This is a genomic window from Acinetobacter lwoffii (assembly GCF_024129435.1).
Lineage (GTDB): Bacteria > Pseudomonadota > Gammaproteobacteria > Pseudomonadales > Moraxellaceae > Acinetobacter > Acinetobacter lwoffii_F.
The window spans coordinates 1-115,343 of sequence record NZ_JAMXXN010000006.1 but is presented as its reverse complement, the minus strand read 5'-3'; the positions used below and the strand labels follow the sequence as shown (position 1 = coordinate 115,343).

The 115,343-nt window shown below is 43.1% G+C and carries 123 protein-coding genes, 7 tRNA genes and 3 pseudogenes (1 of these 133 running past the window's edge); 43 read left to right on the top strand and 90 right to left on the bottom strand.

Annotation, left to right across the window (positions count from 1 at the left end; genetic code table 11):
* The 33 genes and pseudogenes from NI455_RS06030 to NI455_RS05870 form a co-directional block, all read right to left on the bottom strand.
* Positions 1-231 carry the start of a DMT family transporter gene (locus NI455_RS06030; RefSeq protein ID WP_228733309.1) on the bottom strand. The gene continues 408 nt to the left of window position 1, outside the view, so the window shows 231 of its 639 coding nt (coding positions 1-231); the start codon lies at positions 229-231; its stop codon lies off the left edge, out of view.
* A gap of 333 nt (positions 232-564) precedes the next feature.
* Positions 565-1,125 (bottom strand): amino acid kinase family protein, encoded by a 561-nt coding sequence (locus tag NI455_RS06025; RefSeq protein WP_253113018.1) that lies wholly within the window; start codon positions 1,123-1,125, stop codon positions 565-567.
* 41 nt (positions 1,126-1,166) lie between these two features.
* Positions 1,167-1,418 (bottom strand): hypothetical protein, encoded by a 252-nt coding sequence (locus NI455_RS06020; protein ID WP_253113015.1) that lies wholly within the window; start codon positions 1,416-1,418, stop codon positions 1,167-1,169.
* Positions 1,408-1,950 carry an antA/AntB antirepressor family protein gene (locus NI455_RS06015; RefSeq protein ID WP_253113012.1) on the bottom strand — a complete coding sequence of 181 codons (543 nt, stop codon included), beginning with the start codon at positions 1,948-1,950 and terminating at the stop codon, positions 1,408-1,410. The genes NI455_RS06020 and NI455_RS06015 overlap by 11 nt, the downstream gene beginning before the upstream one ends.
* Before the next feature lie 291 nt (positions 1,951-2,241).
* Positions 2,242-3,003 (bottom strand): phage tail tube protein, encoded by a 762-nt coding sequence (locus NI455_RS06010; protein WP_253113009.1) that lies wholly within the window; start codon positions 3,001-3,003, stop codon positions 2,242-2,244.
* Positions 3,003-3,173, bottom strand: a complete 171-nt coding sequence (locus tag NI455_RS06005; RefSeq protein WP_253113004.1) for a hypothetical protein — start codon at positions 3,171-3,173, stop codon at positions 3,003-3,005. Before NI455_RS06005 ends, NI455_RS06010 begins: the two co-directional genes overlap by 1 nt.
* Before the next feature lie 9 nt (positions 3,174-3,182).
* The gene (locus tag NI455_RS06000) at positions 3,183-3,605 is read right to left on the bottom strand and encodes a phage tail terminator protein (RefSeq protein WP_005171370.1); all 423 of its coding nucleotides are present in this window, start codon (positions 3,603-3,605) and stop codon (positions 3,183-3,185) included.
* On the bottom strand, positions 3,580-4,077 hold the full coding sequence (locus NI455_RS05995; protein WP_253113001.1) for a phage virion morphogenesis protein: 498 nt from the start codon (positions 4,075-4,077) through the stop codon (positions 3,580-3,582). Before NI455_RS05995 ends, NI455_RS06000 begins: the two co-directional genes overlap by 26 nt.
* Before the next feature lie 7 nt (positions 4,078-4,084).
* Positions 4,085-4,525, bottom strand: coding sequence for a gp436 family protein (locus NI455_RS05990; protein ID WP_253112998.1), 441 nt, complete (start codon positions 4,523-4,525; stop codon positions 4,085-4,087).
* Between the two features lie 7 nt (positions 4,526-4,532).
* A complete protein-coding gene (locus NI455_RS05985) occupies positions 4,533-4,871 on the bottom strand; it encodes a hypothetical protein (RefSeq protein ID WP_253112995.1) in 339 nt (112 codons plus the stop codon).
* Between the two features lie 10 nt (positions 4,872-4,881).
* Positions 4,882-5,961 (bottom strand): major capsid protein, encoded by a 1,080-nt coding sequence (locus NI455_RS05980; protein WP_253112992.1) that lies wholly within the window; start codon positions 5,959-5,961, stop codon positions 4,882-4,884.
* Positions 5,962-5,966: 5 nt separating this feature from the next.
* Entirely contained in the window at positions 5,967-6,341 is a 375-nt protein-coding gene (locus tag NI455_RS05975; protein ID WP_253112990.1) for a hypothetical protein, read from the bottom strand.
* 3 nt (positions 6,342-6,344) lie between these two features.
* Complete coding sequence (locus tag NI455_RS05970; protein ID WP_253112987.1) at positions 6,345-7,307, bottom strand: hypothetical protein; 963 nt, start codon at positions 7,305-7,307, stop codon at positions 6,345-6,347.
* A 35-nt stretch (positions 7,308-7,342) separates the two neighbouring features.
* Positions 7,343-7,585, bottom strand: coding sequence for a hypothetical protein (locus NI455_RS05965; RefSeq protein WP_253112985.1), 243 nt, complete (start codon positions 7,583-7,585; stop codon positions 7,343-7,345).
* A gap of 85 nt (positions 7,586-7,670) precedes the next feature.
* Positions 7,671-8,942, bottom strand: a complete 1,272-nt coding sequence (locus tag NI455_RS05960; RefSeq protein ID WP_253112983.1) for a LamG domain-containing protein — start codon at positions 8,940-8,942, stop codon at positions 7,671-7,673.
* The gene (locus NI455_RS05955; protein WP_155237173.1) at positions 8,942-9,115 is read right to left on the bottom strand and encodes a hypothetical protein; all 174 of its coding nucleotides are present in this window, start codon (positions 9,113-9,115) and stop codon (positions 8,942-8,944) included. The genes NI455_RS05960 and NI455_RS05955 overlap by 1 nt, the downstream gene beginning before the upstream one ends.
* A gap of 66 nt (positions 9,116-9,181) precedes the next feature.
* On the bottom strand, positions 9,182-10,414 hold the full coding sequence (locus NI455_RS05950) for a phage head morphogenesis protein (protein WP_253112982.1): 1,233 nt from the start codon (positions 10,412-10,414) through the stop codon (positions 9,182-9,184).
* 3 nt (positions 10,415-10,417) lie between these two features.
* Positions 10,418-11,893: a phage portal protein family protein gene (locus tag NI455_RS05945; protein ID WP_253112981.1), complete on the bottom strand. Its 1,476-nt coding sequence runs from the start codon at positions 11,891-11,893 to the stop codon at positions 10,418-10,420.
* Positions 11,894-11,907: 14 nt separating this feature from the next.
* On the bottom strand, positions 11,908-13,584 hold the full coding sequence (locus NI455_RS05940) for a terminase large subunit (RefSeq protein ID WP_159137890.1): 1,677 nt from the start codon (positions 13,582-13,584) through the stop codon (positions 11,908-11,910).
* Positions 13,581-14,078, bottom strand: coding sequence for a DUF2280 domain-containing protein (locus NI455_RS05935; protein ID WP_253112980.1), 498 nt, complete (start codon positions 14,076-14,078; stop codon positions 13,581-13,583). Before NI455_RS05935 ends, NI455_RS05940 begins: the two co-directional genes overlap by 4 nt.
* Before the next feature lie 45 nt (positions 14,079-14,123).
* Complete coding sequence (locus NI455_RS05930) at positions 14,124-14,765, bottom strand: putative metallopeptidase (RefSeq protein ID WP_253112979.1); 642 nt, start codon at positions 14,763-14,765, stop codon at positions 14,124-14,126.
* The gene (locus NI455_RS05925) at positions 14,725-15,162 is read right to left on the bottom strand and encodes a putative endonuclease domain-containing protein (protein WP_253112978.1); all 438 of its coding nucleotides are present in this window, start codon (positions 15,160-15,162) and stop codon (positions 14,725-14,727) included. Before NI455_RS05925 ends, NI455_RS05930 begins: the two co-directional genes overlap by 41 nt.
* Positions 15,163-15,222: 60 nt before the next feature.
* A pseudogene (locus tag NI455_RS05920) lies at positions 15,223-15,420 on the bottom strand (I78 family peptidase inhibitor); the annotation flags it as partial.
* A 304-nt stretch (positions 15,421-15,724) separates the two neighbouring features.
* Positions 15,725-16,027 (bottom strand): I78 family peptidase inhibitor, encoded by a 303-nt coding sequence (locus NI455_RS05915; RefSeq protein ID WP_163166426.1) that lies wholly within the window; start codon positions 16,025-16,027, stop codon positions 15,725-15,727.
* Between the two features lie 694 nt (positions 16,028-16,721).
* Positions 16,722-16,958, bottom strand: coding sequence for a hypothetical protein (locus NI455_RS05910; RefSeq protein ID WP_004646432.1), 237 nt, complete (start codon positions 16,956-16,958; stop codon positions 16,722-16,724).
* Positions 16,959-17,152: 194 nt separating this feature from the next.
* Entirely contained in the window at positions 17,153-17,704 is a 552-nt protein-coding gene (locus NI455_RS05905; protein ID WP_174894562.1) for a hypothetical protein, read from the bottom strand.
* A gap of 2 nt (positions 17,705-17,706) precedes the next feature.
* Positions 17,707-18,111, bottom strand: coding sequence for an endonuclease domain-containing protein (locus tag NI455_RS05900; RefSeq protein ID WP_253112976.1), 405 nt, complete (start codon positions 18,109-18,111; stop codon positions 17,707-17,709).
* On the bottom strand, positions 18,108-18,365 hold the full coding sequence (locus NI455_RS05895; RefSeq protein ID WP_086044608.1) for a hypothetical protein: 258 nt from the start codon (positions 18,363-18,365) through the stop codon (positions 18,108-18,110). Before NI455_RS05895 ends, NI455_RS05900 begins: the two co-directional genes overlap by 4 nt.
* Complete coding sequence (locus tag NI455_RS05890) at positions 18,362-18,838, bottom strand: class I SAM-dependent methyltransferase (RefSeq protein WP_086044607.1); 477 nt, start codon at positions 18,836-18,838, stop codon at positions 18,362-18,364. The genes NI455_RS05895 and NI455_RS05890 overlap by 4 nt, the downstream gene beginning before the upstream one ends.
* On the bottom strand, positions 18,835-19,578 hold the full coding sequence (locus NI455_RS05885) for an ATP-binding protein (protein ID WP_159515979.1): 744 nt from the start codon (positions 19,576-19,578) through the stop codon (positions 18,835-18,837). The genes NI455_RS05890 and NI455_RS05885 overlap by 4 nt, the downstream gene beginning before the upstream one ends.
* Positions 19,575-20,516: a replication protein gene (locus NI455_RS05880; protein WP_253112975.1), complete on the bottom strand. Its 942-nt coding sequence runs from the start codon at positions 20,514-20,516 to the stop codon at positions 19,575-19,577. Before NI455_RS05880 ends, NI455_RS05885 begins: the two co-directional genes overlap by 4 nt.
* 51 nt (positions 20,517-20,567) lie before the next feature.
* The gene (locus tag NI455_RS05875; RefSeq protein WP_253112972.1) at positions 20,568-21,032 is read right to left on the bottom strand and encodes a phage regulatory CII family protein; all 465 of its coding nucleotides are present in this window, start codon (positions 21,030-21,032) and stop codon (positions 20,568-20,570) included.
* Positions 21,033-21,083: 51 nt separating this feature from the next.
* The gene (locus NI455_RS05870) at positions 21,084-21,272 is read right to left on the bottom strand and encodes a Cro/CI family transcriptional regulator (RefSeq protein ID WP_253112970.1); all 189 of its coding nucleotides are present in this window, start codon (positions 21,270-21,272) and stop codon (positions 21,084-21,086) included.
* 98 nt (positions 21,273-21,370) lie between these two features.
* Here NI455_RS05870 and NI455_RS05865 point away from each other — a divergent pair, with 98 nt between their 5' ends.
* Positions 21,371-22,072 carry a S24 family peptidase gene (locus NI455_RS05865; protein WP_253112969.1) on the top strand — a complete coding sequence of 234 codons (702 nt, stop codon included), beginning with the start codon at positions 21,371-21,373 and terminating at the stop codon, positions 22,070-22,072.
* A 38-nt stretch (positions 22,073-22,110) separates the two neighbouring features.
* Here the strand turns inward: NI455_RS05865 and NI455_RS05860 are convergent, their stop codons facing one another.
* Positions 22,111-23,856: an SNIPE associated domain-containing protein gene (locus NI455_RS05860; RefSeq protein WP_253112966.1), complete on the bottom strand. Its 1,746-nt coding sequence runs from the start codon at positions 23,854-23,856 to the stop codon at positions 22,111-22,113.
* Between the two features lie 258 nt (positions 23,857-24,114).
* On the opposite strand from NI455_RS05860, the gene NI455_RS05855 reads away from it, so the two are divergent.
* From NI455_RS05855 to NI455_RS05815, 9 genes are all read left to right on the top strand, one after another.
* On the top strand, positions 24,115-24,549 hold the full coding sequence (locus NI455_RS05855; protein ID WP_253112964.1) for a hypothetical protein: 435 nt from the start codon (positions 24,115-24,117) through the stop codon (positions 24,547-24,549).
* Complete coding sequence (locus tag NI455_RS05850; RefSeq protein ID WP_253112962.1) at positions 24,546-25,082, top strand: hypothetical protein; 537 nt, start codon at positions 24,546-24,548, stop codon at positions 25,080-25,082. The genes NI455_RS05855 and NI455_RS05850 overlap by 4 nt, the downstream gene beginning before the upstream one ends.
* Before the next feature lies 1 nt (position 25,083).
* Positions 25,084-26,205 (top strand): ATP-binding protein, encoded by a 1,122-nt coding sequence (locus NI455_RS05845; protein WP_253112960.1) that lies wholly within the window; start codon positions 25,084-25,086, stop codon positions 26,203-26,205.
* Entirely contained in the window at positions 26,202-27,326 is a 1,125-nt protein-coding gene (locus NI455_RS05840; protein WP_253112959.1) for a hypothetical protein, read from the top strand. Before NI455_RS05845 ends, NI455_RS05840 begins: the two co-directional genes overlap by 4 nt.
* Positions 27,327-27,456: 130 nt before the next feature.
* Positions 27,457-27,699, top strand: coding sequence for a hypothetical protein (locus NI455_RS05835; protein ID WP_253112957.1), 243 nt, complete (start codon positions 27,457-27,459; stop codon positions 27,697-27,699).
* The gene (locus tag NI455_RS05830) at positions 27,699-28,085 is read left to right on the top strand and encodes a hypothetical protein (RefSeq protein WP_253112954.1); all 387 of its coding nucleotides are present in this window, start codon (positions 27,699-27,701) and stop codon (positions 28,083-28,085) included. Before NI455_RS05835 ends, NI455_RS05830 begins: the two co-directional genes overlap by 1 nt.
* Entirely contained in the window at positions 28,085-28,249 is a 165-nt protein-coding gene (locus NI455_RS05825) for a hypothetical protein (protein WP_168386814.1), read from the top strand. Before NI455_RS05830 ends, NI455_RS05825 begins: the two co-directional genes overlap by 1 nt.
* Positions 28,242-28,406, top strand: coding sequence for a hypothetical protein (locus NI455_RS05820; protein WP_168386813.1), 165 nt, complete (start codon positions 28,242-28,244; stop codon positions 28,404-28,406). The genes NI455_RS05825 and NI455_RS05820 overlap by 8 nt, the downstream gene beginning before the upstream one ends.
* Positions 28,406-28,690 carry a pyocin activator PrtN family protein gene (locus NI455_RS05815; RefSeq protein ID WP_085064824.1) on the top strand — a complete coding sequence of 95 codons (285 nt, stop codon included), beginning with the start codon at positions 28,406-28,408 and terminating at the stop codon, positions 28,688-28,690. Before NI455_RS05820 ends, NI455_RS05815 begins: the two co-directional genes overlap by 1 nt.
* Positions 28,691-28,803: 113 nt before the next feature.
* Here NI455_RS05815 and NI455_RS15600 read toward each other — a convergent pair.
* Positions 28,804-28,869, bottom strand: a pseudogene (locus tag NI455_RS15600) (hypothetical protein); the annotation flags it as partial.
* Between the two features lie 80 nt (positions 28,870-28,949).
* On the opposite strand from NI455_RS15600, the gene NI455_RS05810 reads away from it, so the two are divergent.
* On the top strand, positions 28,950-30,158 hold the full coding sequence (locus tag NI455_RS05810) for a DUF1615 family protein (RefSeq protein ID WP_253112950.1): 1,209 nt from the start codon (positions 28,950-28,952) through the stop codon (positions 30,156-30,158).
* Positions 30,125-30,778, top strand: a complete 654-nt coding sequence (locus NI455_RS05805; protein ID WP_253112947.1) for an HAD-IB family phosphatase — start codon at positions 30,125-30,127, stop codon at positions 30,776-30,778. The genes NI455_RS05810 and NI455_RS05805 overlap by 34 nt, the downstream gene beginning before the upstream one ends.
* Before the next feature lie 193 nt (positions 30,779-30,971).
* Here the strand turns inward: NI455_RS05805 and NI455_RS05800 are convergent, their stop codons facing one another.
* Entirely contained in the window at positions 30,972-32,066 is a 1,095-nt protein-coding gene (locus NI455_RS05800; RefSeq protein ID WP_004279989.1) for a fatty acid desaturase family protein, read from the bottom strand.
* 14 nt (positions 32,067-32,080) lie between these two features.
* The gene (locus tag NI455_RS05795) at positions 32,081-33,145 is read right to left on the bottom strand and encodes a flavin reductase family protein (protein ID WP_191113006.1); all 1,065 of its coding nucleotides are present in this window, start codon (positions 33,143-33,145) and stop codon (positions 32,081-32,083) included.
* Between the two features lie 152 nt (positions 33,146-33,297).
* On the opposite strand from NI455_RS05795, the gene fabR reads away from it, so the two are divergent.
* Entirely contained in the window at positions 33,298-33,978 is a 681-nt protein-coding gene (gene fabR, locus NI455_RS05790; RefSeq protein WP_004729898.1) for an HTH-type transcriptional repressor FabR, read from the top strand.
* A 62-nt stretch (positions 33,979-34,040) separates the two neighbouring features.
* Here the strand turns inward: fabR and NI455_RS05785 are convergent, their stop codons facing one another.
* The 10 genes and pseudogenes from NI455_RS05785 to NI455_RS05740 form a co-directional block, all read right to left on the bottom strand.
* Positions 34,041-34,841 (bottom strand): alpha/beta fold hydrolase, encoded by an 801-nt coding sequence (locus NI455_RS05785; RefSeq protein ID WP_253112944.1) that lies wholly within the window; start codon positions 34,839-34,841, stop codon positions 34,041-34,043.
* 137 nt (positions 34,842-34,978) lie between these two features.
* Positions 34,979-35,245, bottom strand: a complete 267-nt coding sequence (locus NI455_RS05780; protein ID WP_253112942.1) for a PAAR domain-containing protein — start codon at positions 35,243-35,245, stop codon at positions 34,979-34,981.
* A 145-nt stretch (positions 35,246-35,390) separates the two neighbouring features.
* Positions 35,391-38,228 carry an RNA polymerase-associated protein RapA gene (gene rapA, locus NI455_RS05775; RefSeq protein WP_114540805.1) on the bottom strand — a complete coding sequence of 946 codons (2,838 nt, stop codon included), beginning with the start codon at positions 38,226-38,228 and terminating at the stop codon, positions 35,391-35,393.
* 143 nt (positions 38,229-38,371) lie between these two features.
* Entirely contained in the window at positions 38,372-39,016 is a 645-nt protein-coding gene (locus NI455_RS05770; RefSeq protein ID WP_253112940.1) for an RluA family pseudouridine synthase, read from the bottom strand.
* Between the two features lie 133 nt (positions 39,017-39,149).
* On the bottom strand, positions 39,150-39,857 hold the full coding sequence (locus NI455_RS05765; protein WP_253112938.1) for a phosphopantetheine-binding protein: 708 nt from the start codon (positions 39,855-39,857) through the stop codon (positions 39,150-39,152).
* Between the two features lie 238 nt (positions 39,858-40,095).
* Positions 40,096-40,926, bottom strand: a complete 831-nt coding sequence (locus NI455_RS05760; RefSeq protein ID WP_253112936.1) for a hypothetical protein — start codon at positions 40,924-40,926, stop codon at positions 40,096-40,098.
* Between the two features lie 290 nt (positions 40,927-41,216).
* Positions 41,217-41,632, bottom strand: a pseudogene (locus NI455_RS05755) (GlcG/HbpS family heme-binding protein).
* A 147-nt stretch (positions 41,633-41,779) separates the two neighbouring features.
* Positions 41,780-43,081, bottom strand: coding sequence for a glutamate-1-semialdehyde 2,1-aminomutase (gene hemL, locus NI455_RS05750; protein WP_253112933.1), 1,302 nt, complete (start codon positions 43,079-43,081; stop codon positions 41,780-41,782).
* Positions 43,082-43,119: 38 nt separating this feature from the next.
* Entirely contained in the window at positions 43,120-43,740 is a 621-nt protein-coding gene (gene thiE, locus NI455_RS05745) for a thiamine phosphate synthase (RefSeq protein WP_180039121.1), read from the bottom strand.
* 780 nt (positions 43,741-44,520) lie between these two features.
* A complete protein-coding gene (locus NI455_RS05740) occupies positions 44,521-44,904 on the bottom strand; it encodes an Mpo1-like protein (RefSeq protein WP_253112930.1) in 384 nt (127 codons plus the stop codon).
* Positions 44,905-45,233: 329 nt separating this feature from the next.
* Here NI455_RS05740 and NI455_RS05735 point away from each other — a divergent pair, with 329 nt between their 5' ends.
* On the top strand, positions 45,234-46,691 hold the full coding sequence (locus NI455_RS05735) for a CYTH domain-containing protein (protein ID WP_253112927.1): 1,458 nt from the start codon (positions 45,234-45,236) through the stop codon (positions 46,689-46,691).
* 140 nt (positions 46,692-46,831) lie between these two features.
* The gene (locus NI455_RS05730) at positions 46,832-48,286 is read left to right on the top strand and encodes a CYTH and CHAD domain-containing protein (protein ID WP_253112925.1); all 1,455 of its coding nucleotides are present in this window, start codon (positions 46,832-46,834) and stop codon (positions 48,284-48,286) included.
* Between the two features lie 22 nt (positions 48,287-48,308).
* Here the strand turns inward: NI455_RS05730 and NI455_RS05725 are convergent, their stop codons facing one another.
* Positions 48,309-48,941, bottom strand: coding sequence for a hypothetical protein (locus NI455_RS05725; RefSeq protein ID WP_253113109.1), 633 nt, complete (start codon positions 48,939-48,941; stop codon positions 48,309-48,311).
* 111 nt (positions 48,942-49,052) lie between these two features.
* On the opposite strand from NI455_RS05725, the gene NI455_RS05720 reads away from it, so the two are divergent.
* From NI455_RS05720 to NI455_RS05710, 3 genes are all read left to right on the top strand, one after another.
* Positions 49,053-49,454 carry a DUF3144 domain-containing protein gene (locus NI455_RS05720; protein ID WP_004280011.1) on the top strand — a complete coding sequence of 134 codons (402 nt, stop codon included), beginning with the start codon at positions 49,053-49,055 and terminating at the stop codon, positions 49,452-49,454.
* Between the two features lie 117 nt (positions 49,455-49,571).
* Complete coding sequence (locus tag NI455_RS05715; RefSeq protein ID WP_253112921.1) at positions 49,572-50,636, top strand: amidohydrolase family protein; 1,065 nt, start codon at positions 49,572-49,574, stop codon at positions 50,634-50,636.
* Between the two features lie 12 nt (positions 50,637-50,648).
* Complete coding sequence (locus NI455_RS05710; protein ID WP_155756639.1) at positions 50,649-50,915, top strand: hypothetical protein; 267 nt, start codon at positions 50,649-50,651, stop codon at positions 50,913-50,915.
* Between the two features lie 54 nt (positions 50,916-50,969).
* On the opposite strand, the gene NI455_RS05705 is transcribed toward NI455_RS05710, so the two are convergent.
* Both NI455_RS05705 and NI455_RS05700 read right to left on the bottom strand, forming a co-directional pair.
* A complete protein-coding gene (locus NI455_RS05705) occupies positions 50,970-53,741 on the bottom strand; it encodes a M16 family metallopeptidase (RefSeq protein ID WP_253112917.1) in 2,772 nt (923 codons plus the stop codon).
* A gap of 144 nt (positions 53,742-53,885) precedes the next feature.
* Positions 53,886-54,707, bottom strand: a complete 822-nt coding sequence (locus NI455_RS05700; protein ID WP_222112055.1) for a PhzF family phenazine biosynthesis protein — start codon at positions 54,705-54,707, stop codon at positions 53,886-53,888.
* A 119-nt stretch (positions 54,708-54,826) separates the two neighbouring features.
* Between NI455_RS05700 and NI455_RS05695 the strand changes: the two genes are divergently transcribed.
* From NI455_RS05695 to NI455_RS05685, 3 genes are all read left to right on the top strand, one after another.
* Positions 54,827-55,414, top strand: coding sequence for a flavin reductase family protein (locus tag NI455_RS05695; protein ID WP_253112915.1), 588 nt, complete (start codon positions 54,827-54,829; stop codon positions 55,412-55,414).
* 117 nt (positions 55,415-55,531) lie between these two features.
* Complete coding sequence (gloB, locus tag NI455_RS05690; protein WP_004280019.1) at positions 55,532-56,266, top strand: hydroxyacylglutathione hydrolase; 735 nt, start codon at positions 55,532-55,534, stop codon at positions 56,264-56,266.
* Positions 56,267-56,769: 503 nt separating this feature from the next.
* Positions 56,770-57,171: a YkvA family protein gene (locus NI455_RS05685; protein WP_253112913.1), complete on the top strand. Its 402-nt coding sequence runs from the start codon at positions 56,770-56,772 to the stop codon at positions 57,169-57,171.
* Positions 57,172-57,411: 240 nt separating this feature from the next.
* Here the strand turns inward: NI455_RS05685 and NI455_RS05680 are convergent, their stop codons facing one another.
* Complete coding sequence (locus NI455_RS05680; RefSeq protein WP_005107282.1) at positions 57,412-57,684, bottom strand: hypothetical protein; 273 nt, start codon at positions 57,682-57,684, stop codon at positions 57,412-57,414.
* Between the two features lie 433 nt (positions 57,685-58,117).
* Between NI455_RS05680 and NI455_RS05675 the strand changes: the two genes are divergently transcribed.
* A complete protein-coding gene (locus NI455_RS05675) occupies positions 58,118-58,321 on the top strand; it encodes a hypothetical protein (protein WP_004280022.1) in 204 nt (67 codons plus the stop codon).
* A gap of 150 nt (positions 58,322-58,471) precedes the next feature.
* On the opposite strand, the gene NI455_RS05670 is transcribed toward NI455_RS05675, so the two are convergent.
* From NI455_RS05670 to NI455_RS05630, 9 genes are all read right to left on the bottom strand, one after another.
* Positions 58,472-58,556: transfer RNA gene (locus NI455_RS05670), tRNA-Leu, on the bottom strand.
* A 39-nt stretch (positions 58,557-58,595) separates the two neighbouring features.
* Positions 58,596-58,669: transfer RNA gene (locus NI455_RS05665), tRNA-Trp, on the bottom strand.
* Positions 58,670-58,704: 35 nt separating this feature from the next.
* Positions 58,705-58,789, bottom strand: a tRNA-Leu gene (locus NI455_RS05660).
* 380 nt (positions 58,790-59,169) lie between these two features.
* Positions 59,170-59,255 (bottom strand) — tRNA-Leu (locus tag NI455_RS05655).
* Between the two features lie 377 nt (positions 59,256-59,632).
* Positions 59,633-59,717 (bottom strand) — tRNA-Leu (locus NI455_RS05650).
* Between the two features lie 39 nt (positions 59,718-59,756).
* Positions 59,757-59,830, bottom strand: a tRNA-Trp gene (locus NI455_RS05645).
* 35 nt (positions 59,831-59,865) lie between these two features.
* Positions 59,866-59,950: transfer RNA gene (locus tag NI455_RS05640), tRNA-Leu, on the bottom strand.
* A 107-nt stretch (positions 59,951-60,057) separates the two neighbouring features.
* Positions 60,058-60,879, bottom strand: a complete 822-nt coding sequence (locus tag NI455_RS05635) for a protein kinase domain-containing protein (RefSeq protein ID WP_213687139.1) — start codon at positions 60,877-60,879, stop codon at positions 60,058-60,060.
* Positions 60,866-62,377 carry a DUF3336 domain-containing protein gene (locus NI455_RS05630; RefSeq protein WP_005246731.1) on the bottom strand — a complete coding sequence of 504 codons (1,512 nt, stop codon included), beginning with the start codon at positions 62,375-62,377 and terminating at the stop codon, positions 60,866-60,868. Before NI455_RS05630 ends, NI455_RS05635 begins: the two co-directional genes overlap by 14 nt.
* A 188-nt stretch (positions 62,378-62,565) precedes the next feature.
* On the opposite strand from NI455_RS05630, the gene NI455_RS05625 reads away from it, so the two are divergent.
* Both NI455_RS05625 and NI455_RS05620 read left to right on the top strand, forming a co-directional pair.
* On the top strand, positions 62,566-63,438 hold the full coding sequence (locus NI455_RS05625) for an ATP-binding protein (protein WP_004280026.1): 873 nt from the start codon (positions 62,566-62,568) through the stop codon (positions 63,436-63,438).
* A complete protein-coding gene (locus tag NI455_RS05620; RefSeq protein WP_005251455.1) occupies positions 63,428-63,841 on the top strand; it encodes a DUF6176 family protein in 414 nt (137 codons plus the stop codon). The genes NI455_RS05625 and NI455_RS05620 overlap by 11 nt, the downstream gene beginning before the upstream one ends.
* A gap of 101 nt (positions 63,842-63,942) precedes the next feature.
* Here the strand turns inward: NI455_RS05620 and NI455_RS05615 are convergent, their stop codons facing one another.
* The 3 genes from NI455_RS05615 to tsaD form a co-directional block, all read right to left on the bottom strand.
* On the bottom strand, positions 63,943-64,989 hold the full coding sequence (locus NI455_RS05615; protein ID WP_253112912.1) for a hypothetical protein: 1,047 nt from the start codon (positions 64,987-64,989) through the stop codon (positions 63,943-63,945).
* A 488-nt stretch (positions 64,990-65,477) separates the two neighbouring features.
* Positions 65,478-66,437, bottom strand: a complete 960-nt coding sequence (locus tag NI455_RS05610; RefSeq protein WP_004729940.1) for a sensor domain-containing diguanylate cyclase — start codon at positions 66,435-66,437, stop codon at positions 65,478-65,480.
* A gap of 204 nt (positions 66,438-66,641) precedes the next feature.
* Positions 66,642-67,658, bottom strand: coding sequence for a tRNA (adenosine(37)-N6)-threonylcarbamoyltransferase complex transferase subunit TsaD (tsaD, locus tag NI455_RS05605; protein ID WP_004280030.1), 1,017 nt, complete (start codon positions 67,656-67,658; stop codon positions 66,642-66,644).
* A gap of 147 nt (positions 67,659-67,805) precedes the next feature.
* Here tsaD and rpsU point away from each other — a divergent pair, with 147 nt between their 5' ends.
* Positions 67,806-68,021 (top strand): 30S ribosomal protein S21, encoded by a 216-nt coding sequence (gene rpsU / locus NI455_RS05600; RefSeq protein WP_001136722.1) that lies wholly within the window; start codon positions 67,806-67,808, stop codon positions 68,019-68,021.
* 33 nt (positions 68,022-68,054) lie between these two features.
* Positions 68,055-68,501 carry a GatB/YqeY domain-containing protein gene (locus NI455_RS05595; protein ID WP_004280076.1) on the top strand — a complete coding sequence of 149 codons (447 nt, stop codon included), beginning with the start codon at positions 68,055-68,057 and terminating at the stop codon, positions 68,499-68,501.
* Between the two features lie 69 nt (positions 68,502-68,570).
* On the opposite strand, the gene NI455_RS05590 is transcribed toward NI455_RS05595, so the two are convergent.
* From NI455_RS05590 to NI455_RS05530, 13 genes are all read right to left on the bottom strand, one after another.
* Positions 68,571-68,930, bottom strand: coding sequence for a hypothetical protein (locus tag NI455_RS05590; protein WP_005107293.1), 360 nt, complete (start codon positions 68,928-68,930; stop codon positions 68,571-68,573).
* A gap of 107 nt (positions 68,931-69,037) precedes the next feature.
* Entirely contained in the window at positions 69,038-70,480 is a 1,443-nt protein-coding gene (locus tag NI455_RS05585) for a M48 family metalloprotease (RefSeq protein ID WP_253112911.1), read from the bottom strand.
* Positions 70,481-70,595: 115 nt separating this feature from the next.
* Complete coding sequence (locus NI455_RS05580) at positions 70,596-71,561, bottom strand: 2-hydroxyacid dehydrogenase (protein ID WP_253112910.1); 966 nt, start codon at positions 71,559-71,561, stop codon at positions 70,596-70,598.
* Between the two features lie 22 nt (positions 71,562-71,583).
* Positions 71,584-72,228, bottom strand: a complete 645-nt coding sequence (locus NI455_RS05575; protein ID WP_253112909.1) for a hypothetical protein — start codon at positions 72,226-72,228, stop codon at positions 71,584-71,586.
* A gap of 204 nt (positions 72,229-72,432) precedes the next feature.
* On the bottom strand, positions 72,433-74,322 hold the full coding sequence (locus NI455_RS05570) for a M48 family metalloprotease (RefSeq protein ID WP_253112908.1): 1,890 nt from the start codon (positions 74,320-74,322) through the stop codon (positions 72,433-72,435).
* A gap of 89 nt (positions 74,323-74,411) precedes the next feature.
* Complete coding sequence (gene purF / locus NI455_RS05565; RefSeq protein ID WP_253112907.1) at positions 74,412-75,947, bottom strand: amidophosphoribosyltransferase; 1,536 nt, start codon at positions 75,945-75,947, stop codon at positions 74,412-74,414.
* A gap of 24 nt (positions 75,948-75,971) precedes the next feature.
* Entirely contained in the window at positions 75,972-76,553 is a 582-nt protein-coding gene (locus NI455_RS05560) for a CvpA family protein (protein ID WP_004729958.1), read from the bottom strand.
* A gap of 5 nt (positions 76,554-76,558) precedes the next feature.
* Positions 76,559-77,560, bottom strand: coding sequence for a quinone-dependent dihydroorotate dehydrogenase (locus NI455_RS05555; protein WP_213687131.1), 1,002 nt, complete (start codon positions 77,558-77,560; stop codon positions 76,559-76,561).
* Between the two features lie 90 nt (positions 77,561-77,650).
* A complete protein-coding gene (locus NI455_RS05550) occupies positions 77,651-78,130 on the bottom strand; it encodes a type II secretion system protein M (protein WP_253112905.1) in 480 nt (159 codons plus the stop codon).
* Entirely contained in the window at positions 78,130-79,269 is a 1,140-nt protein-coding gene (gene gspL, locus NI455_RS05545; RefSeq protein WP_253112903.1) for a type II secretion system protein GspL, read from the bottom strand. The genes NI455_RS05550 and gspL overlap by 1 nt, the downstream gene beginning before the upstream one ends.
* 30 nt (positions 79,270-79,299) lie before the next feature.
* Positions 79,300-79,755: a phosphohistidine phosphatase SixA gene (gene sixA, locus NI455_RS05540; protein ID WP_253112901.1), complete on the bottom strand. Its 456-nt coding sequence runs from the start codon at positions 79,753-79,755 to the stop codon at positions 79,300-79,302.
* A gap of 78 nt (positions 79,756-79,833) precedes the next feature.
* Positions 79,834-80,907 carry an NAD(P)H-dependent glycerol-3-phosphate dehydrogenase gene (locus NI455_RS05535; protein ID WP_253112899.1) on the bottom strand — a complete coding sequence of 358 codons (1,074 nt, stop codon included), beginning with the start codon at positions 80,905-80,907 and terminating at the stop codon, positions 79,834-79,836.
* Positions 80,908-80,940: 33 nt separating this feature from the next.
* The gene (locus NI455_RS05530) at positions 80,941-81,522 is read right to left on the bottom strand and encodes a nitroreductase family protein (RefSeq protein ID WP_044112675.1); all 582 of its coding nucleotides are present in this window, start codon (positions 81,520-81,522) and stop codon (positions 80,941-80,943) included.
* Positions 81,523-81,781: 259 nt separating this feature from the next.
* Here NI455_RS05530 and NI455_RS05525 point away from each other — a divergent pair, with 259 nt between their 5' ends.
* Positions 81,782-82,162 carry a hypothetical protein gene (locus tag NI455_RS05525; protein WP_004646604.1) on the top strand — a complete coding sequence of 127 codons (381 nt, stop codon included), beginning with the start codon at positions 81,782-81,784 and terminating at the stop codon, positions 82,160-82,162.
* A gap of 58 nt (positions 82,163-82,220) precedes the next feature.
* On the opposite strand, the gene rhlB is transcribed toward NI455_RS05525, so the two are convergent.
* Positions 82,221-83,372 carry an ATP-dependent RNA helicase RhlB gene (gene rhlB, locus NI455_RS05520; protein WP_005246749.1) on the bottom strand — a complete coding sequence of 384 codons (1,152 nt, stop codon included), beginning with the start codon at positions 83,370-83,372 and terminating at the stop codon, positions 82,221-82,223.
* A gap of 101 nt (positions 83,373-83,473) precedes the next feature.
* Positions 83,474-83,689 carry a cold-shock protein gene (locus tag NI455_RS05515; protein ID WP_004280099.1) on the bottom strand — a complete coding sequence of 72 codons (216 nt, stop codon included), beginning with the start codon at positions 83,687-83,689 and terminating at the stop codon, positions 83,474-83,476.
* A gap of 382 nt (positions 83,690-84,071) precedes the next feature.
* Between NI455_RS05515 and NI455_RS05510 the strand changes: the two genes are divergently transcribed.
* The 5 genes from NI455_RS05510 to NI455_RS05490 all read left to right on the top strand — a co-directional run bounded on the left by NI455_RS05510 (position 84,072) and on the right by NI455_RS05490 (position 86,826).
* Positions 84,072-84,305, top strand: coding sequence for a sulfurtransferase TusA family protein (locus tag NI455_RS05510; protein ID WP_253112897.1), 234 nt, complete (start codon positions 84,072-84,074; stop codon positions 84,303-84,305).
* A gap of 136 nt (positions 84,306-84,441) precedes the next feature.
* Positions 84,442-85,311, top strand: coding sequence for an RNA polymerase sigma factor RpoH (gene rpoH / locus NI455_RS05505; protein WP_004280101.1), 870 nt, complete (start codon positions 84,442-84,444; stop codon positions 85,309-85,311).
* Positions 85,312-85,430: 119 nt separating this feature from the next.
* Positions 85,431-85,796 carry a DUF423 domain-containing protein gene (locus NI455_RS05500; RefSeq protein WP_004280103.1) on the top strand — a complete coding sequence of 122 codons (366 nt, stop codon included), beginning with the start codon at positions 85,431-85,433 and terminating at the stop codon, positions 85,794-85,796.
* Between the two features lie 35 nt (positions 85,797-85,831).
* Positions 85,832-86,029: a sulfur carrier protein ThiS gene (thiS, locus tag NI455_RS05495; RefSeq protein WP_004280105.1), complete on the top strand. Its 198-nt coding sequence runs from the start codon at positions 85,832-85,834 to the stop codon at positions 86,027-86,029.
* Between the two features lie 14 nt (positions 86,030-86,043).
* Positions 86,044-86,826, top strand: coding sequence for a thiazole synthase (locus NI455_RS05490; RefSeq protein ID WP_253112894.1), 783 nt, complete (start codon positions 86,044-86,046; stop codon positions 86,824-86,826).
* Between the two features lie 54 nt (positions 86,827-86,880).
* Here the strand turns inward: NI455_RS05490 and NI455_RS05485 are convergent, their stop codons facing one another.
* Positions 86,881-87,492 carry a glutathione binding-like protein gene (locus NI455_RS05485; protein WP_004729975.1) on the bottom strand — a complete coding sequence of 204 codons (612 nt, stop codon included), beginning with the start codon at positions 87,490-87,492 and terminating at the stop codon, positions 86,881-86,883.
* Positions 87,493-87,709: 217 nt separating this feature from the next.
* Here NI455_RS05485 and NI455_RS05480 point away from each other — a divergent pair, with 217 nt between their 5' ends.
* Together NI455_RS05480 and trmB are read left to right on the top strand one after the other, a co-directional pair.
* On the top strand, positions 87,710-89,155 hold the full coding sequence (locus tag NI455_RS05480) for a SulP family inorganic anion transporter (RefSeq protein WP_253112891.1): 1,446 nt from the start codon (positions 87,710-87,712) through the stop codon (positions 89,153-89,155).
* A gap of 151 nt (positions 89,156-89,306) precedes the next feature.
* Positions 89,307-90,023 carry a tRNA (guanosine(46)-N7)-methyltransferase TrmB gene (trmB, locus tag NI455_RS05475; protein WP_005104490.1) on the top strand — a complete coding sequence of 239 codons (717 nt, stop codon included), beginning with the start codon at positions 89,307-89,309 and terminating at the stop codon, positions 90,021-90,023.
* 93 nt (positions 90,024-90,116) lie between these two features.
* Here trmB and NI455_RS05470 read toward each other — a convergent pair whose 3' ends face one another.
* The 5 genes from NI455_RS05470 to NI455_RS05450 form a co-directional block, all read right to left on the bottom strand.
* Positions 90,117-90,893, bottom strand: a complete 777-nt coding sequence (locus tag NI455_RS05470) for a Rossmann-like and DUF2520 domain-containing protein (protein ID WP_253113106.1) — start codon at positions 90,891-90,893, stop codon at positions 90,117-90,119.
* A gap of 83 nt (positions 90,894-90,976) precedes the next feature.
* The gene (locus NI455_RS05465; protein WP_004280113.1) at positions 90,977-91,774 is read right to left on the bottom strand and encodes a thioesterase family protein; all 798 of its coding nucleotides are present in this window, start codon (positions 91,772-91,774) and stop codon (positions 90,977-90,979) included.
* 62 nt (positions 91,775-91,836) lie between these two features.
* The gene (locus NI455_RS05460) at positions 91,837-92,505 is read right to left on the bottom strand and encodes a class I SAM-dependent methyltransferase (protein WP_253112888.1); all 669 of its coding nucleotides are present in this window, start codon (positions 92,503-92,505) and stop codon (positions 91,837-91,839) included.
* Positions 92,506-92,814: 309 nt separating this feature from the next.
* Entirely contained in the window at positions 92,815-94,503 is a 1,689-nt protein-coding gene (locus tag NI455_RS05455) for an AMP-binding protein (protein ID WP_253112885.1), read from the bottom strand.
* A 98-nt stretch (positions 94,504-94,601) separates the two neighbouring features.
* The gene (locus tag NI455_RS05450) at positions 94,602-95,237 is read right to left on the bottom strand and encodes a TetR/AcrR family transcriptional regulator (RefSeq protein ID WP_253112882.1); all 636 of its coding nucleotides are present in this window, start codon (positions 95,235-95,237) and stop codon (positions 94,602-94,604) included.
* Between the two features lie 148 nt (positions 95,238-95,385).
* Here NI455_RS05450 and NI455_RS05445 point away from each other — a divergent pair, with 148 nt between their 5' ends.
* From NI455_RS05445 to NI455_RS05410, 8 genes are all read left to right on the top strand, one after another.
* Entirely contained in the window at positions 95,386-96,558 is a 1,173-nt protein-coding gene (locus NI455_RS05445; RefSeq protein WP_004646592.1) for an isovaleryl-CoA dehydrogenase, read from the top strand.
* 35 nt (positions 96,559-96,593) lie between these two features.
* Positions 96,594-98,195, top strand: a complete 1,602-nt coding sequence (locus tag NI455_RS05440; RefSeq protein ID WP_253112879.1) for a carboxyl transferase domain-containing protein — start codon at positions 96,594-96,596, stop codon at positions 98,193-98,195.
* Between the two features lie 12 nt (positions 98,196-98,207).
* The gene (locus NI455_RS05435) at positions 98,208-99,002 is read left to right on the top strand and encodes an enoyl-CoA hydratase/isomerase family protein (RefSeq protein ID WP_253112876.1); all 795 of its coding nucleotides are present in this window, start codon (positions 98,208-98,210) and stop codon (positions 99,000-99,002) included.
* A 19-nt stretch (positions 99,003-99,021) separates the two neighbouring features.
* Complete coding sequence (locus NI455_RS05430; protein ID WP_253112873.1) at positions 99,022-101,016, top strand: acetyl/propionyl/methylcrotonyl-CoA carboxylase subunit alpha; 1,995 nt, start codon at positions 99,022-99,024, stop codon at positions 101,014-101,016.
* Positions 101,013-101,915, top strand: a complete 903-nt coding sequence (locus NI455_RS05425; RefSeq protein ID WP_253112870.1) for a hydroxymethylglutaryl-CoA lyase — start codon at positions 101,013-101,015, stop codon at positions 101,913-101,915. Before NI455_RS05430 ends, NI455_RS05425 begins: the two co-directional genes overlap by 4 nt.
* A 93-nt stretch (positions 101,916-102,008) precedes the next feature.
* Positions 102,009-102,713, top strand: coding sequence for a CoA transferase subunit A (locus NI455_RS05420; RefSeq protein WP_213687121.1), 705 nt, complete (start codon positions 102,009-102,011; stop codon positions 102,711-102,713).
* A gap of 2 nt (positions 102,714-102,715) precedes the next feature.
* A complete protein-coding gene (locus tag NI455_RS05415; RefSeq protein ID WP_005262069.1) occupies positions 102,716-103,354 on the top strand; it encodes a CoA transferase subunit B in 639 nt (212 codons plus the stop codon).
* 96 nt (positions 103,355-103,450) lie between these two features.
* Positions 103,451-104,863, top strand: coding sequence for a short-chain fatty acid transporter (locus NI455_RS05410; protein WP_253112868.1), 1,413 nt, complete (start codon positions 103,451-103,453; stop codon positions 104,861-104,863).
* Positions 104,864-104,917: 54 nt separating this feature from the next.
* Here NI455_RS05410 and NI455_RS05405 read toward each other — a convergent pair whose 3' ends face one another.
* The 4 genes from NI455_RS05405 to NI455_RS05390 all read right to left on the bottom strand — a co-directional run bounded on the left by NI455_RS05405 (position 104,918) and on the right by NI455_RS05390 (position 109,422).
* On the bottom strand, positions 104,918-106,408 hold the full coding sequence (locus NI455_RS05405) for an OmpA family protein (protein WP_253112866.1): 1,491 nt from the start codon (positions 106,406-106,408) through the stop codon (positions 104,918-104,920).
* A gap of 182 nt (positions 106,409-106,590) precedes the next feature.
* A complete protein-coding gene (locus NI455_RS05400) occupies positions 106,591-107,826 on the bottom strand; it encodes a dihydroorotase (protein WP_253112864.1) in 1,236 nt (411 codons plus the stop codon).
* Positions 107,827-107,836: 10 nt separating this feature from the next.
* Positions 107,837-108,853, bottom strand: a complete 1,017-nt coding sequence (locus tag NI455_RS05395) for an aspartate carbamoyltransferase catalytic subunit (RefSeq protein ID WP_253112862.1) — start codon at positions 108,851-108,853, stop codon at positions 107,837-107,839.
* 224 nt (positions 108,854-109,077) lie between these two features.
* On the bottom strand, positions 109,078-109,422 hold the full coding sequence (locus NI455_RS05390; protein ID WP_004280135.1) for a hypothetical protein: 345 nt from the start codon (positions 109,420-109,422) through the stop codon (positions 109,078-109,080).
* Positions 109,423-109,654: 232 nt separating this feature from the next.
* Here NI455_RS05390 and rlmKL point away from each other — a divergent pair, with 232 nt between their 5' ends.
* Positions 109,655-111,859: a bifunctional 23S rRNA (guanine(2069)-N(7))-methyltransferase RlmK/23S rRNA (guanine(2445)-N(2))-methyltransferase RlmL gene (gene rlmKL / locus NI455_RS05385; protein WP_071850358.1), complete on the top strand. Its 2,205-nt coding sequence runs from the start codon at positions 109,655-109,657 to the stop codon at positions 111,857-111,859.
* Positions 111,860-112,044: 185 nt separating this feature from the next.
* Here the strand turns inward: rlmKL and clpB are convergent, their stop codons facing one another.
* The gene (gene clpB, locus NI455_RS05380; protein WP_243474760.1) at positions 112,045-114,624 is read right to left on the bottom strand and encodes an ATP-dependent chaperone ClpB; all 2,580 of its coding nucleotides are present in this window, start codon (positions 114,622-114,624) and stop codon (positions 112,045-112,047) included.
* 250 nt (positions 114,625-114,874) lie between these two features.
* Positions 114,875-115,240 (bottom strand): antitoxin Xre/MbcA/ParS toxin-binding domain-containing protein, encoded by a 366-nt coding sequence (locus NI455_RS05375; RefSeq protein WP_253112860.1) that lies wholly within the window; start codon positions 115,238-115,240, stop codon positions 114,875-114,877.
* Between the last annotated feature and the right edge of the window lie 103 nt (positions 115,241-115,343).

The following is a 115,343-nucleotide window of genomic DNA, read 5'->3' as shown; positions in this document are numbered from 1 at the left end:
AAGGAGCATGCCTGAAAAACCCAATAAGAAAAATATACCCACACCCAACCAGAGACCTTTAATAGATGGACTTATTTCAGTTATCTTTTTCTGAATTGGGGGTAACATCAAAATACCAGCCAATATCATAAATATACTGCCTAAAAAGCTCTCGCCAAGCAGTGACAACCCTCTAATAATAAAGACCACCCCAAAAAACCAAAGGAATGCTGCAATTAATTTATTTTTCATTACAAATTACGCCATAAGATTTTCACAATTCTGTCTCGGCATAAAATAACAGTGTATTCCTGTAAATCTACCTGTTTTACATACTCAGTAGCTGCACAGTGAAGTCTTCCATCTTCCAGGACGTAGAATCTCGGCTTACCAAGCTCAAGTTTACTTTTAAGTGCCTGATGACTATCCCCAATTCTTACCAAATCACCGGATGGAGTGCGAATGCTGGTAGTTGTCCTTTCTGCATACGTGAACCCCGACACCAAACATAAAGCTAATAATAATTTTTTCACACTAACCCCCTAAATAGTTATTTCCACATCATAACTTTAGGGTGTTACTTGATCAATCAGAAACCATTTCTTTCTTAAATGACTCAAAACCTTTCTTATCAGACTGGGCTACACGCGCTGCAACGGCGTTATTGAAGACTCCCTGCTTATACAGCTTATTTGCAGCCTTAACGTAGCCCTGGAATGCACCGTAGGTCATTTCCATGATTTCGCTATGTTGGTGGCCCGTTGATACCAAAAACTGGAATGAATCAAACCAAGTGGAGTCATCTTTCTTTTTGATGCCGCGTTTTGGCTTTTCGTATTTGAAGTAAGCCTGGTTGATCAGAAGCACTGCCTTAAGTAGCTCTTTAAACCCTTGCTCATTAGCGGCAAGTTCTACCAGTGATTCACTGTTCAGATCAGTGACGCATGCCATGGCCGAAATGACTTGCACCCCATGAGCCTTAAATAGCCCTGTCAAAATCTCATCTGAATGATTTTGGTCTTTGATAAAGTTCTTTAATACTTCAGCATGCACCGCCCAGGTATCAAAGTCTTTCATCTGGATCTGACGCACTTCGATGTCATTCACTTTGATGCTGCGATTTGTTGCTAAGAAAAAATCGTTCATGATGGGGTCTCGAAAAAGCCACCCGAAGGTGGCGATAATTATTAGCTTTGCGTCACACCTTGTATGCCTTTGCATAGTTTCAGGATGCTTTCGGCATGCAGTGTGATGTGTCGATGGTTTGGCTTGGTTCGCTCAATATCAATGGTTATTAGCATTGCTGCGCGCAGGTTTTCTACCGGCTCTACACTTTCAAAAATGTAGGTGTCGTTATGAATAACAATATCGGCATAACCATCTTCTTCTGTGCTTGGTCTGCACTCCACCACAATGTAAGCAGGAACATTATTTGTCATTATCTTTATCCTCATCAAAATCTAAGGATGGTTGCGCTTCCTTAATCAGTTCATCCAATTCTTTTAGTAGTGCTGGCTTAGTTTGTTTTCCATTTACTGACAAGAATCGACCAGCCTCAGAAAGTGATTGGGTAATCATTTCGACTTGTGCTGATATATGTCCGATTCGCGACTGAAGACCATCTTTAAGCTGACGCGCTAATTCTTCTTGTTCAATATAGTATTTGCGAATCTCATGACCTTTTTCATTGCGCTCCATCATCCCAAGGTGCTTAGTCATATCTACCGAGATAATGTATTCATTTAAATATTTTGCACCCGATACCTGCTCGTCTTTTTTGACGACAAGGGTGTAGTCATAATTTTCTTCAAATTTACACTGCTTAATTCGACGCTTAATCCAGTGAGAGAATTCCGCCTTCACTTCAAGCATCTTGTGTAAGTCGCGGGCGTTTACTCCAAGCTGCACCTTTCCATTTAATTCAACTTCAATAAATGGGGTTTGGTTTTCAATTTTTACGATTGCATTCATTGATATGCTCCGACTACTCATTAAAAAAGAAACACTGGCAAGAAGATGCAATGAATAGTCGAAACGACCATCTTCCTTTCGGGGATCAACCTAGCCAGCGGTTTGCCCAAATTGCAGGCATTAAAAAAGCCGACTTGTTAGGCCGGCTTCGCTTTAAAAATATACTTTTCTGTCAATAGGGTGGTAAATGACTTTGGGTTGTAGAAACTAGTTAATACAATTCAAAGTCATCTAAAAACAGGCACAAAAAAAGACGCATAGCGCCGTGGAGTTCTTTGTACCTGCGAAAGGTTACGGTGCTGTTGCTGCCGGAATCGTTACGATATGGCCATATAAGCCAAGTGTTGGGTCTGTTTCTTTACCCACATCAGATAAGGCCTGACCAGAGATTTCATACTGACCCAATTCTTCATGAATTAATGGGAAAGTGGTTTCAGGTGACTTTTTAGTTCGCCATAAGCGCACAGCCATGTGCTTACCATTTGCCGTGTTCACCCCTTTAAAGAACAATTCATATTCTTCATTGAAGTTATTTGCCAAAGTGGTATGTGTTACGGCACCAGTTGTGTAGGTGGCTAGGATCGGCATCGTGAGGTCTGCTACATCATGAAAAATCACAGTGCCAAACTTAGCATCTACGGTGTACTGATCATCAGTAAGTGTTTTTGGTGTGCTGCTGGTTGAGTCCTTAAAGGTCACTTCTGATAAATTATAACCCTTTAATTGAATTTCCTGACCAGCAACCACAGTACCTAGTGATTCATCAGCAATCGCTTTGCTTGTAACTTCAGAGTTGGTACCAGATACGATGTACTCCAGATTGTCTTTGTCTACTTCTTCAAGTGTTCCAGAGAAATTCACAGAAGTTGTATTTACCATCGTAAAGTCGGTTGTGCGATTGCCTGATGTTGACTCTTGATGCTCAATAACATCTGCACTAATCTCAAGTTCAAAATCAGGCACGTTGCCCAGATGGCGCATAGCGCCAGCAATGCCATTGGTTAGCTTGGATAAATAGAATTTACCCTGCAACGAGATATATTCTTTAGCCATTACTTTTCATCCCCTGTGGTTTTCTTGGCTGGAGCAGCTTTAGCTTCAGGAAGTTCCTGAATCACACCATCTGCCAGTAATTTTTTGATTTGTGCGTCATCCAACCCGCCAACGACATCGCCTTTTTTAAAGCGACCGACAGGCTGAGTTGCCTTGTATTGTTTTGCCATGACTGGCTCCTAAATGAATTTTTGTGATTCAAAGATAATCGTGATATATGCAAAGCCTGGACTATAGCCATCCCGAACTGAGATAAATTCCAGCGCCGTACGTGATGCTTGAGGCTGCCAACCGGAAAGCAGTTGAATCACCTTCTCAGTCAAAAACCCCGCTTCATCACTTACAGCACGTCCATCGGTCATTTGAGATTGAGCATTGCGACATGCCACCGTAACCGCCCATTGCTGGCCGATCTGGTTGATGCTTCCACGACCTGCACTTGCCTTTTTATCTATACGAACAAAATTGACGTGTGCCGACGGCGTGACTTGCGACATCTCTGTTACGCTGACTGAATTCAACGGCGTATAGATCTTTAGAAATTCTGGAATCTCTTTCAGTTTTTCTGCAATCTCATCACGCACCGCGAAGAAGGTGCTCATCTATAAAACTCCCGACAATGTCTAAGACTTTCGCCTCATCTTCCGAATTAATACCAAGAAAAGTACGGGATGGAATGTTCACCTCTTTTACTTTTCGATATTGCCCTGCCACCGCAAACGTAATGTATTGACCGTTCTTGGGGGTGATATGAGCACCATAATGAAAAACATGCGCATAAGTTTGATTAGCACCCCACTCCACGCCATTGTTCAAAACGTTGTAGCTCATACCATTGAGTAAATCACCTCTATCGCGGCCCGTTTCCCCACCTTGCAAACGAGCGCGCCATGAAACTTTCCACGGGTTACCATCAACATCATATTGATATTGAAATCGCTTCCTTGTCGCATAAAGCATGGCATCGCCAATGTCGTTAAACATCTTTGACTTATCGACATCGAACTGGTTTAAGCGAGCAAGGATTGCTTCGATAGGTGAACTATCTGCCTGAATGGTTATTGCAAAAGCCATAAGCACCTCACTTCATGCTGGGCATTTGATCCAGAATAGAATCTCCAAATACACCACCGGTATATGAAGTACCGACTGGCGCCGTTGAAGGTCGCCCTTTAGGTTGGTCATCCACGATCTGGTTTGTTACAGGCAATTGGATCTGCAAGTGTGCTTTGTTGTCAGCAACACGCTTAAGGAAAGAAATTGCATCCTCATAGCGCTGTCGAACCTCTTCGGTTGGTTGCTGAAAGTAAAGGCGATAACGTGCAATATCACACGTCATACGCTTTAAATTACTCGGCACATTAGGCAGCGGCAAAGGATAACGACCGCCGATGTGACCGTTAATTTCCTCTGTTGCATCCTGAATTGCATCCTGGACAGATGATTGAGAAGGAAGCATCGTTTTCAGATTTTCAATCTCATCGCCAAATCGTGCGACCAAATCTGATTCAGTCGCATACATAGATCACCTACTTGGTTTCGTCTGCAGGCTTGGCATCTGCTTTAGGTTTTGTAGCAGGCTTGGCCTTTTCAAGATCAGCCACCTTTGCTTTTAGCTCAGCAATTTCCTGATCAGCTTTGGCTTTGTCATCTGCTAAGGTTTTATTTACTGCAGTCAGTTCAGCATTGGCCTTTTCAAGTTCAGCCAAACGTGCAGCGGTATTGTCTGCTTCTGGCTCTTCCGGCTCCTGATATTCTTCAATAACCCCAGATGCTAAAAGGGCCTGAAGTTGTTTAGCTTCAAGCCCTTTGATTTCATCACCTGGCATAAAATGCCCGATGGATTGTTTTGCTGTGTACTTCGGCATGTCTTGCTCCTTATAGGGTGATAAAGCCAGTACCACCAACCACACCGTTCTTATTAGACGGCACAACCAGTGGAGCAGATTCAGTCATCAGCATGATTCCGCTTGGATCTTCGCAGTACCACTGACGATCAAAGTATTGCTGAGCAACGCCGTTGGCCAACATGTTTTTAATCTTACAGTGAGCAACTGAACCATTAGTATCAGAGATCAGTGAGAAGTAATCCTTAGGAATAAAGCGCTTCACCTGACCTTTGTTACGGTAGGTCGCGTCATACACCCAGAATTCAATTCCATCAAAAGTACCTTTGAATGTCGCAGATTCTTTGACACCAAAGCTTGGATTCACTGGAACAGAAATACCGGCATACGGCGTGATGAACTCTTTCTTAAACTCTTCATTGTTCCAGAGAGCTGCCCAAACCAAGCCAGACATAACAGATAGCTTAGCTTCACCACCATCAGCAGCCAATTGACGTTCAAGCATAGTGCGGATATCAGTTACTGGTTTAGCACCAACTTCATTCCACTTGGTTAACGGCGTAAATGTTAAAGATGCATCACGACGGTAATCCACCAGGTTGTATTCATAATCATCGGAGTGAAGCGCGTATTTACCATTTTTCAGTAAATCAATTGCCATCATGAGGACTGAGTTATCAATTGCATCGTGGTTGCGCTTCATTACCGAGATCTGGGCAATGATCATTTGCTCTTGCTCAGATAATCGCTGGTTACCAGTTGAGATGATACCTGCAGTACGTAAGCGCTCAAGCAAGGCAATTTCAAAAGTTTCTGCCGGAGTGACTTGGTTCTTTGGCTTGTAGTAAGCCGGTTTAACATGGCGTACTTCACCTGATTGCGTGGTATCAAATGGCTTACCAGGCTGTTGCGGTGATACCAGTGGTGCCAGATCATGTTCGGCAGATACTTCGGCCAAAGGTACATCATCACGGTTGAATAACGGGCGATTTGGGAAAAGCTTGTCTAAAAGCCAGGTATCCATCGGACGGTAATTCGAGTGAATCAGTGCGAGTTCACCCACATCAAGAAGTTCGAGCGGAGTGCCCTCAAGATTAAAAGACTGTGGCATGTTAATTACACCTTAGAAAGTTCGATTTTGTTTTTAGTTGCCTTGGCACGCGCTGCATCATATTTCGCAGTAGTGAGCAAAGTTCCGTTTAATGACACGGCTTCAACATTGAAGACGCCACCGTAATACACAGGGATTTCGATCCCATCAGCGGCCTTGATTGTGGCTTCTGCAGCCGACACATCCTGACCACAAATCACATCCCATGTTTTTTCATCAGTGGCATGGGCCAGCACATTGGCATCTGACAGCGTTAATAGATCACCGTATTTAAATGCTGTAGCGGTTGGCACCTTGGCATTAGCACGACGTAATTTTTCATTGTCCAGGATCAGTCGTTTTGAAGTGACCGAAATAGGCGGTACATAGTGAATAGCCATGAATTATTTCCCCTTTTGTTCTGCAAATGCTTGTGCACCAGAAGTGAATTTGTGAGTGTCGGTATTATTCGACTGGCCACCTTGTCCCGGATTAGCTTGATGGCTAAACAGGTGAGCAAATGCCGGATTTACATTTGGTGCAGGCTGTGGCTGTTGTGCAGCTGGTGGTTGTGTATTACCTGCCGAGAACTGACGAAGTTGCTTAGCCGCGAAGGTAAAAACCGAATCATCCATATTGGTATAAGCGGTTTTATCTTCAGCACTAAACTGTGTTTTCAGCTCAGTTTCTAAAGCTGTAATTTCATCAGCACGTTTCTGTGCTTTGAACTGCTTAAGTTCAGCCAAGGCATCATCACGCTCACGTTCTGCCTGCTCTTTGGCCTGTTGTGCTTTTTCTAATTCGGTCACGTCTGTGTCCTCTTTGGTTGGGTTTGGATTGGCTTTGCCCGAGAAGGCTTTAATTGATGTGTTGCGATCAGCACCAGTCGAGCAGATCGTAAATTCACGAATACGGTTTTGACGGAAGATGGTGATTGGGCCTTCAAACGACTGATCATTTACAGTGACCGTTTTGCCTTGAGACACTTCTTCAATCGATCCCGGATCAATCATCATCGACATCTGGAACGGGAAACCGTCATCAGAGTCCTGGACAATTTCCTGTGCTTTGGCGTTTGTAAGGAAATCACCTGATACATCAATCTTTCCGTTTGTATCCACGGTTTGAACGACACCAATTCGACTTGAGCCGAAGTGTTCTTCAAGTAAGGCTGTCGGCTTATCAATCTCAATTCCATCAAGATCAAAGACCACGCCAGAGCGTCCCCAATACCAGTGACCATCTACACGACCACCGGCATAAGCAGTGCCTTTGAATTTTCGTTTTTGCCCTTCTTCGGCTTTGGGTACCTCAATCGCAGAGGCATTAAATAAATACTTCAGCCGCTCTTCATTTGGATCTGGCATTTTTCATGCTCCATAAAAAACCGCCCTTTCGGCGGTCATGTTTGATTTTCTTCCAGAACTTCAGAAAGCCCATTTAAAGCTAATGCAGTCTGCCAATTCTCCCGAGCATCACCATCAAGCATCAGGCGCTCATACAGAAACTCAAGGGCTGGTTGTAACTCGGTAGGCACTACCTGCTGTCGTAATTCATCATCACTGAATACTGCATAATCTTCTGGCTTCCACCACGAATGACAGCCCCAATAAATGCCGTCTTCACCTTGTAGTTTTACTGACAAGTTGTTAGGCCCACAGCCATAAGCTTCAGCAATCTGATTGATCGCGCCCTTGTGGGCATCGGGGACGATGTTTACGACTGATAGATTAAACATTGAGTGTTACCCCCAAGAACTTAGCAAGGCCTTGTTCGATTCTTTTGACATCCGATTCAGGGATCAGTTTACCTATGCCGATAATGCCGTATAGATGCCCGTTGAGTGGGAGTGAAGTCCCTGCGCGTCTGCCGATGTATAAAGGGTAGTTACCATAATTACCACTGCCCTGACTTAATGTTTCCGAATAAGCTACACCGTTCGCACGAATTGACATCACACTTGTTGAAATCTTAGCCGAGCCTGTTAACACCAATGATTGTGGAGGAATAAGATTTGAACCTGCATTTACTTGTGCATAAGCAGTCCCTCTTGATGTAAATGTTAATGTATTGCCGATGATACCTGGGTATCTCACACCAAATGAACCGTTTGTTGCGAACCCCGATGGACTACTCTCAATAACTATACTATTCAACGCACCACCAATACCACGTATAGCGGCAATTACTGTCATCTCATCAACAGCGGTGAAGTCAACACTATTTGTCTGCAAGAAGTCGTCAGAACCATCAAATTCTAAATAATTAGCGCCTGTTACATCGTTTTTACGAAGGATAGGGCGGCTTGCCGATGTGGTTTGGTATGCGTGGTTACCTGTCAGTTCTTTGACAGATACGTTATCAATATATAAAGTAGCACCGACACCCCCCCAAAAACCTACTTTTGCTATTCCTATGTTAATTGTCATAAGAGCACTATTTGCCTTAACAATTATTTGAACTTTATTCCTAACACCGTCTGTCAATCCACCTTCTGTATAACTATTGACACCTCCACTCATAATATTGAGCCTGCCCAATCCTTTTACCGTATTCGATAAGTCAGGCGTAATCTCACAAGATATGACGTAGAATTTACCTGAGACTGTTGATATGGCTTGGGAAACACTACCCGATGTACTGGCTGTTGCGGTAGCTTTTAACTGCGACCCACTATACTCAAGCGTTGCTGAGTAACTATCCCAACCTTCAATACCAGTGTCAAATGTGCCATTAGTGATTAACTCAGCACCTAACTCCAAACCTTTACTCTTATCCAACATCAACCCCACAGGCTGCCCTACATCAGTCACAGGAATAACCCCCGCAGCATCCTGAAACATCGTAGTTAGATCATTGGGATCGTAATAGAAGCCCTGCTCGCCATTTGCAAAGAGTTTCAAAATCTGCTGGTCAAAGGTTGGGGTGTTGCCACCAATCACAGTGGCTCCCGGTGTCCAAAATGCACCGCCTAAAACGGTGCTAAGCGGTGTTTTGATCATTACATTTTCTCTGAGTAAACGATTTCCAGTGGGTCAGAATCACCCTTCCACATCCACACGGTATAGCCTTCACCAATATTCATCACTGGCTCTAAAAGCACGTGGTATTGATTTGTATTGGGCTGAGCAACACTAATTGCATATCGTGGCTTAGAACCCTTATTAACGGTCACATGTACCTCTTTACTTCCATTCGATACACGCACCGGGGTGGTTGAAAGGCTTAATTTTGTTGTCATTTAATTCACCAAAACTTTTAATGTATAAATTAATTGCCCTTCAATCGCTTCAATCGCTTCAATCGCTTCAATCGCTTCAATCGAAACTACCTCAAAAGACAATCCCATTGGTATCAAAACGCCGTTGCCTGCATTCAACATATCCAGATCAACACCCAAGCCTTTCGCATTCTCAATCTTAATTGCGATATCTGAAGCTGTATCTACCATCAGCAACGGCGCATTCAATTGAACTTTTTGCCCTACCTGATAAGCCGCTACTTGATTAAGTGTTGCAGCACCCACCACGGTTGAAGCCGTATTACTTGCTACAGCTTGAATCGCTGCCATATCGATACTCAGCCAGCGCTTAAGTACATCATCAGCTAGTGAGCCTGTAGCAGAGTTTAAATAGCCAGTCAGTGCGGCATCATTTCCCTGCACATAGTCCAAGAAGGTGCGAATCGCACTTGGTCGAATGCTTGGATCAAGTGGTATTACTGTATTGGCCACCGTATCGAATAAGTCCCGAGTTTTATCATCTATCGGAGCAAATAGACTGGTGAGCTTTTTGCTCGCCGTCCATTCCGCTCTAATGATCTCTTTTTGCTCAAGCAAATACTCTTTATCCAGGGACGAAGCACTAATCTTTTTATCCACCAGTGATTCAAGCTCACCAAACTGCAATGGATGAGAGCTCCAATCTAAGGCTTTAGCTATCTCAGGCAACTGATCGTCAGGTGTAATGCCGTATTTCAATGCCTGCTTCTCAGTTAAGGCAATCACGGTGCAGCGGCAACGAAAGCCCAGCGGCGGGTAATGTGTTAGCCAGAACGGGTGATCAATCGGCAATACAATCCGGTTCAGAGCCAAATGACTGGGACGCACGCGACTATCATTGATCGCCGAGTACATCAGATATTGTCGCTTGGCCTTGTTCCGTTGCTGTTGTTGCCACCGGCCATGACCATAAGCACTTTGGATATTGGTACGGAATACATTGTCCAGATAGTGCTTTGGCAGAATGATTTCAGATTCTTCAATGAGCTTCTGAAAATCTTTAAAAGTACCGCCGTCGGCAATCGATTTATTCACCGCCTTAATGACAGTTTCAATCTGCTCAAGACTCGATAGAAAGCTAACCGTAGTTGCCATCTGCCGGGTCTTTAGATCCATTGAATAAAACTCATCAGGCAGCACGATTTTTTTACTGTGAGCAAACCGAAGTGCCTCAAGGAATGTGACTGGTTGCATAACTTACTTCCCATTTTGAGCCGCCACATACCCCAACACATCCGCAGCATACAAAGCCTGATCCAGATTGGCCGTGAACTGTGTCTGAGTTGCACCAGGTATTAATTGCATCAGGTTATAAGCCAGACTTTCAGGGCTATCAGACTTGAATACCAATTCCTTGACCTGATCCGGTTTTAATAGCTGCAATTCATCCTGTGCATCAGTCAGTTCTTCAACTTCTTGCTGCTCTGGCGAAAGCTTGTTTGCTGAGGCCTTAAAGTTAAATGCTTGACGCGGTAAAGCACTAAACTGGGTATTAGCTGGAATCTGCTCTGAACGCATTTTAAAGTGCTCAGGCTTGATGCCATAAGTCTCCATTACATACTGATCAGTAAAATCAACACCCAGCTCTTTCAGCTTTAAGTCACGCTCAACTACTTTTACATTCAGGTCTTGCTCACCACCCAAAATAATCGTGTGCTTTTCAAATCCATTCAGGAAACAAATCGCATCGACGATATCCTGAAAGGTCGGGGTGATCATGCGTAAGTCTGAGTTACGCTTATCCATACGCACATTTTCATGTACTTCGCCCAGCGCACGACTCCCTGTGCCATCAGTTCCCGATGTAAGGGTCTGGCCTAATACAACCTTTTGAATACGGCGTGTTAAAACGGTATCAAATGCCTCAAATGCTGAGCTACCTGCACCCGAGAAGTTTGTACCTACTGTACCTACATCATCTTCAGATCCAATCGAGATAACTGATTGCGAATGAGCATTCAATAATGCGGAAGTCATCGCATCAATATCATCTTGGGTTCGACTGTTGCCACCCACCTTGCCTACAAGTAGTGGGGAGCCGAAACGCTCCAGGAACTTAACCCAGAATTTGGTAGAGTTAGTTCTGAAGAACCATAACCAATACAGCTTTGATAGTAACGGGTCGCCATAAGGCTGCTTAAATGAAGGCTTACGTCGAGTTAAAAAGAACTTTAATGGCCACTTCTGAAATACATTGATTTCTGTATTGGCCTGTGGCTCACGATAAATTAGTTCACCGTTATTCTTTGGCTCAAACCACTCAAGTGGCTTCACTTGAATGCCATTAAGTGTAAACCTGCCATCCTCAAGAACCTGATAATTGGCCTCCATGACTGAATAGCCAAATGGACACGCTTCCCACGCACCAGTAATAATTTCATTGTGCCAGTAAGCAACCTGCTCTTTTAAGAACTCAGTTTGCTCCCCATGATCTTCTTTGAATCGCCATGGCGCATTAATCACCGAGTCAAGCCGGGTTTCCATAGCCTGTGATATTTCATCATCAGCCATGAGCACACTTAAACGCTGCCGGGTAACACCAGCCTTGCGCAAGACTTCATCAACATCAGCCGCACGCCCCATACTGAACGCAAGTTTTTCAACAGCAACTTCGGTTAACAAGCCTGCTGCTTTTGGCTTGGTCTCTTTCTGCTTGTTTTTGGATTTTGCCATTTTAAAAACCTTGATTAAAAACTACGTGAACCACCTCCACCCGGCCTTAAACGTTCAGGCGGCTTGATATCACTAAAGCAAATCATGACGCCGTCTGCTCGGTTTGGAGATAAAGCCCCGTCTGGTTGCTTATTGACTAGGATTTTGCCTGCACCATTTTTTGTATAAGTGGGTTGTGATAACTCTCGCTTGAGCTGTTCAAGCTCCTGCTTGTTTATATCTTTGGTTGAGAGCGAAATAAGATTGTCTGAGTCATATTGCATACCCTGTAAGGCTCGATAAGTATTCTGAAATCTTATGCGCAATGACCACCACATCTGAGCTTTAAGATTGGCAAAGAAGTCCACGTTTTTCCGCGCCTCAACCATTTCCTGCTCCGGGTTGTGCACCGCACCTGAGCCTCGGAATGGATTTGCTTCGATCTCCGGAATACCTTTGGATCTATTCTGCTCATTAATGACTCGGGCATCACCACGTACACCAGCACCCAGACCATCGGCATCGTAATAAAACGAGTTCAAACGTAGATCAAGACAAGCATCAATAGCTTTCTGAGTTGTGCCAAAGATGTCATCACCAACGCCTGACCAAGTATCCAAATACTGCAGTACGATGCCATGACGTGCGGCAAAAGAGTTTTTATCCTTACCCTCATCTGCCACATCAAGCGCACCCATACGTTCGCCTGAAGGCTGAATATTCAAATTAAGATGAGCATCAACTGCAGCTTGCACCCATGCTGATGGAATCAACACACCTTCTACCGAGGCGGCATAGTCAATATCAACCTCTTGAGCTAAAACAATATCGTCTAGTGTGGCCAATTGTTTTTCATACCAGGGATGAATTAGCTTGCCATTAAATTCGACCTGCCAATTCTTATCTGGGTTATCACGCCATGCCATTGTGAATACGGCGTAACGTCCACTAAAACGATCCTGGTGAAACTTATCCCCAATACCGTTTGGAGTGGATCCCTTGATGTGTACGTTGGTGTTTTGAGAGATTGCGGCGTCTACAGCTTCTTGTCTCTCTACAAATGCCCATTCATCCAGAAAGTACATTGTGGTACGACCACCACGGCCAATGTTGTCACCAGCTTCACCAGTGACGGTTGCGCCGTTGTCCGGGTTAATGATTCGCATGTAGTTGTCATGCACTTTCTCAACAAAGCCTTTAGGCTTCATCCAGTCCGGCAACTTGGAAAACATATCCCTGAATTTGTGCAGTAACGTTTTTGGATCGCCTTTCTTATCAACCAGATCTTCTTTACGGCTACCGACGCCACCAGCAAAACCTTCAACGAATAACCACCGGTGCAAATAAAAGCCCAGGACTACATAGCTCATCCCTTCGTCACGACTTTTTTCAATTAAACCGTGTGTCTGGGTACCTTCACGTTCAATCAGCCAATCAACGAGTTCAACCTGACCAGGACGCAAAACAAAAGGAATATTCGCCGGCAGTCCAAAAGGCATGCCCCGTGGATCATAAGTCCATACCCAGTGATTAAACCAATGAGCCGGATCATTCTTACATTTGTAGATTTCAGCCTCTCGACTTAGTTCATTCTGCTCTATCAGCATCCGGTAGTAATAGCGCCGTTTCATCTCTTCAATGATTTCAGGCAGACGTGTATTGATCGTCCACTCTTTAATTAGTGGCGCTATATCTTCGATTGCATAAGTCATAACTTGCCATTAATTGCTAAACGCGAAAGCTCTTGCGCGGATAGTCCGTTAAGCTCATCTGGTGTGAATTGATGCATTGATTTAGTTTCTTGCTGAATAGGTCCACCATCTTTACCGGTAATCTCTATTTTCTTTTCATAGTGGCCTTTGACAATCTTCTGCATCTGATCAATCAGTTTGATTGCCATCACCACGTTACCTTTTTTTGAAACCAGCAAATCACTCAGTATCTGAAGCTGCACAATATCGTTAGCACCTTCAATGTTATAGATCGGCTGGGCAATGTATTGCTTACGTGCTTCATTAAATAGATCTACAAATTCCTGTGATAAGTCAGCACCAGCAACTTTGGTAGGGTCATATGTCTCCACTTGTTGTGGGGAAACATCAACTCCTAATTTTACCTTGATGTCCTCTACTACTTGAGTGGGGGTCATAAATTGGGCAAGTGCTCGAACTATAAATACTTTTTCATGTTTTTTAAGTCTTGCCATAAATCACCATCCATCAAGGTACATCAAGGAAAGTGGGCAAAAAATTTAGCCGATAACACAGTTCCCACAACACGCAGCAATACTTGTTTCAGATACAAACGGCGCATTCTTGGCAATTTCTAGAAGTCTTTTAACAGACTCGTCCGCACCCCATCGTTTTGTTTCACCAAAGAACACTTCAACATCATGGCCAGCCAGGTGATGCTTAGGCAGTCCGGTCATATCGCTATAAATGATTTCACCGTCTTCATCGCGCTCAACCCCAATGTGATACAGCTCATGCTCAATCAACCGGCAGAATTCACGATCTGAAGCCTGTTCACAGAATGCAGCATCCACAGTGATCAGGTACTGAGGTACAAAGCCGTACCAATCACGCATTTGCTGTTCTTGACGTGCTTTCTTCCAGCCACCTTGGTTAAACATGACCTTTTCACATTGCCCAAGCACCATACGTTTTTTCGCTACGGCGGCCGATGAAGCCCAGGCGAATGCAAGAAACTCTTCATTGTCGTGAAGTAGCTCAGCAATATGGTCATGATCCGGGTTATGTAGTTCACCGCCGAGAGTAAGCCAATTTTTAAAGACCCATTCTTTAAGCTCTGGTGCCGGTGCCAAGCGAATCGCTTCCTCTTCCTCAGCCTGATCAATCAGATCCGTCGGTGGGAATGGTCTGAACTGTTCCATCTTCTAATCTCTCTAACTGACTTCGAATCCAGTTAATTGCATAACCCGATTCAATTTGATGAGGTTCAAGGCGCACAAATGTATAACCTTGATCGTCAGCAAGATCATACTTATTAAATGAATTCGCTATCTTTTTCCCACCACGACCAACCGACCATGGGCTACCCGCGATTTCTATAAGGAGATTCAACTTCACAATATAAAAATCAAAGCGCCAATTTTTGGTTGATTCAAATTGAAACTTTCGACGATAACCAATTCGATGTTCTTCTAATTCTTGGAATAAGGTCTCTTCTGCTTCTAAGTATTTTTCTTTAGCTTTCGGTAGTGGCTTATTGCGGGGTTTGGTTTTGATTGGGCCTTTGGCGGTTAAACATTTATAGAGGTCTGGATCCATGAACATTACCCAATAAAAAACCATCCGAAGATGGTTTTTTTATTATTCAGTCTTGAGCTATTAGCCACAAGATGCTTGAACGATAATTTTAGTTTGTGGGTCAGTTACTACCGTAACTCTCTCTAAACGGTAATCTAAAGTTACCGGTTGGCCAGGTGCTACCATACGTACAATTTCAGCATTAGTCTTGGCTTTAATTGCTGCTTCAGATAAACCAGTTTGTCCAACAAGTTTGGTTGCTTCCTCTGCTACACAGCTAGTCATCGTATTTGGTTGATGAGAAGGCATCTGTTCAGGATTATTTGCACACGCTGTCAATGTGACTGCTACTAGAATTAAAGATAAATTCTGGATAATTTTCATAAGTTTCTGTCTTGTTGGAATAAAAAATTAATCATACCGAATAAGAAAGTATCGGTTGCAGGCTTAACAACAGTCTATATATTCTGCTTAATCAGAAAAATAATGAACTGTCGCAATAGTTATCTAGTGCATTCCCCAGACTTTTAACAATGATAACGGGAAAACCTCCCAAAGGAGGTTCTATGCATAGATTTAAATTTTAACCACAAAATGCCTTAAGAATAGTTTGGGTTTGTGGATCAGCAATTACAGTAACTCGTCCTGGATGATAATCTTTAGTTATAGGTTGGCCCGGTGCAACCAGTCTAACAACTTCAGAATTTGTTTTTGATTTGATATCAGCCTCGCTCGATAATGTCGTACGTGCTAATTTTGCTGCACTTTCAGGCACGCATTTTTTCATCATCTCAGGCTTGTGAACAATTTCTGTATCAGGAGTACCTGCACAAGCAGTCAAAGTCACTGCTGCAATAATAAGTGACACATTATAAATAATTTTCATAAGCTTCTATCTTTCACATATAAAAGCAGGATGATACCTAGGTCGGCTTGAGCAAGCCTAGCCATATCAACAATGTTAATACACTTCTTTAAATATTGAAATTTAAAAAAACCCACTTAACTCTCCCAAATTAAGCAGGCTTATGTCAGGTCAACAATTTCTTTCATTGTTTTTATACACCTGTATCTTAGCAAATAATTTATCTAACTAAATATAATTATTTGCTTCTTTAGACCAAGGGGTAATCACCCAACCTCTTTCAAGCAATCACGGCACTCTTTCTGGTTATCACTGATCTCAGTTACACCGTGAAGACCGAATAAGCAGAATATAAATTGGAGCATACTTTTCTCTGGATAAAAAAATACCCCCTTTGGGAAAAGGAGGCTGAAATTGGAAAGAAACTACAGCATAGAATCTAGGTGGTCATTTTATACAAAGCCATAATTTATTCATTAGCATAATGTTACTTTATTGATCACAATAAAAAGCCCACATTGTAGAGGGCAATGTGGGCTCCCCTTATCATTTTGCGCTGATTAGGGGGTGTGTTGCAGTAATTGCAACGAATAAAGGATAGGCCTATTTAAAAATATTGCTAATCAAGTTTTAAAATATGTATTTCAAATACATTTATTAAAATGATGAGTATAAAAAAGCCCACCATTTGGCGAGCTTTCCTTGATGCTTAAACCTATTTTTGACATTTCACGTTAAACTGGTATTCGTCTTGAGTAACCTTAATTTTAATATTTTTATATTTTCGTTTGTTTGGATCCATTGCCGAGCCAGCCACTTCCTCAAAAAAGCTACGATCATTCATTAGCTCGCCATACGCTTTATAGCCTAATAAAATCTTTTCAGGCTTTTCGCCTTCAGCCACTAATTTACCGAGAGTATCTTCTAGTTTTTTAACAGTTAAAATCGCCATTTCAATTAGAGCTCAAAAACAAAAAGGCATTATCGCTTATTTTCATGAACAAACAATGTCAAAAAAAGCCCACCTTTCGATGAGCCTTTACTAGTCTTTCCTAGCAGTCAACATTTTATCAGATAACACTTGGTCTCGGTTGAACCGTAATACGACCAGTATAGAAAAAGAATACCTTACATCCATATAGGATGTCAAACACTCAATTTTCTTAAATTTTTCCGGTACTGGCCTGCATAATGCTCTACCTCATCATTCAACTCTTTGAGCAAAAGTTCAACTGCATTACCTAGCCATGCATAGCGTTTTGAATAAGTATTTGGTTCAATATAATCAATTCCTGAAAATACTAAGCGGCCTTTCAATGTATGGTATTCACGCAACTTTGGACGCAATGAATAAAACAGCTCCATACGTGCAATGTGTTTGCAGAATTGCGGCATATCAAAACTTTCACGCTGCTTATCCATTTCCTCTTGCACCATACGCCATAAGTAATCTGAGATGTATTTTGTGACCACGGAATAATTATCCGTATTGTCTCGATAATCACCCCATACCAAAATTGACGCATAAGCCTTGGTTTCATCATTTGGCATTAAAGCAATTGCGCCACAACGATCTTCCCAATTGACAGGGATTTCATTTGTTGGTGGTGTATCTGCTTCATAATTTGCTGTTTTTGCTCTTAACTGCTGCCCCAGCCATTCAATGTTTGTCATTTTTTCAGCTACCATCGCATTCATCCCTATTCCCCTACCATCATTTCAATTTGCTGTATCGCTAAACCTGACTTCACTTGCTCTGTACTAAACCGTATTACCTGAAAACCCATCATTGTTGCTGCGTTATACTTTTCCATGTCCCCAAGGTAGCCTTTACCCCTTGTGTGCCTACCACCACTCCAGATCCCACCTTCAACCTCCACTAAAATCTTTTTATCAATTAAGTGAAAATCTGCTCTCCATTTCCGCTTTGGGTGAAACTCAAATTCCTGCTCAAACTCAATTTTTAAAGTTTTGAGTTCTCCGGCCAGTTTCGCTTCAAACTCATTTGGTATTTTTTCGCCTTTGACCTTAGGGCGCTTGGAACGCCCTTTAGGTTTGGTGGCTTTAACCATTTTTTTATATTCAGCAATTGAGTAGCTGGTCATACCTCACCCATATCACGCACTCCAAATAGCTGTTTAGTCTTTTCAGTGGCAACATACAGTCTTGTGCAATGATTACATCTAAATGCCAAGTAACCCGCCTGGACTAGTCCTCGCAATTTCTGATTTAAGGCTGCTCGGGTTTTGTCACATACATGTTCTTCCAGCTCTGCTGATGTGACCTCATGTTTTGAAAAAGCCACGTACACCAGGATGTCTTTGATTTCTTCAAACCGCTGGATGGTGGGTGTGTTCATGCTGTCCCCCACTTCATAAAAGTAATCCAATGAGTATTTGCACGCTTACCACTGATATGACCAAATACTGGTTTTTGATCGGTCAACTCTAAAATCTCACTAACTTTAATTTGAGTTTCATTCCACTTAAAAATTAAAACTCCACCGGTGGCCAACACGCGAAAGCACTCCTCAAATCCTTTCCGAATATCTTCACGCCAGTCTTTGTTCAACTTCCCATATTTAAGAGCAAGCCAACTCTGCTTACCTGCTCGAACCAAGTGAGGTGGATCAAACACAACTAAATTAAATTGACCATCATCAAATGGCATATCACGAAAATCTATTTCAATATCAGGTGAGATCTCCAAAGCTCGACCATCACAAAGCGTATGGCTTTCGGTTCGAATATCACCATAAACAACATTTGGATTCTGGCGATCAAAGTGCATCATTCGGGATCCACAGCACACATCTAAAATTGGTTGATTCACATCTCACCCCCTACACGCTGATCGGCCCAGTTGCATTCCACCAGGGTTAGGCCGCCCTGTTGGAAACGAGACCAAAGACGATCACCCAGATCCTTTTGCAACTCAGCCAGCGTTAGGTTGGAAATCAGCATGGTTGGCTTCATCCGGTCATAGCGTGCATACAAAACTTTATGAACCAGCTCACGGCGCTTATCACGGTCATGCAATCCGTATTCATCTAGGATCAACAAGTCATATTGAGTGAAGTCATAAATCACAGACTTCTCTGTAGCGTCCGGCTGCTCCCATGCATTCATGATTCGCTGCGCCATATCCTCACTGGTGATGTAACGCGCATACTTGCCCTTGTTGAGCAATGTCCGAGCCGTAGCGCAACTCAGATGGGTTTTACCGGTGCCTGTAGGCCCTACCATCACAAAGTTGTTTTTGTGGCCATTGATCATGTTCTTGGCAAAAGAAACGACCTGATTCAATGCATTCTGGTGTCCAGCATGTTTGACCAGGTAATTCTTAAAACCTGATGTTGCATGACGCTCTGGAAGCATTGCCCCAGCAAAGTGTTTTTCACGTACGGTACGATCAATTTCAGCCTGTGCTTGTGCGAGTTGTTCTTCATGGAACTCAACGGCGCATTGTGGGCACTTCTGAAAAGGGCCTGCTTGTACCATGGCGGTTTTGTGTTTCGAGCAGATCGCTTGTGTTTGTTTTAATCCCTGAGTCAACATCGACATTGCGTTCATACAAAGTCCTCCGGAATATGGACTGGTGAATCCACTGGTGCGTGATATTGCGATGCTTGGCCTGCCCAGGCTGTATTCACGTCAAGATTAGAATTTGGTTTTTCAGAGGATTGATACGTTTTTTGAGTGTATTTACGTTTGATCCACTTCACGAAGTTTGAATACATCTGAGTATCTGTGATCAGCCCTGCGTTCAAACGTGGTTCGTAGTGGGCATTCACTTCAATTAAAATCTGATTTACCAATTCTTGGGTCATCGGGGTTTCACCTGATCGCTGTAACCAAGAATTCAGGGAATGTAAATCTGGTGTCCAGAGATTTAGTACTTGGTCAACTGAATTTTCTTGCGCGTTTCTCTCTTTAAAGTTTTCTTTAATATTTTCTTTTAAATCTATTTCTTTTACAGAGTGACATTTGATGTCACTAGTGGTGGTGACATTTGATGTTACTGGTGTAGTAGCATTTGATGTTACTGGTGTGGTGACATGAGATGTCACTACATTTGATGCAACCACTTTAGATGTAGTTGCATTTGATGCTACCACTTCAATAGAAATACGATCATCTAAAGTCAGGGTGTAAGAGCTACTTTTACCCAGTGTTTTAGTAATGCTGATCAATTGGTATTTGGCTAAATCAGCCATACATTTACGTACAGTTCGCTTGTCCTTAATTCCAGTGATCTTCATTACCAAGGTTTCACCCATTGACTTTTGATCCAAGTGAAATCCTTTGATGTGACGATTTAGTAGAACGATGCACTTGATAGCATCCCCACTTAATACAGCTAGATAACCTTCGTCACAGATGAAATTAGGCAAGGGTGAATACCCATCATCTTTTTTCGACATGGCTTGTCGCTCTAATTTTTTAGCAGTGGATGGGTGTAACGAAATATCGTTGTCTACCCCCTGCTTATGTGCTAAATTTGATTTCATATTCAATTCTTTTCTCCGATCGAATTTGGATTAAAAGCCTGACCTTCCACGTCAGGCTTTTTCTGTTTCTGGGTTATCAATACAAGCTTGGATTTGTTTATCCAGCTCGGCTAAAGCAACATGCATCTGGTGGATCACCTTTGACATGTCCTGCACTTCACCTTGTGTAATACGGCCATCTGCCATAATTTCACGGAATAAGCTCATCACATCCCCTCCCTTCATACCAATGCACAGTACTTTGTCAGTCAGAGACATATCGCGACATTCGGGAATCTCAGGTAAGTCAATTGCAACTTTTTCATGCTCAGCTGCTAGAGCTTGGAGAATTCGATAGTCTCCTGTCATGGCCATCATTTTTGATGCTTCCGACAGGGTTAGGTGGTGAGTATCTGTATTTGGATTTACTTTGCTGTTTAGAACAGCTGGGCTTTTAATTCCCATCCTTGGGGCTAATGCATTTGCACCACCTGGATAGTCATGCACCGTATTGTGCGCTGCATCTGTTATGTTCATTTGTCCTTCCTTCGAACGTATTTATTTAAAATCAATCGTTTGATAATTGACTTATGCAGTTAATGCAGTGAGATCGGCTTTCACTTTGCCACCAGTTAATAACTGAAGCCTTGCTTGAGTATCCAAAGGAATACCTTTATGACGCCACTTACTTACAGCGCCTCGGGTGTGTTTAACAATTTGAGCAAGAGCTGCATCTGTTTCGACACCGTAATGTTTTTTTAAATCATCTACGGTCATGTTTACTCCAATAAACTACAAGTTTCCCTTAGTAAACCACAAGTTTCTCTTATGATCAACTTTATTGTTTACGATAGGAAACAAAAGGAGGGATTTTTATGAACGAAGTACGTGACAGAATTATTCAAAGAATGAACGAGCTTGGTTTAAAGCAGGCAGATTTAGTCACTAGACTTAATGTCAGCAAGGGTGCTGTATCAAAATGGGTTTCAGGCCTAAATACCCCAAACTCAACAATCCTTCCTCAATTAGCTGATGCTCTTGAGACAACTCCATCATGGCTAATAAATGGAACTCAAAAGCTTAAAAATGACGTGTCTATTATTTCAGTTGAGGCCTGGGATTCAGACACACTAGTCGAAATTGATGAAATTGAAATCCCATTCTTTAAGGATTTTTCATTTGCTTGTGGTTCAGGATCTATTGGTGTGGCAATGGCAAGCGAAAAGCGAAAGTTAAGAATATCCAAATTAACTCTGCGTAATCGTGCTATTGAACAAAGAAATGCTATTGCCACATTGGCATCTGGTGATTCAATGACACCAACAATTAAAGACGGCGACACTATTTATATTGATCTGGGCCGTAAAACCATCAAAGACGGGAAAATGTTTGCTTTATGCCATGGTGGTTTATTTATGGCCAAGCGTTTATATAATTTACCGATGGGTGGAGTACGCATTGTTTCAGATAATGCTGCTGAATACCCAGAAATACACTTAACAGCTGAAAAAATCATTGAGCAACAATTTGAGATTATTGGCTGGATCTGGCAGGTTGCCACATTGGAAAATTGGTAATAAAAAACCCATCAAAATTCTGATGGGTTTTCTTTTATTTAATTGTATTGTTCTTCTTCATCGCCTACATAGACAACGGAGTTTTTGCCTATCTCCATTGCTTCAATAGTATCCTCAAGCGCTCGTTGTTCATAATCTGGTAGCTCTTCAATGCGTAAAGATTCACGGTACTGAAGTGCTTCAGCTTTTAAAGTGAACTGAGCCTGAATATTCTGCTCATCCAAATAATTTTTTACATCACTCAAAGCAACTTTGAAGAATTCTTTTCGATAATTTACCTTATTAACCCGTTGATGATTGAAGTAATGGTGTAGCTTCTTCTCTAAAGCTGGCGCATCTTCACTATAAATCATTGCATGTACGTCGAATGAAAAAGGTACAGAAGCATCCCCTAATTCTCTCACCCGATCCATTGGCTCTAGGCGTCTTGTCATACCCAGTTTTAATACATCATCACCAAAGGACCCGATGTTTGAAATGATATATACATGTCCCGCTCGCGTTTGTTGAGCCATTGATAGCGCTCTAATATTTTTTTCCTCAGCAAGTTTTAGTTTCTCTAGGAGTTCCTGCATTTTCAGGTCATGTTTTGCCTTTTGGTCATCACTAGCAAAATCAAATTCTCTCTTAGCCTTTTCATAGGCTTTTTTGAGTAAAGCTTCTTCTTTTTCAGCTTCTTTTATCGCACGCTCATATTCTTTTTGTGCACGTTCTTCCTCTCGTATTTGTTCGCGAATAGCTCTTTGTTCCTCCTTCTCTCGTTCTTTAAATTCTAATACCATTGAAGCCCAATTTAGTTCGGATATTCTTAAAGCTAAATAAGAAGGATTGATTCTGGCATTACGGAATGCTTGCCCGAAATTATTCAACAATAAGTAATCATCTTTAAGCGCTTCAATAAGTTTACCCACGTTATCATGGCGTAGTCTAGAAACATGAACATCAGCTTTACTATTAAAAGCATTTGTAATAAATGCGATTGCCGTACTTCTTCTGTTTTCTTCCACATAATCGCACTCAGCGACTACATTGTGTTTGATTGCTAATTTTATCTCTTGTCTAATTTGTTTTAACTTTATTGATGCATCAAGAAAGTCATAACCATCAATCAAGTCATCTAGTAATGACATGCTTGGAATCAAGTACTCATCACTGTAACCGGTGAGTTTATTTTCTAAAGCCTTTACTAGTTTCGATAACTCTGTCTTTTTACCAGCTAGGACTGAATACTCTCCTAATAATTTTTGGGCCTCACTATCAATCTTGTGTAGCTGTTCATTTCTATGGGTTTCAATGAAGCTCTCTACTGATTGAATTTTGTTAATAATCTGTTGTTTAAATTGATTAGCTTCATCTATTGATTGTTGCTTGAAGACTCCAAGATTTTTACTTTCTTGAAGTTTTTGTAATTCCCAAGCATTCTGTTGAGCCTTGATTTGATTGTTGGCTTCTGTTTTTTCCTTATCAATTTTTGCCCGCATATCAGAGGTATTTTGTTCAAATTTAATTCTTAACTCATCAATATGTTGTTGAATGTCTAGTATAGGCTCGTACTTTCCCAAAGCAGCCACACGGTTGCTAAGATCTGAATTCTCTCTATCAAGCCGTGCTATCTCCCTAAAGTCAACATTGGCCTTTTTCTCATACTCATCCATCTTATGCGTAAAACGCTTGTTTTGATCAGTTAGTTTATTGCAGCTATCTTGCAACTCTGAATTTTTTTTGAAAAAAAAGTAAATTACGCTAGATAAAGCTATTACTAAAAAAATTAAAAAATATTCCATAATTCTAACTATTAGTCTGTTTTACTAATATTTGTATATTTTTTAATTAAAAACAATGTTTTAAAAATACTAAATTTTAAAAAATCGGGTTACCAAGAAAAGAATAAGTTTCCAAAAATACAAATATGTTTCCTTTAATCAACTTTTTTATTGACTTAAAAGTTTCCTTTGGTAAACTAATTTTCACAAACAAAGAAAAGCCCCAGCGTGCTGCGAACCACCTGAGGCATGACCCACCCTACAGTGAGTGAAATTATTATGAACGCAAAACTAACCCCACACAATAGCTTCAAGGTAACTCTGTTTACTGCTGCTTTAACAGTAAGCGCTTTAGCAGTCGCTTTTCATACGGATTTAAATGTTGGACAACCTGCTCCAGCGCAAAACATGCAGTCTGAATACGGCATTGTTTCACTAAAAATGCATGACCAAAGTCGTGGTGAAGCAATTCTTAATCTGGATGGATTTCGTTTAAATATCTCTTCATTTGAAGTTCAGGCTTATCCAGATAGCTACGGCGTACCTGGTTCAGAGTTCACTGCAGTCGAAGTAATGGAGCTCGGTGAAATCAATGTATTTGATGCCAATGGCAATCCATATAAAGACTTCACTGAGCACCAGGATCATCGCGAAATCAATTCAATGATCGCTGGTTACATCATGAAGCATCGTTTGGTGGAGGTGCAGTCATGATCTTAAATTCTGCTGATCAAATCTTTGAAGCACTCCTGAATGGCCAATCGGTCTACTGGTGTGAATGTGGCTCTGACGACTGGTCTCCTCTTAATGATCGAACTCAAATTAATTTTGTGGACCTTTACACCGGTTTCCTGCAATTCAAAGCAGATGAGCTGCCTGTAATTCCAATGCCGGTAGAATTTGGCTCAACTCATCGTTATTTCTCTGAATACATCAAGACCTTTGAAGGACTTGAAATCTATCGAGTGGGTAAAACCCGGGCGAGCTATTTTGCCCTACGCGTTAAAAGCTCAGGAACTATTGCTGACTATTTCTGCAACACAACTATCTATTCCATTCAGCCGGACGGCTCATTGAGGAAGATGGATAAATCCCTTACTCCGAAATGGATTTTAGATGGACTGGAAAATGCGCGTGTTGCTATGCGCAAAAACAAGCGTCATCAAGTTTTAGAAAGTACCGGCTTCTTTGCATCTGAAGACTATAAAAACTTTAAACGTAATAACCGTCCTGCAGGAGTACGTTGAGATGGCGATTAATATTATTCCAGCGAATCAAGCGCTGCTAGTTCAGGCAATTATTGTTTATCTGTATGCCGATCCGGGCTTGGGTAAAACCTCTATCGGCTTTACTGGTGATAAAGCTATTTCATTCGACTTTGACAAAGGTTCTCACCGTACTGGTGAACTTCGTCGCGGTGCTGTAGTTCAGGCTCACCAGTGGTCTGATGTTGCAAACCTCACAATGGCTGATCTTGAACCATATAACACCATTGTGATCGATACCGTCGGTGCAATGCTTGAAAGCATCAAAACACATTTAATGCTCAATGCGACCAACAAGCAAAAAGATGGATCGTTAAAGCTTAAAGCCCAGGGCTTGGCCAACAACATCTTTAAGCAGTACGTGAATACGCTGATCGCTTCAGGAAAAGATGTGGTGTTTATTGCCCATGCTTCTGAAGATCAAAGCGGTGACCAGGTAATTTATCGCCCTGATCTGGGTGGTAAAAACCGAAATGAGCTTTATCGCATTGCTGACATCATGGGCTATTTGACCACAGTCACTACTGGTGAAGGTAAAAATGCCCGGGTAATTAGCTTTAGACCATGCCCCACTCACCATGCCAAAAATGCAGGTGGTTTAGGTGGTGAAACTGGTGAGGTATGGGTGCCGGATCTAAAGACCAGCCCTACATTTCTGGCCGATCTTATCAAACAGGCTAAGGACCATATCAATACCCTAACACCAGATCAATTGGCCGCAATCAAGGCTCAAGAAGATCTAGAAAACTGGGTACAAAGCTGTGGTGAGGCCCAGTATGCGAGTGATCTAAATCAGCTCACTCAGTCTCTTGAAGACACTCATCTGTATTACAAGAATATGCGTGCTGAATTAGTTCGCCGTGCTCTAGAAATGAAGTGCACGTTTGATAAACAACGTAATGCCTGGGTAGATCCACCAGAGTTCAATGGCATTTCTGATGAGCAGCTGGCCGATCTACAGGACTTTATCGATACCTGTGGTCTTGATGCGAAAACAGTATGTGAACATTTGGGGCTTGATGCACTCAACCAAATAGAAGCTTCTAAATTTGAAGCCGTAAAAAATGAAATAGAACAAGTAGCGAAGGGAGCAATGACAGCATGAAAATTTTAAATAGCAAAGAAGCTTTTGAGGCAATGATGGCTGGCCGAAATATCATGTGTCGTGCTGTTGGTGAGCTAATGGATTTTGACGATCTGTCTCAGTTCCCTGCCACAATTTTCGCTATGCCAGGCTATGAGTTCTGCATCAAGGTTGAAACCATGGAACTGGCTGGTATTACATTTACCAAGCCTTTGACTCTTGATGATGTCGTGGAAGATCAGGAAATCTTTATTATTCATCCTGACCATATCTCACAGGTTAAATACAGCAAACAGTGCATGGAGTATTTCAAAGCTGTCGACAATGGTTTTGCTCAGGCGGATAAAGAAAATGCCGAATTACAATTAGTGGCAATGGGTGAGCTATTTGGTCGAATTATTGTCTATCCCCCAACTATAGACAATACAGGCAAACCCAAAAAGAGACGCTCAATCAAAGCTAAGAATGAGACTGAACAGGCTGGCATTCCAGCTGGCCCAGGTGATGCTGTACCAGATATTGAAAAACAGCCTGAGCCAGAGATAGTTCAACTTGTTGAGGTCGTAGAGCAAGAATCCACAGTTAATACTGAAGCTCCAGTTGCAGAAACTGAAGAGGATTCAATTGAAACCGACCCGGTAAAGCTTGTTGAAAAGTTTACAGCTCAAATTGATCAGTTTACTAAGGAGGATGACGTTCTTTCATTCCGTCACGTATTTCTGGCCAATGGACACTTAGATCAAAAAGATCAACAGCACTTGTGCAAGCTTACGGAAGATAAATTGCTTGAGCTGGATCCAGAGCAATACACGCCGAAGGTTGAACCTGAACCAATCGCAGATGAAGTCATTGAAGCTCAGCAACCAAGTATGTTTGATCAAATTGAAAATGCCGCACGCAAACAAGCATCAGTGGAAAGTGCTGAACATGGTAGTGCCCCTATTGATCTCTTCTACAAGAAGAAAAAACAGGTTCTGATCAATCGGATCTATGACATGGATTCAGTAGAAACTTTAGAACGACTAGCACCAGCGATACCTGCAGCTAAATTACTTCCAGCTGATCATCAGGAACTACTTAGCCTGTATGCACAGCGCAAAGATGCCTTGATTCAAGCTGCTGAAACTGGGGAGGCTTCATGAGTTACTCCTACTCTTCAATGACCCGCGTGCTGCTTGTGCAGCACAAAGGTCGGGTTAGAACTTACCGCAACATCAACCTATTCGGTATTGATGATTGCCTTCGAAATTTTGCGAACACCTGGGGGTACAGATGATCTTCAGAATTAAGAAGAGGCATGAAGCCGGTTTCAAGTTGTGGTTGGAAAAATTGGGCTACATCAAAAAAGAGCTTGCAGATGGTAGTTCTACGTTTTCAGGCAAAGGCACACGCAAGACGTTGAGTTATGTGCTTTTAAAGAAAGATTTAACAGGTAATGCAGCATGCCAGGTGCTATTCGATGAATATGAAGAACACTTGGATAACCCTGATTATTTAGATGTGAAGGTGGCGTGATGGGAAAGAATAAATTGTGGTGCGTAGGAATCTGCCCTGAAGATGATAGTCCGCATGAGCAGTCACCTGCCGTATCAAAAGAAATTGCTGAACGTGCTTTGGCTCGTTACAGAGCAATGACTAAGGCTGAAGGCAATGAGTTCATGATTGAATCATTTGATGAGTATTTTCAGGTTCAAGAATGGGAAGGCACGGCCGAAGAACACCAGGAACAAATGTTTTATACAGAAGACTGGTTTAAAGAGCCGATGTACCAGTGCTTTGATCTACCAACAGCATGTAAAGTTTTTGAATACGGTGAGATTGTTAAGTGCTACAAAAAAGGCTCATCACCACTTACCACATCAAATTTTGAAGAAGCCAAGCGCTTCTATGAGGTGGCGTGATGGACAGTACTGATCAAATAGTTGAGCCAACCCCATTTGATGATGTGCAGTGGCTCTGGTGCGCTGACTGGTGCAAGAAAAAAGGTTTAAGCCCATATGATGCAAAGAACTGGGCAGATGCAAAATTTGAATACTTGAAGGCTCAAGGAGAAAACAATGATTGATATTCAAAAACCATGTGAGCCTTGTGAAGATAGCCATATCGATAAGCAAGTAAATCTCATGGATCAATTCATTGAAAGCGGTGAATTTGACAAAACTCTAAATGATTTTTTTGGGTTACCTGAATCGGTAAAACAAAGTTTGAAGGAGATTTCATAATGGGAGCAGCTATGAAAATTGATGATCCAGTTGATATCAGTTTTATGTTACTCATGAAGTACCGTAAACCTGTAATCAAACTTGAAGAGCTCTTGCCGGATTACTTGCCTCATCTTACAATTGAACAGGCAAATAAACGCGCAAATAAATGTACTCTTCCATTTCCTGCATTTAAATCGGATGGAAGAAACTCCCCTTTTTATGTTCATCTAAGTGATGTGGCATCTTGGCTTGAAGCAATACAAAAAGAGTCTAAGAAAGACTGGGTAGCAATGAACCATTGATTGCTAAATTATTGATTAATTGCCGCATGGTTGCACCTATTTTGCACCTTGCACCATGCGGTTATTTAATAAAATACTGATAAATAATAATTTTTATAATGTATTTATGATTAATCTATCCCACCTGCCATGGGAGCGACAATCAAATTGTTTGACAGTTGATATGGACCAATATACATATAAATTCATCACTTTTTTGATGGGCATAGTATACTGCATCTGCCTTATTCGCTCATCTTTTCAATTAATTTACGACACCATGAATAAAACTTTCGCTTCTTGTTTTTCTTTTAAGTCATTGTCTGTACTTGTACTTTCTCTGGGTCTTGCCGGTTGTGGCAATGGTTCATGGTGGTCAAAAGATGATGAACCGACACTTGAAGTTGAACATATTCGTAAAGCTATTCCTGGTCGGGTGAATCAACGTGAGTCCTGGGCACAAGATATTTATGACATTACCGAACAGCTCGGCATTCCTCAGACCAAGGAAAATGTTTGTACGATTGTGGCAGTGGTTGATCAGGAATCTAACTTTGTTGCAGATCCTACTGTTCCGGGTTTGGGTGAAAAGGCGGTTAAGGAAGTCCAAGGTCGCCTTGATGAAAAATTCAAAGATAAGCTTGGTCAAGCAATTGGTGGCACAGTTGCAGGATATTTCCAGGAAGTTCTCAAGAACCATCCGAGTCCTGAAGACAACTACTTAAGCCAGATGCGCCGGGTCAAAACCGAACGTGAACTCGACGAATTATATCGTGAAATATTTGATTATATGTCAAAGCATTATCATGTTAGCGCCCTGACTGGTGCTGCCAAACTGGTCGGCCAGAATATTGGCGAGAAAATGAATCCAATTACCACCTTGGGTTCAATGCAGGTACATATCAGCTATGCGAAAGAACATAAACGCCAAGGCGGCAATATCGCAGAGTTACGTACCGATCTCTACAGTCAATATGGCGGTCTGTATTATGGGATTCATCGCCTGATGATGTATCCGGCGGATTATGACAAGCCAATTTATCGTTTTGCGGACTATAACTCGGGCATGTATTCCAGTCGAAATGCCGCTTTTCAGAGCATGTTGAATGATTTAACTGAGGCCGAACTCGATCTGGATGGCGATTTATTACTCTACACCAAAGATGGCGCGATCCGTTCGCAGAAGAGTCAATCTGAGCGTGAGTTAATCAGTGTTTTTGCCAAAAATAATTTTATTATCACTGAACGTCAAATCCGAGCTGATTTAAAGAAAGAAAAAGACAAAGACTTTGAAGATACGATGACTTATCGTGGTGTCAGCAAGCTCTATCAGGAAAAAACCGGTAAAGACCCTATTTATGCGATCATGCCTGAAGTGGTTATTTCCGGACCAAAATTAAGTCGTAATTATAATACCAACTGGTTTGCTACCCGCGTCGATGGACGATATCAAACATGCATGCGCAAAATCAAAAACCTAAAACTCTAGCCTTATTTGATTTTGATGGAACCCTATATCTGCATGACAGTTTTACCGGGTTCATTTTCTACGCCTTGAGAAAACGGCATATTGTGAAACGCGGCCTGCAAATTCTGCCATGGATCCAGGCTTATTATTTAAAACTGTATCCAGCACACCGCATGCGTCCCAAGTTGTATGTCAGCATGTTTAAAGACAGTGATGCAGAGGAAATTCTGCATTTGGCTCAAGACTATGCACAACAATTGATGCTTAAGTTAAATCCGAAATTATTAGAACAGCTTAGGCAACATCAAGAATTAGGCCATGAAGTGGTGCTAGTTTCCGCATCTCTGGATTTATATTTAAAACCGGTGTGCAGTTATTTAAATATCGATTTAATCTGTAGCGAAGTTGAAATCAAAGCTGGGAAATTGACAGGGTTTTATCAAACTCCTGACTGTAGTAACACACAAAAGAAAATTAGAATTCTAGAAAAATATAATCTGGATAATTATGCTGAAATTTATGCTTATGGGAATAGTGAGGAGGATGAAGAAATGTTGAGTCTAGCGCATCAACGTTATCTCGAAGGGCATGATAAACAGCTTCCAAAAATTAATATTTTATCTAATTCGATGCCATATTAGTCCTTTCTATTTTATCTGGCTGATCTACTAAACACCTTTAGACAATACTATAAATGGCAGATTAACTTTTTTACTTTATGCCTTGAAATCATATTAAATAGCTTCGCAATCAGGACTTCTACTTCCTGAAGTATTAGCCTCTTAAATAAAAAAACCACTTCATTTGAAGTGGTTTTTTTAGCTTTAAGAAAAATTATTTCTTAAACGGAAATGCATATTTCACAATACGTTTAATTACACTGCCGTACTGCTTAACCAGACTGGCATTGTTATAGTTCAAACCATATTTTTCACAAACAGCCTGAACTTTCGGTGCCATTTGACGATAGCGACGTGCAGGTACATCAGGATACAAATGATGTTCAATCTGATGACTTAAATGACCCGTCAAGATATGAAACGCTTCAGAACCAGTCAGATTGGATGAACCACGAATCTGGCGCATATACCAGTGACCACGACTTTCATTTTGCAGTACCGATTTCGGGAATACTTCCACATCTTTGGTAAAGTGACCACAGAAAATGATACTGAATGTCCAGATATTACGCAGACCATTGGCCACCATATTGCCGGTCAAAACCGGTAAAGCCGCAGGACCTGCGATGAGTGGAAAGAATACATAATCTTTAAACAGCTGCTTACCGATTTTATTCTGCATTGGACGCCATTCTTCTTTGGTCTGCTCTTTGCTTTTGCGACCTTTGAAGTATTTACCCAATTCAAGATTCTGAATTGCAACCCCCCACTGGAACAATAAACAGAATGGCACTGCATAAATCGGTTGCAATAAATATCCCGGTTTCCAGCGCTGTTCCGGGAACAGGCGTAATAGGCCATAACCGATATCATCATCCATACCTTTAATATTGGTATAAGTATGATGCTTGAAGTTATGGGTTTGACGCCAGTTGTCTGAAGTCCCTACGATATCCCATTCATAGGTCTGACCATTGAGTTTAGGATCATTCATCCAGTCATACTGACCATGCATGACATTATGACCCAGTTCCATATTTTCCATAATTTTGGCAAAGCCTAATAAGCCTGTACCCAATAACCATGCTGGCGGGAACCAGCCTGCAAACAATAAGGCGCGACCGGCAATCGACGAATAACGAATAGTTGAATAGACACGGCGGATATATTTGGCGTCTTTCTCACCTAGATCATCTAACACTTCTTGCTTAATCGCATCAAGTTCACGTGCAAGTTCATCAAGTTCAAACTGGGTTAATTCACGGTTTTTAGGATTTTTAAAATACTGTAATTTTACTGGCATATTCATAGGATAAAACTCGCTTATAAGTCGATGACAAGGTCAGTCTGCGCTGAGTTAATACAAATTTTGAGCAGGTTGCCGGGTTCGGTATTTTGCGCACCATTGACCAAATTCTTGGTCGAACCTTCTACTTTATTGCAGGCACATTTATTACAAATGCCCATACGGCAACCATGTGTCGGTTTAATATTTTGCTGTTCCAGGCTCACCAAAATGGACTGGCCTTTTGGAATGCTGACAATTTTTTTAGACTGGGTCAGGGTGACATTAATAAAGCCGGTATCCGATTGATCCGCCAAGCTCATGCTGAAGGCTTCACCTTTAAACTGTTTTGCCTGAGCAAAAAGCTGTTCTGCTTTGGATACAAAACCTGAAGGACCACAGCAATATACGATGCTATTTTCCAGATTTTGCAGATCGGTCAGATAGGTTTCATCCAGACGCGCAGCAGCTGGCTGTTCTTGAGTGGCATACACATGAAATGAGAAATTTGCATGTTTCTGAGCAAGTTCTTCAAACCGTGCTTTAAATGCGGCATCCTGATCTTTTTTAACCCAGTACCAGAGAGTAACCGGTGCAGATAGTTCACCTTTTTTGCTCAAGCTTTCCAGCATACTGAGCATTGGGGTAATACCACTCCCTGCTGCAAGCAAGATCAATGGACTCGTCTGCACAGGCAAGGTCATATCACCATAAGGCTGACCAAATTCGATCACATCACCTACTTGTGCCTGTTCTGCCAACCAGGTACTGACTTTACCGGCATTGACTTTTTTCACGGTCAATAAAACATGTTGCGCATCTACACGGGTCAAACTATAGCTACGTTCATAACGGATGCCGTTTACCACCACATAGACCGGATGATGCTGCCCTGCTTCACCAAACTTAAATAAGCGATTCACTTGAATTTTCAGACTCAGCATATCCTGTGCTGCATTTTCTATATGCACGATCTTGCCTAATGGCTGATTCAACGACCATACAGGATTGAGTTTCTGAATCCAGAAATTAATTGCATGCTGATCAACTACACTATCAGACAGTGCATTCAATGGCATTTTAAGTTTTTGCAGTACATGCATCGTTTGTGACATCACCTTGGGTTTTTAATTATTATACACATGTATATATATTTGTATATACAACCGTATTGTTTCTAATCATTTCACAAGCTTGACTGGCTCGGTTATAATAAAATGATTCATGCATGAACCTATCGATGAACGAGCCTTCAATGAAAATAAGCAGTGACGCATCTTTATTACAATCGAAAAGCATTGATGAGCCGATTATCGTACGGAGTGTCGGTCGCAAGGCCACCATTACCAAGGAAGAACTGTTTCAGGCTGCGTTGAATCTGATTGGGCCACAAAAAAGTATTTCTTCTTTAAGTTTGCGTGAAGTCGCGCGTGAGGCCGGTATTGCACCGAACAGCTTCTATCGTCATTTTAAAGATATTGATGAACTGGCCATTGAGCTGATTGATCGTGCCGGGATTGTATTGCGTCAGATTCTGCATGAAGCACGTCTGCAAGCCTCTCGCCAGAACAGCATCATCCGCAGTTCTGTAGAAGTCTTTATTGCCCAACTGGATGCCGATGAAGGCAATCTGAGCCTGTTATTGCGTGAAGGTTATACCGGTTCCAAATCTTATAAACAGGCGGTAGAACGCCAGTTAAATTATTTTCAGCAAGAACTTCAGGATGATTTGATTCGTCTAGAACGCCTAAACAACAAGAAGTTATTTCATCCGGATATTGCCGCCAAAGCCATTACCCAACTGGTCTTCAACATGGGCGCCAATGTGATTGATATGCCTGCCGAAGACCGCAAAGAAATTGCCGAACAGACCATGATCATGATCCGGATGATTCTGGAAGGTGCGCGTCATCTGGAAGATTCCCAGCTGCGCTAATTTTCCGATTTGCATGAAGTAATATAAAAAGAGACGTAATCAACGTCTCTTTTTTATGATGATTACAAAAGTACAAGTTGAGCTTTAACCGCCTTTGCACTGGCCTCCGGATACTCAAGCGGGAACATATGCCCGCCCTCAACCACAGAATAATTAATCTTATAAATCTTGTGCATCCCTTGTGGCAAACCCTGCTGATAAAACTGGCTTTGCTCTGCAGTTATCAGATGCATCGGCACTTCAGGCGGTCGGCGTGGTGTTCTCCACCACCAGGCTGGCACAGTCCGGAAGATTTCCGCTTCTATCTGTTTTGGAATAGTTAACGTCACCCCACCACGTTCAGGTTCTGGCTGAATGCCGCTCTCGATATAATCAGCAAAACACTGCTCATCGAAATTTTTAAATAAGCGGTTAAACCGGAGTGCTTCAATTGCGACCTGTTTCGATGGCCAATAATCTTTGCGTTTTAGCGTAATTCCTGCGGGTGTATAACGATCGACACTTTTTAGATTCAGCTTTTTGATCAGTTCAAACATGGCGCTGTTTTTTCCAATCACAAATGGTGGATCCATAATGATCAGCTTGGAAAACAGTTCGGGACGTCGATACGCCGCCATCAGGGTCACCAGACCACCAAAGGAATGTCCTAAGCCAATCACTTGCTGCTGAGGAAACTGCTGCTCGATATCTGCAATGACTTCATCGACCAGATAACACCAGTCTCGCGTAATTGGATATTGTGGGTTCATCCCGATCAAAGGAATCGCTTTGACTTCATAGTCTTGCTGAAAATAGTCCAGAAACTTTTGGTAAGTTGCCGCAGGGATGCCATTGGCATGGGTAAAATGTAGAGCTTGCTTCATTATTTTTTAAACGCAGTGCGTATTCATCCTGAAATCGTAGGCCAAGCTTAATGCGCTGCGTATTAATTTGGCAGTACAAAAATGCTCAACGTATGACCTTAAAGTCACTTCTCGCTATCTCTAGGAAAATAACAGACTTATTTCTGCGATACAGTCAAATGCTGCATCGGTAGAAAAGTCGCGCCGCAACTGGTTTTATCCCCCGCGATGACTACCGCTCTTCCTTTGACTGTAATTGATAAGTCGCTAGCAATTGCCCCGACCATGGTCTGGCATTTGGGACAATAATGCTTCATACCATTTAAATGCACGGCAATACCATTGATCAAAAAAGAGAGTTCGCATTCAGTCACCATGCCGCCATGACTGGTCTTTGTGCCAAGGGTAATCAGTGCTTTTGACATACTTTGTCATTCTTATTATTCAGTAGCCTAATTTTAAACAGGAGGAAAATAACAGACCAGCATTCTCCGACCAAATAAATAATAAACCCGGATTTTGCCCATAAAAAAAGCAGCCCGAAAGCTGCATTTTTTAATGATTTAAAGCTTAAGGCTTGACCACGACCATCACCTGAATTGCTTCCGGTGTTACCGATAGACCATCCAGCAGGCTTAAACCTTCTTTCTGCAACTTTTGTAAACGTGCAATTTCATCTTCACGGATACTTGGATTGAACTGTTTCAGATAGGTCAGGCGATCAATTTCATATTGCCATTTATTGCCATACACTTCTTTGGCTTGCTGCTTGAAGCCAGGCAATGCACTGCGTGCCAGTTCAAGCGCTTGCTGATAACGTGCTTCAATCACATCACGACGTGCTTTCACCACCTGACGACAGCTATTGCCATCTAAATGATGCAAGTACGGTTTCAGGATTTCTGGTGCAATCTTTTGTGATAGATCCTGACCTTTTTCACTGAGCAAGACACGAATCAACTGTTGCGGCAAGCTAGACGGCAAGTTCAATGCTTTCGGAGCCACCACATCGACCTTGAACCATACTTCAAGTAATACCGAACCCTGTGGCAGTGCTGCAGATTTTAGTACCGCAACGTTAGTGCTACCAAAGCCTTGCGTATTGATCATTTCCATCACACTTTCAGTGAATGGATGTTCCAGTGTCAGGTATTGCGCATCTTCGCGGATTTGTGCCTGATCACGATAGAAAGTCGCTGTAATCCCTTCTTCATCCAACGTCAAACCTTGAACCTGCATTTGATCGGTTGGCTTGATGATCACTGTACCGTTACTTTGCTCGTCAAAGTCGATATTTGTGGATGCCATAAAGCGCTTCATGAAAATCGGCAAAGTGGTATTGTCATCATAATCTTCAAGCGCGTTGACAATTTCCTGCGCCACCACCGGACGGCAAGAATTGTATTCAAGCAAACGGTCACGACCTTCCTGCAATTCAGCTTCCAGCGCTTCACGTTGCACGCTAACTTCTTCCAGCAGGTCTTCAAACTCTTGACCTTTGTCTGCCAATAGACAGTCTTTCAAGCGAACAATAAAATTTTCTTGCAAGGTTTGTGCAGCTGGAGAAATATTGCTGAAGATATTCAGCGCTTCGTTATACCAGCGGAACATACGTTCTTGTGCAGTTCCCACCAGATAAGGCACATGAATCTGAATGCGGTTTTCCTGACCGATACGATCCAGACGACCAATACGCTGTTCCAACACGTCCGGGTTCGCAGGTAGGTCAAACAGAATCAGATCAGAGGCAAACTGGAAGTTACGTCCTTCTGAACCGATTTCCGAACAAAGAAGAATCTGCGCGCCATACGAATCTTCAGCAAAATAAGCTGCGGCCTGGTCACGTTCTAACAAGCTCATGCCTTCATGGAACATCGCCGTACGAATACCGGCATGTAAACGCAGTACATTTTCCAACGCCTCAACCACTGGCCCGCTACGCGCAATCAGTAAGACTTTCTTGTGTTTTAAATCGGTACGCAAACGCTCCATCAGCCACATCACGCGTGGATCGGCTTCCATCCACGAGCCATCTAGCTGAGCTTCTTCAGGCCACATTTGCTCACGTAATTTACCATCTTTAGACCAGTGTTCTGGTGCTGGCAATGGCGCTGGCTGACAGTCACGACCCGGGAAACCTTGAATCGCTTCACGCGTATTACGGAACAGGATACGGCCTGTACCATGACGGTCTAAAAGTTCATGAATGGCACGGAAACGCTGTTCAGGATGATCTTCAATCGGATGACCTAACAAGGCCTCAATCGCAGTAAGATGCTCAGCTTCTAGCGGCATGTCTGACATCAACACTTCTGCAATTTTAGCCGTATGCTGATATTGCGCTTCTTCATCGAGGAAACGATCCAGCGAGTTAAAACGCTGCGGATCAAGCAAACGTAGGCGTGCAAAGTGACTTTCTACACCGAGCTGTTCAGGTGTCGCTGTCAATAACAACACGCCCGGCGTATGTTCAGCCAGTTCTTCAACCAGATCATAACGGTCATTACCGCCATCTTCTTCGCTCCACATCAAATGATGCGCTTCATCAACTACCAGCAAGTCGAAACCTGCTTCAAGTGCCTGTTCACGAAGATCTTCATGGTCGACCATCAAATCGACAGAGGCAATAATTTTTTGTTCGGTCAGGAATGGGTTCTGTTCAGGGTCATGTTCTTTGATCGACGCAGTACGGGTCAAGTCAAATAGCGAGAACTCAAGATTGAAACGACGGCGCATCTCGATCATCCACTGATATTGCAGTGAATCTGGTACTAAAATCAGAATACGTTCAGAACGGCCAGTTTTCAGCTGTTGATGGATGATCAGACCCGCTTCGATGGTTTTGCCCAGACCAACTTCATCGGCCAGTAATACACGCGGTGCAAAACGCTGACCGACTTCATGTGCAATATACAATTGATGCGGAATCAGGCCGACACGTGAACCTACCAAACCACGCAGTGGACTGCTTTGCATATTGGCCTGCATCAGCAGCGCTTCAATACGCAGGTCATACCATTCTTTATAATCAACCTGACTGGCCAATAAACGGTCTAGAGGCTTAGACAGCTGGATGGTCGCACCAATACGAGTTTCATTCAGCGATTTACGTTCTTCAGTTCCATCTTCCAGAGTACGAACAACATGATAACGCACCACGCCATTGCGGTCTTCAACGGATTCTACAATCCACTTGGTCCCTTCCTGATCCTGTAATTCATCTTTCACATTAAATACGATACGAGATAAGGGTGCATTGCTGCGTGCATAGACGCGGGTTTCATCGCTTTTCGGGAATAAAATGCTGACCGACCGCTCATCAACATCAATAAGAACGCCTAAACCGAGTTCTGTTTCAGTATCTGATAACCAACGTTGACCAATAGCAAATTGCTGCAATTTTTCCACCTTTATCTTAAGTACAAGATTATGAATATTAGGCTCAATCACGAAACGTCATTGGAGCAAAATTTCACACCTTCAAGCAATGTATTTTGACATAAAGCCCACTAAAAAGTGAGCATAATTCACGCCGATTAAAGAAGTATTTCCTAGAACGGCGCCGGACAATAAAATTCGACCAACTGCTCTGTTTGAGGATGATAAAAACTCAAACGTTCCGCGTGTAAACATAAACGCGAGCTGAGCTTTTGCTGTTCGGATGTCGCATATAAGGTATCGCCAATAATCGGATGTCCGAGATATTGCATATGCACCCGTAGCTGATGTGAACGGCCGGTAATTGGGATCAGTTTCACCCGGGTCACAGGCTGTCCCTGAATATTAAAATGTTCAATCGCCTGCCAATGCGTGATGGCCGGCTTATGATGTGTGGGATCTGCGATATGTAAAGGCGGACGGCTTGGATCATACACCACTGGCACTTCAATAGTGCCTTCACCTTCGAGTGTACCTGCAACCACAGCCTGATAGGTTTTATCAGTCTGGCGTTCCTGAAACTGGCGGGAAATGGTTTTTTGTCCCCATTTGCTCAGACCAAAGGCCAAAATACCGGATGTATCGCGATCCAGTCGATGAATCAGTAAAGTTTTGGGTTCTAATTTGACCAGACGGTTGATCAGGCAATCTTGTAAGTCTTCTGTTTTACCGGGAACTGTGAGTAAACCTGCAGGTTTGTGGATGACCATGAAATCGTCATCACGATGTATCAGATGTTCGGTTAGAAAATTACTCAAAGTTCAATCCCAGGCTGATCGTGAAAAACAAGGCGGCAATGATAGAAAGCTTAGCCAATAATTACAATGCGCATTTATGTAAATGACGATGAAATTTCCGATTTAGCGCATAAAATTGCTCAATCACAGCGCATCAACCTGAGGATTTTAAAATGAAGCTTGCCAATTCGTGCAAAGATGGATGTTTTAGCACATCTTCATAACGGATATTGGCACCATGCGCACGCCATATACCGACCAGACTCACCATCGCTACCGAATCCAGACCATAATTTTTTAAATCGACATAGGGATCAATTTCTAAGGCATCTATATCCAGCTGTTCCGCGACAGCCAACATAATGCCTTTGGTTGACAATACATATTCTGACGGCGCACTTAAATCCCATAAGCGAGTCAGGCTATAGGTATTTAAGTGATGTATCCCCTGTGCTGAAATATTTTCGATCCATTGAATATGCTGATCTTGATTCGCCAATAAAATCACATCATCGACCACACCGATTTGATCCGTCACACTCATCAGATGCGGCAAAATCTGTTTCAGCATCGGTGTAACCTGCCCGGCAAAAATCAGTTGCGGATGCATTGAGGCATATTCTCCCAATTGCTGCATGCCTTGCATCAAATCATCACCGTACAAATCAACAATCGGAATATCCAGCGCTTTGGCTTTATTGGTTAGTTGAATCAAATTCACCATGAGTCCACTCTCTTGTATGCCCTGTTGCATACGCAAGTTTTGCAATCCAACTAAAACCAAAACAGATTGTGTTGAGGACAGCTGCCATTTAGCTTGGGATGGAGCAAGTTGGATTTTTTTGGGCATAGAGTACAGCATGGGAGGCTCTTATAAATACAAAATAGCATGATGATTCATGCTATTTTAGTTTAGCATTATTTGAAAAACACTTTGATTTCACAGATGATTATTGTTCTAATTTCGTATAATCGCCATTATATTAAATATGCCTAGAGTTGATTAACGCGACTATCCTAAAAATAGGGTGATTTAGCCAAATAAGGACTAAATGCTAAAACTAAAATAAGCAAAAGAGGAGTATCTGAGGCACTAAAAATCACTCTGCCCAATGAGTCCACTCAAAAATTTTCTTCGGGTCATCAATTTCATAAATTCGCCACTTCTTATCTAAAAAACCTAATGGAAAAACCTCATTCGATATATCGTTTTGAATAAAGTGGTTAAGAATATAAATGCTTGAATTAAGAATATCTAATACGTTATTTGATAACATTTTTTTTGTATTTTCAATGCTATTTTTCTTTTTTGAATGAATAATTTCATTTCTAAGGGTTTCTAATTCTTTAAACATTGACCAATACTTGATTTGCTTAGGTGATTCACAGTTCAAAATATTTGGAATAATTTCAGTGAGTTTTTCTGAAGTTGGTATCCATTTTTCAATTTGAGAAATTTCATAGACTTCTTGAATACCTTTTGAGTTTGTTTTTTTATAAACGAAGTCATTAGGGATTGTGGCGTTGCAAAATGCTTCAACTGCTTTATAAGAAAAAACAGATGCTATTTGTATTTGTTCAATATAGTCATAAAATAACGAGGCATTTTCACTATAAAAATCTTTATTCTTTTCCATATCTTTTTTAAGTTTTTCTAGTAGATTTTCAGCTTCATCTCTAGCTTTAGTAAATATATTCAATGATAGTCCGATCTCATTAGGAAGCGATAAATTGATCTCTTTATTATCAATTTTTAAATCTAACATTCTCTGTAAAAAAACCAATTGATCGTTTTTTTTAACATTATAAATTAAGGGTTTTGAGCACCTAATATCTGGAATTTTGTAAGAGCCGAAACCTGTCTCAGATTTAGAGTAGCTGTTCACAACATGAACACATACCATTTGTAAATTTACTAAAGCTACGTTCATAAAAATTCCTTCAAAATCATTTTTTTATAGTTATAGATAAGAATTGAGCGAGTGTCTACGAGCGATGACTGCTTCTGTCGCATTTGAAAATTAAGTTTTCCTAAAATTAATATAATACATGTTATATGAAATCCTCTGTAAATTTCATTTTAAAACAAACTCTTATATTGGCGTAAAAAGCCCAATCATTAGCGATTGGGCTTTTTAGCTGACATTTCACATTCCACGCTTCATTTTGGAACATCTTTGGATGATTTTATTAAATTGAGCTGATCAATTTCTATTTTAGATTAGCTTTGCTGCGCCAAAAACTTCTCAATCGCTACCTGTGCAATCTCCGCATCTTCAAACGACTTTCACCTGACACACCCATTGCACCTACCAACTGCCCTTGATACATAATCGGTTCACCACCTTCCAGCATTCCTGAGAAACTTTCCATGGTCAAAAAACCCATCTGTCCGCCTTTGATAATATCTTCAAACAGTTTAGATGGACGGCGACTCATGGCAGAACATTTGGCTTTTTCGACGGCTAGATTTGCAGTCATCGGTGCTGCACCATCCATACGTTTCATCGCAAGCAAATTACCCGTTTCATCTACGACTGCAATACTGACATTAAAACTGTTCTGAATCGAATATTGATGGGCTTGATCTAATAAAAATTCAGCATCGCTTAAAGTCAAATAATGTTTGGTTTTCATGAAAATGATCTCTAATTTTAAATGTAACTCTCCCTAAGTCTGAGCCATATATAGCGCAAGAATACTGGAGGAAGTCTTTAAATTTTCATTTCTATTTGATAGATGAAAGCCCTCTCCTTAAAGGAGAGGGTTTGGGAGAGGTTGAATTTATCCTTTCATCTTAGCAAAAGTTTCTTTTGCGGCCTGAATGGTAAATTCGATATCTTCATCAGAATGTACTGCTGACATAAAGCCGGCTTCAAATGCTGAAGGCGCAAGGTTTACGCCACGGTCTAACATGCCATGGAAGAATTTACGGAACGCATCGACATCACATTTCAACATTGAATCGAAACTGGTAATGTCTTCCTGATCGGTAAAGTAAAGACCGAACATGCCACCGACCTGTTGCGTCTTGAACGGAATACCTGCTTCATTTGCTGCTGCTTGTAAACCTTCAAGAAGTTTTGATAACTGCGCAGATAAGTTTTCATAGAAACCTTCGGCACGTAGATGTTTAAACATCTCGATACCTGCACGCATTGCTAGCGGATTACCCGACAATGTCCCTGCTTGGTATACCTTACCCAGTGGTGCAATACATTCCATCACTTCACGCTTACCACCGAAAGCTCCCACTGGCAGACCTGCACCAATGATTTTACCTAAAGTGGTTAAATCTGGAGTTACGCCATAATGAGCCTGTGCACCGCCAAGACCGACACGGAAACCGGTCATTACTTCATCAATGATAAACACTGAACCATGCTCATCACAGACATCACGAATCGCTTGCAGGAAGCCGTCAATCGGTTTCACCAGGTTCATGTTGCCTGCGACTGGCTCAACAATCACGCCGGCAATTTCTGTACCGAATTTGGCAAAGCATTCTTTTAAAGTCGCGATGTCGTTATATGGAAGTGTCAGTGTATGTTTAGCAAAATCCGCCGGCACGCCTGCCGACGTCGCTTCCCCTTCTCCACTGGTCAATAAACCTGAACCGGCTTTTACCAATAATGAATCCGAGTGACCGTGGTAACAGCCTTCAAATTTTACAATCTTGTCACGGCCAGTATAACCACGCGCTAAACGAATCGCGGTCATGGTGGCTTCTGTACCCGAGTTGGTCATACGCACCAGTTCAATCGATGGCATGATCTCGCAAATAATATCGGCAAGCGTGGTTTCATGAACTGTGGGCGCACCAAAACTCAAACCGTCTACTGCAGCATCCTGAACGGCTTTAATAATCGCAGGATGCGCATGACCCAGAATCATCGGCCCCCATGAACCCACATAGTCCACATAACGTTTGCCATCGACATCATAAAGATACGCACCTTGGGCTTTTTCGATAAAGACCGGCGTCCCACCGACACTATTAAATGCACGTACAGGTGAGTTGACGCCACCCGGGATATGTTTATTGGCTTGTTTGAACAATTGTTCTTGCTTTGGAGATAAGCTCATGAAGGCACTCGACTCAAAATTAAATCAATCAAAAAATTTTATGCTGTAGCTTGAAAAAGCGCAGACCATTCATCTAAACGTTCAGGAATGGCATTCATAGGGAGTCCCAATATATCACTAATCACCGCGCAATAATCCGCACCTGACTCAATGACATCCTTGGAATTTTCAACCGTTAAACCGCCAATGGCACATAAAGGTACATTTAATTTCTCTTTGGCCAGTTTTAAGGTTTCCAGACCAATATTACCGGCTTCTGGCTTGCTGTCAGTAGCATAGATTGCGCCGAATGCCACATAATTTGCACCATCAGCAATGGCCTGTTCAGCCAGCTCAAGTGAGTTATTACAACTACGGCCAATCAACACGCCTTTGGGCAAACGCGCTACAGCGTCGACAATAGAACCATCATCCTGGCCCAAATGCACACCTACGCCGTATTTAACCGCCATTTCAAGATCATCATTAATCACGAAAGGTACGCCATATTCAGCACACATGGCTTTCATGTACTCGATTTCGTAAATTTGATCTTCTTTCGCCACTTTTTTACGGCGATATTGCAAGACCGCAACACCACCATTGGCCATTGCACCTTCCAACTTCGCCAATAAAAGCTCTAATGGATCATCATTGGTAATTAAATATAAACCGCGCATCTTGCTCGCCACTTGCTAGGATGGCTCTATTATAGGCATAACTCGGTTTAATTGCCGCCATCTTGCTGTTTCTGAGACCAGGTAGCAACAGATTTGCAGTTTTTTAGCACAATTTATCAATTAAATCGTAAATATCACCATTTTCAGGGATATACGGACTTTCAAATCTGCGTTTTAATGGCCTTATAACAATAATTATAACGTGTTAATGCTTACGCCCTCCGACAAACGCTTTTAGGATTTTGCAGATAACTTGGTGGAGAAGTTGCAAAATTCTAAGAGCGATTTTTTTGTCTTTTTTTCGCCTGGCTCAAGCGTACTCAAATTAATTAATATTAAAAATACCCATTTTCAGGGATAGCCCAATCGGCACGAAGCGTCTTAAATAGCCTTAGACACAGAAAATAAACAGAAAAATAAATACCTGTGTTTGTAATACCCGATCCTTTCTGGTTTTGAGTCATTCGTTTGTGGGGAAACGTTTCAAAGCCAGAAAGGATCTTTTACTTTCAGCACAAATCCACATGAATTCTTCTATGAATATTTACACAATAGCATGAGCAAAATCTTGAACATTTATTGGTAGCAAACAGGCATAAAAAAAGCCCGGAGAAGGTCGCTCCAGGCTTGGAAAACTGATGTATTAATTAAAATATAATGGTTGATCAAAAAACCTAATCTGCAATACCATAATTATTAGAATAATAATTCTAGACTTGCAAGGCTTTTATCGAAATTTCATGCTTTAAGTGGGCACATTCCGATAAAAGTCATTCTGGCTTAACTGGAAATTTTATCGTATTTAAGGTCGATCAGACTGATATTACCACGCAGGACATCGGCAAACATGCGCCAGTCCGAGATAAAGCTATATACAGGCTGTTTGAAGCTGGCTGGTTTATTGCGCTCAAAGATAAAATGACCGACCCAGGCACAGGCATAGCCCGAGAGTAAACCATATGCAAAATATCGCGGCTTGCCTTGACGAATGGCTTTGGCAAAACAGTATAAACCGATGCTACTGCCGGCCACGTGCAGACGGCGGCTAATAATATGCCGATGCTCAGTCAAATAGAAGCGATAAAATTCATGATAGTTCTTAATCAGCATCTGGGGCTGAACCATCACCTCATTCTTACTTTCTGGTTGTACTTGTACATTCATCTGTCATCATCCTGACGTTTTTTGTTTTACCTTAGCGTATATTTTAGCCAAATAACAGCCTTTTGATGCGCGCTTCAATGCATCTTGCACATCCCCGTGAAGGCCTGAATCCGATCGTTTTAGCCTAAAATGAACCGATGAAATCTAAGTTTCAAACTTCTGTTTAAGCTTTTTATGCTCAGTCAAGTCTTACATGCATTTTGATTTTGGTTACAATCTGCTGCGCAAAAATCTAAAAATATAATTGCGGCTGCTGTCCGCCTCATTTTAAAACCTTATTCAAGTGAAGATTCAGTACTTAATTGCACTGAACAGATAGGATGATCATCATGGTTGAAGTTGAACTCAAGTTCCAAATTCCTGTGGCACGACGCACTGCGCTGCTCAAGGCACTTGATCCGAAAAAGTCTCAACAGATCCAGCTTCAAGCCAAATATTATGATACTACCGACCGTCAACTGGCCCGGCATGGGGTGGCACTGCGTCAGCGTCTGGAAGGTACACGTTGGGTGCAAACACTAAAAGCGGCCGGAAAAAGCCATATCGAACGCTTTGAACATAATCATGATCTAGGGAAATTAACCGCATCTCCTGAACTGGATTTAGATATTTATAAGGAATTTCCAGAAGCCGGGGCAATTCTCAGCAATGCGCTCGGCAATCAGTTCGACCAGCTCCAACTCCAGTTTGAAACCGATATTTCCCGTACGTTAAGGGTGATTGACTATGAAGATACCCAGATCGAAGTCAGCCTGGATATTGGACAGATCCGCACACAGGAGGCCGAGCAAGAAGTACATGAAGTCGAGTTCGAACTAAAAAATGGTTCAATTCAACATCTGCTGGCCTTTAGTTTTGAATGGGTCAAGAAATACCAGCTCTGGCTCGATGTACGTAGCAAGGCCGAAATAGGCAATTTATTGGCCACTTCACAGCGCGTCAGTCCTGCGACCCTTAGCAAAGAGTTTCAGATCAGCAAAAAAGACAGTGCCAGTAAAACCATGTGCAGTCTGATTGCGCAGCAGATGCAACATTTATTGCCGAATATCGCGGCAATTGCAGCTCAGGTTACAGAGCAGGAACATATTGATCAGGCACGACTGGCACTGGATCACTTATATCTGACCTTGCTGCTCTTCAAAGACTGGCATCCACAGCTTTCGGACAAATGGGCACATCAACTGGCGGCCTTTAAGCAGCAATTTGAACATCTGCAACATTTGCAGCATATGCAAAACAGCCTGGCGGGCTTTCTGCAAAATCCAACCACGGCAGAAAATCTGAGCAAAGATATTCTGTATGCACAGGAGAAACTCGGTAATCTGGTCAAGTCTACACAGAATGTGCATCATTATCTGGAATTACTGATGTTCAGTTTAAATGATAATGAACATGCTTCTCTGGATCTGAAAACTGCTGCGCAAACTACCTTGCAACAGCAATATAAAGCCTTGCAGGAACAAATGAACCAGACGGATATCACTGATTTTGAAAGTCTGGATCAATTGTCGGGCCGGATTCAGGAGCTCAAATTCAGCTTTCCGATTTTAACCACGATCTATGATGTCAAAAATTTGCAGAAATACAGCAAAGCGCTGAACGATGCTCAACTGGCAGCCAGTGAATATCAAACTTTGGCCTCTTCTGCAGTTTATATTCAGCAGACCGAGCTGGAAGCAAGTGACTGGTTTGTGCTGGGCTGGCTGACCGCCAAGCAGGAAGTCTATGCGCAGAAACTGCTTGAAGCGACCGAACAGTTCTTGGTCAGTCGTAAATTCCTGAAATAAACATATTGAAATAAATATCATAAGAAAAACTCAAAGCACGCCTTCTCTGGCGTGCTTTTTTGTTGCAGAAGCACATCACACCCCTGCCGATCTTTGGGCTATATTAATCTATAAAACCAACATCGCGGAGGAATGACCCGATGGCAGAAATAGAACTCAAATTCCAGATTCCGCCACAGTCTCGTGTGCAATTTGAACAGGACATTCAGAAACTTCAGCCGACTCGGCATCGTCTGTGTGCACGCTACTTTGATACTGAAGCGCAACAATTACAACAACATCAGATTGCCCTGCGGCAACGTCTGGAAGACCAGCAATGGATTCAAACCCTGAAAGCAGCGACTGAACAACAATTTGAACGTTTTGAACTTGAGCATGAATTAAAAAGTCCTCCGGAACATTGTGATTTTCAGTTATATCGCAAACATAAACCGGCCAAAAAAATCCTGAAACAGGCGCTCGGTGATCTGGAGACACCACTCATCCTGCAATTTGAAACAGATGTCGTACGGTATGTCCTCACAGAAAGTCATCTGGACAGCCAGATTGAAATTGCCTTTGATGTCGGAGAAATTCGACACAATGATCAAGCCATCGATATTTATGAGGTCGAATTTGAGCTTAAATCCGGCCAGCTGAGTGAATTGATTGATTTCATTCAGCCCTGGGTTCAGCGTTATGCTTTGTGGCTGGATACACGGAGTAAATCCGAACGCGGTTATGCCTTATTACATGGTGAAGAGAATCTGCCGGTTCAGCATCAGCTTCCCTTAGTGCTTGAACAGAAAGATCAGATCATTACGATTTTGCAAAAGATTGTCGTCAATTGTTTGGCTCATCTTTTCCCAAATGCGACGGCGATTGCTGCCGAGAATTATAATAGTGATCATGTGCATCAGGCACGTGTCGCGATTCGGCGTTTGCGCAGCGCATTTAAAATTTTCCAGTCCGTGACCGAGCATGTGCAGCCAGAATGGCCGGAACAGCTGCGGGATATTTTTCAGCAACTGGGTTCTACCCGAGATCGCGATGCCTTGGCAGAAAGCCTGATTCCACAACTGGAAAAAGCAGGTTCCCCCTTACTGAAATTACCCCCACACCGACAAAAACAGCCAGATATCAGTGTGCTGTTCAGAAGTCCTGCTACCGTAGAACTAATGCTGCAACTGTTCAGCTTTAGCCAAGAAAAAACGGATAACAAAGCCAAGTCTTCACATAAGATTTTGTGTAAAGGCCTGAGCAAGCTGCACCAGCAAATCTGTCAGGATGCCGAGAACTATCAAGAACTGGATATTGAATCCCGGCATCGGACACGCAAACGGGTCAAACGCTTACGCTATAACGTAGAATTCTTGCAAAGCCTGTTTCCTGAAAAAGAGGTTAAAGCTTATTTAAAAGCCTTAAAACCCTTGCAAGAAAGCCTTGGGCATTATAACGACCTATTTGTTGCAGACGAATTATTTAGACCTTATGTCAAACAACAGGCCAACGCCTGGTTTGTACTGGGCTGGATAAGTGCGGAACAGCAGCGTTTGTCGAGTGAAGCAGCAGAACGTTTACAGCAGTTTGCAGAAAATACCAAGCCCTTCTGGTAAGACCGGGCTTGGTCAAACTGTGCTAGCGATATTTGCCGAATACTTTCCAGGTATTATTATCTGCTAGAGGATCGTTATAACTGTCGCTGCGTTGCTTGCGTGGCTTATCACGTGCATCGACCAGTTCAAAATGTGGCTCAACACTCAGCACGATTCCATTGACGTAAAAACGGGTGCGCGTATATTCGCTCTGGCCATGCTGAAATACATAAGTGCGTAAATCCACAAACTCACGGTGTGCCACCAATGCTGCGGTGTCGTCACTGTCTAGCCATTGCCGCATGGCTGTGACCTGCTCGGGTTCGAACTGGCCGCATTTTTCGATCAGGCTGGCGACCCCACGAAAAGTTTTGGATTCCTTGGCGCGGGTTTTATTAATGCGAATCCGGTCAACATGAAAATAAAACAGCGGCAAGTTTAAATGACTCGGCAGATGGATCGCATCCAAGATTTCATCTTCCATAAAAGGCTGAAACAGATCCTGTGCCCTTTCAATCAGCCCGAACCACTGGCTATAGTATTCATCTACCTGTGACTGGCTGCCATAATAAATCGGCAAGCCTTCAACATTGGCCAGATTTACCGGTGGCCAAATATTCTGGCGCAATAAGGCAATATCACTTTTTAGGCTTTGTACTGCAATCGCATCCTGCATGGCATTCACTTTTATATGCTTAGGCTATTTTTTAGATTAAGGCAAAGGTTTAGTTTCTGCAAGGCTTTGCCTATAATTAACGATTGAGATTTTAGTGTTAGGAACAAATTCATGGTTCAAAAGATTGAAGCAACCGATGTAACCGAAGAAGAAGCGTTAAATGCGGCATTCTTTGAACGTGCTGATGAATTTATTCAACAAGCCAACGAGTTTTGTCGCGTAGAAAAAGGCTCACAGGAAAAACCGAGCGATAAGCGCGGTCAAGTCAGTGCGGCGATGTTATTTGGTACTGCCCGTTTCAATACCTGGGTGGCAGCGAATAACTTTAAAGATGGGAATGAAATGCGTGATGCCAAAGATCAGGTCATGTCTTATATCTTGCAGCAATTTCAAATGATGCTGGAAGATAACTATGATGAATATTGTGAACAGTTCGAAAACTATTTACGTTTCCGTCACAATGAAGAGTTTCATGCCAACAAGCATAATCATGATCACAAGCACGATCATTGATTAAATACGAAAAGCCCCGCGGGGCTTTTTTTATTTGTTGTCATTTATCATATTGACTTTGAAATGATTTTTACCCTATATAAATTGAATAATAAATAAACTAAAACAAGGCATCTTATGCAGCAACTTCCCTTTCCGATCATTGACCCTCATATCCACCAATGGGATCCGTACAATACCCCACATGCGGCAGCGCTAGCGGTAAAGCTGTTCGGCAATCATCCCAAATTACTAGACAGAATGGTTCGACTGTTGAAACCCAGAGACGTCATTGAGACCATTGGCCTGACACAGCACCTGACTGCACCTTATCTGCCTGCAAATTACAAGAAAGATGCAGGACATTATGAAATAGAGCAGATTGTGCATGTTGAAGCCAGCTGGCATGACCATAAAGGTACGGGTGTGGTAAATGAAACCCGTTTTATCGCTGGGCTTCCTTTTGATCAGCACACTATCCAATTGGGTGGAATTGTCGCCACGGCGGATCCGCGGCAGAAAAATTTTAAACAGTTGATTCAATTGCATCGCGAAGCTTCTCCCAAGTTTCGGGGCATCCGTAAAATGGCTGCAGTACATCCAGATAAAGGGATTCATGCCTGGACCGATGAACCGCATCTCTATCGCAACACAGATTTCCTGAAAGGCTTTGAGGAACTGGCCAAGCAAGATTTAAGCTTTGATGCCTGGGTATATTCTCCCCAGATTGCGGATGTTACTGCGCTGGCCAAAGACTTTCCAAACACCCCTATTGTGCTGGATCATCTGGGTACGCCCGCAGGTTTATTTGGCAAGGTGGGCAAAGCTACAGGCAAGACCGAACAAGATCGCGCCCAGATATTTGCAGACTGGAAAGATCAGTTGACAGAACTGTCTGAATGTCAGAATGTATCGACCAAAATGTCTGGTCTGTTTATGCCCGTTTTAGGTCATGATTTTCATCAGCAGAAACGGCTGGCAAGTAAACAGGAATTAGTGGAACGTGCAACTCCCTTGATCCAGCATGCTTTAGACTGCTTTGGTTCTAAACGCGTGATGTTTGCATCCAACTTTCCAATGGACAGTGTCAGCAGCTCACTCACCAACATTATTGATGCCTTTAGCGATATTGTGCAGGACTACAATGAAAATGCCTTAAAGTCGATTTTTTATGAAAATGCTAAATGTTTTTATCGACTTTGAGTAGATGAGGACATGCTAAGTTGGATAACAGATTCCAGTCTAAATACGCCTTCAGGCAAAGGACTTTGTATTTTACTCACTATTATTTCAAGCTGGATAACGTCTTATTATTATCAAGTGGCGATCCATCATCCTTTTGATCAAGATATTGCTTTCGTTTCAACTTTGATTGGCTGTGGAATATTGATTTTCCTTCTTATTGTATCTGTTTGGAGTCTGCTCCTATCTATCCTTGCAAGCTTAACTGGAGGGATTGTTTTTAGCCATAGAGCAACCTAAAGCATAAAACTAAAATAAAAAAATCCCCTCACTTGAGGGGATTTTTTATCAACACTATGATGTTTTAACTTGCTTACCGTACTGATCAGCCATCACTTCCACCAGCTGGTCCGGCTTGATGTATTTTTTGATCATGGCATCAATATCGGCTTTGCTCAGTTGAGCAATCGCCTGATCACGTTTTTCCCGGTAAACCAGATTACGGTCTTTTTCCAGCTGTGGAATCAACATAGTGTGAATACGGCGATCATCTTCGAGTGCAGTTAAACGCTGTTTCAAGATACTGGCTTTTGCAGCTTCGACTTCCTGTTCAGTCACGCCACGTGTCAGCAGTTCATTGAGTACCTTATGCACTGCCTGAGAAACCTGTGCGGATTTTCCAGCCGTATAATTGGCACTAATCATCATTGCACCCACATCTGCCCATTCATCGAGTTGCACATCTGCACTAAAACCATAGACTAGTGCATTTTTCTCGCGTAACTCTTGTGCCAGTCGTGACGACAGCTGTGAATCACCCAGAATATATCGAAATACCTGTAATGCAGGTGCATCGGCATGATCAGCACCGACCGGCATGCTCATAAATGCCTGATAACTCCCGAATTCACGCTGCTCAGACAAAGCATGAATTTTCTGGGCTGGGTAGCTTCGATATTCCGATTTCAGACGCTCATAAGGCTGTGCAGCTTTCCAGTCTGAAAAACTGTTTTTCAGTACATTTTGCATCGATTTCGGATTAAATTCGCCCGTAACCGCTATTTGCGCATGCTGGGTTTTTAAAAACTGCTGATACAGTGCCATAACCTGTTCGCGAGTCGCTTTCTGATACTGTTTTTTGGCCAATTCCGGCTCGAAATGAAAACGCAGATCGCCAGGCTGATAAATCTCGATCGTTCGAGCCATCGTCAAGCTCGACACGGTATCTGGTTCAGTATAAGGACGATCCAGACTGGATAAAGTCTGCCCCTTGATTAAATCAAACTGACTTTGCTCAAATGCCGGCGTTTTCAGTACATCAACCACATACTGGAAAAACTCTTCAAACTTTTCTTTTTTGGCGCTGATCTGCAAGGTCAGGCCATTGCCGGATGCACCGGCAGTCGCCGAACCACCGACTTCAATAATTTTATCGGCAATCTGTTGCAAGCTCTGTGTCTTCGATGAGCGCAACATTAAATAAGCGGTCAGATCCAGAATCTCGCCTTTATTTATCAGGCTTTGGGCAGTCCCAAAATCCAGTGAAATTGTGGCATAGACTTTATCATCGCGTGTAGTGGTCGGAAACAGCGCGTATTTAATGCCATTTTTCAACTTACCACGCTGAATCTGTTTGTCTTTACTGTACAAATACTGTTTGGATTCCTGGACATATTGCTTCACTTCAGCCTGATAAACACTGACATCTTTCAGTGGCTCTTCTGCTTCAGTCTGTTGATCCAGAGTTTTTGCCGGTGCTTCTGTTTGTGCCAGTTCCTGCGCTTTTTTCTGATCTTCCGGGGTAGGTAAAATATTGCCAGAAATACGGTATTCAGGTTTTAAAAAATTCTTATAGACCTGATTGACCTGATTCACATTCAGGTTTTGAATCGCGCTCAGATCTTTAAAATACTGGCTCCAGTCACCCGAATACGCCACTGCATAATCACTTAAACGTGAACCTAAAGCAGTCGCACTATTTTTAATATTGTCGGCCTGATTTCGGGTCAGATTTTTAGCCCGGTTTAATTCTGCTTCGGTAAATGGCTGGCTCTTTTCTACGCCTTGGATCAGCCCCTTTTCAATATCCTGTGCCTGATGATTCGGAGCATAGATTGCTCCCATAAACACCAGATTAAAGTCTTTATCCAGCCAGGTACTGGATTGCACCGCTGTTGACTTCCCAGTTTCCACCATATTCTGATAGAGATGTCCACTTGGCTGCAAAGTATAGAGCGTTGGCGAAACAGCCAAAGCCGTTTTAATGCTTTCTTCGGATTGATTCAAATAAAGATTAAACTTGGCCAGATCACTGCCTTTCTTTACTGTAAATTCACGCTGTTTGATTTGCTCTGGTTTAAGCGCTGGGACTTTCACTTGCGCTGGTACATTTCGGGATTGAATCGGACTGAAATGCGTATCCAGCTGTTTTAAGACTTCGGCCTTATCAAATTTGCCCGAAATGACCACAAAGGCATTATTCGGTGCATACCATTGACGGTAAAAATGGTTTAGTTCCTGCATATTGATTGATTGCAGCTCATTTAGGTCACCAATCGGCAAACGGCCTAAATACTGATTGCCATAAGCAGATTTAAACACCTGATCGATCAATACTGAAAATGGCTGATCCAGACGAATTTCACGCTCGCGTTTTACAATATCAATTTCAGTCGGTACATATTTTTCCTGAAGCACCAGCTTGTCCATGCGTTCGGCTTCGAGAAAAATGACTTCACTCAGCGCAGTTTTTTCAGGACGGATCACATTGGTATATTTGGTCGAGTAATAGTCGGTACTGGCATTAGTCATCAAGGTATATTGATCCAGTCGACGCTGGAATTCATCCCCTTTGACATTTTCTGTGCCTTTAAAGGCCAAATGTTCCAGCAGATGGGCCAGTCCGCCCTTGCCCTGAGGATCATTCAGGGAACCGGTCAGATAGACCGTATTCATAAAAACTTTATTTTCTTTATCATTCGGTGCCAGGATAATGCGCAGTCCATTATCCAGTCGGTATTCTTCAATATTCTGTTCCGTTTTCACCAAAACAGGCTGTGCAAAACTTAGTACACTACAGCCAGACAATATAATAGCCAGACTTAAATTTTTATAACGTAGCAACATTCTTCATCCAAATTATAAATATAAATTTTTATTCGCGCCCATCTTAGAGAATGATTCTTTTTCTGAATAATCTATTCCAAGCCGAACCATCAAAATAACATGCCGCCTCGCCTGACGACATGTATATCTATGTAATTATAAAAATTAAAGATAGATTTCAGCCTGCATATATAACTTTCCATAACCGGAAATTTCAATTCGTTCCTGATCTTGCAAAGCACAATACAGCACCCCACCACGTGCTGATGCCTGATAAGCGACCAATTCATTTTTACCGAGCTTCTCGGCCCAGAGCGGTGCAATTCCGGTATGAATCGAACCGGTTACCGGATCTTCATTGATGCCATTACTCGGTGCAAAATAACGTGAAATACAATCGTATTGGGTATCTTGTGAAGTGATCGCGACGTCTAAATAGGTATTCTGAGCAGTAATGGCTGTACGCTTGCCATTCAACTGTTTTAACAGTTCAAAATCAGGCATTTCATCCAGCACATCCTGTACCGATTCATATTCAACAATATAGCCCTGCGCGTTCAGATAAACCTGTTTAAACGGTTTGCTCAAGGCCTGTCTTAAAGCTTCAGGATATTCAGCAACTGGCTCTGCACGACGAACTGGAAAGTTCATTCTGATCTTGCCATCTGCATCCTGATTGACTACAAAAATGCCTAAGTCTTTTACATGAAAATGAATCGTTTTCCCCGTATCAAATTGATTGAATAGTACAAAGCTGCTGGCCAATGTCGCATGACCACAAAAATCCACTTCCTTGGTTGGCGTAAACCAGCGGATGGCATAATTATCGCTATCGATGACTTTAACAAAAGCCGTTTCGGACAGATTATTTTCCAAGGCGATATTTTGCATCAGACCATCTTCGAGCCATTCATCCAGCACAATCACGGCTGCAGGATTGCCTTTAAACAGTTCCGTGGTAAACGCATCGACCTGGTACATTTTCATTTTTTGAATTCCTGAATATAACGATCTCTAGTTTAAAAGCTTTTTTGCAAGAATGAACTTGAATATGTTAATGATCTCATTAATCTAGCCTATTAAATAAATAGACCAAATGGTGCTGCATGATAAACTCCCATATTCAAAGTGTTCCCTTAGAAAAAGCTTATCGTCTGATTACCCATGGCCCTACTGTACTGGTATCTGCTCAAGATCAGCAGGATACAGATGTTATGGCAGCAGCCTGGGCATGCGCATTGGAATTCAGCCCCGCAAAAGTGACTGTGGTTCTGGATAAAAGCACCAAAACCCGAAATATTATTGAAAATTCAGGTTATTTCGCGCTGCAAATTCCAACATTGAAACAACTGAATATGGTCTATCGTCTGGGTACGCAGAGCCTGCATGATGTGCCTGACAAACTGGCACAATCCGGAGTAGAACTATTTCATTTTCCTGATGCTGATATTCCTGTAGTACAAGGCTGTGCGGCCTGGATACTCTGCGAGATGATTCCTGAGCCGCATAACCAGCAAATGCATGACCTGTTTATAGGCAAGGTGATTGCAGCCTATGCCGATGATCGGGTCTTCCGCGACGGCCACTGGCATTATCATGAAGTGGATGAAGAGTGGAAAAGTATTCATCATGTAGCCGGCGGGCATTTTTACACCATCGGCAATGCGGTGAGCATTGATGATCCGGAATTATAAATTTTTCAAATTTGGAATAAATGAAAGTAATCGCGGATGATCAGACGATATCAACCAGCACCAGAGTATCCGAAATTATGCTACTTTATCTATAATCTTCATTTGATGTGATGTGCTATGACACCCTTTAAAATTCACTGTATTGATGTCCAGAATTCACTGCAAAATTATATCTGGTTGCTTGAACATACCGCGTCGCATCAGGTGGCTGTGATTGATCCAACCGAAGCAGAATTGGTACAAGACTATTGTGCCGAACACGGTTTAACTGTAAGTCAAATCTGGCTGACTCACTGGCATAAAGATCATATTGGCGGTGTGCCGGAACTGATCCAAGGACAAAATCTGCCTGTGTATGGCCCACGGGCAGAACTAAGCAAAATTCCGTTTATCACCCATCCTCTTGAGCATGAAGAACAGTTTAATTTTCATGGAATAGATATCCAGGTGATTGCTGTACCCGGGCATACACTCGGCCATATTGTTTATTTTATTGATGCGATTGATGTGCTGTTCTGCGGCGATACCTTATTTGCCATGGGTTGTGGCCGGGTTTTTGAAGGCACCTATTCACAGATGTATCATTCACTGTCCCGTCTGGCTGCCTTGCCACCGCGCACCCAAGTCTATTGCACCCATGAATACACATTATCGAATGCACAGTTTGCCAAACACGTTGAACCGGACAATTCGGCAATTCTGGAACGCTTCGAACATATTGAGCGTTTGCGTATACTAGGCCAGTGCACGCTGCCAAGTAGTATTGAAGATGAATTGCAAACCAATCCTTTTCTGCGCGCAGAAAGCGTGGAAGAATTCCAGCGTTTAAGAACCCTGAAAGATCAGTTTTAAACCGGATTCAAAGCTGAAGATCAATGCTTCAGCCGACTTACTTATTTGTCATTTGCGATGCATAGAATGTTATTGAAAGGCACGTACAAATTTTGCACAAATTGGAATAAGTTGAATCTCCATCTAAAAAATGTCTTTCTGTGCCATTTTTGCTTTCTTATAATTAATCAAGTCCTCTATTTTTTTAGAAACCAATTTCAGTTCCAACACATGAAATAATGACTTATAAATAACAGGATGATATTGATTTAAATTAGAGAAATTCGTGGAACATTGCTTAAATAATCAGCATGGAACCTAACAAGTGAATAAAAAAGCCCAATTTACTTGAATTGGGCTTTCACTTATACGCTAAACATATAATTTGTATAAAATAAAAAATAGCATTTCGTATAACGCGTATTATGTTAATTTTAGAAAATCGTAATAGGATAATAAAAATCTATATTGTTTTAAGAAAACTCTCTTATGATTAAATCTCTATAGTTCTTTTAATATTTGCTATGTATCAAAGAATCAAGCAATGGGCTAAATCAATTAAAAAAGACATCTTGGTTGTTTGGCTTATTGCAAAAGACAAGCGAACGCCCAATTCTATAAAGTTTTTAGCTTTAATTATTGCTGCCTATGCCTTCTCACCAATTGATTTAATTCCAGATTTTATTCCCGTACTTGGGTATTTAGACGATATTATTGTTGTACCTTTAGGTATTTTATTAGTTATCAAGCTTACCCCACAAAACATTATAGATGATTGTAGAATTCTTGGAGAAACCTTAGTTGAAAGGCCTATAAACCGTTGGGCAGCAGGAATTATTATCCTGGTATGGCTTGTAATATTGGGATATTTAACCATGTACTTCATGAACGATTCACTGTCTATACTGTCTATTTTTAACAAGTGAGATTTAGATACCCTCTCTCATTTGCACCCATTTAATATAATGGGCATTATTCAAAATTAAACTGTAAACCAAAATAGAAATAAAATGTCTGCTTTCAGAGCATGACATTAGTTCTGTCGTTCAACTTTAAAAGTGACATTGGCCATGTCGATCCCGAATGATGATATGTAGGATAGCAGTAACTAGTTTCTTGGATTCTATTCACTAAAACTGACAACGTATGTATCGCATGAAGCAATGTTAAAGAATCTGGTTACTTTGTGCATAAGTATCCAATTCACCTTGAGTCACGACACGCACCGCCTGCATTTCATCAATACGTACCAGTAGCAAGCCACCTAAAGCAGGCTGATAACGACGGGCACTGCCGAAAGGCGTATAGGCCACTTTCGACTGAATACTAAAGCTCAACCAGTCTTCATGTCCCAACATCACAGCAACCGGATCAAGTCCCTGCTGCTGCATTAATTCAATTTGCTGATTCACATAGTCTTCAATGGTTAATTCAGTCATGGTGCGGGTATTCAGTTTGAGAATTACATTTCAGACAGTATAAAGCATGCAAATCGAGCTGAAGATCAGAAAACCAGCAGCCGGTATTCTTTTAATAAATAAGTCGATTGGATTTTAATTTTCTCATTCTAGATCTGAAATTTTCTATTTCATACGATTGATAAAATTAGGAAATAACCTGTTTCCCTAATAAGCTATTGAATTAGAAAATTAATTATCCAAATTTATAGCTTATAAAAGCTTAATATTTAGTTACAACCTATTCAATATGATAAAAATCATTTACTTAACGTTTAAATTGATTTTTTCTTAATCAACCGATGTTCACTATATACACAAATTCATTTAAATTAATTTAAATAAAGGCATTTGCCCTTTAAAAGATAATTTTTCACCCTTATTTAAGATTTAACAATGATGAAGGAGTGATCTCGTGAAAAAAGTGGTTAAAGCGAAAAATTTGATTGCATTTCGACTATGGTTAGAAAAATTAGGATATTCGGTACGCACCCTGGCGGATGATCGTGGTTTCAGTTTCAGTTTCAAGAAAGAATATGGCCTGGTGACCTGTGATCTGGCAGGTAATGCCTTGGCACTACAACTAGGCGAGGAATTTGAAGATCATTTAAAAGCCTGATTGCTTCTTTAAGAACAGAAAAATAAATTAATCTTTCCACTGATTTAACAGCGCTATTCTCCAGTTATTCAGCCCATTTCGATGGGCTTTTCTTTGTTCAGTAAATTTTAGGCAATAAAAAAGCAAGGCATCTGCCTTGCTTTAATATGATGGTGGGGACGGAGAGACTCGAACTCTCACACCTCGCGGCGCTGGAACCTAAATCCAGTGCGTCTACCAATTTCGCCACGTCCCCATCAGGGTACCAACTTAACGTTGGATTTCTTTCAAACTTTGGCAGAGGATCAAGGATTCGAACCTTGACGAACGGTTTTGGAGACCGTCATGCTACCATTACACCAATCCTCTACTTCCACCCAATATCCAGTTGCCCAAATATCGATTGGTGGGGACGGAGAGACTCGAACTCTCACACCTCGCGGCGCTGGAACCTAAATCCAGTGCGTCTACCAATTTCGCCACGTCCCCAATGGCTGTGTATATTATAGAGATAGACCGGCATTGACAAGCGATTTTACAAGCAATCACAATCTATTCCGCTATAAAATAAACAGTTAGTTCTATTTTTAATTTTTTATAAAATATATGCCGAAAATTTGATTCATTTTAGGATATGACTGTCGATTCGTTGTTTTTAATCATTTCGATTCAATTCCAATATTTCAAATTAAAACTCAAATGACCTTCTAATCTTGATCAGCATGGGCATTCAGAATACTGAAACTCTTATTCATAAATTATTTTTGAAGTTGTGCATGGAATGCAGAATACAACACAGCATAAATAACAACAGCTTTACTAAATTTCAGGCAATAAAAAAGCAAGGCACTCGCCTTGCTTTAATATGATGGTGGGGATAGAGAGACTCGAACTCTCACGCCCAGAGGGCGCTGCGACCTGAACACAGTGCGTCTACCAATTCCGCCATATCCCCATGACTGTGTATATTATAGCGATCAGACCTGATTCACAAGTAGTTCTATAGAAAGCTAAATACTTTTATATCAAAAATTAATCATTTAATTCATTATTGATCAAATACCAATCTATTTAGGCCAATATATAAGATTGATAGACACCATGGGACTGATCCATATAACATTTAAATTATTGAATATACAGATCGCATGAATTATTGCAGCAATACAATGAAATTTACTAAAGCCCTGCCCTTGCAATCATTCGCTAGATAATTTAAGCCCAGAACGCATTGATGTTCATCAACCATGACAGCAAAAATCTGGTACTAAAAAAACCGCCCTCAAATTTCAGGTAATAAAAAAGCAAGGCATTAGCCTTGCTTTAATATGATGGTGGGGACGGAGAGACTCGAACTCTCACACCTCGCGGCGCTGGAACCTAAATCCAGTGCGTCTACCAATTTCGCCACGTCCCCATCAGGGTACCAACTTAACGTTGGATTTCTTTCAAACTTTGGCAGAGGATCAAGGATTCGAACCTTGACGAACGGTTTTGGAGACCGTCATGCTACCATTACACCAATCCTCTACTTCCACCCAATATCCAGTTGCCCAAATATCGATTGGTGGGGACGGAGAGACTCGAACTCTCACACCTCGCGGCGCTGGAACCTAAATCCAGTGCGTCTACCAATTTCGCCACGTCCCCAATGGCTGTGTATATTATAGAGATCATTTCCAGCTGACAAGCCGTTTATCATAAAAAAACACTCGTTTGATTAAATAAGAAACAATTCAAGTTTTATTGTATTTTTCTCATTCAATTTCAGTCATTAAGTAGTCTTTCACAGCTTGAAAATCGGCCAATCTATGCTGCTTCTGCTTACTTAACATTTCTTCTAATAAGCCTTGAAAAGCCTGTAAGTGCTGCGGTAACTCAACTTTCAGACGCTGACAATGCAAAAAGGCCCAATCCAGATAATCTGTCGCCTGTAAACGCTGACCACTCAACCACTCATAAAAAATAACACCCAAAGCATAAACTTCACTTTGTAGGCTCTTGGCTTGGCCTTGGAACAGTTCCGGCGCCATATAACGCGGTGTCGCATTCAGTTCATGCAGGTCATTCTGATGGAGTATTTGGACATGCTCAAAATCAAGCAGGCAGACCCTGCCCTGATTATTTACAAAATGTTCCTGCTTTAAATCGGCATGCAAATAACCCAATTCTTGCAGGCAGATTAAAGGCTCCACAGCTTGCAGCAAATGTTGCCGAATTTGCGTGATGGATTGCTGATGCGGCATGATCTGAAAATGCGCCGGCGCATCGACCAGAATTAAGGCCTGCTCAAATTGTTCATGATTGATCTTGAAAGGCTGTTGAATAATTTGATGTGGAAGGAAAAAATTTAGATCACCTGAGCTGGCATGAGCCTGATAAAAATCCAGCTCATGTTGCCAGCCTAGTTCAGCATGTGGAGATGATATTAAACTATCAGATCTATGCGATATCTGGGTTTTTAGCCAGAGCGCATTTCCCTTGGCATAATAAAGACGCCGACCAAAACCCAGACTACGGGCTTTGGTTCGTAGTTCAAAATCAGAAATATCGAGATGATCTAAATTAAGTCGTGGCAATGTATTCAGGTATTGGATTAAGTGTATGCTGATAATTTAGCAGCTCCAGACAATGCTGAATAGTTTTCCCGACCCGTTCCTGAGTCTCAATGAGGGAAATTTTCGGCCATGTGGCACGCTCGCCTTCACGCTGTAAAATTTTAAACAGATACGGCCGTGGATTCTGCAACATATAGCTATAGTGGCGCAGGCTATATTTACCGACAATATTCACATCACCATAATAACGCTGGTCAACTACACCATAGCCATGATCCAGCAGACGGCGTACAGGAGGTAAGCTTCCGGCATGCTCTCTGGCAAAATCCATCATGCCTTTGGTAATCACCGCGCCCTGACGGCGAACAATCCGTTGCGGCCAGCTCAAGGTACCTTTACGGAAACGTGAAATATCATCCTGCATGAATGGCACGATATGCGGGTTGGTCTGACTGGCAATGGTATAATTAATATTATACAGGCGTGCCATTTTCTCCTGCGGAAAATCACTGCGCACGCTGCCATCCACCCAGCGGGTTGAACCCATATAAGGCGTATATTGACCATCATAGCGCTTACTGGTCAAACGAACCGGTGGAAACAGAACCGGCACCGCACAAGACGCCAGTACCGCACTCCAGACCAGCAAATCCGGAGAAGTATAGGCATTTAAAATGCGTGCATCCTGTCCAGCATCATAAGGTGCAACCGCAATATTGATATGCAGACCTGAGGTTTTGAGTGCTTCTTCGAAGGTCAGATCACCCAGATTTTCGACCAGAAATTTTTTTAGATATTTTACATCCGCCAGACCACCATTACCTTTCATCAATTCACTCATGGTGCGGAAATGAAAAGCCTCATGAAAGAAATTATGGCCTTTCAAAATATCAATATATTGCGAAGGTTTGGATACACCTAACATGGCGGTCATGATGGCACCCGCACTTGAACCGGACATTACCTTCGGCAACAAGTCCTGCTCCATTAAGGCTTTGCATACACCAGTATGAAACAGACCCAGCGTCGAACCACCGGAAAACATCAGGGCTGGCTGGCCATAGGCGCGCTGACAATGCTGAAAATATTCGATTTTTTCTTCCATACTGAGACAGGTACAGTCTATTGAAGCAATATAGGCTAAGCCTTGGCTGACTTCTTCGACATAATCTTCAATAATTCTTTTAGTGCCCACATAGGCTTCGGTAAACAGTAGAGGATGGGCAATGTTGGCAATATCGTAGCTCAGGCCTTCGCGCAAAATATACATCAGGTCACGGGTGCGCTTTTGTTGTCGATAGCGTCGTAATTTACCCAGACGATGTGCGATCACTTCTGCATCAAAGTAGGGTGAACTGTTATCAAATTTCCATTCCTGTGCACCTGATTCTTCATCTATTTTCAGGGCAATATATTTCCATTCCTCATAGGACTCAGCCTGTTGCAGCTGCTGCTTGAGCTTTTTAATACGATAGGCCTGATGTGGATTAATATCCTGAGTAAAATCTTTAAACAGCATCTGCCTTTTCCCTATATTTATTCTTGATACAGCTCGTACCCAGAGCCAGAAAATGTGTACAAATTTTCTATCCTCTACAATAACGAAAATTCTCTACTTTAAGCAAATTATCATACTTTTCTGGCTTTGACTGTGAATTTTGCAATGGTACTATCTTAGCCATAATTTTAAATCTGTAATGTTAAATCATGGCGAAAATTGAGTTACCTGACCATATTTTAAATGCCCTTTCGACTGTTCTGCAGCAACTTCAGCAAAGTCTGCCCGAACTAAAACAAATTCCTGATTTTTCTGCTCATGCCTATAAATGGCAACATGGTGAACTCAAACCTATTCATCAGCTTAGACAGATGGAACTGGCCGATTTAAAAGGGATTGAGCGACAAAAAGAAAAAGTCATCCAGAACACGTTGCAGTTTTTAAACGGCTTACCTGCCAATGATGTCTTACTGACCGGTTCACGCGGTACGGGTAAATCCTCCATTGTTCGTGCCCTACTCACCGAGTATGCAGATCAAGGGTTACGATTAATTGAAATCGAACGGGATGATTTATCCGATCTGCCTCAAATTCAGCAACTCATTGCAGAGCGTCCAGAGAAGTTTATTGTCTACTGTGATGATCTGGCCTTTAATGCCGAAGATGAAAATTATCGCAGTTTAAAGAGTGTTCTGGATGGTTCTTTACAGTCCGGTTCCAGCAATTTTGTGATTTATGCGACCAGTAACCGTCGTCATTTATTACCCGAATTCATGCATGAAAATACGCCCGTTACCCGAGTTGATGTGCCGCAATATACTGAATTACATCCTCAGGAAGCGATTGAAGAAAAAATTTCACTGTCTGACCGCTTTGGTTTATGGCTGTCTTTCTATCCAATGGATCAGAACCTGTATTTGGAAATTGTCGAACATTACCTCAAAAAGGCAGGCATGGAACTCACGCCAGAAACCCGTGCTGAAGCCCTACGCTGGTGTCAGGCACGCGGTCAACGTTCAGGACGTGCTGCCTATCAGTTTTCCAAACACTGGATTGGTTCAACCCAACTAAATGCCTCTTAACAACTTAAAAGCGACCGGTTCAGGTCGCTTTTTTCATATAAATCATTTATATAATGATGATATTCAAAAGAAAATTAAAATTATGGATGTCGGCGCAGTTCTCATTCAACTTAAGCCCTTACACATGCAGCAAGTTCATGACTGGCAGCGTACTTTGAAAGCACGTCAAGACGAAGTAATTGAAACGCTTAAGGCTGAACAGGTTCATGTCGAGTCCTGGTTTTATCTGCAACTTCATGGTCAGGACTATTTGATTGCATATATGCGCGCCGACAATATTCAAAAAGCGCAAAATATTGCAAAACTCAGTACTTTCCCAATTGACCAAGTGCATAAACAGTTTAAAACTTCATGGCAAGCGGTTTATCCCGCCGAATTGTTATTGGATGCTACAGTTACCTGATTTATTAGCACGGCTATTCAAAATAGTTTTGTAATAAAGACTTCTCCCCAATCAATAATAAAAAAAGCCCTGGAAATACAGGGCTTTTTTGACATCTCGAATTATTGTTTATCACCGATAATGGTAGACCATAGCAGGTCATCAATTTCACTGCCATTGAAATAAACAGTAGCCTTCAATGATTCAGGCTGGTTCTGTTTGACCTCAATTACCTGATCATCGCTGTCCTTAATTCTAAGCACGCCCTCTTTTGGCAAATGCTTATAGTTATTTAATACGGTTTCATCCATTTTAAATGGTGTCGTGGTATTAAAATCAAAACTGTAACGATAATCTGCCAGATCAGGCTGACCGATAATCGTACCACGACTGGTTAAGGTACGAATCCCATTACTGCCACTGCCATAATCATCGACCAATCTGTAATTATAATTACGCACCTGCAGATATTCTTTGCTCTTTGTATCAAACGCGATTCCAGAAGTACCTGCCTGACCGGTCTCGGCGATACGCTGGAATTCCAACTGATCGATTTGATAAGATTCGGATTGCCCCATGTTATTTTTGGTTTTACGATGCACAATTGTGCCAGAAATCAGGTAGTCGTCCTTGAGATTAAAATCTACATTTGAACCATAACGGACATTGCTAAAGCTTAAAGTCGTCGTGTCACCATTCACCGTCTGAGTAATGTTTGAGCCTTTACGGTAAGTTTTATCCAGAATAATACAGTTATCTTTATCTGTTTTTAATTTCAGGGTTTTGACCGAACCAGTGGTATTGACTTCCGAACAGATCAGATTTGGATATTTAATACTATTGATGCCCAAATTATAAATTTTGATAATACGTGCAGTACGCCCATAAGGATAATCTGCGAATACTTCTCCAATCATGTGACCTAGAGCAACATTATAGTCGGTATCATTACTGGTATTTCCGGAAATTTTATCGCGAATTTTCTTTACAATATCCTGATCTTCAAACGGGACAAACTCCTCTGAAAGCTCAGGGGAAATACTTTCCTTAGGAACATTTGGAGGTGTAGTGACAGTAGGACTGTCTGAGCTACTTCCCCTACCACCGCCACAGGCACTCATTAAACCCGAGACAAGAGCGAGTCCAAAAATAAAAATCGGCTTTTTCATAAAATTTATTCCCTAAAATTTCTTTGCATTTTTATTTGGTGATCACTAAAGATTGACCATCTCGAAACTGAATAGCTCAAATGCTATTTCTGCCAGTAATATTTTTTCTTGGCAGCCAGCTTTATCCTTCGATAGCGCTTTATCTTTAAACAAAGAATTTTTTGGTTCTGTAATTTTAATGTATATTTCAAACAACAATTATCATAAGAAATGAATTGCTTATTTGAATCTTGTTCCTTACCAGAGTCACTTTTCAACACACTTAAAGCGCATTTAATTAGATCGATTAACTTTGCAACAAAGCTTATAAAATTTGTAATGGTTAAGTTAAAGACGGATTGAATTTTCTTTTTATGGAGAATCATGCTCAACTTTCATACATGGCTATGAAAGAGAATATTGAAAGATAGGATAACTTTAGAGCATAGAAAATGATCATTTTTATGATATGAAATACTTAATCATTTAAAGAAGATTTAAAGCGTCAATTATTTTAGATTGGTCATGGATTCACTGGATTTTTTCCGACGTTTATACTCAAACATGTTCTGATCCGCTTGTGCGAGTGCTGCAAATAAGCCCTGACTTGGATGACGCATTGCCATACCAATCGCTGCGCCAATGTTTGCTGCTGCAAAGGCATTAATTAAACGATCCACTAAACTTTCAGTACCCGTTTCATCATTTTCCACGCTAAGAATCACAAACTCATCGCCACCTAAACGAGCAACAATATCATTGATTCGTACGTTATCTCGCAATACCTGCGCCGCATTTTGAATCAGCTTGTCACCTTCATCATGACCCAAACTATCATTCAACTTTTTTAGGTCATTCAGGTCAATAAATAATACAGCGGCGGGATGACCATATTGCTTACAACGCTCTTCTTCAGCTCGCAGCAGTTTTTCCCAGGCCCGACGATTATAGAGCCCGGTCAATTCATCTTTACTGGCTTCTTCCTGCAATAATTCATGTTGACGTACCTGCTCACTTTGACGCAATTCTGCCTGCAAGATCGAACTGAGCAATTGTCCCAATAACTCGACCAATTGCATATCTTGCACAATAGCTTCCGATTTGGTTTCTGGATCAATCGCACAGAGTGTTCCAAACAAACTGCCATCTTCTTTAAGGAGTGGCTGACCAATATAAGATTTTATACAGACCTGCTGATTAATCGGCGCTGTGGCGTATAAAGGAATTTCTTCAGAGCGGGGGGCAATTCTCGGGGCCTTACCTGCGACCATATGAGAACAAAAAGAATCAGCCCACTGAAACACTTGACCGGGTCGTATATCATAACCATGATCTTCACTTTGCAGCACAATCCAGTCTTGGCCTTCTACCCGGGTGATCATCCATAAATTAAAGCCAAAATGCTGATGCAAAAACTTTAACACCGCCTCTCCAGCATCCTGAAAACTTTTGAAATTTATATTTTCCATTCGAGATTGCCTCTGCTGCAAACCTGTAAAAATATGCATGATATCAACTTAAGCTATTAAACTATTTTTCCAGTTTCAATAGAATATAAGAGTTCTAAATACAGCTATAAAACTATATATTTACAACATACCGTTGCTATAAGTTTTCATTTAAAAATTCACAATAAAAAAGAGGCCTAAGCCTCTTTTCTTCAAGCCTGAAATCTATGCCTCAGTCGGATTAGTCAGTTCCGTCATTGGCCAACGTGGAGTTGTCGTCACAGCCAAGCCATCATGCTGTCCTGCTTTGAGACGCTGATAGCCCGCAAAAGCAATCATGGCACCATTGTCTGTACAGAGTGCAGGTTCAGCATAATAAACAGATGCACGAATCTTGGCTAAATCTGCTTCTAAACGCTCACGTAAACGCTTGTTGGCACTAACACCGCCCGCAATCACCAGGCGTTTAAGCCCCGTTTGCTTCAGTGCTTTCACCGACTTTTTCACCAGAGTATCGACAATGGCTTCCTGAAAACTGGCAGCGATATCGGCATCGCGGTTTTCATCACCGAGTTTTTTCATTTGTACAGAAACTGCGGTTTTTAGACCACTGAATGAAAATTCTAAACCTTGATGCAGCATTGGTCGCGGGAATGCAAATGCATTTGGATCGCCCTGCTCTGCCAGTTTGGAAATATTCGGGCCACCCGGATACGGCAGACCCATCATCTTCGCGACTTTATCAAATGCTTCGCCTGCCGCATCATCAATGGATTCACCCAAGAGTTCATACTGGCCAATGCCATAAGCAGCCATGAGCTGAGAATGTCCACCCGATACCAACAATGCGACAAATGGAAACTCAGGCGGAGTTTCTGACAATAAAGGTGCCAGCATATGACCTTCCATATGATGCACACCAATTGCGGGTTTATTCAGCGCAAAGGCCAAAGTACGACCAAACAATGCACCGGTCATGAGTGCGCCCATCAGACCCGGGCCACGGGTATATGCGACTGCATCAATTTCTGATTTTTTCACGCCGCTCTGTTCAAGCAGCTCATTGATGAGTGGAATCAGTTTACGCACATGATCACGTGACGCCAGCTCTGGAACTACACCGCCATATTCTGCATGCAGTTTAATCTGGCTATAAAGCACCTGTCCGCGCAAACCCAACTCGCTGTCATACAGCGCAAGTCCTGTTTCATCACACGACGTTTCCAAGCCTAAAACGATCATTAAACTGCCTATAACCTGTATCAATTCTATTGCAGCAACTATTATAGACTTGTGGTATGAGATGTAAATGAGTAAAATACTGACCTTCACTTGTGATTGAGGGCAATTCAGCCCGAGATCTTACCCTAACTGATATGAGGATTCTTCATGCCACAAGTTAAATTGAAAGAAGGCGAACCAGTAGACGTAGCTATCCGTCGTTTCAAACGTTCATGCGAAAAAGCGGGTGTTCTTGCTGACGTACGTAAGCGTGAATTCTACGAGAAACCAACTCAAGAACGTAAGCGCAAAAAAGCTGCTGCTGTTAAACGCTACCAAAAGAAATTGGCGCGTGAATCAGTACGTACAACTCGCCTTTACTAAGATTAATTTGTGATTGATTGCCTGGAATAAATAATGACGACTTTAAAAGACCAAATCACGGATGTTTTGAAAGCAACAATGCGTGCCAAAGAAATGTCCAAGCTGACGGTCATTCGTAGTCTACAGGCAGCAATTAAGCAAATCGAAGTCGATGAGCGCAAAGAACTTGACGACGCTCAGGTTCTTGCGGTCATTGAAAAACAAATTAAACAACGTAAAGAATCGGTTAAAGCCTTTGCAGGCGCTGGCCGAGATGATTTAGCTAGTAAGGAACAAGCCGAAATTGAGATTTTGTCTCAGTTTCTACCAGAAGCTATGACTGAGGAAGAACTTGATTCCATGATTGCGCAAGCTATTGCAGCGCAACAAGCTACTAGCATGAAAGATATGGGTAAGGTGATGAATTCTCTGCGTCCGCTCATAGCCGGGCGCGCCGATCCTGCACAAGTTTCCGCCAAAATCAAAGCGCAACTTGCTTAATCCATACTCTCTAGCATTTTCTCTTTAACGTTGAACTGCCTTTAATCAAAGACAGTTCCTGACGTATTCTCATTGCAAATTACAATCGACCTGATAACGCTTAAGTAATTGCATCTCTTTCGACGATTTCACTTCTACAATTACATCCCGTTTACTCATATTTTGAAACTGACGATCCAGATAAGGACGATTCTGGTCAGCGGCCTGATATAAACGATCAACATAACGTCCTACAATTCCACAAAATTTTGCATTCTGCTCAGGACTAAATCCCTGTTGCTGCGGATTTAAACCACTTAAAAACTGACGCGATTCCTTTTTATAATCCGCATTAATTCGTTCTATTGCTTCTACATATTCAACTGCACTCGCAGCAAAAACCCCATAACTCCACCCCAGTAGACACACGCCCAATAGTATTTTTTTCATATTATGCTTCAGTTTGATTCACGCTGATCTTTCAAAAATATTGTAGCCTGATTGAATATATTCTTGCTATATCATCCTGATACAAAAACTTAAAACCCAGTTCAGCTTTAAATCTTATATTGATGTGCCTGCTGCATCTGCTTCAGACGCTGGCGAATGGTGGACGATAAAGATTGATTATTCTTTACGCTACGCTGTGCATGTAATAATGATTTGATGGCAGTTTCTTCATATCCTGACCAATATTCTACTTCTGCACGATAGCGCAGCACATTAGCAGCCTTGATCGGCGAATCCGGCTCTACATTGGCAGCAAGCTGCATCAGTCGCCAGCCACTCACATCCCGTGAATTGGCATTTAAAAATCGCTGCACTAAAATTTTTGCCTGATCAGGTTGCTTGGCACGAATCAACACTTCTGCATATTTATAATTGAGCGCTCGATTCTCCGGCATGATCCGCGCTGCTGACGCTACACTTTTCAAGGCAGCATCAAGCTGGTTCTGCGCTAAATAAATATCGGTCTGAAATAAAACCTGCAAAGGATGCATCTGATTATGCTTTTTTGCTCGATTTAAAGTAGCCTGCGCGGCCTGAAAATCACTTTGCTGTATTTGATAGGCAGTTAAGGCAAGCTGGCCTGCAAAATTATTTTGCCGGTCCATCAGGATAAGCTGCTCTGCATTGGTCTGACCAGACAATACCCTGCTATACCACTTGATAATTTCAAAGTCTTGATCATTGAGATTGCGTTTCACCGCAGGAAGCTGGTTGGCACGTAAACGCGCTTCACTCATACGCTCTGTGGTGAGTGGATGAGTGAACCAGAAATCTGGCAGAAAGCTCAATCGGCTGGTCGAGCGATGCATGACCTCAAAGAAGTCTGCCATGCTATGCGGGTTATAGCCAGAACGGTACATATACTGCATCCCGATCCGGTCTGCTTCGCGCTCCTGATTACGACTATAGGTGAGCTGTTTATCTAGAAGTGCTGCCTGTGAACCCATCATGACCGCTGTGCCGACATCACCATCTGCCTGAGAAGCGACCAAAGCACCGACGAGAATTCCGGCTAGCGCCAGTAAACCTTGGCCTTTAAATGCATCCTGAGAACGACTGTAATGACGTTGTGTGACATGTGCAATTTCATGCGCCATCACTCCTGCCACTTCATCCATGTTTCGGGCTGAATTAATCAGACCAGCATTAAGTGCAAAGAGGCCACCCGGTACGGCGAAAGCATTAATTTGCGGATCATTAATGACCAGCAAACCGATCGGCTGTTGTAACTGAGTTTGACTCAGTATATGAGAAAATACCGAAAGCAGTTGATCTTCAAGCCATGGATTCTGCATGACTGGCATTTGTTTATGCACTTCACGATAGACTTTTTCACCGATCATTTTTTCTTTTTGTTGATCAAGTAAGCCGACGCCTGTACCAATATCAGGCACAGAAAATTGTACATTTGCTTGATTAAAATCATGGTTAGAGCTGTGCCCTGCTACCATACACAGACTTAAGCCACACGCCAGCGCCAATCGTTTCAATGAAAAATCTCTAATCCTGCCAATCTAATCTGTCTTGAATATAGCATTGAACAATGAGCAGAGACGCAAGAAAATGTTATTTTTTAATACCATTCCAACTACATTTAATGGCATTTTAAAATTCTGGATTGACCACATAACGGGGCACTCGTCCTTCCAAGGCATCGACCAGATTCTGATAGGCCAGTTCTGCCATTTTTTTACGGGTCGCTGCAGTGGCCGAACCCACATGTGGCAATGTGACCACATTGTCCAACTGGAATAATTCTGATTCTTTTAACGGCTCTTTCTGATACACGTCCAGACCGGCAGCAAAAATTTGCTTGTTCTTTAAAGCCTCAATCAATGCCTGTTCATCAATGACCGAGCCACGTGAAATATTGACCAATACCGCATGAGGTTGCATTTTCGCCAATTCTGCTGCTGCAATCAGGGCTTTGGAATCCGCATTCAAATCTACTGCAACGACCACAAAGTCAGAACGCTGTAACAGTTCCTCAAGCTGGCAATATTGCGCATTCAACCCTTGAGCGATTTCTGGTTTTTCCCGACGATTATGATACAGAATATTCATATTAAAACCGTAAAAACCACGACGTGCGATTGCAGCTCCAATATGACCGAGACCAATAATTCCGAGGGTTTTTCCAAAAATATCCATACCAAATTGTGCTTCGCCCACGGTACGCTGCCATTGTCCCTGCTTGGTCCATTGATCCAGGTAAGCCACTTTGCGTGCTGCTGACATCAGTAAAGTGAAAGCCAGGTCAGCAGTGGTTTCAGTCAGTACATGCGGCGTATGACTGAGATAAATTTTCTTTTCATTTAAATAATCCAGTTCATAGTTGTCATAACCGACACTGACACTGGAGATAATTTTTAACCGGGTGGCACTGGCCAGATTATCGCGATTCAACAAGCGCCCTGCGCCAATCATGCCATCAGCATCCTGAACCTGCTGCAAAAGCTGTTGATTCACATCGCCTAGCTTCGGTTGTATATAACTAACCTGATAATTTTGTTCCAGCTTGTTTTGAATATCAGTATCAATTTGACTAAATACAACCACTTTTTGTTTCATCTATTTTTATTCCATAGCAAGATTATTCCAGACTGGCAGTCCTATTTTGCATAAACTGCCATAAACGTTTTTTTAGAATCGGCTGATCCAGCATTTCTTGTAAAGATGCCAACTGGATCATTTTCGTATTTGATATATGCGCTACAGGCCCGAGGAAAATAATATTTTTCTCTGCACTCATTCCATCCAGAAAACCCTGAATATAGGATTCTACACCACTTCCATCCTGAACATTGGCCCAGGGAAATGGCCAGTTCAGCTCATGAAACTCACCTGGGACTGCACGCTGGATATTGCCCCATAAATTCTGGGTGTCTTCGGTCATTGCAGTTGCATCAATCACGATACTGCAATGTGCCAGACTTAAAGCCTGCAAACTGAATGGCGGGATTTGTACGATTTCACGCTGTTCCTGAACAGGTGCAATGTGAGTCGGTGCCGCAGGTGGTGTATCAACCTTAAGCGTAACAATTGGCTCTGACTCAGGAATCGGCAGATCAGCCAACGCCTCTACGGAAGCAGGCTGTGGCAAAACGATATCAGTGTGAAATTCAGGTGCAGCCTGATCACGCCAGATCGAAACCTGATGCGGCTGACATGCGCTGTCCCTAGGAATCCAGAGATCGATTCCTAATGTTGCCAGTATGTCACGCTGATGCCCAATCATCTTTTCATCATCACCAATTTCAGGCTGAACATTTTAGCCGGATTGCCTGTGCTTTGCCGAACTTTTTCAGCTTTTCTTTTTTATCCTGATGGATTCTAGTACAAAGTTTAGCTGCATGTTAAAAACCGTGTTTTTAATACACAATTAAACCATTCCTGCTGTTATAACAGATTCCGGCTAAAGCTGCGCGTTCTCATTTATTTTCTACAAAATGGTTAAACTGTTCTTCTTTAACATTTGCTGAACGACCTGCTCTGCCTCAAAACCCAAGCGCCAATACAACAGCTCCATCACGTCCAGCTCATCCTGTGTCACGATACGGTCACTCCACAAACAGGCCTCTGCAATGCCTAAAATACTGAGGCGATCACGCAATAACAGCCCCGCAATATCATTCAGGATTTCTGCTAGATCAATCGGCTCATCAGAAATTTCATTATATAAGTCCAGTTCCTGAGCGGTCAGAATCCGGTTTAAAATTCGCTCCCGTACCTCAAGCTGGTTGCCACTATTAATCTGCTGTACATGCAGCAAGGCGTCAATCAAACGCACAATCTGTGGCTTGACCTCATCGAGTGCGGTAGGCGTATGTGCAGGAAGCAAATTCAGTTCGTATTTCACACATTCCAGTAATAATGCATCCAACAGGCCAATTTCGCCATCTTCCTGAATAATCCGTGCCAGCTTCATCAAAAACTGGCGTGCAACAGTTGTCGGCATGCCACCAATATTGTTACAGGCTTGCTGGAAAATCGAAATATGTACCCGCCCATCCAGGTTGAGCAATGAATCTACAATGGCACGGCTGACTTCAGCCTCAGTCGGAATAAATTCACGATATTGACGAATCATTAAAATGGCGACCATCACTTCACGAGAGCCGGTTGCCGTTTGTAATGCACGCTCAATCAGTTCCGGACGTGGCATCTTGAGCCGAAGCTCCGGGTTCAATGGCTTGATCGCATCTTTAATTGCAAAACTGATTGGAGATAAGCGCAACAAGGGTAAAGGTTGTGGCGAGCTCCAGCTCATTGCAGTTTCAGGTACCACTTCTTCCAAAGAACGAAACAAACTAAATAAAGGCTGATTTTTGAGTTTTTTCAGATTCTCAAGCTGTAAGTCCTGAATCAAGGCAGGATTTAATTCATAAATCCGCTGATTGATATTAGGATGAATATTCAGCCAGTTTTGTGGGCTCAAAGAATTGGCAAAGCACATATGTGAAATCGATTCAGCATATTCACTATAAATCTGGGAGCCAGAATGATGCACATGGATTCTGAGTAAAGTCTGAATATTGGCATCATTTTGAATCAGGCGTCGGGTCTTTCGATCATTTTTATAGGTCCGACCACCCAGTGAAATATATTTAATAAAACGGGAAATCAAAACACCCAAACTACCAATCAGCCAGATCACCGCACCGACTGCAACATAGAAAGTTTCAAACTTGTTTTCACGGGGACTACCCGCTCGATAAAAACCGGACTTGGCAATCTTACTGCCACACTGACTAAACGTGGTTAGACTGCTATACAGAATTTTCAAACGGGTATTTTCTGCAGCTTCACCAGAGAGAATTTTATTGAATTCATGGCTGAGCAAGCCATACAGCTCGACTTTATCCAGTGTTTGTATCGCACCCCAAGTCAGGATAATTGCGGTATCCCGCGGACTAAACCCTGCCGTCAATGCATTGACACCAACTTCATCGGGCAGCACATATACCGCCGGAACGTCAATCAGAAAAGTCTCTGACAGTTGCTGGTTAATGTGCAGTGCAGCACTTTCTTCTGGAATACTGTCCATCGGACTCAACCGACGTGCACCCAACTGCTTCGCCAGCGAATAACCGCCATTCCGAAAAATATAGAATTCATAGATGACCGAGATCATCATGGCACATAACAACAAAGCAATCAGATAAGGACTTAGCACATGCCAGAAGATTGACTGGCTAGGATCAGTATAAAAGACAAAGAGACCAACAACGGTATTAATAATAAAAATAGTCAACAGAATTGCAATCAGGCAAAAACTTACAGGTAGTACTATATTTTTGTTTTTTATAAAATCGTATCCTACGTTTCGCAATGCAGAACCCTAAAATGATAATTTTCAATGGGCTCATCATAAAACAAAAAAGCGGGAAATTCCCGCTTTTTCATGATGATTTTAACTACTTAGACTTCGCGTACACCAGTCAAATCCACTGAGGCTGCATCAATATTGACATCAATATAATTGCTTTCTTTCATGGCACTGTCACTACGTTTTTGCTGTAGGTCATCCAGATATTGCGCATCAATGCCACCCGAAACATAGATGCCATCAAACACTGAACAATCAAAGTCTTTGACGTCCGGCACCTTGATGGTTCTTACCGCATCTTTCAAATCTTCCAGATCCTGGAAAATCAGACGGTCAGCACCAATAATTTCACGGATTTCTTCCACGCTACGTTCCGATGCAATCAGCTCAGATTTCGCCGGCATATCAATACCATAAACGTTTGGATATTTCACCATCGGTGCTGCAGAAGCAAAGAATACTTTTTTCGCGCCAGAATCACGAGCCATCTGGATAATTTCATTACAGGTTGTACCACGGACAATCGAGTCATCCACCAACAGTACATTTTTACCTTTAAACTCAAGCTCAACCGGGTTCAGTTTCTGACGTACCGATTTTTTACGCAGCTGCTGACCAGGCATAATGAAGGTACGACCAATGTAACGGTTTTTCATGAAACCTTCACGGAATTTCACACCCAGCATATTGGCAAGTTCCAATGCAGAAGTACGTGAAGTATCCGGAATCGGAATCACCACATCAATATCATGCTCTTCACCCCACTCGCGCAGAATCTTTTGCGCCAGCTTCTCACCCATTTTTAAACGTGCTTTATACACCGAGATTCCATCAATGATGGCATCTGGACGGGCAAAATAAACATATTCAAAAATACAAGGACGGTATTCAGCATTCACTGCACATTGCTTGGTGAAGAAGTTACCTTCTAAATCAATAAATACCGCTTCACCCGGCAAAATATCACGCTCAACTTTAAAGCCCAGCGCAGTAATCGCAACCGACTCAGAAGCAATGATATACTCCATACCCTGTTCAGTTTCACGCGAACCGTAGATCAATGGACGAATACCATTTGGATCACGGAAGCCTACCAGACCCTGACCGGTAATCATCGCCACCACGCCATAAGCACCTTTACAACGCTCATGCACACGCGTCACCGCATGAAAAATATCTTCCGACGTAGGTACCAGTTTGCCATGTTTTTGCAATTCATGCGCAAACACGTTTAACAGGACTTCCGAATCAGAATCGGTGTTCATATGACGCAAGTCAGTTTTGAACAGGTCATCATGAATTTCTTCAGCATTGGTCAGGTTACCATTATGTGCCAAGGTAATCCCGTACGGCGAGTTCACATAAAACGGCTGTGCTTCTGCACTGCTCGATGAACCGGCTGTTGGATAACGCACATGACCAATACCGTAATTTCCTTTCAAAGCACGCATATGACGGGTATGGAATACATCACGCACCATGCCATTGTCTTTGCGCAGGAATAAACGTCCTTCATCACATGTCACGATCCCAGCTGCATCTTGTCCACGATGTTGTAACATCGTTAATGCATCAAACAACATTTGGTTAACGGGTGATTTACCAGCTATACCAACTACTCCACACATAGCAACCTCGCAGACAAGCTAGGATTAATAAAAAGGATTATTTGTAGACTCATCTGCAGCTCCAGACTTGGACGATGTTTCAGATGATGAAGCTGAAGGTTTCGATGCACCTTCAGGCTTGATATGTTGTAGTGCGCCATTCGCGGCTTCTTTCGACATTTGAGTCGCCCAAGGTGCATAAGGCAATAAGGCTTGAATAAACTTGGACTGTTTCCAGTGCGGTGAGCTTTCTACCCACGGACCAATCCCCTGCATGGTAATCAGGACAATCAGCAAACCTTTCAGGCTACCAAAGACACCACCGGCCAGACGGTTGAGAGGACCAAGTTTAAGACTCTTTAAAATACGGTTCAACAGTGCAGTAACGATCCAGGTCAGAACTACAATCAGCAGGACGATAAAAGCGAAGGCCGCAATCTTTTGTACAACTGGATCTGTACTCAGAGCAACCATAGACGGCGCAAGTAGCGTTGAATATTTTGCCGCAACAATCAGGGCAAAGATCCATCCCACTAAGTTCGCAAAGGCTTTAATAAATCCTTGACGCAAACCGTTGAGCCCTCCAATGAGCAAGATAATCAGTAGAAAGATATCAATGGCATTCATAGGATTTAAAGTGCGTCTACACAATCTTTTACAAGTTTAGGTCCGGTATAGATGAGGCCACTATAAACTTGTACAAGGTTGGCGCCTGCCTGTTTCTTGGCAGCAGCATCTGCACCTGAAAGAATACCACCCACACCAATCAATGGAATTTGTCCTTTTAATACCGCAGCAAATGCAGCCAGACATGCGGTACTTTTCTCAAATACCGGCGCGCCAGACAAACCGCCCGCTTCTTCTGCATGCTCCAGACCCTCTACACCTTCACGCGACAGTGTGGTATTGGTCACGATCAGACCATCGATCTTGAATTGCAATAACTGTTTGGCAATAAAGGTAATATCGCTGTTATCCAGATCAGGCGCCACTTTGAGTACCAAAGGTACATAATGCTGGTATTCCTGAGCCAATTCAAGTTGACGGTTTTTCAGCGTTTCCAGCAGTTCGGTAAGTGCATCACCACTTTGCAGGCTGCGCAGGTTTTTGGTATTGGGAGAAGAAATGTTGACGGTAATATAAGAAGCATAATTATAGACTTTTTCTAAACAGATGAGGTAATCATCTACTGCTTTTTCTACCGGAGTATCAGCGTTTTTACCGATATTAATACCGAGAATGCCTTTAAATTTGGCCGCTTTGACATTTTCAACCAGCTGATCCACGCCATCATTATTAAAGCCCATACGGTTAATAATGGCTTTGGCCTGTGGCAAACGGAATAAACGCGGATGAGGATTGCCGGCTTGCGGTCGCGGGGTAATGGTACCAATTTCAATAAAACCAAAACCTTGACCGGCAAGGGCGTCAATATAGGCACCATTTTTGTCCAAACCTGCCGCAAGACCTACCGGATTGGGAAATTCGATTCCCATACAGGTCACAGGTTTCGCAGCAACGTTTTGACGCATCAAGCCCATTTTATGGGATGATTTCAATAGTGATAATGTCAGCTCATGTGCACGCTCTGGTGCTAAAGAAAACAACAAAGGGCGGGCTAGAGAATACAACATATCCAGAAAAGTCTACTGCTTTTTAAGTCGGCATATTATAGGCATAGGCTGACAAAAAAACCATGCTTTGCAAATCTTTATTTTTACCGTTTATTGTATGGTCGCCGTTAATTTAATCTGTCCTGCCTCATCATTTAGTTCCATTTTCTCGATACTTAGCCCCATTTGCGCCATTTGAGTCAGGAAATTTGCCAGCACTGCATAATTTTCATGCATGACTGCCAATTGAATTTTTCCTTCCATTTGCTGGGAAGCCACCGACAATCCTTGCTGCTGTGCGACCCGCTGTACTTTTTCTGCAGCATCCAGTTGCGTGTCCCCAGCCGGTTTCATGGTCACGGCATTACTTTGCATCCAGACAATGGTATCTTTCAGCTGATTTAAGCGTTTTTGCTGGGTGTCTGCCGCCTGATGCATATACCAGAGTGCAGAACCGACCGCCGCTACAATCACAAAAACAGTGGTAAAAATCACCATTACCCGTTCACGTACCGACAGGCTGTCCAGATAATCGCTCAGTTTTTCAAAAGACTGATCCAGACGATTTTGTAGCGCTTCAATGCCTTTCATTATTGAATCCTCACCAGTCCGATTGCTGCTGTTCCGCTGGCCTGAATATTCCCCAGCTCCACCTTAAAGCCTTGCTGGCTTAATTGTGTGGTCAGTGCATTTAACGTTTCTGATGAATTGGCTTTAAGTTCCATACTGAGCACAGAAGCATCATAATTCACCCGTTGTGCCACAATCTGATTTTGCATCAAGACTGGCCCCACCCGACTAATCAGCTGCAATGCATGCGTATCTGCAATCTGGCTTTGACGCAACTGCCCTTCAAACTGACTTTTGATATTCTGCTCAGTGACCGGATAATTTTGTCCAAACCAGTATTTAAACTGGTCGATGGCTTGCGCGGCGGTCTGATTCGCCACTTTCTTATATTGATACCAGCGCACAGCATCATAACTAAACTGCAATACCAAAATACCCAGAAAAACTGCCGCGCAGGCTTTCCAGTAACCGGAAATAGCACCATCAGATTTTGCTTTAGGCAAGACATTAAACGGATGCTGTTTCGGTTTTTTCAGTACAGGAATTCCATATTGGAAAGACTCCAGTTGCTCCTGAGTGACCAGTGCTTCAAGACTACGCAACTGCTCCTGATTCAGATTGCTCACCTTATAGCTGAGATCCTTGGGCTGATAATCCAGATAAAGGCTTAGATCATCCAGCGACTGGCCGATATATTCCGACTCGCGCACCAGCAAACGTCCACCGATTTGCGCAATCAAACGCTGATTGGCATCAGGAACCGGCAGCACCAAAAAGTCCGGCAATAAAGCTGCCAGCTTGACTGGGATCAGGCTTAAAGCATGTTGCAAGGTCTCAAGCGTAGAATTCGCAACCCCCATAATGCTGATCTGATCCGGCTGCTGAAAATGATGTAGCACTTTCATAGCATCTACCGGCAGCACCACGTATTCTTCAAGCAAATATTTAATGCCATCATTGCCCATTTTCTTATATTGGCTCTTGGGCAAGGTCTGCTGCAAAATTTGCACATGACGGCTCGGAAAAAACACCACCGCCTCTTCGCCATGATGAGCCTGTATATCCTGAATCAGCTGCTCAAGTGTGGCTGCAGTGTTCCAGAATTCCCCAGTTGACCATTGCCAAACCCCATTGGCTTCAGGCATCCATAAATACAACATCGATTGTGTTCTGCCGTTTTAATTAATTTTTTATAGTGTAGGAATAAAACTTTTAATCTGTGTGGATAAGCCCTGGGCAATCACCGCCTGATCATAAATGCGTGCTTCTGCCAATGCATAGGGATGAAAAGATTCAGCCAGCAGAATGGAAGACATATGGGCCACCACATTCATATGACACACCACTGCAATCGACTCATAAGGCAGTTGCGATAACCATTCCACTGCGACTTTGGCATCATCATCCGGTTTGATGGTATTACAGATCACCACCGGCACATCTTTAAAATACTGCTGCAGATGGGCCAGGGTTTCCTGCGCACGCAATAAGGGACTGACCACAAATACTTCAGGTTTAATCATATTTTTTAAGAACTGTGCAGTTTGCTCAGCCTGCTGATGACCACGCTCCGTCAATGGACGCTTGCTATCATTGCCATTGACTGGTGGAGCAGCCTCACCATGTCGCACTAAAGTCAGTTGCATTGGGTTTCCTTATTTTCTTTTGCCTGCATGATAACTGGCCAATATGACAATTCACATACAGTCCCTTTGTGTTATAGATCAGACTTGATGATGTGGCAAGACAAATTCCACATCACTGCGATGACCGTTTTTCATCAATGACAATGCAATGCTGAGTGGTGGTGCACCTTCAAAAATCACATCATACAAGGCAGAAGTAATTGGCATATAGACATCCAGTTCTTCGGAACGTGCCTTGACCTGCACAATGGTATTAATCCCTTCTGCCGTTTGCCCCAATTCAGTCGTTGCCTGCTCCAAGGTTTTACCTTTGCCAAGTGCATAACCCACCTGATAATTACGGCTGAGCGGACTGCTACAGGTTGCGAACAAATCACCCACACCTGAAAGCCCAAGAAAGGTCAGCGGATTGGCACCGAGTTTTACTGCAAAACGGCTCATTTCAGCCAAGGCACGAGTCAGGATCATACTCTTGGTATTTTCACCCACGTTATACGCAGCGGCCATACCCATCGCGACAGCATAAATATTTTTTAATGCGCCCCCGAGTTCTACCCCATGCACATCATCACTGGCGAATACGCGGAACAAAGCACTATGTAGAGCTTGTTGTACGGCATAACGCACCAGCTCGGACTGGCTGGCAATCACGGTTCCTGCTGGCTGTCCTGCCACAATTTCCTTGGCCAGATTCGGTCCTGATAACACACCATAAGGCACTTCAGGCAACACTTCGCGAATAATATCGCTCATGAAACTAAAGGTTTTGGCTTCAATGCCCTTGGTCAGCGAGATCACGGCTTGTGACGTAATAAAAGGTTTGATTTGCTGCAAGACATCCCGGAAAGAATGACTTGGAATGGCGACTAAAACAATATCGCGATCACGTACAGCCTGTTCCAGGTCTGACACCGCTAACAGATTTTCTTCTAACTTAAAATCTGGCAAATAGCGTTTATTAATATGCGTGGCATTAATATCTGCCGCAACTGCTTCGTCACGAATCCAGATCATGGTATTGCAACCATTACGCACTGCAGTATTGGCCATTGCAGTACCAAAACTGCCCCCACCCAATACTGTGACTCTTAAAGCTGTCTTATGATCAACTGCAACCGGTTCTACCAGTTTTGAGAAATTTAATTCTGACATCTTATTTTTTAATATCCTGTTATACCCTGCAAACTAGCTGTTCTGGTTCCAATAACTGACAAAATCACCGGTTTGAATCTCTGCGCGTGCTGGAATTGCTTTTGCTGCAGTGCCAATATAAATAATACCTGAGACCAGATCATCTTTTGAAATTCCCAATGCCTGCTTAAACAGGCCAGACTCGACTACAGCACCGCTACGCCACATGGTCGAGAAACCCTGAACCTGAAGTGACAACAGAAAATTCTGAATGGCTGCGCCTGAACTAAGGATTTGTTCAAAATGTGGAACTTTAGGATGATCCTGCAAACGCGTTAAGGCAAGCACCAATAAAGGCGCACGAAATGGATGATTCTTGACCCGCTCAATCTGCGCTGTTTCAGTTTCACCCAAATCGACGAGCGCCTGCGACAGCAACCCTCCAAAAGCTTCACGCTGATTATCTGGAACCACCACAAATGTGGTCGGCTTGAGCCGATGATGATCGGGTGCAGTTAATGCCGCTTGAAAGGCTCTTTCCAGTTGTTCTGCATTGGGTGCGGGTGCCAGCAGATGACCAATCGATTGCCGTTGGTGAATATTTTGATGAACGATGTCAATCGCAGATTCCGTCATTGCCTTGTATATCTACACTTAAAAAACCATACTCAAGATTAGCATATTCAAAGAAAAATACGCTAGAAACTTCATAGCGATTCAGCACGCTCATCACAATTTGAAGATAAAGTTGCTTGGTTTTTCAATCCTGTGCTGCTCTATTTTTCACCTAACTCACATAGAGCTATACCAAAAATTGCCAAACCTATACAACAGCTACAAAATCTGCGCTGCTTGCTGTGTTGAAATATTCAGCATCGTATTTACTTGAGATTTCATGATGAAAAAAACAATCGCTTTCAGCGGATTAGCTATTTCCGCATTACTGCTTACTGCCTGTGCCTCAAACCCGACTGCATTGGCAGTGCAAAAGGAAAATAACCAGTATGAAGTGACCGGATTAGGTAAAAATCAACTGACTTCGAAAAACAACGCGATTACTGCGGCCAATAAAGCCTGTGGCTCTCGATCAACCCCAATTATTGTAGATGAAAAGACAGCTTATAACGGCGCTTTAAAAGGCGTGGTCGATGAACAAACAGGTCAGATGATTCAGGCAGCAGCTACTGTCCTTGGCAATATCGCAGGTACCAATACTGGTTTAAACCAGAATGACGACTATCAGACGGTGCTTACATTCCGCTGTCAGGCCAAATAAGCCAAACCATAGCGCAATAAAAAACCGCTCTTCAAGAGCGGTTTTTCTATGATCTGGATTAACAATAACCTTCCAGGCGGGTCAAAGGCAATTTTTGCCCAATGGCTTTTTCAATTTCGGGCAGATAGAACGCATCATCTTCTGCAAGGAAACTGATACTCACACCACTGGTTCCCGCACGACCGGTACGGCCAATACGATGCACATAATCATCCGACTGTTCCGGCAAGGTGAAGTTCACCACATGCGATACACCATCAACATGGATGCCACGACCTGCCACATCCGTTGCAATCATGATGTTATGTTTACCATTTTTGAACTGATCCAGCATTTTAATGCGTTTGTCCTGAGCAATCTCGCCAGACAGCATCACTACTTTATAGCCATCACGTTTTAAATGGTCATAAAGTTTGCGCACCTGATCACGACGGTTGGCAAAAATCATGACTTTTTCAATCGGCTCATCACGCAAGATTTCTTGCAACAATTTATATTTGTCCGCCTTGGCGACCATATAAACCCGTTGCTCGACATCCGCATTGGTTTTCTTTTCCGGTTCAATTTCGACTGTGACCGGTTCAAATAACCATTGCTGCGCTAGATTCAGTACATCGTAACTAAAAGTAGCAGAGAACATTAGAGTCTGACGCTGCTCTTTACGCGGTGAGAAACGCACAATGCGCTTCACCGAAGGAATAAAGCCCATATCCAATAGGCGGTCAGCTTCATCAATGACCAAAAATTCAATCTGATCCAACCAGACTTCTTTTTGTTCTACAAAATCAATCAGACGACCCGGTGTTGCCACCATAATATCGACAGGCGCTTTATTAAGCTGGTTCTTTTGCTTGTCAAAATCCACACCACCCAGCAAGGTCACCACATTAAGACCAGCATATTTCGCCAGATCCTGTGCATCGCTTTCGATCTGTAACGCCAGTTCACGGGTCGGTGCCAAAATCAGCGCGCGTGGCTCACCACGATAGCGTTGTTCCTGAATCGGATTATTTAACAGATCATTCATGATACTAATTAAAAAGGCGGCAGTTTTGCCTGTACCTGTCTGTGCACGGCCAATGGCATCATGTCCTGCCAGCGTGAATTTTAAAACCTTCTGCTGGATAGGCGTCATGGTGGTAAAGCCTAAAGCATCAATCGCTTTTTTTAGATTGGGATGTAAATTTAAGGTTTCAAAACCAGATGACATAAAGCGGTGCTCTAATTGGGTAATCACTAAGATAGGGATAGTATAAACAAAAAACGCCCCAAGTTATATTGGAGCGTTTTCTTTTTAGCTTAATCCGAAGATTAGTCTAATGGTTGAACTTCTTCAGCTTGAAAGCCTTTTTGGCCTTTAACAACACTGAATTCAACACGTTGGCCGTCACGAAGTGAACGATGACCGTCACCTTGGATAGCACGGAAATGAACGAATACGTCATCGCCGCCATTACGTTGAATAAAGCCGAAGCCTTTAGTATCGTTAAACCACTTAACTACGCCTTGTTCGCGAGCAGCTGTCATAAGTTAATCCTCATTGAAACTAAAAGAAGGACCACCCGGTGTTGCAAACAGCAGAGCAAACAAGTTTGAAAATATTATTTTTAAGCTTGTAATCATTCTGTAAAACTATCAACAAAATCCCGGTTACATCCATTTATGTAATAGGGTGAAAAACAATCACTTTGTTTATTCAAAGTCCCAAATACGCAACGAGCTTAACATGGGTTTATCACAATTAATAGATTTTTTTTAGCATGTTCTGTTTGATTTAGTTATTTTTTTCATGAAAATTGTCAAAAGACTTTATAAAGTCATTTAGATCTTCTTTTTCTTAAACCAGTTTGGTTCTGGCATCATATTTGCTACTATTTATAGCCTTTTCTGCTATCTAAATGAAACCGCAATGTCCGAAGATCCAGCGCAATTCAGCCTTATAGATGCTATGGGAAAACCGTGCCCAATGCCGCTATTAATGTTAAAGCGCGCACTAAAGGCCGGAAATCAGAAAACATTCCTGCTGAAATCATCTGATCCGCATAGCCAGACAGATGTCAGCCGCTATTGTCAGCTGCATCAGCTCAAGCTTGAATTTAAAAAAATTTCTGATACAGAGTTTCACTACTTAATTGAATCTTAAAAATTTTCAATTAAACTGTTGATCTTCACTTTCGTATACTTTTTTACATTTCTCTACCCAAATATCCATTATTTGCGGAGAGATTGGATTAAGATAAAACCTAGTTTAGGGTTATCCCGCACTTCAAGGAGAACACATGAGTGACAGCCGCAATCAGTTAATGCCCCTGTCATTATCGGCGCCAGGTGTCAACCTCGGTGCTTATATCAGCACTGTCAATCAGATTCCAATTTTAACGGCCGAACAAGAAAAAGAGTTGGCTGAACGCTATTACTATGACCAAGATTTAGATGCAGCGAAAATGCTGGTCATGTCGCACTTGCGTTTTGTGGTACATATTGCGCGTAGTTATGCAGGTTATGGTCTGCCACAAGGTGACCTGATTCAGGAAGGCAACCTGGGTCTGATGAAAGCTGTGAAACGTTTTGACCCGAATATGGGCGTACGTTTGGTGTCATTTGCCGTGCACTGGATCAAGGCGGAAATTCACGAATACGTGATCCGTAACTGGCGTATCGTGAAAATCGCCACCACTAAAGCGCAACGTAAACTGTTCTTTAATCTGCGCAGCCTGAAGAAATCATCGAAAAAGTTGACGCTCGCAGAAGCACAGTCTATTGCCAATGATTTAAATGTCACACCAGAACAAGTACTGGAAATGGAAGGCCGTCTGACGGCGTATGATGCGGCTTTTGATGCATCAAGCGATGACGATGATGAAGGTTCCACCCATGTGGCACCAGCGTTATATCTTGAAGATAATCGTTATGACCCGGCTCGTCTGATTGAAAATGAAGACTATGAGGAGCAAAGCACCTCTGCCCTGCATGAAGCCATGGATCAGCTAGATGATCGTTCACGTAATATCTTGCAGCGTCGCTGGCTAGATGACGAGAAATCGACCCTGCATGAGCTTGCAGCCGAATATAATGTTTCTGCGGAACGTATTCGTCAGCTGGAAAAAAATGCCATGGAAAAAATTAAAGTGGCGATGTCATCCAATTAACACCAAATTCTGTTACTGATTTACCTCGAAAAAGCCTTCTTTGATGAAGGCTTTTTTATGTCCACATTTTGAATTTATGCTAAGGTTGAGCGCAAAATTTATCAGGAAGATCAATTCAAATGTGGATTGCGATTTCAGCACTTAATTTGGCACTTGCAGTCATGCTCGGTGCTTTTGGTGCACATGGTTTAAAAGCGCGGGCGACTGAAGCACAGCTCGGCTGGTGGCAAACGGCAACGGATTATTTTTTCTATCATGCCTTAGGACTACTGATTCTTTCTTTACTGGCGAAAGTCATCCCTGCATTGCCCATTCAATGGAGCTTCGGTCTGATTCAGGTCGGCATTTTACTGTTTTCTGGCTCACTGTATATCATGGCCTTAGGATTACCCCGCGGTTTAGGTGCTATTACGCCCATCGGCGGGGCTTTAATGATTGCCGGATGGTTAATTCTGGCCTGGAATGCTTTAAAATACGCCAGATAAGTTTGAACAACACTTAATCATGGAGGGTTGCTAGAATGATGATTTACATCAATGGCGAACAACAGGAAACTCACTGCAAGAATCTGCTGGAACTGATTCAGAGTATGGCGCTTGAGGGTAAGCGTTTTGCAGTTGAAGTCAATGAAATGATTATTCCTAAAAGCAGATTGGGCGATACGCCAATTTGCGATACAGACAAAATAGAAATTATTCACGCGGTCGGTGGCGGCTAATACTCGGGACAATTATGCAAGATTTATTACAGATTGGTTCACGCCAATTCCAGTCACGCCTTTTGGTAGGCACGGGCAAATACAAAGATTTAAATGAAACTCAGCAGGCCATTGAAACCAGTGGTGCAGAGATTGTCACTGTCGCTATTCGCCGGGTCAATATTGGCCAAGATCCTGACCAGCCGAATCTGCTATCAGTGATTCCTCCGGAAAAATATACCATTTTGCCGAATACTGCAGGTTGCTTCGATGCCAATAGTGCCGTCCGCACCTGTATGCTGGCGCGTGAGTTGCTCGATGGCCACAATCTGGTCAAACTTGAAGTTTTAGGTGATGAAAAAACGCTTTATCCAAACGTGACTGAAACATTGAAAGCCGCTCGCACCTTGATTGACGATGGCTTTGAGATCATGGTTTATACCTCGGATGATCCGATCGTGGCGCAAGAGCTGGAAAGCATGGGCTGTGTCGCGATTATGCCACTGGGTAGCCTGATTGGTTCTGGTCTGGGCATTCTGAATCCACACACCCTGTCAATCATCAAGGAAAATGCCAAAGTCCCGGTTCTGGTCGATGCCGGTGTCGGTACAGCCAGTGATGCTGCGATTGCGATGGAACTGGGCTGTGACGGCGTACTCATGAATACAGCGATTGCGGCAGCGCAAAATCCGGTCTTGATGGCATCTGCGATGAAAAAAGCCGTTGAAGCAGGCCGAGAAGCTTTTTTTGCAGGCCGTATGCCGCGCAAGCGTATGGCCAATGCCAGCTCGCCGGAAACCGGCTATTTCTTTAAATAAATTTTCATCAACAAAAATAAAGGACTCAATTGAGTCCTTTATTTTTTCCAGTAATTAAGGAATCAGACCTTCATCACGCATGGCAATCTGTACAGACTGACGTTCTGCCACCTTATTACGGATATGAATAATATTTTTATATGGACTCAGATCATGCTCAATCTGGTTCGACCAGTTGGTCAAGACAAACAGATAAGCATCCGCAGGGCCAAAGTTATCATCCACCAGATAATCATTGTCCGATTCACCGATAGCTTTATCGATATAACTCAATAGACGATCAATCTCCGCATAGGCTTTTTTCTTTTCATCGTCGGATAACTTGCCACCGAAGAACACCGCATAGGCATCATGTAGTTCAGAGTTCAGATAACCTAACCATTCCAGCACTTTGGCACGTCCCATGCCCGATGGTGGAATCAAATCTTGTTTTGGATCGTGTTGAGCAAGAAACGGTAGAATTGCAACATTTTCTGTCAGGATCAGACCAGGGTTAATTTCTAACGCTGGTACATAGCCTTTAGGATTAACTTCGTAATAATCCGTACCTTTTTCTGTTTTATGTGTTTTTAAATCAACACGTTCCAAATCAAAATCGACATTAATTTCATTTAAAATAATATGTGCTGCCAGTGAGCAGGCACCTGGCGAATAGTAAAGCTTCATTTCTGATCCTTGTTATACACTTCTCAATGTTTTAAATCGCTTCTGACAAACTTTCAAGTGATCAAACCTGTAAATTGCAAAAAAGCGTAACTGTCATTTTGGGGCAGTTACTCATTCAATATTCAGGATATTCCGGGCTTTTGCAAGTCAATCTTGTGTAGATTTTTATCTCTATCTGTTTAACATACACAGGTTTTCAAAATATAGATGATATTTCGTGATTAGCCTGAAAAAAGAAGAATGGTTTTCTAATATCCGCACAGATGTACTGGCAGGTCTGGTGGTGGGACTTGCCCTGATTCCTGAATCAATTGCCTTCTCTGCCATTGCCGGTGTTGATCCGCAAGTCGGTTTGTATGCCTCTTTCTGCATTGCAGTATCCATTGCCTTTTTTGGCGGCCGTCCTGCCATGATCTCTGCGGCTACAGGTGCTATGGCGCTTTTGATGATTACCTTGGTAAAAGAACATGGTCTGCAATATCTGTTGGCTGCCACAATTCTGACCGGTATCATTCAGGTCATTGCGGGGTATTTTAAAGTCGCTAAATTAATGCGCTTTGTATCGCAGGCGGTGGTATACGGATTTTTGAATGCCTTGGCGATCCTGATATTTGTGGCACAAATCCCGGAAATTAACCGGATGGATAGCACCGGTTATCTATTTATTGCGATTGGTCTGGCAATTATTTATCTGTTTCCGTATATCCCGAAAATTGGCAAAGCCATTCCCTCACCTTTAATCTGTATTATCGTATTAAGCGGGTTGGCGCTGTTGTTAAGTGCAGATATGCGTACCGTGAGCGATCTTGGACAATTCCCGGATACTTTGCCAGTATTCCTGATTCCAGAAATTCCACTCAATCTGGAAACCTTGCAAATTATCCTGCCTTATTCCTTTACCTTGGCGACTGTCGGTTTGCTGGAAAGCATGATGACCACTACGGTCATTGATGAAGTGACCGGAACTGAAGGTGACCGTCATCAGGAATGTCGTGGTCAGGGTATGGCCAATATTGTCAGCGGCTTTATGGGCGGGATGGCCGGTTGTGCCATGATCGGCCAGTCAATTATCAATGTGTCTTCAGGGGCACGTACCCGTTTATCGACTCTGGTCGCTGGCGTGTTTCTGCTGTGTCTCGTGGTTTTTTTGAAAGACTGGCTGGCTTATATCCCAATGGCAGCTCTGGTTGCGATCATGATTATGGTGGCATTTACCACCTTTCAATGGGGAGCAATCAAGCAATTCAGCAAACATCCACTAGAATTTAATACCGTGATGATTGCCGTGATTATTGTCGTGCTTACCACTCATAATCTGGCGCTTGGTGTATTTGTCGGCGTATTGCTCTCTGCCCTGTTCTTTATTAATAAACTGGAAAGAACTATACATGTCTATACGTATTTAAATGCAGCCAATTCACGTAGCTATGTTATTTCCGGACAGATTTTCTTTAGCAGTACAGAAAAATTCTATCAGTTCTTTGATTTTAAAGAGAAGCTTGAGCATGTCGAACTGGATCTAACCCACGCGCATATCTGGGACGTGACTTCGGTAAATATGCTGAATAACGTGATTCAGAAGTTTAAAGCCCAAGGTATAGATGTAAGGATAATCGGTTTAAATGAAGCCAGCAGTACACTAATTGACCGTTTTAGTAGCTGATGAACGGTGATTAATAAAAGAGCTTCAATTGGCTCTTTTATTTTATCTGGAAGATCTTGCCGATTTTTATGGAGAAATACCGAGAAAAGTTTGACTTGCTCGGCTCAGGACTTAAAATACCGCATTCTGAATTTTTAGATTTGCCAAAGTTATGTCGAACGATCAATTAGACCAGCAAGTCGTGGAGCTGGAAAACTTAAGCGAGCACCGTGAAATCGTGACGTTTATGCGCCGCTCAATGCCGCTAAACACCTCTCAACGTACTGCGCTTGAACAATATGGTCACTTAATTTTGGAATATCCAGTCGGTGATTTGCGTGAGCACTTTGAACATCCTGAACGTCCTTTGACTGTAGAAATCGGTTTTGGTATGGGCCGTTCATTGGTATTGATGGCCAAAGCCAATCCTGAGCGAAACTTTGTCGGGATTGAGGTCCATGTACCTGGAATTGCGCAGTGCGTGTATGAAGCAGGTGTTGAAGGCCTAACGAACTTACGTGTGCTGGATGCTGATGCAATTCAGGTATTACGTGAAATGCCAGACAATAGTATCAATACTGTGCAATTGTATTTCCCGGATCCATGGCAGAAAAAGCGTCATTTTAAACGCCGTTTTGTTTCGCATGACCGTATGCCACTGGTGGAGCAAAAGCTAGAACTTGGCGGAACTTTCCATGCTGCAACGGACTGGGAACCGTATGCGGAATGGATGATTGAAGTATTGGAAGAACGTCCACGACTGGAAAATCTGGCGGGCAAAGGCAACAGCTATCCTCGTCCGGAATGGCGTCCACAAACCAAGTTTGAACGTCGCGGGATTGAAGCAGGTCACAAGATTAATGATTTTATCTTTAAGAAAATTTCTTAATCTAAGACTCAAAAAAAGCGCTGATTATTCAGCGCTTTTTTATGGGAAAAATTTGGCTTTGAACCCTGCTTCGTAGATAAATTATCAGCTTCTTCATTTCTGATGACGCGTGAGAATCTGCTGGCTCAACAACTGATAGACATTTTTCAAATCTTCTCGCTGCATATTGGATAACATCTGCTGATGCATATTCAAAATATTCTGATCACCACGCATCGCTGGGCCGGTCTGCATTTTTTTGGGATCATTCTGCGTGGCTTTACTGGCGGTTTCCAGCATCAAGGGATACAACAAACTAAAATCGACCTGTTGTGCATCAACCACCTGCTTGCCCATGTCATAACAATAATTGGCAAAGTTACAGGCAAATACCGCTGCAAGATGCAAACTGAGACGTTGACTAGAATTATAAGTATAAACACGATTGCTTAGGCTATTTGCCAGTTCTAATAACAGGATTTGGTCCTGTTCATTCTCTGCCTCAATAAATAGTGGCGTCTGCTGCCAATCAATCTGGCGTTCCAGACTAAAGGTCTGTAAAGGATAAAATACGCCTGCACGCGCATGCACATTTTTCAGTAAATCGAGATGGGTACTGCCAGAGGTATGTACGATCAGATTCTGCTGCAGATGCGGATGAATCCGTTCAATGACGCTGGCAATCGACTGATCACTGACCGCGATAATGACCAGATCCACCTCATGACTCAGCTGTTCAGGTCGAGCGATGGCCTGAGCGTTGAATTGCTCAGCCAGATATTGTGCTTTTTCTAGGGTTCGACTGTAGATCTGTACGATCTCATGGTGTGCTGACAATACAAGGGCAAGATGATATGCCACTCGCCCTGCCCCAATCATACTGATCCGCATCTTGTGCTGTTCCTGACTCATTGCGCACAGCATGCCAATAAATACAGATTGAGGCAATTGGCCTTGATGTTTTTGAATAGGCTTTAGAACTTTCGCAGGGTCAGAATCTGTTCACTTCGGCCAAAAGGTCCATGAACATCATGCAGAATCCCGCTAGTCAGACCGATACCATCTTCACCATATTGCTGCACCACTTCCAGTCCCAGCCATTTACCCTGCGGCAGACGGTGCATATGAATCTGCAGGTCCAGATTCGGAAATCCCCAACCGGAATTCGGGTCCTGACGTGGCACAATGCCATTGGCCGTATCGACCATACCGAGCAAACGACTAAAGTCTGTCGTCGGTTGACCTTCTACCATGTCCAGCGAATTTCTTAGCCAGACAATGCCCTTGCCTGCACGATGGTCAGCATGTGCCCGGGTTTCAATACTCTGGATATAACCGCCCGGCCAGCAGCGCATACCCTCCCAAACCGGTAAATATTCTGGACTTTCGATCGGAAAATCTTCCACTCCAGCAATGGCCGTGGTATTTGAAGTTAGCATTCTCCACGCGCGTGCCACGATACAGGTTTTACCATTGGCACACATTTCAGCTTCAACCAGTTCAATGGTTTTACCCGGACGGATCATGCGTGTGGTAATCGAAAATTCACCAAAGGCTATCAGGCCAAAAATATCCAGCCCGACCCGACCAATACGCATGTCAGCACGTGGCTGAAACTGTTCCAGTTCGACGCATAGAATACCGGTGGCTGGCGCCATGTGCTGCTCATGCGGATTCCACGCACCTTGTGCATGAATATTAGAACGGTAATAAGCCGTAGTACTGCCATCTGCATGCTGTTCGCGCTGAATAAAACTGTAATATGCCGACATTGTTTTAATACTTCCCTGAATATTCTCTTAAACTTTAGAATTTGCAAAAAGTTCTTTGATCTTTATTTTCTGAGCAAAAAGCCATGATAATTCATGATTTGACAATAAATTTTGCACTGTTTAAATCCGACTTTGGTTAAAAGTGCTGTAAAATTTTGCGCAGATAACAAGTGAAAATCCTGCTCCAAGCGTTCAATCATCTTGCTACTTTGCACCATGCTTAACCCTGTCTGCTGTGCCAGCTTCTGCATAATTTTGATGTCTTGCTGATCTTCGGGTTGCATCAGGTCATAGGTCAATGCAAGACCGTTGGTTTTAAGACACTGATGGATAACCTGAAAAAATCCGTTTTTTTCGGAATTTGGAATGAAATGAGCCACCAGAATGGCCAATGCGGCATCGAAAGTATCCGGCTGATTCAAATCTTGAATCGTGCTTTGGATGAATTGCACCCTTTGTCGATCTATAGAATTCAGATTTTTACTAGCCTGTTTCAGCATGGCTGCTGATGGATCAATTGCAGTAAAGGTCCAGTCTGGATAACGCTGCAATAAATACGACAATTCATAACCTGTTCCGCAACCCACTATTAATATATGTGCGGTTTCTGGGAGTTCAGTGCTGAGAATTGCTTCAATCTGCTGATGCACCAGTTCATAACCGGGAATTAGTTTACGGATATGATCGTCATAACTGACGACCACGACTTCACTGTGAAAGTTTTTTGCCATATTTTTACTCTGATTTTAGATGTTCAGTACATTCATGTATTTCTATTACCAGACCGTCGTGATCAGTAAATTCATTTACAGACATTTTAGAATTTTGCTAAATGTACAACATCAAACTGCTAGATATATTGAACGTCCATTGCGCAGGTTTTTCGTTACTTTGACGGAGCAAAGTAACCAAACCCTTTTGTTTCACTGATATGGCATCCCTGCCATACAGTGAAACAGCGACATCCATGTCGCCGGGCTCTCTGATGAGTTGCTATTAATTGTTAGCTTTAGGATTAGTTCTAACGTAAAAAATAAAGTTTAAGCAATCTCTTTCAAGTTCAACTCTTCACGCATAAATTCACGCAACTTGAACTTCTGCGCCTTACCTGAAGCCGTCATCGGAAATTCATGGAAGAAACGCACATAGCGCGGTACTTTATTGTGAGAAATGTGCTCCTTACAATACTGACGGATGGTTTCTTCAGTACATGAATCATTTTCATGCAGAATGATACAAGCACAAAGTTCCTCACCATATTTATGGTCTGGCACCCCAATTACCTGTACGTCCGAAACTGCCGGATGGGTATAAAGAAAATCTTCAATTTCTTTCGGGAACAGGTTTTCCCCGCCACGAATGACCACATCCTTGATTCGGCCCTTGATTTTGACAAAGCCTTCATCATCCATTTCAGCAATATCACCGGTATGCATCCAGCGCGCCGCATCAATCACTTCCTGAGTTTTGTCCTGATCTTCCCAATAACCCAACATCACCGAATAGCCACGTACACATAGCTCACCCAATTGACCACGTGGAACCACCTTGCCATTTTCATCGACAATTTTAACTTCCAGATGCGGATGTACCCGGCCAACCGTACTGACACGTCGCTCGACACTATCTGCCGTTGAGCTTTGTGCACTCACTGGCGCAGTTTCGGTCATGCCATAACAAATCGTGATTTCAGACATATGCATCCGCTCAATCACACGCTGCATGATCTCTTGCGGACATGGACTACCCGCCATAATCCCCGTACGCAGACTGGACAGGTCAAACTCATCAAACTGCTCATGTTCCAGCACCGCAATAAACATAGTCGGCACACCATAAGCCGCGGTACATCTTTCCTGCTGGATGGCTTTTAAGGTTTCCAGCGGATTAAACACGGCAGACGGATAGATCATGGCAGAGCCATGCGTAATACAGGCCAGATTGCCCATGACCATACCAAAACAGTGGAATAAAGGCACTGAAATACAGACACGGTCTTCTGGCCCTAAATGAATGGCTTCACCGACAAAATAACCATTATTTAAAATATTATTATGGGTCAACATGGTGCCTTTCGGATTGCCCGTAGTGCCCGAGGTAAACTGGATATTAATCGTTTCATCAAACTGCAATTCACTGGAGATCTGTTGCAGTTGTTCCAACTCTTGCGCACTAGGCGAGCTTAGTAAATCCTGAAAACGGTGGATGCCGGTATGCTGCTGATCATCAATTTTAATCACATGCTTTAAATGTGGCAGTCGCTCTGCATTAAGGAATTTACCTTCGGTTTCCTGCAATTCCGGTGCAATTTTAGTCAGAATTTCCTGATAGTCCGTCGTCTTAAACTGCGCTGCAATCACCAGTCCCTTACAAGAGACTTTATTCAGCACATATTCAAGCTCATTACTTTTATAGGCCGGATTCAGGTTCACCAGAATAATGCCTGCCTTGAAGGCCGCAAACTGGGTAATGGTCCATTCCACACAGTTCGGCGACCAGATTGCCAGACGGTCACCTTTTTGCATGCCCAGTTTCAGCAGCTGACAGGCAAAGGCATTGACCTGATCCTGTAGCTGCCGGTAACTGAGGCGTATGTCCTGATGCAGACTCACCACCGCATCACGTTCTGCATACTGCTCGCAAGCCTGATCAAATTTTTCACCAATCGTCATGCCCAATAAAGGCTGGCTGCTGGTTCCATAGGCATAGCTTAACCGTACTTGTGTCATTGAATCGATCTCCTTGATTCTTTGTAATTCTGATTTTCAACTTTACTAATTGTTTTATGACCACGACGACCTTGTCTGTGTACCGGTTTCTTGTGCGTTTATGCTTGTAAATTTTCCTCCTGTCCACGTACTGCGTTAACACAAAAATCGGCAATCTGTTTGACAAAGTGATCCTTATATTTCTGATCAAACATCACATTGCGGGACGGATTTAAAGGTTCAATCACGACAAAGGTCATGGCACCAACCACGCCCAACGCTGCCGTATTCAAATCTTCAAATTCGAATTCTCCATTGACCTTTCCTTCGGCCAGAATTTCCTTAATGCTCTGCTTAAGCAGCTGCTTACTGCGAAAACGCTCATGTTCCATTTCCGGATCAACCGGTTCGAACATCAGTGAATACGCCAATTGGGGGCTATTCATGGCACGCTTGACAAAAGTTGTAACAGATTTTTGCAATTTCAGTTTTGGCGATAAATCTGACTCGGCAATATGGTTCAGAATTCCGACTTCATGCTGAATCGCGGCCGACAAAACCTCAATTAAAATCTGGCTTTTGCTTTCGAAATATCGATAGACCAGCCCTGTAGAAACGCCTGCGCGTTCTGCAATCGCCTGAATCGATGCCTCCTTCAAGCCCCCTAGAATAATCAGTTCACGAGCAGATTCCAAAATCGACAGGCGATTTTGTTCCATTCGTTCCTGCATCAATGATGATCTTTTATAACTCATAAAATTATTCTCAACAAGATAAAATGAATTGTAAATCATTTTGTGAATATAGATTCACTTTTTTATTTTTTCGTTGTATGTTAAAACCACAAGCACAACAAAAATGCTTTTTTGGATACAACAAATAGAACCATAGGATGGATGAAGAATGAATTTACAAAGCTTGGATTTCGGTTTGGATGAAACTCTAATAGCGCTTCGTGATTCAGTGGCCGCATTTTGCGCCAAAGAAATTACCCCGATTGCTCAACAGGTTGACCGTGACAACGAGTTCCCTGCTCACCTTTGGAAAAAGTTTGGCGAGATGGGCCTGCTTGGTCTGACAGTCAGTGAGGAATATGGCGGTTCAAATTTTGGTTATCTGGCGCACATTATTGCCATGCAGGAAATTTCCCGTGCTTCTGCATCCATTGGGCTGTCCTATGGCGCACATTCTAACCTATGCGTAAACCAAATTAAGCGTAATGGTACGGAAGAACAGAAACAGCGCTACCTGCCTAAATTGATTTCAGGTGAATATGTCGGTGCCTTGGCGATGTCTGAACCGAATGCCGGCTCGGATGTGGTCAGCATGAAACTGAAAGCGGAAGACAAAGGCGATCATTATCTCCTGAATGGTTCAAAAATGTGGATCACCAATGGTGGCGATGCCGATGTCCTGGTGGTCTATGCCAAAACCGATTTGCAAGCCGGTGCCAAAGGCATGACTGCGTTTCTGGTTGAGAAAAATATGCCAGGTTTTAGCCACGGCACCCATTTGGACAAACTCGGCATGCGTGGTTCAAACACTTATCCGCTGTTTTTTGACAATGTTGAAGTTCCGAAAGAAAACGTCATGGGCGGCGTCGGTAATGGCACCAAGGTCTTGATGAGTGGTCTGGACTATGAACGTGCTGTATTGAGCGCTGGCCCACTGGGGATTATGGATGCCTGTATGGATACAGTGATTCCATATATTCATGACCGTAAACAGTTTGGTCAGGCGCTAGGTGAATTCCAGTTGATGCAGGGCAAAATTGCCGACATGTATTCGACCTGGCTGGCATGTAAGGCACTGGTTTATGCGGTCGGTGCTGAATGTGACAAAGCGGAACATAGCCGTAGTCTGCGTAAAGATGCTGCCAGTGCCATTTTATATGCTGCTGAAAAAGCGACCTGGATGGCGGGTGAAACCATTCAGACTTTAGGTGGTAACGGTTATATCAACGAGTTTGCTGCAGGCCGTTTATGGCGCGATGCCAAACTATATGAAATTGGCGCCGGTACTTCAGAAATCCGCCGCATGCTGATTGGCCGTGAACTTTTCAACGAAACAGCCTAAATCTTAACACTTAGAATAAAACAAGGATGTTCGTCATGAATCAGTTATCGAGCAAAATCAATATACGTAGTGAAGAGTTTAAAACCAACCAGACTGCCATGCTGCAACTGGTGGATGACCTGAAACAGAAAGTTGAAAAGATTGCCCTCGGTGGCGGCGAAACTGCCCGCCAAAAACATTTAGATCGGGGCAAGCTGTTACCACGTGAACGGATTAATCACCTGATTGATCCAGGAACCGCTTTTCTGGAAATTGGTCAGCTGGCTGCCTATCAGGTGTATCAGGATGATGTTCCTGCCGCAGGTGTGGTCGCTGGTGTTGGTCAGGTCAACGGTGTGACCTGCATGATCATCGCCAATGATGCTACGGTGAAAGGCGGTACTTATTATCCATTAACAGTGAAAAAGCATTTACGTGCCCAGGAAATTGCCGAACAGAACCATCTGACTTGTATTTATCTGGTGGATTCAGGCGGTGCATATTTGCCTTTACAGGATGAAGTATTTCCAGACCGCGATCACTTCGGCCGTATTTTCTACAATCAGGCACGTATGTCGAGCCAAGGTATCGCCCAAATTGCAGTGGTGATGGGTAGCTGTACTGCGGGCGGTGCGTATGTTCCCGCCATGTCAGATGAAACCATTATTGTGCGTAATCAAGGCACGATTTTCCTCGGCGGCCCTCCTCTAGTTAAGGCAGCTACTGGTGAAGTGGTGTCCAGTGAGGATCTCGGTGGTGGTGATGTGCATACCCGTTTGTCTGGCGTGGCTGATCATCTGGCTGAAAACGATGAACATGCACTTGCGATTGCCCGCAACATCGTGACCAACCTGAACAAAAAGCCAAACAAGACCGCAGATGAAATCGAAGCGCCGCTGTTTGACAGTTCGGAACTGTACGGCATTGTGCCGAGTGACGCGCGCAAGCCTTTTGATATCCGTGAAGTGATTGCGCGTATTGTCGACGGTTCACGCTTTGACGAATTCAAGGCACGCTTTGGGACTACCCTGGTCACTGGCTTTGCCAAGCTCTATGGAATGCCAGTTGGAATTATTGCCAACAATGGAATTTTATTCTCTGAGTCTGCACAAAAAGGCGCGCATTTTATTGAACTATGTACCCAGCGCAATATTCCGCTGATCTTCCTGCAAAACATCACCGGCTTTATGGTGGGTCGTCAGTATGAAAATGAAGGTATTGCTAAAAATGGTGCCAAGCTGGTGATGGCCGTCGCGACAGCCAATGTGCCTAAACTGACTCTGGTGATTGGCGGTTCTTTTGGTGCCGGTAACTATGGCATGTGTGGCCGTGCTTACTCGCCACGCTTTATGTGGACCTGGCCAAACTCACGTATTTCGGTGATGGGCGGTGAACAGGCCTCTAGCGTATTGTCGACTTTGAAACGCGATCAGATTGAGCAAAAAGGTGGAACCTGGTCAGCTGAAGAAGAAGACCAGTTTAAACAGCCAATTCGTGACCAATATGAACGCCAAGGCCATCCTTATTATGCTTCTGCGCGTTTATGGGATGACGGTGTCATTGATCCAGCGCAATCGCGTGAAGTCCTGGCCCTAAGTCTGGCTGCAGCGATGAATGCACCAATCCAGCCAACCAAATTCGGCGTGTTCCGCATGTAAGAGGTGACAAAAATGGACTATCAATTTTTACAGCTCGAACAGCAGAATCAGGTAGCAACAGTCTGGATTAATCGCGCTGAATTGCACAATGCATTTAATACCCAGGTCATTGAAGAGCTACATGCTTGCTTTCAGTCTTTAAATCAGCGTGATGATGTACGTGTAGTGATTCTGGCAGGCCGAGGTAAAAGCTTTTCTGCGGGTGCGGATCTGAACTGGATGAAAAAGGCCGGTCAGGCCTCACAGGCAGACAATGAAGCCGATGCTCTCAAACTGGCAAAAATGCTGCAAAGTCTGGCGACCTTGAAACAGCCAACGATTGCCCGTGTCCATGGTATTGCTTTTGGCGGCGGTATGGGTCTGGCAGCCGCTTGTGATATCTGTATCGCCAGCACTGATGCCAAGTTTGCAACGTCTGAAGTACGTTTAGGATTAGCCCCTTCGACCATTAGTCCGTATGTGATTCGTGCGATTGGCGCCCGTCAGGCGTCACGTTATTTCCTGACTGCTGAGCGAATCTCAGCTGAACAGGCGAAAACCATTGGTCTGGCACATGAAGTGACTGCACCAGAACAGCTCGACAGCAAAATTGATGAGATTGTGGAACCGCTCTTACTCGGTGGACCAGCAGCGCAAAACGCCTCAAAACAGCTGATTCAACTGGTCGATCAACAGGTCCTGACTGAAGATCTGCTGTTTAAAACCGCACAGCATATTGCCCATGTTCGCCAGGGAGATGAGGCGAAAAATGGACTGAATGCATTTTTAAACAAACAAAGCCCGGCCTGGATCAAGACCACGGCATAACAACAAGAAGGATCGTAGGATGTTTGAAAAGATTTTAATTGCCAATCGTGGTGAAATTGCCTGCCGTGTGATTCGTACAGCGAAAAAGTTAGGGATTGCCACCGTTGCCGTATATTCCGATGCCGATGCACAGGCACAGCATGTCAAACTGGCAGATGAAGCCATCCATATTGGTGAATCGCCTGCTGCACAAAGTTATTTACAGATTGATCGCATTATTCAGGCAGCCAAAAACACTGGTGCCCAGGCGATTCACCCCGGTTATGGTTTCCTGTCCGAAAATGACCAGTTTGCCTTGGCCTGTCAGGACAACAATATTGTCTTTATTGGCCCGCCAGTCGATGCCATTCTGGCAATGGGTCTTAAAGCCACCTCTAAAGCATTGATGGAAAAAGCCGGTGTGCCTTTAACCCCCGGCTATCATGGTACCAATCAGGATGCCGACTTCCTGAAACAGCAGGCAGACAATATTGGCTATCCAGTACTGATCAAGGCCAGTGCCGGCGGTGGCGGTAAAGGCATGCGTCTGGTGGAACGCAGTGAAGACTTCCTGAGTTCACTGGCCTCATGTAAAAGTGAAGCACGCTCCAGCTTCGGCAATGAAGATGTACTGATTGAACGCTATGTGATTCAACCACGTCATATTGAAGTGCAGGTGTTTGGTGATACCCACGGCAATTATGTACATCTGTTCGAACGTGATTGCTCGGTACAGCGCCGTCACCAGAAAGTGCTGGAAGAAGCGCCTGCACCGCAAATGCCGGAAGACAAACTTGAGGCAATGCGTCAGGCGGCAATCGATGCTGCGCGTGCAGTAAATTATGTCGGTGCCGGTACAGTCGAGTTTATCGTGGAGCAAGACGGCACAGCTTACTTCATGGAAATGAACACCCGTCTTCAGGTTGAACATCCGGTCACTGAAATGATTACCGGACAGGATCTGGTGGAATGGCAACTGCGCGTGGCTTTTGGTGAGCCTTTACCAAAGCAGCAGTATGAATTACAGATTCATGGACATGCACTCGAAGCCCGTGTCTATGCCGAAGAACCGGAAAAAGGCTTTATTCCTGCGATTGGTCAGATCAGCTACCTGCATTATCCGGAGCAAAGTGACTGTGTACGTGTCGATAGCGGTATTGTCGAGGGCGACGAGATCAGCACTTATTATGATCCGATGATTGCCAAACTGATTGTCTGGGGCAAAAACCGTGAAGCAGCCCTAACCCAGATGCACCATGCACTGGGTCAGTTCCATGTCGATGGTCTGGGTAACAATATTGCTTTTCTAGATCGCCTAGTGCTGTGTGACTCGTTTAAAAATGCACATTTAGATACCGGCCTGATTCAACGTGAAGAAGAATTTCTGCTCAAACCTTCTGCGGATATCCGTGCCGAACTGGTAGTTAGTGCCGCACTGATTGAGCTCCTGGCACGTCAAGCACAGAATCCCGCTCCAAGCAATCCGGTATGGCAGCAGCAAGCATTCTGGCGCCTAAACCAGCAAAATAGCCATACAGTGCAATTACAACGCAATGGCATCAACCTGAAAGTTCAGTTCCGCACTCAGGATCAAGGCTTTGTCGCCAGCTATAACGGTCAGCAAATTCAAATTCAGGGTCAGCTCGTCGATGCCCATACTTTAGCGTTACAACTGGCGGGTAAACAGCAAAAACTGGCTTTTAGCCAGACTGAGCAAGGCATTACCCTGTTCCAGAATGGTCAAAGCTATAAGTTCAATTACCTGAAGTCTGATTTTAATAATCAGGATGAACAAGGCACGGAAAATAACCTGATCGCGCCAATGCCAGGCGTCATTACCCAGGTGCTCGTGGCAGCCAATGACAAAGTCAAAAAAGATGATGTGCTGATGACGCTGGAAGCCATGAAGATCGAATACTCGATTCGCGCACCGCATGACGGCATCATCGCAAGCTCATATTTCCAGAAGGGTGATCAGGTTAAAGCCGGTGATGAACTGGTCGAGTTCCAGCCGCTGGCGGAGGAAGTGGCATGACGAATTTTGTCAAAATCGTAGAAGTCGGGCCACGCGATGGCCTGCAAAATGAAAAAATACCTTTGACATTGGATGACCGGAAAAACCTGATTCTGGACCTGATGAAAACCGGTCTGCAGTCCATCGAAGTCGGCTCCTGCGTTTCAGCCAAATGGGTACCGCAAATGGCAGACAGTGATGTGCTCTTTGCCAGCCTACCCCAAGATCCGAATATTCAGTTCAGTTTATTAACCCCAAACATGAAAGGTTTTGAATCGGCACTGGCTGTGGGTTGCAAGGAAGTGGCGGTATTTACTGCAGCTTCTGAAAGCTTTACCCGCAAAAACATCAACTGCTCGATTGATGAAAGCTTCGAGAAGTTTGCCGATGTCATGGCAGCAGCCAAAGCCAATGATATTAAGGTACGTGGCTATGTTTCCTGCATGGTGGACTGTCCTTATGAAGGTGCGATTGATCCCAAGCAGGTGGTGAAAGTCACGCAGCGTTTGCTGGAGATGGGCTGCTATGAAGTGTCGTTGGGTGAAACCATTGGCACGGCCACCCCAGACCGGGTTAAATACGTCTGGGAAGCTTGTTTGGCTGAACTTGATGCCAAAGTGCTGGCCGGTCATTTCCATAATACCTACGGCATGGCGATTGCCAATATTTATCAGTCACTGTTGCAAGGCATTCGGGTCTTTGACTCCTCCATTGCTGGACTGGGTGGCTGTCCTTATGCCCAAGGTGCATCTGGCAATGTCTCGACCGAAGACCTGTATTACCTGCTCTCGAATATGGGCTTTGAAACCGGTATTCAGCTGGATGCACTGATGCAGGCCAGTCGTAATATCAGTGAAGTCTTGCAGCGCAATAATCCATCCAATTATGCCAATGCCTACTGGCAAAAAGCCTGTGCTTAACAATAATCATGCTTGAGCAAAATAAACTTAAGCAACCCATAAGGATATAAACAGCAGATTTAAGTCTGCTGTAATAACAATAGAGGTGACAAGATGTCAAACAAGGTTTATGACGGCGCTCAATCCGCCTTAAAGGATGTGGTGCAAGATGGTCATACTCTGGCTGTCGGTGGTTTCGGCCTATGTGGTATTCCAGAAGCTTTGATCACGGCCCTAAAAGAAACTGGTGCCAAAAATTTGACCTGTATTTCCAATAATGCCGGTGTAGACGGCTTCGGTCTGGGGCTTTTACTGGAAACAAAACAGATTAAAAAAATGATCTCCTCTTATGTCGGTGAAAACAAGGAATTCGAACGTCAATATTTAAATGGCGAACTGGAAGTTGAGCTGACCCCACAGGGTACACTGGCAGAAAAATTACGTGCTGGCGGTGCCGGTATTCCGGCTTTTTATACGGCGACGGGTGTCGGAACCGTGATCGCTGAAGGTAAGGATGTCCGTGAATTTAATGGCAAGTCTTACATTCTGGAAGAATCTTTAACAGCTGATGTTGCTCTGGTTAAAGCCTATAAGGCCGATAAAGCCGGCAACCTGATTTTCCGTAAAACCGCCCAGAACTTTAATCCGGTCTGTGCCATGGCCGGCAAAATTACCATTGCTGAAGTCGAAGAGATTGTCGAAATTGGCGTGCTGGATCCGGACGAAATCCATCTTCCAGGAATTTATGTGAACCGGATAGTCCTGAATGCTCAACCGGAAAAACGTATTGAACAGATGACTTTAAAGGCGGAGGCTTGATCATGGCTTGGACACGTAATGAAATGGCGCAGCGCGCCGCACAAGAGCTTGAAGATGGTTTCTACGTCAATCTAGGGATTGGCCTGCCGACGCTAGTCGCGAACTATATTCCGGAAAATATCAATGTCTGGCTGCAGTCGGAAAATGGCCTGCTGGGGATTGGCGAATTTCCAACCGAGGAGACAGTGGATGCCGACCTGATCAATGCCGGTAAACAGACGGTTACCGCGCGTAAAGGTGCTTCATTTTTCTCAAGTGCCGACTCCTTTGCCATGATCCGTGGCGGTCATGTCAATATTGCCATTCTGGGTGCTATGGAAGTGTCCGAAACTGGTGATCTGGCCAACTGGATGATTCCAGGCAAAAAGGTCAAAGGCATGGGCGGTGCCATGGATCTGGTCGCGGGTGTACAAAAGGTCGTGGTCTTGATGGAACACTGCGCCAAAGATGGTACACCGAAAATTGTACCGCAATGTAGCCTGCCGCTGACCGGCCAGGCTGTGGTGAATCGGATTATTACCGATCTCGGTGTACTGGATGTTACTCCTGATGGAATTCGACTGGTTGAACTGGCACCAGAGGTAAGTTTTGAAGAGATTCAAAAAGTCACGGGGGTAGCGCTACTACGTAACGCTGCCTGATCCAGCCAGCCCTTAAGAATGAAGCATCTTAAGGGCTTTTTTATATATAGCTGTTTCATTTCAAAATAATAATCGCAGAATAAATGGATTTTAATCATGCAAACTCAACAAAATATTTTGCAGCGCTTCGCCTTGCGCGTCAGCGACTGGTCTGAAAAATGGTTTCCGGATTCTTACATTTTTGCCCTGCTTGGCGTCATCATTGTGGCGATTGCCGCTATCGGAATTGGTGCACCGGCACAGGATGTGGCGATTTCCTTTGGAGACGGCTTCTGGAGCCTAATCCCCTTTACCTTGCAGATGTGCATGCTGATCGTGGTCGGTTATGTAGTTTCCGTGTCCAAGCCTGTCCAGCTGCTGATCCAGAAAATGGCGCGCCTGCCGCATTCCGGTCGTGGTGCGATTGTCCTGGTCGCCACGGTCAGCCTGTTAATTTCCCTGATTAACTGGGCCATGAGTACTGTACTGACTGCACTTCTAGTGATTGCACTGGCACAGCGTAAAGAGCTGAACATGGATTACCGCGCTGCTGCAGCTGCCGCGATTATCGGGATGGGTGCGACCTGGGCACTGGGGATCAGTTCTTCAGCTGCACAGTTACAGGCCAATAAAAGCAGTCTGCCTGAACCGATTTATAATCTCACTGGCGTGATTCCTTTTACCGAGACTATTTTCCTGCCACAATCCATGATCATGACGGCGGTACTGATTGTAGCTTCAATCGCAATTGCTTACTGGTCAGCGCCTAAAGGGTCTGACATTAAAACCATTGAGCACTTCCCGATTCAAATTGAAGAAGAAAAACCGAAAGTATCTGCCGAAAAAAGACCGGGGGATTGGCTGGAAAATTCACCCATTTTAAGCATTTTGATCGTGATTCTGGGTGCAGTCTGGATGTTTAACGAATTTTCCAAAAGTAATCCGATTCTGGCCATTTCCAGCTTGAATACCTATAACTTTATCTTTCTGATTTTGGGCGTGGCCTTGCACGGTACGCCACGAAATTTTCTGAATGCAGTCTCCAAGGCTGTTCCGGCTATTTCAGGAGTACTGATCCAGTTTCCGCTGTATGGCAGTATTGCCTTTATGATGACCAATGCGCTAAACCCGGCCGATCTATCATTGTCGCATTACATTGCCGAGTTCTTTGTTTCGATTGCTTCGCAAGAAACCTTTGCCATCGTGATGGGACTCTATTCAGCGATTCTGGGCTTCTTTATTCCTTCTGGCGGTGGGAAATGGATTATCGAAGCACCCTATGTGATGCAGGCTGCGCATGACCTGAAAGTACATCTGGGCTGGTCAGTGCAGATTTATAATGCTGCCGAAGCCTTGCCTAATCTGATTAACCCTTTCTTTATGCTACCAATGCTGGGCATTTTAAAATTAAAAGCCAAAGATGTGATTGGATTTACGGTTACCCAGTTGATTTTCCATCTGCCTTTGGTACTGTTCCTGCTATGGTTCCTTGGTCGGACATTGACTTATAGCCCGCCGGTATTTTCTTAATTTAAGATAATAAAAAAGGACGAAGATTCGTCCTTTTTTATTTAGGCTGCTCTCTTAATTTCCTGTCTTCTCAACCACACCTTCATCATCTACTTCACGCACAATTCCCGTTTCAGTATTCACGACCTCAAAGGTCACGCGACGGTTCTGAAACTGTCCGGCAGGTGTCGCATTGGGTTCAACCGGCTGATCCTCTCCCATTCCAACCGCCTGTAATTGTGCAGGATCGACACCTTTTTGCACGAGATAACTGGTAATCGCCTGAGCGCGCTGTACGGACAGCACCTTATTTTCTGCTTCGCTGCCCTGAGCATCAGCATGTCCTTTAACTTTCAGGATAACTTGTGGTGTACGTTGTAATAATGCAGCAGCTTGATCCAGCACCAATTTATTGACTTCCGGAACTTCAGTCGATGCCGTATCAAAATTAATGATCTGTAAATTCAGTGCAGTCGCCACATCCAGTGCTTTAACATTATCGGTCTTGATACTGGCCAAAGCTTGTTCTGCTTCGCTATTGGCAGTATTAATCACGTCACTTCTATTGAGCGGCTGTTGGGTAACCACAGTGACATTCTTGGCCAGACTACGAATTTGTGCTGCCAGACGCTCGGCTTCTGCATTCGTTGCTGCACGCACTGAAACCTGATTGCCAATCCAGTCGAGTGACACATTTGGCATTCCTTGAATTGTTCTCAAAACAGTGGGAATGGTATCCTGATCGGTGAATTCTGAATGATAAACCTCACTGCTCAGCGCCCCACAACCAATATTATAATTAAAGATCTGTTTGATCTCGTTTTGCAAAATTTCCATATACTGCGGATTATTCAGCTGTAATTGACAACTGACAATTTCGCCATTACTGCCTGTACTTAATCGCAAGGATGCAGGCTGAGCTGCAGCAACTTCACTGGTCGCTTGGGTATTTGAATCTTCAACATCATCCTGCATGCAGCTACGAACCAAAAACAGGATCAAACCCGCCAGGATCAGAAAAATAATAAACGGCCATAAAAAGCCGGTTTTTCTTTCTTCCTGAACAATGATGGTCTGCTCCGCCAATACAGGCTCCTGATTTAAATTTTGCCCTGCCAAGGGTGAAACTCCTAGCGCTGCCAGAATAGGTCCAGCCCAAACGGGTAATGCGCGCTGAATCGAATCGGCGTGGGTTTCCAGCAAATGGCTAATCGCTTCCGGACTTGAAGCACCCGCTTCGGTCTGTAAAAAATTCATAGTCGGTACAATTGACCGGTTCAAGGTATGCTCTATTTCATCTTGTGGCGCGCTCTGATCCACTTGATCCAGAAACTGCTGCTTGAGTGCCGGATTTGCATTGAATAATTCATGAATTTTTGGATTAAGTTGCTGACCAAGATTCTCAATCCAGGCGGGACGTGCACGCAATATACTTAAAAATATGGGATAGAATTGAGCCAAAGCTTGATCTTTGGCAAATAAATGCTCGGTTTCGCCTTGAAGCACAATCGCCGTAACATCGCTTTTTAAGTGTTCTATAAAGTCTATATTCATAATCGTCACCATTCTTTTGATTTTTCTAATGTTTAATATTTAATCAGTGTAACGATCCCCATTTTTTGAAAATGTAAATAATTGTATGAATATCATAAAGTTTCACTGTTTTTGTTGAGTACTCATTTTACCAACACAAAATTTAAAAAATAAAAAAAGCCAGCCGAAGCTGACTTTTATAAAATTGGGATCATTTAAGCAGCAAAAGTTTGAACCACTTTACCCAGCACTTTTTGATTAATTAGCGGGGTATTTTTACCTTGTGACACGATGCTTTCTTTATTCAAGGTCCATTCCAGTTCCGGATCTAGCAGCACCCAGCCTGATTCATTTATCCATCGATCTGCCATTTGTGCAACACGTGCCGGAGCTAAGGTCACTTTTTCCACCCATTCCAGTGGAGTCAACAATCCTTCACGAATCAGTTGCAGACCAAAAGGCACATAGGTATCAAAAGCAGTAAAACCTGACTGCGTTTCAGCAAACGGCGCCATTTTTGCAGAGCTGCTTAGCGGTTCATGATGAGTACAAATCGCATCAATCACACCTGATTTTACACCCTGACGCAGTAATTCTTTGTCCTGTTCAGAACGAAGCGGTGGACGCACATGTGCAAGAGAGTTAAATCCATCAATCAAATGATCAGTTAAATGTAACTGATGCATGGCCACATCACAGGTCACCGGTAAGCCTTTTTCCTTGGCAATACGGATCAATTCCACCGAAGCACCACAAGACAACAGACCAAAGTGTGCTCGTACTTTGGTTGATTCAATCATCAACAGATATTTGGCAATCGCCACGGTTTCAGCCAGTGCCGGAATCATCGGCAAGCCCTGACGTGATGCAATAAACCCTTCATGCACACAGCCGTCTTTGGCAATTTGTGGTTCTTCCGCATAGAACACCACCGTCAGGTCTAAGCCTGCAGCATATTCAAGGGTACGCAGTACCACATCATCATTGGCAAACGGCGCACTGGCATTGGAAACCGCAGTACAACCGCCCTTTTTCAAGCCCGCCATATTTGCCGGTTGTTGACCATTTAAGCCTTGGGTTTGCGCACCAATCACTTGAAGATAGATCCCACCATCCAGCATGGCTTTTTCGACCAGACCGTGAATCAGCGCACCATTATCTTGTACGATTGGCTTTGAATCGGGTGGCGTAAATACGTGCAAAATGCCATTTTCACGTGCCGCTTTTCCTTCAGACTTAAGCGTACCGTGTTGCTGTTGACCCGGTTCACGTAAACGCGCACACAAATCGACCATGGTTGGCATTAACCATTTACCTTGACCATCAATCGTTTCAGAGACGTCTGCTGTTTCTGCAACGAATTTTCCATTTTCCAGATACACGGTCTGGATAGAATTAGTGTTTTGGATTGGATCAAGAACACGGACATTTTCAATTTTTACAATAGTCATGACTTATTCCTTAACCCGCAATCGCTTCAATCAAACCTTGTTCTTGTAACTGGCCTTGCATCGATAAAGCCAACACCGCCATACGCACGGCAATACCATTGGTCACCTGCTTCAAAATCACAGATTGCGGACCATCCGCAATACTTGAGTCGATTTCAACGCCGCGGTTCATTGGTCCCGGATGCATCACGATACAATCCGGTTTGGCCATGGCAAGACGTTCTTTATTCAAGCCATACATTTTGTAGAACTCTGCTTGCGAGGCCAGTGCCGGAGAATCAATACGCTCGTTTTGAATACGTAAGGTAATGATCACGTCGCAGTCTTTGATGCCGTCTTCCATATTGTTAAATAGACGAACACCATCGCCATATTCTTCAAAACCCAATGGCAGCAAGGTATTCGGTGCAATCACCCGGATATCCTGGCAACCTAAAGTTTGCAAGGCAGCCACATCTGAACGCGCGACACGTGAATGCTTGATATCGCCAATAATGGCAATCGACATTTCTTCGAATTTTTTATTGGTTTCGCGGCGAATGGTCAGCATGTCCAGCATCGCTTGAGTCGGATGCGCATGACGGCCATCACCGGCATTAATAATTGCCACTGTTGGACAGACATCCTTGGCAATAAAATGCGCTGCCCCTGAAGATGAATGACGCACCACGAAAATATCGGCCGCCATGGCTTCCAGATTCCATAACGTGTCACGCAGGGTTTCACCTTTGGAAGTACTCGAACGGGCAATATCAATATTGAGAACGTTGGCAGAAAGGCGCTTGGCAGCGGCTTCAAAGGTGGTGCGGGTACGGGTAGAATTTTCGAAGAACAGGTTCATCACCGTTTTGCCTTCGAGCAAATTATTGGTGATCAGCTGATTTTGGCCATTAAAAAAGGACTGCGCAGTGTCCAATATTTTTGTCAGGGTTTCTTTAGAAAGACCTTCGATGGTCAAGAAGTGTTTTAGATTACCTTCTTTATTGAGTTGAATCTGGCTCGGTGTATGCAATGCCGCCAAGTGCATGAGAGATTCCTTATGCGTTAAGTCAACATATTATACAGAGATTGGCGAATTTTTATAGTTGGCCACGCTGCTACTTGTACAAAAAGCATCTGAACAATAAAAATAAAAAATCAGATTCCTTTGTATTTTTTCAATAAGATAATTTAACCCGATTTGCATCTTGCTGATTTTAAGTACAAAACCAACGGGCGCTTCAGTCTGGAGCATTCACACCCATCTCAGGTTTAACGCAGTGCACCAATATAACGATGTGACACCTGTGCACGATAGATATCGTCTTCATCCGGTTCGACCGAGATCAGCCCTTCCTGCTGGCTTGGGTGTGCAGATTCTGTTGGTGAATCTTGTGCTGTTTCCGAAATCTCCAGTACCATTTTCAGGCGCTGGATCAGATGATTCAAATCTGGGTCTTGGGTCTGCTCTGCCAGTTGAATCACATGCCGGGCATAATCCAGGTTCTCTGCCAGATAAATTGCATCAATCACCCGACCTGAAACACGTCGTAAACGCGCATAGATTAAAGTGGCCACTGAAAAAGCGTCATGGTTGCGTAACTGATTCTCTAACATCTTAACCCCCATTATAAAATTGAAAAATCAGGCAGCCATCGCTCCCCATCGACTGACCGCCTGATTTGCCATGTATAGAGCAAAATGCGTACCAGTTCCTCAATTTATAGTGTGAATATTATTTTTCTCTATCACATGCCACGGCCTTTCAGAGAATTTCAAAAGCTTTCAATATAAAAATACGGTAAACTTAGCGCAGTTTTTTATTTATCTTTTTTGGTCTCTCTATTATATGAATACCTCTCCACGTTTAAGCAATTATTGGGTCACCTGTGCCGATGGTCTGGAAACCTTATTAGAAGAAGAAATACAAGGCTTAGGTGTTCAGAATATTGAGCGTTTTCCGGGCCGTTTGACCTTTAAAGGCACACTGGAAAATGCTTATCGTATCTGCATGTGGTCACGTCTGGCTTCACGTGTTTTGATGCCAATCCACACGCATGAAATTGAATTTTCTCATGATGCCCGTGATGTGGCAGAAGAACTATATGAAGGGGCTCTCAGCTTCGACTGGTCGCTGATTTTTGCACCACAAAGCACCTTTGCGATTCGTTTGCATGTCGAGCGTGACATCAAGGTCAATACCCAGTTTGCAACTTTACGTGCCAAAGATGGTGTCGTAGATTCCTTTATGGAAGCGGTAGGCAAACGTCCAAGCATTGATACCAAACAGCCTGAAATCACCATGTATATTCTAGCCGGCAAGAAAGAACATACTTACTGCCTGGACCTGTCTGGCGACTCTTTGCATAAACGCGGTTATCGTCGCTTTATGACTGATGCCCCGATCAAGGAAAACCTGGCTGCTGCGATTCTGCAAAAAGGCCAGCTTAAACAGATTAATCCGGACATCATTGTCGATCCAATGTGTGGTTCAGGTACGTTTATTATTGAATCACTAATGATCCTGACCGACCGTGCGCCTGGCCTGGTACGCCGTTTCGGTTTTAATGGCTGGAATGGTCATGACCATGAACTCTGGATGAGCATCAAGGCAGAAGCTGCTGAACGCCACCAAGCCGCAATGGAAAATCCATTACCACAATTCTATGCCTTCGATGCGGACTGGGAAGCGGTTAAAGCCACCAGACAAAATATTATCGCGGCGGGTTTTGAAGCTGCTCTCGACAATATCATGATCGAAGAACGGACTTTAAATGACTGGCCTGATTTCCATGCAGAAGGCAAGAAAGTATTCTTCGTGACCAACCCGCCATATGGCGAACGTCTCGGCGATAAAGCGCAAAACCGTTCTTTATACCTGGGTTTATCGGCTTTATTGCAAAAGAATTTCCCGAATCAAAAAGCGGCTGTGATTGCCTCCCAAGTGGAACAGGCCGATGTGCTGGCGTTCAATGATCCGCAAATCCTGCGTTTGATGAATGGTAAATTGCCGATCTATATCCGCTTCGGTACGGTTAAACCGGCCGCAGTGGTACGTCCATTCCTAGAAAGCTGGCAGCCTCAGCAGTTTGAACCGATTGAAGGTGCGATGGAGTTTGCCAACCGTCTGACCAAAAACATGCAAGCTCTAAAAAAATGGGCAGTCAAGGAACAGATCCATTGTTTACGTCTCTATGATGCAGATTTACCTGATTTTAACGTCGCAGTAGATCTGTATGGCGAGCGTTTGCATGTACAAGAATATGCGCCACCTAAAACTATTGATCCGGAAAAAGCCAAAAAACGTTTCAACCTGGCCTTACAGGCCATTCGTGCCGTGACCGGTTTGGGCCGTGATGCGATCTTTATCAAGACCCGTGCACGTCAGGAAGGTAAAAACCAGTACACCAAACAAAGTACAGCATCCAAGCGTTTTATCGTTCAGGAAGGTCAAGCCAAGATTCTGGTCAACCTGACCGATTATCTGGATACCGGTCTGTTTCTGGATCACCGTCAAATGCGTTTACGTATTGCACGTGAAGCAAAAGGCAAACACTTCCTGAACCTGTACAGCTATACCTCAACGGCAAGTTTACATGCTGCTTTGGGTGGTGCTGCAAGTACAACCAGCGTCGATCTGTCGAATACTTATTTGAACTGGTCTAAAGAAAATTTTGTTCTGAACGGCTTAACCGTGGATCATGCGGATGAACAGCATCAGTTCTTTGCCTCTGACTGTTTCGAATGGCTAAAAGAAGGTCATGAGCAATATGAGCTGATCTTTATCGACCCACCAACCTTCTCAAACTCGAAGAAATTCTACGGGACCTTTGACGTACAGCGCGACCATTTGTCCCTGTTAAAACGTGCGATGAACCGCTTAACCACTGATGGTACCTTGTATTTCTCAAATAACTATCGTGGTTTTGAGATGGATGAAGAAATTCTGGCCTTCTTTGATGTTGAAGAAATTACCCAGGAAACCATTGGACCTGACTTCAAGCGGAATCAAAAGATTCACCGTGCCTGGAAAATCCGTCATCCGCAAGTGTAATTTGATGATGAATTAACTGTCTTTATCACGATTGATATCTTCTTTATTTTCCCTGAGCTGAGTTTTAAGCCATGCTTTAAAGCTCGCCGCAACAAGAATACAAAAGTGTTGCAATGCTCGAAGTTAAAAATAAGATTAAAAAAAACCCAGCCTAGGCTGGGTTTTTTGTTGCAAGGAGAAGCGGTTTAGTTAAGTTTCATTTTTTCAAAGATTAACTCACCTGCTTCAGCTTTCACCAGAATGGTATCGCCCGGCTGGAATTCTCCGCCCAGGATTTTCTGCGCCAGACCATTTTCAATCCGCTGCTGGATTGCACGTTTCAGTGGACGTGCTCCATACAATGGATCAAAACCGGCCTCGATCAGCTGATCGAAAGCGCTGTCATCTACCGACAAGCGCATATCGCGTTCTGCCAGACGTTGACGTAAACGGTCCAACTGGATATCGGCAATACCGCGAATCTGGTCTTTTTCCAGCGCATGGAACACTACCAGTTCATCAATACGGTTGATAAATTCCGGACGGAAATGTTCCGATACCGCATTCATCACCACCGTACGGACTTCTTCTTTAGTGGCATTACCGCCCAATTCACGTACATCCTGCGAACCCAGGTTCGAAGTCATGACGATCACAGAGTTTTTAAAGTCCACTACCCGGCCTTGCGAGTCAGTTAAACGACCATCATCCAGTACCTGTAGCAAGATGTTAAATACGTCCGGATGCGCTTTTTCGACTTCATCAAACAAGATCACACTATACGGTTTACGACGTACGGCTTCAGTAAGCACCCCACCTTCTTCATAACCGACATAGCCCGGAGGCGCACCAACCAAACGGCTGACCGAATGTTTTTCCATAAATTCTGACATATCGATACGCACCATGGCATCGTCGCTGTCAAACAGGAAATTCGCCAAGGCTTTGGTCAATTCTGTTTTACCGACACCCGTTGGCCCCAGGAACAGGAATGACCCACTTGGACGGTTCGGATCTGACAGACCGGCACGTGAACGGCGTACTGCATTGGATACCGCCACCACGGCTTCATCTTGCCCTACTACACGGTTATGCAGGAATTCTTCCATATGTAGCAATTTGTCACGCTCGCCTTGCAGCATTTTCGCAACCGGAATACCGGTCGCAGCACTCACTACTTCAGCAATTTCATTGTCGGTGACTTTGTTACGCAGCAATTTTGGCGTTGCGCTTTCATCGGCTTTTTCAGCCAGTTCAAGCTGCTTTTGCAACTCTGGTATCACGCCATATTGCAAACGCGCGGCCTCGCCCAGATCACCTTCGCGTTGCGCTTTTTCAAGTGCTGTACGTGCCTGATCCAGTTTGATCTGTACGTCTTTATTGCCTTCGACCAGCGCTTTATCTGCACGCCAGACTTCTTCCAGGTCATGATACTCTTTTTCAACTGTGGCGATCTGATCGGACAAGTATTGAATCTCAGCTTTAGCACCTGAGTCTTCATCTTTTTTTACCGCTTCCAGCTGCATTTTTAACTGAATCAGACGGCGTTCCAGTTTATCTAGTGCTTCTGGTTTGGAGTCGAGTTCCATTTTGATGCGCGATGCTGCTTCATCAATCAGGTCAATGGCTTTATCAGGCAACTGACGGTCGGTGATATAACGATGTGACATTTTCGCAGCAGCGATAATGGCTGAATCCAGAATTTGTACCCCGTGATGGGTAGCATAGCGATCTTTCAGACCACGCAGAATCGCAATGGTATCTTCCACGCTTGGCTCATCGACCAGCACTTTCTGGAAACGACGTTCCAGCGCGGCATCTTTTTCAATATACTGACGATATTCATCCAGTGTGGTGGCACCGACGCAACGCAGTTCACCACGTGCCAGCGCAGGTTTCAGCATATTGCCGGCATCCATTGCGCCATCACCTTTACCGGCACCCACCAGGGTATGCAACTCGTCGATAAACAGGATGATTTCGCCTTCGTGTTTGGCAATATCTTTCAGAACGGCTTTTAAGCGTTCTTCAAACTCACCACGGTATTTGGCACCGGCCAGCAAAGAACCTAAATCAAGTGATAAAACACGTTTACCTTTGAGTCCTTCAGGCACTTCACCATTGATAATCCGCTGCGCCAGACCTTCGACGATTGCAGTTTTACCGACCCCCGGCTCACCAATGAGTACCGGGTTGTTTTTGGTGCGGCGTGACAAAACCTGAATCGTACGGCGGATTTCATCATCACGGCCAATCACAGGATCAAGCTTGCCTGCCAACGCACGTTCAGTTAAATCAATGGTGTACTTATTCAGTGAATCACGCTGATCTTCATGATTATTGCTCATGACTTTTTCATCGCCTCGAAATTGATTAATCACTTGGCTTAAAGTCTCTGCCTTTACGCCAACACTATTTAATAAGGTTTTTGTATTTCCTGTTTCTGCCAGTGCCAACAGCACCCAATCTGTAGATAAAAATTCATCTCCAGCTTTTTGCGCAAAGCTGTCTGCCAAATGCAATACTTTTGCCGCTTCAGGACTGAGGTTGATATCTGCTGATGGATTAGTCAGGGTGGCCGCATTGCTCAACGCTGTTTGCAGCTTGGTCTGTAACTCACGCAGATTAGCACCAGCTTGTTGCAGCAGGCTGACATTGGATGCTTCATCCATCAAGGTGGCCAAGATATGGATTCCATCAATCGAAGTATGGTCCTTACTCATGGCCAGCGATTGCGCATCGGAAAGGGTTTGCTGCAGGCGATTGGTAAATTTTTCAAAACGCATTCTTGTTATTCCTCACAACAAATTTTCTACTTGATGGATATATGGGTGCACTTGATAAAATTTCAAATCATTTTTATATATTTTTCAAAAACTTAATATAAATATTAGACAGTCTTTAATAATAATATTGGTGTGATCAAATCATATTTCAAGTGAGGTTAGAAGAATTTTTAAGGTGAAGATAAACAATTCATATTTTATTTAATTTACTCTGCTATTTTTCGGCTTAGTAGAGAATAGAGAGATATTTTTAGTACGGTTGCAACCTTCCTAGTAATCGCAATACTTCACTCAAACCATGTTCTGTTTGCATTAGAGATCTTGGCGTTTGCTGATCCAAAAGCTTGTTAGGTGAATTGATAAACTGCCGCATCCAACTCAAGTCTCCACCATTCAGGCTAAATAATGCTTGATAGATATTGATTAAAGTTATCGCTCTTTTGCCTGCTGTAGTATCTGGTTCTAATTCTTTTTGATTTATGATTGACGATAATTCTGCCCCGGATATACTCAGAATCAATGCAAGCTCTGACTTTGTCAGTTGCAACTGTTCAGCTAAGTTGAATATTGCTGTAGCTAATACTTGGGCTTTAGAAATATCCGCTTCATTATTCATTTTTATCAAAACCTATTAGGGTCTGTTGACATTTACTGTTCATAATTAACCCTATAAAGGTAGCCATAAAAATATACAGGCTAAAGCAACAGAACTTTGATAA

Excerpts from the sequence above, each read along its gene's own strand:
- rpsU (WP_001136722.1), top strand. The coding sequence starts at position 67,806 with ATGCCACAAGTTAAATTGAAAGAAGGCGAACCAGTAGACGTAGCTATC.
- NI455_RS05720 (WP_004280011.1), top strand. The coding sequence starts at position 49,053 with ATGGTTCAAAAGATTGAAGCAACCGATGTAACCGAAGAAGAAGCGTTA.
- NI455_RS05700 (WP_222112055.1), bottom strand. The coding sequence starts at position 54,707 with ATGAAAATGTACCAGGTCGATGCGTTTACCACGGAACTGTTTAAAGGC.
- NI455_RS05470 (WP_253113106.1), bottom strand. The coding sequence starts at position 90,893 with ATGCGGATCAGTATGATTGGGGCAGGGCGAGTGGCATATCATCTTGCC.
- trmB (WP_005104490.1), top strand. The coding sequence starts at position 89,307 with ATGTCGAACGATCAATTAGACCAGCAAGTCGTGGAGCTGGAAAACTTA.
- NI455_RS05425 (WP_253112870.1), top strand. The coding sequence starts at position 101,013 with ATGACGAATTTTGTCAAAATCGTAGAAGTCGGGCCACGCGATGGCCTG.
- NI455_RS05620 (WP_005251455.1), top strand. The coding sequence starts at position 63,428 with ATGCCTCTTAACAACTTAAAAGCGACCGGTTCAGGTCGCTTTTTTCAT.
- NI455_RS05760 (WP_253112936.1), bottom strand. The coding sequence starts at position 40,926 with ATGAACGTAGCTTTAGTAAATTTACAAATGGTATGTGTTCATGTTGTG.
- NI455_RS05455 (WP_253112885.1), bottom strand. The coding sequence starts at position 94,503 with ATGACACAAGTACGGTTAAGCTATGCCTATGGAACCAGCAGCCAGCCT.
- NI455_RS05825 (WP_168386814.1), top strand. The coding sequence starts at position 28,085 with ATGGACAGTACTGATCAAATAGTTGAGCCAACCCCATTTGATGATGTG.
- NI455_RS05695 (WP_253112915.1), top strand. The coding sequence starts at position 54,827 with ATGATAAACTCCCATATTCAAAGTGTTCCCTTAGAAAAAGCTTATCGT.
- NI455_RS05460 (WP_253112888.1), bottom strand. The coding sequence starts at position 92,505 with ATGGCAAAAAACTTTCACAGTGAAGTCGTGGTCGTCAGTTATGACGAT.
- NI455_RS05840 (WP_253112959.1), top strand. The coding sequence starts at position 26,202 with ATGAAAATTTTAAATAGCAAAGAAGCTTTTGAGGCAATGATGGCTGGC.
- NI455_RS05930 (WP_253112979.1), bottom strand. The coding sequence starts at position 14,765 with ATGGAACAGTTCAGACCATTCCCACCGACGGATCTGATTGATCAGGCT.
- NI455_RS05440 (WP_253112879.1), top strand. The coding sequence starts at position 96,594 with ATGAATCAGTTATCGAGCAAAATCAATATACGTAGTGAAGAGTTTAAA.
- NI455_RS05450 (WP_253112882.1), bottom strand. The coding sequence starts at position 95,237 with ATGAGTTATAAAAGATCATCATTGATGCAGGAACGAATGGAACAAAAT.
- NI455_RS05865 (WP_253112969.1), top strand. The coding sequence starts at position 21,371 with ATGAACGAAGTACGTGACAGAATTATTCAAAGAATGAACGAGCTTGGT.
- NI455_RS05830 (WP_253112954.1), top strand. The coding sequence starts at position 27,699 with ATGGGAAAGAATAAATTGTGGTGCGTAGGAATCTGCCCTGAAGATGAT.
- hemL (WP_253112933.1), bottom strand. The coding sequence starts at position 43,081 with ATGAGCTTATCTCCAAAGCAAGAACAATTGTTCAAACAAGCCAATAAA.
- NI455_RS05740 (WP_253112930.1), bottom strand. The coding sequence starts at position 44,904 with ATGAATGTACAAGTACAACCAGAAAGTAAGAATGAGGTGATGGTTCAG.
- NI455_RS05910 (WP_004646432.1), bottom strand. The coding sequence starts at position 16,958 with ATGGCGATTTTAACTGTTAAAAAACTAGAAGATACTCTCGGTAAATTA.
- NI455_RS05500 (WP_004280103.1), top strand. The coding sequence starts at position 85,431 with ATGTGGATTGCGATTTCAGCACTTAATTTGGCACTTGCAGTCATGCTC.
- NI455_RS05485 (WP_004729975.1), bottom strand. The coding sequence starts at position 87,492 with ATGAAGCTTTACTATTCGCCAGGTGCCTGCTCACTGGCAGCACATATT.
- NI455_RS05735 (WP_253112927.1), top strand. The coding sequence starts at position 45,234 with ATGGTTGAAGTTGAACTCAAGTTCCAAATTCCTGTGGCACGACGCACT.
- tsaD (WP_004280030.1), bottom strand. The coding sequence starts at position 67,658 with ATGATCGTTTTAGGCTTGGAAACGTCGTGTGATGAAACAGGACTTGCG.
- NI455_RS05875 (WP_253112972.1), bottom strand. The coding sequence starts at position 21,032 with ATGAACATAACAGATGCAGCGCACAATACGGTGCATGACTATCCAGGT.
- NI455_RS05590 (WP_005107293.1), bottom strand. The coding sequence starts at position 68,930 with ATGAAAAAAATACTATTGGGCGTGTGTCTACTGGGGTGGAGTTATGGG.
- NI455_RS05395 (WP_253112862.1), bottom strand. The coding sequence starts at position 108,853 with ATGCACTTGGCGGCATTGCATACACCGAGCCAGATTCAACTCAATAAA.
- NI455_RS05785 (WP_253112944.1), bottom strand. The coding sequence starts at position 34,841 with ATGAAGCAAGCTCTACATTTTACCCATGCCAATGGCATCCCTGCGGCA.
- NI455_RS05685 (WP_253112913.1), top strand. The coding sequence starts at position 56,770 with ATGTATCAAAGAATCAAGCAATGGGCTAAATCAATTAAAAAAGACATC.
- gspL (WP_253112903.1), bottom strand. The coding sequence starts at position 79,269 with ATGTTGTATTTATGGATGCCTGAAGCCAATGGGGTTTGGCAATGGTCA.
- NI455_RS05630 (WP_005246731.1), bottom strand. The coding sequence starts at position 62,377 with ATGCTGTTTAAAGATTTTACTCAGGATATTAATCCACATCAGGCCTAT.
- NI455_RS05375 (WP_253112860.1), bottom strand. The coding sequence starts at position 115,240 with ATGAATAATGAAGCGGATATTTCTAAAGCCCAAGTATTAGCTACAGCA.
- sixA (WP_253112901.1), bottom strand. The coding sequence starts at position 79,755 with ATGCAACTGACTTTAGTGCGACATGGTGAGGCTGCTCCACCAGTCAAT.
- NI455_RS05390 (WP_004280135.1), bottom strand. The coding sequence starts at position 109,422 with ATGTTAGAGAATCAGTTACGCAACCATGACGCTTTTTCAGTGGCCACT.
- NI455_RS06010 (WP_253113009.1), bottom strand. The coding sequence starts at position 3,003 with ATGGCTAAAGAATATATCTCGTTGCAGGGTAAATTCTATTTATCCAAG.
- NI455_RS05435 (WP_253112876.1), top strand. The coding sequence starts at position 98,208 with ATGGACTATCAATTTTTACAGCTCGAACAGCAGAATCAGGTAGCAACA.
- NI455_RS05715 (WP_253112921.1), top strand. The coding sequence starts at position 49,572 with ATGCAGCAACTTCCCTTTCCGATCATTGACCCTCATATCCACCAATGG.
- NI455_RS05525 (WP_004646604.1), top strand. The coding sequence starts at position 81,782 with ATGATGAAAAAAACAATCGCTTTCAGCGGATTAGCTATTTCCGCATTA.
- NI455_RS05835 (WP_253112957.1), top strand. The coding sequence starts at position 27,457 with ATGATCTTCAGAATTAAGAAGAGGCATGAAGCCGGTTTCAAGTTGTGG.
- NI455_RS05490 (WP_253112894.1), top strand. The coding sequence starts at position 86,044 with ATGCAAGATTTATTACAGATTGGTTCACGCCAATTCCAGTCACGCCTT.
- NI455_RS05610 (WP_004729940.1), bottom strand. The coding sequence starts at position 66,437 with ATGGAAAATATAAATTTCAAAAGTTTTCAGGATGCTGGAGAGGCGGTG.
- NI455_RS05625 (WP_004280026.1), top strand. The coding sequence starts at position 62,566 with ATGGCGAAAATTGAGTTACCTGACCATATTTTAAATGCCCTTTCGACT.
- NI455_RS05420 (WP_213687121.1), top strand. The coding sequence starts at position 102,009 with ATGTCAAACAAGGTTTATGACGGCGCTCAATCCGCCTTAAAGGATGTG.
- NI455_RS05725 (WP_253113109.1), bottom strand. The coding sequence starts at position 48,941 with ATGCAGGATGCGATTGCAGTACAAAGCCTAAAAAGTGATATTGCCTTA.
- NI455_RS05995 (WP_253113001.1), bottom strand. The coding sequence starts at position 4,077 with ATGGCTTTTGCAATAACCATTCAGGCAGATAGTTCACCTATCGAAGCA.
- NI455_RS05550 (WP_253112905.1), bottom strand. The coding sequence starts at position 78,130 with ATGAAAGGCATTGAAGCGCTACAAAATCGTCTGGATCAGTCTTTTGAA.
- NI455_RS05970 (WP_253112987.1), bottom strand. The coding sequence starts at position 7,307 with ATGCCAGATCCAAATGAAGAGCGGCTGAAGTATTTATTTAATGCCTCT.
- fabR (WP_004729898.1), top strand. The coding sequence starts at position 33,298 with ATGAAAATAAGCAGTGACGCATCTTTATTACAATCGAAAAGCATTGAT.
- NI455_RS06000 (WP_005171370.1), bottom strand. The coding sequence starts at position 3,605 with ATGAGCACCTTCTTCGCGGTGCGTGATGAGATTGCAGAAAAACTGAAA.
- NI455_RS05900 (WP_253112976.1), bottom strand. The coding sequence starts at position 18,111 with ATGACCAGCTACTCAATTGCTGAATATAAAAAAATGGTTAAAGCCACC.
- NI455_RS05535 (WP_253112899.1), bottom strand. The coding sequence starts at position 80,907 with ATGTCAGAATTAAATTTCTCAAAACTGGTAGAACCGGTTGCAGTTGAT.
- thiS (WP_004280105.1), top strand. The coding sequence starts at position 85,832 with ATGATGATTTACATCAATGGCGAACAACAGGAAACTCACTGCAAGAAT.
- NI455_RS05855 (WP_253112964.1), top strand. The coding sequence starts at position 24,115 with ATGAACGCAAAACTAACCCCACACAATAGCTTCAAGGTAACTCTGTTT.
- NI455_RS05805 (WP_253112947.1), top strand. The coding sequence starts at position 30,125 with ATGCATGCGCAAAATCAAAAACCTAAAACTCTAGCCTTATTTGATTTT.
- NI455_RS05820 (WP_168386813.1), top strand. The coding sequence starts at position 28,242 with ATGATTGATATTCAAAAACCATGTGAGCCTTGTGAAGATAGCCATATC.
- thiE (WP_180039121.1), bottom strand. The coding sequence starts at position 43,740 with ATGCGCGGTTTATATTTAATTACCAATGATGATCCATTAGAGCTTTTA.
- NI455_RS05465 (WP_004280113.1), bottom strand. The coding sequence starts at position 91,774 with ATGTCGGCATATTACAGTTTTATTCAGCGCGAACAGCATGCAGATGGC.
- NI455_RS05850 (WP_253112962.1), top strand. The coding sequence starts at position 24,546 with ATGATCTTAAATTCTGCTGATCAAATCTTTGAAGCACTCCTGAATGGC.
- rhlB (WP_005246749.1), bottom strand. The coding sequence starts at position 83,372 with ATGTCATCTGGTTTTGAAACCTTAAATTTACATCCCAATCTAAAAAAA.
- NI455_RS05410 (WP_253112868.1), top strand. The coding sequence starts at position 103,451 with ATGCAAACTCAACAAAATATTTTGCAGCGCTTCGCCTTGCGCGTCAGC.
- NI455_RS05415 (WP_005262069.1), top strand. The coding sequence starts at position 102,716 with ATGGCTTGGACACGTAATGAAATGGCGCAGCGCGCCGCACAAGAGCTT.
- NI455_RS05810 (WP_253112950.1), top strand. The coding sequence starts at position 28,950 with ATGAATAAAACTTTCGCTTCTTGTTTTTCTTTTAAGTCATTGTCTGTA.
- NI455_RS05555 (WP_213687131.1), bottom strand. The coding sequence starts at position 77,560 with ATGTTGTATTCTCTAGCCCGCCCTTTGTTGTTTTCTTTAGCACCAGAG.
- NI455_RS06005 (WP_253113004.1), bottom strand. The coding sequence starts at position 3,173 with ATGGCAAAACAATACAAGGCAACTCAGCCTGTCGGTCGCTTTAAAAAA.
- NI455_RS05945 (WP_253112981.1), bottom strand. The coding sequence starts at position 11,893 with ATGGCAAAATCCAAAAACAAGCAGAAAGAGACCAAGCCAAAAGCAGCA.
- NI455_RS05815 (WP_085064824.1), top strand. The coding sequence starts at position 28,406 with ATGGGAGCAGCTATGAAAATTGATGATCCAGTTGATATCAGTTTTATG.
- rpoH (WP_004280101.1), top strand. The coding sequence starts at position 84,442 with ATGAGTGACAGCCGCAATCAGTTAATGCCCCTGTCATTATCGGCGCCA.
- NI455_RS05795 (WP_191113006.1), bottom strand. The coding sequence starts at position 33,145 with ATGCATGTACTGCAAAAACTTAAAATGCCATTGAATGCACTGTCTGAT.
- NI455_RS05895 (WP_086044608.1), bottom strand. The coding sequence starts at position 18,365 with ATGAACACACCCACCATCCAGCGGTTTGAAGAAATCAAAGACATCCTG.
- NI455_RS05680 (WP_005107282.1), bottom strand. The coding sequence starts at position 57,684 with ATGACTGAATTAACCATTGAAGACTATGTGAATCAGCAAATTGAATTA.
- NI455_RS05560 (WP_004729958.1), bottom strand. The coding sequence starts at position 76,553 with ATGAATGCCATTGATATCTTTCTACTGATTATCTTGCTCATTGGAGGG.
- NI455_RS05985 (WP_253112995.1), bottom strand. The coding sequence starts at position 4,871 with ATGCCGAAGTACACAGCAAAACAATCCATCGGGCATTTTATGCCAGGT.
- NI455_RS05960 (WP_253112983.1), bottom strand. The coding sequence starts at position 8,942 with ATGATCAAAACACCGCTTAGCACCGTTTTAGGCGGTGCATTTTGGACA.
- NI455_RS06025 (WP_253113018.1), bottom strand. The coding sequence starts at position 1,125 with ATGAACGATTTTTTCTTAGCAACAAATCGCAGCATCAAAGTGAATGAC.
- NI455_RS05445 (WP_004646592.1), top strand. The coding sequence starts at position 95,386 with ATGAATTTACAAAGCTTGGATTTCGGTTTGGATGAAACTCTAATAGCG.
- purF (WP_253112907.1), bottom strand. The coding sequence starts at position 75,947 with ATGTGTGGAGTAGTTGGTATAGCTGGTAAATCACCCGTTAACCAAATG.
- NI455_RS05800 (WP_004279989.1), bottom strand. The coding sequence starts at position 32,066 with ATGAATATGCCAGTAAAATTACAGTATTTTAAAAATCCTAAAAACCGT.
- NI455_RS05530 (WP_044112675.1), bottom strand. The coding sequence starts at position 81,522 with ATGACGGAATCTGCGATTGACATCGTTCATCAAAATATTCACCAACGG.
- NI455_RS06020 (WP_253113015.1), bottom strand. The coding sequence starts at position 1,418 with ATGACAAATAATGTTCCTGCTTACATTGTGGTGGAGTGCAGACCAAGC.
- NI455_RS05860 (WP_253112966.1), bottom strand. The coding sequence starts at position 23,856 with ATGGAATATTTTTTAATTTTTTTAGTAATAGCTTTATCTAGCGTAATT.
- NI455_RS05915 (WP_163166426.1), bottom strand. The coding sequence starts at position 16,027 with ATGAAAATTATTTATAATGTGTCACTTATTATTGCAGCAGTGACTTTG.
- NI455_RS05780 (WP_253112942.1), bottom strand. The coding sequence starts at position 35,245 with ATGTCAAAAGCACTGATTACCCTTGGCACAAAGACCAGTCATGGCGGC.
- NI455_RS05980 (WP_253112992.1), bottom strand. The coding sequence starts at position 5,961 with ATGCCACAGTCTTTTAATCTTGAGGGCACTCCGCTCGAACTTCTTGAT.
- NI455_RS05990 (WP_253112998.1), bottom strand. The coding sequence starts at position 4,525 with ATGTATGCGACTGAATCAGATTTGGTCGCACGATTTGGCGATGAGATT.
- NI455_RS05510 (WP_253112897.1), top strand. The coding sequence starts at position 84,072 with ATGTCCGAAGATCCAGCGCAATTCAGCCTTATAGATGCTATGGGAAAA.
- NI455_RS05710 (WP_155756639.1), top strand. The coding sequence starts at position 50,649 with ATGCTAAGTTGGATAACAGATTCCAGTCTAAATACGCCTTCAGGCAAA.
- rlmKL (WP_071850358.1), top strand. The coding sequence starts at position 109,655 with ATGAATACCTCTCCACGTTTAAGCAATTATTGGGTCACCTGTGCCGAT.
- NI455_RS05595 (WP_004280076.1), top strand. The coding sequence starts at position 68,055 with ATGACGACTTTAAAAGACCAAATCACGGATGTTTTGAAAGCAACAATG.
- NI455_RS05705 (WP_253112917.1), bottom strand. The coding sequence starts at position 53,741 with ATGTTGCTACGTTATAAAAATTTAAGTCTGGCTATTATATTGTCTGGC.
- gloB (WP_004280019.1), top strand. The coding sequence starts at position 55,532 with ATGACACCCTTTAAAATTCACTGTATTGATGTCCAGAATTCACTGCAA.
- NI455_RS05885 (WP_159515979.1), bottom strand. The coding sequence starts at position 19,578 with ATGAACGCAATGTCGATGTTGACTCAGGGATTAAAACAAACACAAGCG.
- NI455_RS05615 (WP_253112912.1), bottom strand. The coding sequence starts at position 64,989 with ATGAAAAAGCCGATTTTTATTTTTGGACTCGCTCTTGTCTCGGGTTTA.
- NI455_RS05905 (WP_174894562.1), bottom strand. The coding sequence starts at position 17,704 with ATGAATGCGATGGTAGCTGAAAAAATGACAAACATTGAATGGCTGGGG.
- NI455_RS05575 (WP_253112909.1), bottom strand. The coding sequence starts at position 72,228 with ATGATTGGGCATCAGCGTGACATACTGGCAACATTAGGAATCGATCTC.
- NI455_RS05730 (WP_253112925.1), top strand. The coding sequence starts at position 46,832 with ATGGCAGAAATAGAACTCAAATTCCAGATTCCGCCACAGTCTCGTGTG.
- NI455_RS05845 (WP_253112960.1), top strand. The coding sequence starts at position 25,084 with ATGGCGATTAATATTATTCCAGCGAATCAAGCGCTGCTAGTTCAGGCA.
- NI455_RS06015 (WP_253113012.1), bottom strand. The coding sequence starts at position 1,950 with ATGAATGCAATCGTAAAAATTGAAAACCAAACCCCATTTATTGAAGTT.
- NI455_RS05880 (WP_253112975.1), bottom strand. The coding sequence starts at position 20,516 with ATGAAATCAAATTTAGCACATAAGCAGGGGGTAGACAACGATATTTCG.
- NI455_RS05925 (WP_253112978.1), bottom strand. The coding sequence starts at position 15,162 with ATGGATCCAGACCTCTATAAATGTTTAACCGCCAAAGGCCCAATCAAA.
- NI455_RS05975 (WP_253112990.1), bottom strand. The coding sequence starts at position 6,341 with ATGGCTATTCACTATGTACCGCCTATTTCGGTCACTTCAAAACGACTG.
- NI455_RS05870 (WP_253112970.1), bottom strand. The coding sequence starts at position 21,272 with ATGACCGTAGATGATTTAAAAAAACATTACGGTGTCGAAACAGATGCA.
- clpB (WP_243474760.1), bottom strand. The coding sequence starts at position 114,624 with ATGCGTTTTGAAAAATTTACCAATCGCCTGCAGCAAACCCTTTCCGAT.
- NI455_RS05765 (WP_253112938.1), bottom strand. The coding sequence starts at position 39,857 with ATGCTGTACTCTATGCCCAAAAAAATCCAACTTGCTCCATCCCAAGCT.
- NI455_RS05950 (WP_253112982.1), bottom strand. The coding sequence starts at position 10,414 with ATGCAACCAGTCACATTCCTTGAGGCACTTCGGTTTGCTCACAGTAAA.
- NI455_RS05515 (WP_004280099.1), bottom strand. The coding sequence starts at position 83,689 with ATGACAGCTGCTCGCGAACAAGGCGTAGTTAAGTGGTTTAACGATACT.
- NI455_RS05940 (WP_159137890.1), bottom strand. The coding sequence starts at position 13,584 with ATGACTTATGCAATCGAAGATATAGCGCCACTAATTAAAGAGTGGACG.
- NI455_RS05580 (WP_253112910.1), bottom strand. The coding sequence starts at position 71,561 with ATGAAACAAAAAGTGGTTGTATTTAGTCAAATTGATACTGATATTCAA.
- NI455_RS05400 (WP_253112864.1), bottom strand. The coding sequence starts at position 107,826 with ATGACTATTGTAAAAATTGAAAATGTCCGTGTTCTTGATCCAATCCAA.
- NI455_RS05935 (WP_253112980.1), bottom strand. The coding sequence starts at position 14,078 with ATGGCAAGACTTAAAAAACATGAAAAAGTATTTATAGTTCGAGCACTT.
- NI455_RS05405 (WP_253112866.1), bottom strand. The coding sequence starts at position 106,408 with ATGGTGACGATTATGAATATAGACTTTATAGAACACTTAAAAAGCGAT.
- NI455_RS05430 (WP_253112873.1), top strand. The coding sequence starts at position 99,022 with ATGTTTGAAAAGATTTTAATTGCCAATCGTGGTGAAATTGCCTGCCGT.